At 33.7% G+C, this 115,343-nt stretch carries 103 protein-coding genes, 1 tRNA gene and 25 pseudogenes (1 of these 129 running past the window's edge); 95 read left to right on the forward strand and 34 right to left on the reverse strand.

The genetic code is table 11. From position 1 onward, the window contains the following. Positions 1-471: 471 nt before the first annotated feature. Positions 472-729, reverse strand: a pseudogene (locus I6L50_RS35305) (hypothetical protein); the annotation flags it as partial. Between the two features lie 63 nt (positions 730-792). After that, positions 793-1,017 carry a hemolysin XhlA family protein gene (locus I6L50_RS32410; protein WP_219304480.1) on the reverse strand — a complete coding sequence of 75 codons (225 nt, stop codon included), beginning with the start codon at positions 1,015-1,017 and terminating at the stop codon, positions 793-795. A gap of 340 nt (positions 1,018-1,357) precedes the next feature. Between I6L50_RS32410 and I6L50_RS32415 the strand changes: the two genes are divergently transcribed. From I6L50_RS32415 to I6L50_RS35310, 5 genes and pseudogenes are all read left to right on the forward strand, one after another. Next, on the forward strand, positions 1,358-2,188 hold the full coding sequence (locus tag I6L50_RS32415) for a helix-turn-helix domain-containing protein (RefSeq protein WP_219304481.1): 831 nt from the start codon (positions 1,358-1,360) through the stop codon (positions 2,186-2,188). A gap of 96 nt (positions 2,189-2,284) precedes the next feature. Further along, the gene (locus tag I6L50_RS32420) at positions 2,285-3,127 is read left to right on the forward strand and encodes an arylamine N-acetyltransferase family protein (RefSeq protein ID WP_219304699.1); all 843 of its coding nucleotides are present in this window, start codon (positions 2,285-2,287) and stop codon (positions 3,125-3,127) included. Further along, positions 3,126-3,185, forward strand: a tRNA-OTHER gene (locus I6L50_RS32425). The genes I6L50_RS32420 and I6L50_RS32425 overlap by 2 nt, the downstream gene beginning before the upstream one ends. Positions 3,186-3,920: 735 nt before the next feature. Beyond that, the gene (locus tag I6L50_RS32430) at positions 3,921-4,106 is read left to right on the forward strand and encodes a hypothetical protein (protein WP_219304482.1); all 186 of its coding nucleotides are present in this window, start codon (positions 3,921-3,923) and stop codon (positions 4,104-4,106) included. Between the two features lie 461 nt (positions 4,107-4,567). Continuing rightward, positions 4,568-4,693 (forward strand): annotated as a pseudogene (locus I6L50_RS35310) (cytosolic protein); the annotation flags it as partial. A 170-nt stretch (positions 4,694-4,863) separates the two neighbouring features. Here the strand turns inward: I6L50_RS35310 and I6L50_RS32435 are convergent. The 12 genes from I6L50_RS32435 to I6L50_RS36065 form a co-directional block, all read right to left on the reverse strand. Beyond that, entirely contained in the window at positions 4,864-5,082 is a 219-nt protein-coding gene (locus tag I6L50_RS32435) for a hypothetical protein (protein WP_219304483.1), read from the reverse strand. Between the two features lie 179 nt (positions 5,083-5,261). Beyond that, the gene (locus tag I6L50_RS32440) at positions 5,262-6,383 is read right to left on the reverse strand and encodes a glycosyltransferase (RefSeq protein ID WP_219304485.1); all 1,122 of its coding nucleotides are present in this window, start codon (positions 6,381-6,383) and stop codon (positions 5,262-5,264) included. 110 nt (positions 6,384-6,493) lie between these two features. Then, on the reverse strand, positions 6,494-7,792 hold the full coding sequence (locus tag I6L50_RS35745) for a beta-propeller fold lactonase family protein (RefSeq protein ID WP_219304487.1): 1,299 nt from the start codon (positions 7,790-7,792) through the stop codon (positions 6,494-6,496). Next, positions 7,677-8,267 carry an alpha-helical endospore appendage domain-containing protein gene (locus tag I6L50_RS32450; RefSeq protein ID WP_219304490.1) on the reverse strand — a complete coding sequence of 197 codons (591 nt, stop codon included), beginning with the start codon at positions 8,265-8,267 and terminating at the stop codon, positions 7,677-7,679. Before I6L50_RS32450 ends, I6L50_RS35745 begins: the two co-directional genes overlap by 116 nt. Positions 8,268-9,366: 1,099 nt before the next feature. Further along, positions 9,367-10,065, reverse strand: coding sequence for an N-acetylmuramoyl-L-alanine amidase (locus tag I6L50_RS32455; protein ID WP_219304492.1), 699 nt, complete (start codon positions 10,063-10,065; stop codon positions 9,367-9,369). Next, positions 10,065-10,490 (reverse strand): phage holin family protein, encoded by a 426-nt coding sequence (locus tag I6L50_RS32460; RefSeq protein ID WP_219301699.1) that lies wholly within the window; start codon positions 10,488-10,490, stop codon positions 10,065-10,067. Before I6L50_RS32460 ends, I6L50_RS32455 begins: the two co-directional genes overlap by 1 nt. A gap of 76 nt (positions 10,491-10,566) precedes the next feature. Further along, positions 10,567-10,791 (reverse strand): hemolysin XhlA family protein, encoded by a 225-nt coding sequence (locus tag I6L50_RS32465; RefSeq protein ID WP_219301203.1) that lies wholly within the window; start codon positions 10,789-10,791, stop codon positions 10,567-10,569. A 115-nt stretch (positions 10,792-10,906) separates the two neighbouring features. Beyond that, positions 10,907-12,616 (reverse strand): BppU family phage baseplate upper protein, encoded by a 1,710-nt coding sequence (locus I6L50_RS32470; RefSeq protein WP_219304494.1) that lies wholly within the window; start codon positions 12,614-12,616, stop codon positions 10,907-10,909. Between the two features lie 42 nt (positions 12,617-12,658). Continuing rightward, positions 12,659-12,781, reverse strand: a complete 123-nt coding sequence (locus tag I6L50_RS35320; RefSeq protein WP_257475509.1) for a hypothetical protein — start codon at positions 12,779-12,781, stop codon at positions 12,659-12,661. A gap of 149 nt (positions 12,782-12,930) precedes the next feature. Then, positions 12,931-13,149: a hypothetical protein gene (locus tag I6L50_RS32475; RefSeq protein WP_219304496.1), complete on the reverse strand. Its 219-nt coding sequence runs from the start codon at positions 13,147-13,149 to the stop codon at positions 12,931-12,933. Between the two features lie 18 nt (positions 13,150-13,167). Continuing rightward, positions 13,168-13,335, reverse strand: a complete 168-nt coding sequence (locus tag I6L50_RS32480) for a hypothetical protein (RefSeq protein WP_219304752.1) — start codon at positions 13,333-13,335, stop codon at positions 13,168-13,170. A gap of 126 nt (positions 13,336-13,461) precedes the next feature. Continuing rightward, positions 13,462-13,617, reverse strand: a complete 156-nt coding sequence (locus I6L50_RS36065; RefSeq protein ID WP_483861641.1) for a hypothetical protein — start codon at positions 13,615-13,617, stop codon at positions 13,462-13,464. Between the two features lie 555 nt (positions 13,618-14,172). Here I6L50_RS36065 and tnpB (I6L50_RS32485) point away from each other — a divergent pair. Further along, positions 14,173-15,294: pseudogene (gene tnpB / locus I6L50_RS32485) on the forward strand (IS200/IS605 family element RNA-guided endonuclease TnpB). Positions 15,295-16,238: 944 nt separating this feature from the next. On the opposite strand, the pseudogene I6L50_RS32490 reads toward tnpB (I6L50_RS32485), so the two are convergent. From I6L50_RS32490 to I6L50_RS32500, 3 genes and pseudogenes are all read right to left on the reverse strand, one after another. Beyond that, a pseudogene (locus tag I6L50_RS32490) lies at positions 16,239-16,623 on the reverse strand (bifunctional acetaldehyde-CoA/alcohol dehydrogenase); the annotation flags it as partial. Between the two features lie 140 nt (positions 16,624-16,763). Beyond that, positions 16,764-17,459, reverse strand: a pseudogene (locus tag I6L50_RS32495) (RNA-guided endonuclease TnpB family protein); the annotation flags it as partial. Between the two features lie 1,018 nt (positions 17,460-18,477). Further along, complete coding sequence (locus tag I6L50_RS32500) at positions 18,478-20,169, reverse strand: hypothetical protein (protein WP_219304498.1); 1,692 nt, start codon at positions 20,167-20,169, stop codon at positions 18,478-18,480. Between the two features lie 1,336 nt (positions 20,170-21,505). Here I6L50_RS32500 and I6L50_RS32505 point away from each other — a divergent pair. After that, on the forward strand, positions 21,506-23,173 hold the full coding sequence (locus tag I6L50_RS32505) for a helix-turn-helix domain-containing protein (protein ID WP_219304500.1): 1,668 nt from the start codon (positions 21,506-21,508) through the stop codon (positions 23,171-23,173). A gap of 68 nt (positions 23,174-23,241) precedes the next feature. Here the strand turns inward: I6L50_RS32505 and I6L50_RS32510 are convergent, their stop codons facing one another. The 5 genes and pseudogenes from I6L50_RS32510 to I6L50_RS32530 form a co-directional block, all read right to left on the reverse strand. After that, a complete protein-coding gene (locus tag I6L50_RS32510; protein ID WP_219304502.1) occupies positions 23,242-23,679 on the reverse strand; it encodes a hypothetical protein in 438 nt (145 codons plus the stop codon). Position 23,680: 1 nt separating this feature from the next. Further along, positions 23,681-24,868 carry a ParM/StbA family protein gene (locus I6L50_RS32515; RefSeq protein ID WP_219304503.1) on the reverse strand — a complete coding sequence of 396 codons (1,188 nt, stop codon included), beginning with the start codon at positions 24,866-24,868 and terminating at the stop codon, positions 23,681-23,683. 4,524 nt (positions 24,869-29,392) lie between these two features. Further along, positions 29,393-29,656, reverse strand: a pseudogene (locus tag I6L50_RS32520) (zinc ribbon domain-containing protein); the annotation flags it as partial. Positions 29,657-29,873: 217 nt separating this feature from the next. Then, positions 29,874-30,428, reverse strand: coding sequence for a MerR family transcriptional regulator (locus I6L50_RS32525; RefSeq protein ID WP_219304505.1), 555 nt, complete (start codon positions 30,426-30,428; stop codon positions 29,874-29,876). A 1,654-nt stretch (positions 30,429-32,082) separates the two neighbouring features. Further along, positions 32,083-33,035, reverse strand: a pseudogene (locus tag I6L50_RS32530) (Replicase RepFR55). Between the two features lie 472 nt (positions 33,036-33,507). Here I6L50_RS32530 and I6L50_RS32535 point away from each other — a divergent pair. Together I6L50_RS32535 and I6L50_RS32540 are read left to right on the forward strand one after the other, a co-directional pair. Beyond that, complete coding sequence (locus I6L50_RS32535) at positions 33,508-34,659, forward strand: AimR family lysis-lysogeny pheromone receptor (protein ID WP_219304507.1); 1,152 nt, start codon at positions 33,508-33,510, stop codon at positions 34,657-34,659. Positions 34,660-34,680: 21 nt separating this feature from the next. Continuing rightward, complete coding sequence (locus I6L50_RS32540) at positions 34,681-34,848, forward strand: hypothetical protein (protein ID WP_172797045.1); 168 nt, start codon at positions 34,681-34,683, stop codon at positions 34,846-34,848. Between the two features lie 283 nt (positions 34,849-35,131). Here the strand turns inward: I6L50_RS32540 and I6L50_RS32545 are convergent, their stop codons facing one another. After that, positions 35,132-35,515 carry a helix-turn-helix domain-containing protein gene (locus I6L50_RS32545; RefSeq protein ID WP_219304509.1) on the reverse strand — a complete coding sequence of 128 codons (384 nt, stop codon included), beginning with the start codon at positions 35,513-35,515 and terminating at the stop codon, positions 35,132-35,134. Positions 35,516-35,659: 144 nt separating this feature from the next. On the opposite strand from I6L50_RS32545, the pseudogene I6L50_RS32550 reads away from it, so the two are divergent. The 6 genes and pseudogenes from I6L50_RS32550 to I6L50_RS32570 all read left to right on the forward strand — a co-directional run bounded on the left by I6L50_RS32550 (position 35,660) and on the right by I6L50_RS32570 (position 38,879). Then, a pseudogene (locus I6L50_RS32550) lies at positions 35,660-35,868 on the forward strand (helix-turn-helix domain-containing protein). Between the two features lie 94 nt (positions 35,869-35,962). Then, positions 35,963-36,313: pseudogene (locus tag I6L50_RS35325) on the forward strand (adhesin); the annotation flags it as partial. Between the two features lie 150 nt (positions 36,314-36,463). Further along, a pseudogene (locus tag I6L50_RS32555) lies at positions 36,464-36,921 on the forward strand (TRAG family protein). 40 nt (positions 36,922-36,961) lie between these two features. Then, positions 36,962-37,537, forward strand: coding sequence for a type IV secretory system conjugative DNA transfer family protein (locus I6L50_RS32560; protein WP_219304511.1), 576 nt, complete (start codon positions 36,962-36,964; stop codon positions 37,535-37,537). 103 nt (positions 37,538-37,640) lie between these two features. Further along, positions 37,641-37,889, forward strand: a complete 249-nt coding sequence (locus I6L50_RS32565; protein ID WP_113710522.1) for a hypothetical protein — start codon at positions 37,641-37,643, stop codon at positions 37,887-37,889. Between the two features lie 546 nt (positions 37,890-38,435). After that, positions 38,436-38,879 (forward strand): hypothetical protein, encoded by a 444-nt coding sequence (locus I6L50_RS32570; RefSeq protein ID WP_016093890.1) that lies wholly within the window; start codon positions 38,436-38,438, stop codon positions 38,877-38,879. Positions 38,880-39,017: 138 nt separating this feature from the next. Here the strand turns inward: I6L50_RS32570 and I6L50_RS32575 are convergent, their stop codons facing one another. Beyond that, positions 39,018-40,205, reverse strand: a complete 1,188-nt coding sequence (locus I6L50_RS32575) for an IS110 family RNA-guided transposase (protein ID WP_219302042.1) — start codon at positions 40,203-40,205, stop codon at positions 39,018-39,020. Positions 40,206-40,503: 298 nt separating this feature from the next. Here I6L50_RS32575 and I6L50_RS32580 point away from each other — a divergent pair, with 298 nt between their 5' ends. From I6L50_RS32580 to I6L50_RS32715, 29 genes and pseudogenes are all read left to right on the forward strand, one after another. Beyond that, the gene (locus I6L50_RS32580; protein WP_219304513.1) at positions 40,504-40,728 is read left to right on the forward strand and encodes a hypothetical protein; all 225 of its coding nucleotides are present in this window, start codon (positions 40,504-40,506) and stop codon (positions 40,726-40,728) included. A 31-nt stretch (positions 40,729-40,759) separates the two neighbouring features. Next, complete coding sequence (locus I6L50_RS32585) at positions 40,760-41,068, forward strand: hypothetical protein (RefSeq protein WP_074651673.1); 309 nt, start codon at positions 40,760-40,762, stop codon at positions 41,066-41,068. Between the two features lie 103 nt (positions 41,069-41,171). Next, positions 41,172-42,257, forward strand: a complete 1,086-nt coding sequence (locus I6L50_RS32590) for a hypothetical protein (RefSeq protein ID WP_219304515.1) — start codon at positions 41,172-41,174, stop codon at positions 42,255-42,257. A gap of 15 nt (positions 42,258-42,272) precedes the next feature. Next, positions 42,273-43,904, forward strand: coding sequence for a hypothetical protein (locus tag I6L50_RS32595; protein WP_219304517.1), 1,632 nt, complete (start codon positions 42,273-42,275; stop codon positions 43,902-43,904). A gap of 75 nt (positions 43,905-43,979) precedes the next feature. Next, a pseudogene (locus I6L50_RS32600) lies at positions 43,980-44,489 on the forward strand (hypothetical protein). 49 nt (positions 44,490-44,538) lie between these two features. Then, a complete protein-coding gene (locus I6L50_RS32605; protein WP_219304519.1) occupies positions 44,539-44,970 on the forward strand; it encodes a hypothetical protein in 432 nt (143 codons plus the stop codon). Further along, on the forward strand, positions 44,967-45,149 hold the full coding sequence (locus I6L50_RS32610) for a hypothetical protein (RefSeq protein WP_219304521.1): 183 nt from the start codon (positions 44,967-44,969) through the stop codon (positions 45,147-45,149). The genes I6L50_RS32605 and I6L50_RS32610 overlap by 4 nt, the downstream gene beginning before the upstream one ends. 24 nt (positions 45,150-45,173) lie before the next feature. Continuing rightward, a complete protein-coding gene (locus I6L50_RS32615) occupies positions 45,174-47,744 on the forward strand; it encodes a VirD4-like conjugal transfer protein, CD1115 family (protein WP_219304523.1) in 2,571 nt (856 codons plus the stop codon). 57 nt (positions 47,745-47,801) lie between these two features. Beyond that, a pseudogene (locus tag I6L50_RS32620) lies at positions 47,802-48,012 on the forward strand (hypothetical protein). Positions 48,013-48,038: 26 nt separating this feature from the next. Further along, positions 48,039-50,564: a pLS20_p028 family conjugation system transmembrane protein gene (locus tag I6L50_RS32625; protein ID WP_219304525.1), complete on the forward strand. Its 2,526-nt coding sequence runs from the start codon at positions 48,039-48,041 to the stop codon at positions 50,562-50,564. 47 nt (positions 50,565-50,611) lie between these two features. Further along, positions 50,612-50,899 (forward strand): DUF5592 family protein, encoded by a 288-nt coding sequence (locus tag I6L50_RS32630; protein ID WP_201035041.1) that lies wholly within the window; start codon positions 50,612-50,614, stop codon positions 50,897-50,899. A gap of 14 nt (positions 50,900-50,913) precedes the next feature. After that, positions 50,914-51,723, forward strand: coding sequence for a hypothetical protein (locus I6L50_RS32635; protein ID WP_219304528.1), 810 nt, complete (start codon positions 50,914-50,916; stop codon positions 51,721-51,723). Positions 51,724-51,738: 15 nt separating this feature from the next. After that, positions 51,739-53,676 carry a VirB4 family type IV secretion system protein gene (locus I6L50_RS32640; protein WP_219304530.1) on the forward strand — a complete coding sequence of 646 codons (1,938 nt, stop codon included), beginning with the start codon at positions 51,739-51,741 and terminating at the stop codon, positions 53,674-53,676. A 4-nt stretch (positions 53,677-53,680) separates the two neighbouring features. Further along, positions 53,681-54,334, forward strand: a pseudogene (locus I6L50_RS32645) (lysozyme family protein); the annotation flags it as partial. Between the two features lie 579 nt (positions 54,335-54,913). Then, on the forward strand, positions 54,914-56,737 hold the full coding sequence (locus I6L50_RS32650; RefSeq protein WP_219304535.1) for a reverse transcriptase domain-containing protein: 1,824 nt from the start codon (positions 54,914-54,916) through the stop codon (positions 56,735-56,737). Positions 56,738-56,848: 111 nt separating this feature from the next. Continuing rightward, a pseudogene (locus I6L50_RS32655) lies at positions 56,849-57,325 on the forward strand (C40 family peptidase); the annotation flags it as partial. A gap of 29 nt (positions 57,326-57,354) precedes the next feature. Then, positions 57,355-57,624 (forward strand): hypothetical protein, encoded by a 270-nt coding sequence (locus I6L50_RS32660; protein ID WP_219304539.1) that lies wholly within the window; start codon positions 57,355-57,357, stop codon positions 57,622-57,624. A gap of 13 nt (positions 57,625-57,637) precedes the next feature. Next, a complete protein-coding gene (locus I6L50_RS32665; RefSeq protein ID WP_219304541.1) occupies positions 57,638-58,216 on the forward strand; it encodes a MerR family transcriptional regulator in 579 nt (192 codons plus the stop codon). A 21-nt stretch (positions 58,217-58,237) separates the two neighbouring features. Next, on the forward strand, positions 58,238-59,134 hold the full coding sequence (locus I6L50_RS32670) for a hypothetical protein (protein ID WP_219304542.1): 897 nt from the start codon (positions 58,238-58,240) through the stop codon (positions 59,132-59,134). A 257-nt stretch (positions 59,135-59,391) separates the two neighbouring features. Continuing rightward, positions 59,392-59,652: a hypothetical protein gene (locus tag I6L50_RS32675; RefSeq protein ID WP_002094785.1), complete on the forward strand. Its 261-nt coding sequence runs from the start codon at positions 59,392-59,394 to the stop codon at positions 59,650-59,652. Beyond that, complete coding sequence (mobP2, locus tag I6L50_RS32680; RefSeq protein WP_219304543.1) at positions 59,645-60,835, forward strand: MobP2 family relaxase; 1,191 nt, start codon at positions 59,645-59,647, stop codon at positions 60,833-60,835. Before I6L50_RS32675 ends, mobP2 begins: the two co-directional genes overlap by 8 nt. Positions 60,836-60,838: 3 nt before the next feature. Continuing rightward, positions 60,839-61,282 (forward strand): hypothetical protein, encoded by a 444-nt coding sequence (locus I6L50_RS32685; RefSeq protein WP_097961261.1) that lies wholly within the window; start codon positions 60,839-60,841, stop codon positions 61,280-61,282. Positions 61,283-61,324: 42 nt separating this feature from the next. Further along, positions 61,325-61,600, forward strand: a complete 276-nt coding sequence (locus tag I6L50_RS32690) for a hypothetical protein (RefSeq protein WP_219304544.1) — start codon at positions 61,325-61,327, stop codon at positions 61,598-61,600. After that, on the forward strand, positions 61,593-64,589 hold the full coding sequence (locus I6L50_RS32695; RefSeq protein WP_219304545.1) for an LPD25 domain-containing protein: 2,997 nt from the start codon (positions 61,593-61,595) through the stop codon (positions 64,587-64,589). The genes I6L50_RS32690 and I6L50_RS32695 overlap by 8 nt, the downstream gene beginning before the upstream one ends. A gap of 145 nt (positions 64,590-64,734) precedes the next feature. Next, positions 64,735-65,154, forward strand: a pseudogene (locus I6L50_RS32700) (hypothetical protein); the annotation flags it as partial. 85 nt (positions 65,155-65,239) lie between these two features. Next, complete coding sequence (locus I6L50_RS35330; RefSeq protein ID WP_257475512.1) at positions 65,240-65,374, forward strand: hypothetical protein; 135 nt, start codon at positions 65,240-65,242, stop codon at positions 65,372-65,374. Positions 65,375-65,389: 15 nt separating this feature from the next. Continuing rightward, positions 65,390-68,047 (forward strand): type IA DNA topoisomerase, encoded by a 2,658-nt coding sequence (locus I6L50_RS32705; RefSeq protein WP_219304546.1) that lies wholly within the window; start codon positions 65,390-65,392, stop codon positions 68,045-68,047. An 85-nt stretch (positions 68,048-68,132) separates the two neighbouring features. After that, positions 68,133-69,113: a DUF3991 and TOPRIM domain-containing protein gene (locus I6L50_RS32710; protein WP_219304547.1), complete on the forward strand. Its 981-nt coding sequence runs from the start codon at positions 68,133-68,135 to the stop codon at positions 69,111-69,113. Further along, a pseudogene (locus I6L50_RS32715) lies at positions 69,106-69,767 on the forward strand (restriction endonuclease). The gene I6L50_RS32710 and the pseudogene I6L50_RS32715 overlap by 8 nt, the downstream one beginning before the upstream one ends. Positions 69,768-69,981: 214 nt before the next feature. Here the strand turns inward: I6L50_RS32715 and I6L50_RS32720 are convergent. Then, positions 69,982-70,134, reverse strand: a complete 153-nt coding sequence (locus I6L50_RS32720) for a ribbon-helix-helix domain-containing protein (protein ID WP_219304549.1) — start codon at positions 70,132-70,134, stop codon at positions 69,982-69,984. Between the two features lie 61 nt (positions 70,135-70,195). Between I6L50_RS32720 and I6L50_RS32725 the strand changes: the two genes are divergently transcribed. From I6L50_RS32725 to hfq (I6L50_RS32765), 10 genes are all read left to right on the forward strand, one after another. Continuing rightward, on the forward strand, positions 70,196-70,384 hold the full coding sequence (locus I6L50_RS32725) for a hypothetical protein (protein ID WP_219304552.1): 189 nt from the start codon (positions 70,196-70,198) through the stop codon (positions 70,382-70,384). Between the two features lie 28 nt (positions 70,385-70,412). Then, entirely contained in the window at positions 70,413-70,676 is a 264-nt protein-coding gene (locus I6L50_RS32730) for a hypothetical protein (protein WP_219304554.1), read from the forward strand. Positions 70,677-70,712: 36 nt separating this feature from the next. Then, positions 70,713-71,003 carry a hypothetical protein gene (locus tag I6L50_RS32735; protein ID WP_219304754.1) on the forward strand — a complete coding sequence of 97 codons (291 nt, stop codon included), beginning with the start codon at positions 70,713-70,715 and terminating at the stop codon, positions 71,001-71,003. After that, positions 70,960-71,409, forward strand: coding sequence for a single-stranded DNA-binding protein (gene ssb, locus I6L50_RS32740; RefSeq protein WP_219304556.1), 450 nt, complete (start codon positions 70,960-70,962; stop codon positions 71,407-71,409). Before I6L50_RS32735 ends, ssb begins: the two co-directional genes overlap by 44 nt. A gap of 175 nt (positions 71,410-71,584) precedes the next feature. Further along, positions 71,585-71,866: an AbrB/MazE/SpoVT family DNA-binding domain-containing protein gene (locus tag I6L50_RS32745; protein WP_219304558.1), complete on the forward strand. Its 282-nt coding sequence runs from the start codon at positions 71,585-71,587 to the stop codon at positions 71,864-71,866. A gap of 4 nt (positions 71,867-71,870) precedes the next feature. Next, positions 71,871-72,086 carry a hypothetical protein gene (locus I6L50_RS32750; RefSeq protein WP_219304561.1) on the forward strand — a complete coding sequence of 72 codons (216 nt, stop codon included), beginning with the start codon at positions 71,871-71,873 and terminating at the stop codon, positions 72,084-72,086. Next, positions 72,083-72,208 (forward strand): hypothetical protein, encoded by a 126-nt coding sequence (locus I6L50_RS35335; protein ID WP_257475513.1) that lies wholly within the window; start codon positions 72,083-72,085, stop codon positions 72,206-72,208. The genes I6L50_RS32750 and I6L50_RS35335 overlap by 4 nt, the downstream gene beginning before the upstream one ends. A 40-nt stretch (positions 72,209-72,248) precedes the next feature. Then, the gene (locus tag I6L50_RS32755; protein WP_219304563.1) at positions 72,249-72,743 is read left to right on the forward strand and encodes a type IV secretion system protein VirB4; all 495 of its coding nucleotides are present in this window, start codon (positions 72,249-72,251) and stop codon (positions 72,741-72,743) included. A gap of 687 nt (positions 72,744-73,430) precedes the next feature. Continuing rightward, positions 73,431-73,766, forward strand: a complete 336-nt coding sequence (locus I6L50_RS32760) for a transposase (RefSeq protein ID WP_065705350.1) — start codon at positions 73,431-73,433, stop codon at positions 73,764-73,766. Positions 73,767-73,788: 22 nt separating this feature from the next. Next, entirely contained in the window at positions 73,789-73,977 is a 189-nt protein-coding gene (hfq, locus tag I6L50_RS32765) for an RNA chaperone Hfq (protein ID WP_219304565.1), read from the forward strand. Positions 73,978-74,914: 937 nt separating this feature from the next. Here the strand turns inward: hfq (I6L50_RS32765) and I6L50_RS35340 are convergent. Beyond that, the gene (locus tag I6L50_RS35340; RefSeq protein ID WP_257475514.1) at positions 74,915-75,253 is read right to left on the reverse strand and encodes a helix-turn-helix domain-containing protein; all 339 of its coding nucleotides are present in this window, start codon (positions 75,251-75,253) and stop codon (positions 74,915-74,917) included. 145 nt (positions 75,254-75,398) lie between these two features. On the opposite strand from I6L50_RS35340, the gene I6L50_RS32775 reads away from it, so the two are divergent. From I6L50_RS32775 to I6L50_RS35345, 7 genes and pseudogenes are all read left to right on the forward strand, one after another. Continuing rightward, positions 75,399-75,998: a DUF4030 domain-containing protein gene (locus tag I6L50_RS32775; protein WP_219304567.1), complete on the forward strand. Its 600-nt coding sequence runs from the start codon at positions 75,399-75,401 to the stop codon at positions 75,996-75,998. 351 nt (positions 75,999-76,349) lie between these two features. After that, a pseudogene (locus I6L50_RS32780) lies at positions 76,350-76,919 on the forward strand (recombinase family protein); the annotation flags it as partial. A gap of 71 nt (positions 76,920-76,990) precedes the next feature. Beyond that, a pseudogene (locus I6L50_RS32785) lies at positions 76,991-77,826 on the forward strand (Rpn family recombination-promoting nuclease/putative transposase). A gap of 148 nt (positions 77,827-77,974) precedes the next feature. Then, positions 77,975-78,736 (forward strand): type I-B CRISPR-associated protein Cas7/Cst2/DevR, encoded by a 762-nt coding sequence (cas7i, locus tag I6L50_RS32790; protein WP_257475530.1) that lies wholly within the window; start codon positions 77,975-77,977, stop codon positions 78,734-78,736. Continuing rightward, positions 78,726-79,397, forward strand: a complete 672-nt coding sequence (gene cas5b, locus I6L50_RS32795) for a type I-B CRISPR-associated protein Cas5b (RefSeq protein ID WP_219304571.1) — start codon at positions 78,726-78,728, stop codon at positions 79,395-79,397. The genes cas7i and cas5b overlap by 11 nt, the downstream gene beginning before the upstream one ends. 31 nt (positions 79,398-79,428) lie before the next feature. Beyond that, positions 79,429-81,207 carry a CRISPR-associated helicase Cas3' gene (cas3, locus tag I6L50_RS32800; protein ID WP_257475515.1) on the forward strand — a complete coding sequence of 593 codons (1,779 nt, stop codon included), beginning with the start codon at positions 79,429-79,431 and terminating at the stop codon, positions 81,205-81,207. 205 nt (positions 81,208-81,412) lie between these two features. Then, positions 81,413-81,631 (forward strand): hypothetical protein, encoded by a 219-nt coding sequence (locus I6L50_RS35345; RefSeq protein WP_257475516.1) that lies wholly within the window; start codon positions 81,413-81,415, stop codon positions 81,629-81,631. 392 nt (positions 81,632-82,023) lie between these two features. Here the strand turns inward: I6L50_RS35345 and I6L50_RS32805 are convergent. Further along, positions 82,024-82,691: pseudogene (locus I6L50_RS32805) on the reverse strand (IS6 family transposase). Positions 82,692-83,390: 699 nt separating this feature from the next. On the opposite strand from I6L50_RS32805, the gene I6L50_RS32810 reads away from it, so the two are divergent. The 17 genes and pseudogenes from I6L50_RS32810 to I6L50_RS32890 all read left to right on the forward strand — a co-directional run bounded on the left by I6L50_RS32810 (position 83,391) and on the right by I6L50_RS32890 (position 101,966). Then, complete coding sequence (locus tag I6L50_RS32810) at positions 83,391-83,984, forward strand: TasA family protein (RefSeq protein ID WP_219304573.1); 594 nt, start codon at positions 83,391-83,393, stop codon at positions 83,982-83,984. Positions 83,985-84,562: 578 nt separating this feature from the next. Next, positions 84,563-85,684: pseudogene (gene tnpB / locus I6L50_RS32815) on the forward strand (IS200/IS605 family element RNA-guided endonuclease TnpB). 856 nt (positions 85,685-86,540) lie between these two features. Beyond that, positions 86,541-87,281, forward strand: coding sequence for a YveK family protein (locus I6L50_RS32820; protein WP_219304575.1), 741 nt, complete (start codon positions 86,541-86,543; stop codon positions 87,279-87,281). Then, on the forward strand, positions 87,271-87,954 hold the full coding sequence (locus tag I6L50_RS32825; RefSeq protein WP_219304577.1) for a CpsD/CapB family tyrosine-protein kinase: 684 nt from the start codon (positions 87,271-87,273) through the stop codon (positions 87,952-87,954). The genes I6L50_RS32820 and I6L50_RS32825 overlap by 11 nt, the downstream gene beginning before the upstream one ends. A gap of 86 nt (positions 87,955-88,040) precedes the next feature. Further along, positions 88,041-88,535: pseudogene (locus tag I6L50_RS32830) on the forward strand (hypothetical protein). Between the two features lie 216 nt (positions 88,536-88,751). Continuing rightward, a complete protein-coding gene (locus I6L50_RS32835; protein ID WP_219304579.1) occupies positions 88,752-90,572 on the forward strand; it encodes a polysaccharide biosynthesis protein in 1,821 nt (606 codons plus the stop codon). Positions 90,573-90,595: 23 nt separating this feature from the next. Then, a complete protein-coding gene (locus I6L50_RS32840) occupies positions 90,596-91,894 on the forward strand; it encodes an oligosaccharide flippase family protein (protein WP_219304581.1) in 1,299 nt (432 codons plus the stop codon). Then, positions 91,885-92,457 carry an acyltransferase gene (locus tag I6L50_RS32845; protein WP_219304588.1) on the forward strand — a complete coding sequence of 191 codons (573 nt, stop codon included), beginning with the start codon at positions 91,885-91,887 and terminating at the stop codon, positions 92,455-92,457. Before I6L50_RS32840 ends, I6L50_RS32845 begins: the two co-directional genes overlap by 10 nt. Positions 92,458-92,468: 11 nt before the next feature. Beyond that, on the forward strand, positions 92,469-93,794 hold the full coding sequence (locus I6L50_RS32850; protein WP_219304590.1) for an O-antigen polymerase: 1,326 nt from the start codon (positions 92,469-92,471) through the stop codon (positions 93,792-93,794). A 9-nt stretch (positions 93,795-93,803) separates the two neighbouring features. Further along, positions 93,804-94,952, forward strand: coding sequence for a glycosyltransferase family 4 protein (locus I6L50_RS32855; RefSeq protein ID WP_219304592.1), 1,149 nt, complete (start codon positions 93,804-93,806; stop codon positions 94,950-94,952). Between the two features lie 26 nt (positions 94,953-94,978). Further along, the gene (locus I6L50_RS32860; protein WP_219304594.1) at positions 94,979-96,028 is read left to right on the forward strand and encodes a polysaccharide biosynthesis protein; all 1,050 of its coding nucleotides are present in this window, start codon (positions 94,979-94,981) and stop codon (positions 96,026-96,028) included. After that, positions 96,025-97,131, forward strand: a complete 1,107-nt coding sequence (locus tag I6L50_RS32865; RefSeq protein ID WP_219304596.1) for a polysaccharide biosynthesis C-terminal domain-containing protein — start codon at positions 96,025-96,027, stop codon at positions 97,129-97,131. The genes I6L50_RS32860 and I6L50_RS32865 overlap by 4 nt, the downstream gene beginning before the upstream one ends. A gap of 5 nt (positions 97,132-97,136) precedes the next feature. Continuing rightward, a complete protein-coding gene (gene wecB, locus I6L50_RS32870) occupies positions 97,137-98,267 on the forward strand; it encodes a non-hydrolyzing UDP-N-acetylglucosamine 2-epimerase (RefSeq protein WP_219304598.1) in 1,131 nt (376 codons plus the stop codon). A gap of 60 nt (positions 98,268-98,327) precedes the next feature. Next, positions 98,328-99,527: a glycosyltransferase family 4 protein gene (locus I6L50_RS32875; RefSeq protein ID WP_219304600.1), complete on the forward strand. Its 1,200-nt coding sequence runs from the start codon at positions 98,328-98,330 to the stop codon at positions 99,525-99,527. 20 nt (positions 99,528-99,547) lie between these two features. Continuing rightward, positions 99,548-100,159, forward strand: a complete 612-nt coding sequence (locus tag I6L50_RS32880) for a sugar transferase (protein WP_307897096.1) — start codon at positions 99,548-99,550, stop codon at positions 100,157-100,159. Then, complete coding sequence (locus I6L50_RS32885) at positions 100,156-100,806, forward strand: acetyltransferase (RefSeq protein WP_219304604.1); 651 nt, start codon at positions 100,156-100,158, stop codon at positions 100,804-100,806. Before I6L50_RS32880 ends, I6L50_RS32885 begins: the two co-directional genes overlap by 4 nt. 2 nt (positions 100,807-100,808) lie before the next feature. Continuing rightward, entirely contained in the window at positions 100,809-101,966 is a 1,158-nt protein-coding gene (locus I6L50_RS32890; RefSeq protein WP_219304606.1) for a DegT/DnrJ/EryC1/StrS family aminotransferase, read from the forward strand. Between the two features lie 103 nt (positions 101,967-102,069). Here I6L50_RS32890 and I6L50_RS32895 read toward each other — a convergent pair. Then, positions 102,070-102,341, reverse strand: a pseudogene (locus I6L50_RS32895) (IS110 family transposase); the annotation flags it as partial. Positions 102,342-102,564: 223 nt separating this feature from the next. Between I6L50_RS32895 and I6L50_RS32900 the strand changes: the two are divergent. The 5 genes from I6L50_RS32900 to I6L50_RS35355 all read left to right on the forward strand — a co-directional run bounded on the left by I6L50_RS32900 (position 102,565) and on the right by I6L50_RS35355 (position 106,662). Continuing rightward, the gene (locus I6L50_RS32900; protein ID WP_219304608.1) at positions 102,565-103,887 is read left to right on the forward strand and encodes a UDP-glucose dehydrogenase family protein; all 1,323 of its coding nucleotides are present in this window, start codon (positions 102,565-102,567) and stop codon (positions 103,885-103,887) included. Between the two features lie 240 nt (positions 103,888-104,127). Beyond that, complete coding sequence (locus I6L50_RS32905; protein WP_219304611.1) at positions 104,128-104,835, forward strand: cell wall anchor protein; 708 nt, start codon at positions 104,128-104,130, stop codon at positions 104,833-104,835. Positions 104,836-104,839: 4 nt separating this feature from the next. Next, positions 104,840-105,475, forward strand: coding sequence for a class D sortase (locus I6L50_RS32910; protein ID WP_219304613.1), 636 nt, complete (start codon positions 104,840-104,842; stop codon positions 105,473-105,475). Between the two features lie 104 nt (positions 105,476-105,579). Continuing rightward, a complete protein-coding gene (locus tag I6L50_RS32915; RefSeq protein WP_219304615.1) occupies positions 105,580-106,371 on the forward strand; it encodes an SGNH/GDSL hydrolase family protein in 792 nt (263 codons plus the stop codon). Positions 106,372-106,533: 162 nt separating this feature from the next. Continuing rightward, the gene (locus I6L50_RS35355; RefSeq protein ID WP_257475517.1) at positions 106,534-106,662 is read left to right on the forward strand and encodes a hypothetical protein; all 129 of its coding nucleotides are present in this window, start codon (positions 106,534-106,536) and stop codon (positions 106,660-106,662) included. A 58-nt stretch (positions 106,663-106,720) separates the two neighbouring features. On the opposite strand, the gene I6L50_RS32920 is transcribed toward I6L50_RS35355, so the two are convergent. Both I6L50_RS32920 and I6L50_RS32925 read right to left on the reverse strand, forming a co-directional pair. After that, on the reverse strand, positions 106,721-106,969 hold the full coding sequence (locus I6L50_RS32920; protein ID WP_219304617.1) for a hypothetical protein: 249 nt from the start codon (positions 106,967-106,969) through the stop codon (positions 106,721-106,723). A gap of 150 nt (positions 106,970-107,119) precedes the next feature. Beyond that, a pseudogene (locus I6L50_RS32925) lies at positions 107,120-107,780 on the reverse strand (IS110 family transposase); the annotation flags it as partial. 177 nt (positions 107,781-107,957) lie between these two features. On the opposite strand from I6L50_RS32925, the gene I6L50_RS32930 reads away from it, so the two are divergent. The 3 genes from I6L50_RS32930 (at position 107,958) to I6L50_RS32940 (ending at position 110,302) form a co-directional block, all read left to right on the forward strand. Continuing rightward, a complete protein-coding gene (locus I6L50_RS32930; protein WP_374108457.1) occupies positions 107,958-108,257 on the forward strand; it encodes an Rpn family recombination-promoting nuclease/putative transposase in 300 nt (99 codons plus the stop codon). 744 nt (positions 108,258-109,001) lie between these two features. Next, entirely contained in the window at positions 109,002-110,117 is a 1,116-nt protein-coding gene (locus tag I6L50_RS32935; protein WP_219304082.1) for a response regulator aspartate phosphatase, read from the forward strand. Further along, entirely contained in the window at positions 110,117-110,302 is a 186-nt protein-coding gene (locus I6L50_RS32940) for a hypothetical protein (protein WP_219304239.1), read from the forward strand. The genes I6L50_RS32935 and I6L50_RS32940 overlap by 1 nt, the downstream gene beginning before the upstream one ends. 329 nt (positions 110,303-110,631) lie before the next feature. Here I6L50_RS32940 and I6L50_RS32945 read toward each other — a convergent pair. Continuing rightward, a pseudogene (locus I6L50_RS32945) lies at positions 110,632-110,784 on the reverse strand (IS110 family transposase); the annotation flags it as partial. 368 nt (positions 110,785-111,152) lie between these two features. Here I6L50_RS32945 and I6L50_RS32950 point away from each other — a divergent pair. Continuing rightward, positions 111,153-111,470 carry a hypothetical protein gene (locus I6L50_RS32950; protein ID WP_219304619.1) on the forward strand — a complete coding sequence of 106 codons (318 nt, stop codon included), beginning with the start codon at positions 111,153-111,155 and terminating at the stop codon, positions 111,468-111,470. A gap of 15 nt (positions 111,471-111,485) precedes the next feature. Here the strand turns inward: I6L50_RS32950 and I6L50_RS32955 are convergent. Continuing rightward, positions 111,486-111,712 (reverse strand): annotated as a pseudogene (locus I6L50_RS32955) (transposase); the annotation flags it as partial. Between the two features lie 79 nt (positions 111,713-111,791). Further along, positions 111,792-112,031 carry a MerR family DNA-binding protein gene (locus I6L50_RS35915; protein ID WP_374108458.1) on the reverse strand — a complete coding sequence of 80 codons (240 nt, stop codon included), beginning with the start codon at positions 112,029-112,031 and terminating at the stop codon, positions 111,792-111,794. Positions 112,032-112,104: 73 nt separating this feature from the next. Here I6L50_RS35915 and I6L50_RS32965 point away from each other — a divergent pair, with 73 nt between their 5' ends. The 5 genes from I6L50_RS32965 to hfq (I6L50_RS32985) all read left to right on the forward strand — a co-directional run bounded on the left by I6L50_RS32965 (position 112,105) and on the right by hfq (I6L50_RS32985) (position 113,722). Further along, positions 112,105-112,374 (forward strand): transposase, encoded by a 270-nt coding sequence (locus I6L50_RS32965; RefSeq protein ID WP_257475518.1) that lies wholly within the window; start codon positions 112,105-112,107, stop codon positions 112,372-112,374. 41 nt (positions 112,375-112,415) lie between these two features. After that, on the forward strand, positions 112,416-113,012 hold the full coding sequence (locus tag I6L50_RS32970; protein ID WP_257475519.1) for a DDE-type integrase/transposase/recombinase: 597 nt from the start codon (positions 112,416-112,418) through the stop codon (positions 113,010-113,012). Between the two features lie 3 nt (positions 113,013-113,015). Beyond that, positions 113,016-113,228 carry an integrase core domain-containing protein gene (locus I6L50_RS32975; RefSeq protein ID WP_257475491.1) on the forward strand — a complete coding sequence of 71 codons (213 nt, stop codon included), beginning with the start codon at positions 113,016-113,018 and terminating at the stop codon, positions 113,226-113,228. 39 nt (positions 113,229-113,267) lie between these two features. Then, positions 113,268-113,468: an AbrB/MazE/SpoVT family DNA-binding domain-containing protein gene (locus tag I6L50_RS32980; RefSeq protein ID WP_219304701.1), complete on the forward strand. Its 201-nt coding sequence runs from the start codon at positions 113,268-113,270 to the stop codon at positions 113,466-113,468. A 65-nt stretch (positions 113,469-113,533) separates the two neighbouring features. Then, a complete protein-coding gene (gene hfq, locus I6L50_RS32985; protein WP_219304702.1) occupies positions 113,534-113,722 on the forward strand; it encodes an RNA chaperone Hfq in 189 nt (62 codons plus the stop codon). A 52-nt stretch (positions 113,723-113,774) separates the two neighbouring features. Here the strand turns inward: hfq (I6L50_RS32985) and I6L50_RS32990 are convergent, their stop codons facing one another. Next, positions 113,775-114,053, reverse strand: coding sequence for an HU family DNA-binding protein (locus tag I6L50_RS32990; RefSeq protein WP_219304623.1), 279 nt, complete (start codon positions 114,051-114,053; stop codon positions 113,775-113,777). A gap of 114 nt (positions 114,054-114,167) precedes the next feature. Here I6L50_RS32990 and I6L50_RS32995 point away from each other — a divergent pair, with 114 nt between their 5' ends. From I6L50_RS32995 to I6L50_RS33005, 3 genes are all read left to right on the forward strand, one after another. Next, complete coding sequence (locus I6L50_RS32995; protein WP_219304625.1) at positions 114,168-114,458, forward strand: ArsR/SmtB family transcription factor; 291 nt, start codon at positions 114,168-114,170, stop codon at positions 114,456-114,458. A 68-nt stretch (positions 114,459-114,526) separates the two neighbouring features. Then, complete coding sequence (locus I6L50_RS33000) at positions 114,527-114,835, forward strand: hypothetical protein (protein WP_219304626.1); 309 nt, start codon at positions 114,527-114,529, stop codon at positions 114,833-114,835. A gap of 416 nt (positions 114,836-115,251) precedes the next feature. After that, positions 115,252-115,343 carry the start of an Rpn family recombination-promoting nuclease/putative transposase gene (locus tag I6L50_RS33005; protein ID WP_219304627.1) on the forward strand. It continues 802 nt past the right edge of the window, so only the first 92 of its 894 coding nucleotides appear in the window; it begins with the start codon at positions 115,252-115,254; the stop codon falls past the right edge of the window.

The raw sequence follows: 115,343 nt of genomic DNA on the forward strand, positions 1-115,343 counted from the left end.
TATAATACACTTCCAATTTATCATCTAGCAGTTCTAAATTACATTGATATTGGATATACTATACATGTCATCTAGAGAGTCACCACATGAGAGGCACCTTCAACTGAAGAAGGTGTCTTTTTGTTTCTAAGGAATGTTTAGTACTTTAGAAACATATAATAAACCGCTCATGGTAGTTGCCATTTTATATACAGAAAAAGCAATTCAGATCACCGCCCTGGATTGCTTTTTCCCTTCTTTAAGTTATATAACGTGGCTCTTATGCATATATATATGATAGTTCAAGAGAAACCACAAAAAAGAGTATCTTTACACTTCATGACACATATAATGAAGTATCATTCGATTTTTTTCTCCTTTGACTAAACAGAGTACTCTCTGGTCAAGAGTGCTCTGTTTTTATTTTCATCGTATTCTTGTCTATCATTACATAAAGTACGATACAGAATACCATTACGGAGATAGCATATCTTATAATATTCTACAAACTAGGTTATTCTCTCGGGAAGAACCCTTTTTGTTGTTCTTTCCCTTCACATACACATAAGCCTCATTTGCTGTTATATAGTATGTGTTCCCTTTTACTGTTGTCCACCTTGTATTGTGGCGATTCATTTCCATTTACCTTCGCATCAATTATAAACCCTTCACCTACATTAAAGTACCAACACCATCTTTAATTTGCCGAGATGGTGCTGAATAGAACCGCAAGTTGTCCACGTTGACCACCTCGCTTAAAAATAAACAGAGAGACTCTCATCTCTCTTTCATAGGCACATTTAAACAAGTGTTCTAAATACCACCTTTTAATATTAGCCCGAGAACTGCCATCACTATTGCACTAATCACAATTCTTAAGATCCAAGTTGTATTGGTGTTTATTTTTTCTAATTGTCTATTAATTGTTAAAATGTCTTTTTCATTCATGATTGTACGAGTTTCTAAATTACGAAGTTCTCGCATAATTTCTTTTTGTTCAGATTTGAGTCTATCAATCTTTGCATATATGTCTTCCATCTGTTATATATAAAACTTTCATTTCCAAAAACAATATAAAACAGCTACATCACTCAGTTTTGTGCTTTACCTAAATTTATAAATGGCGACACTTTTCTGGTTATTTGTGACCAGATTCGTTACCGAAAAATCAAAATGAAACCAATAAAAAACAAAAGAGCACAGCGTGTATAAGGGGTGCTTCCAACACCCTTTATACCGTCCGCCTAATCATACTAGGCAAACACTTGCTGTAACTCTTTATGTACCCCATTTTATCGTACATAAGGGTTCCTCCGCAACAGTTTGCTTACATTTGGCATTCTGTTGCTTTTTTGTTTATACAAAGGAGCCCAATATGATGAAGAAAAAACAGGGTATTACAATTATTGCAGGTATAGAAACATATGAAAACTTAGCATCCTTTCAAATTCTTAAAGAATTAAATGACACTATCCGAACGTATAAAGAACGATTTACTGATCAGTTGAATAAAAACCAATTGGCAGTTCTCGATCATTTACACAACCACTCTGCCAAATATTTCGGCGTGTCTTTTAAATCCAAGCAGAAAATTGCTGAAGTACTTGCTATTAGCCGTAGAACGGTTATTCGTGCATGCCAACACTTAGAATCTCTTGGAATCATTAAACAACTAGAGATGAAACGTAAAAGCGATATGAGACAAACAAGTAACATTATTGTGATCCAACCAATTATTGTGGAAGAACAAATTGGCATACAAGCCCCTACTAAAAATATTGAAATTTGTCACACCAAGAAAACAACTACTAAAGCCTTAAAACAAAATATAAAAGATATAAACAAACGTAATAGTAATGAGAATACAGCTACACCTGCAGAAAACATTAAAGACGCTGATTTTGTCGCTCACTGGGTGCCAGAACATTTTATTTCTTTGGTTAGTTCTTTTTACAGTGACTCAACAACAATTCAAGAACTGTGGAAGGTCGTAAGACAGTGTAATAAAGTTACAAACTTCTCTACAGGTGATAAAGCATTTACTAACGACCAGGAACTTACTATTGGATTAACAGCTATTAAAGAATTTGTTATGAAAATTAAAGCCGGAGCAAAAATAAAAAAGAGTAAGTTTGCTTATTTCAACGGGATTGTAAATAACTTAATGGACAAGTCTTATTTTGATCGTGAATTTATGCTAGGAGAATGAGAGCAACTTATCTTCGCTTTACACTTGCTAATAAATTTTAAAGGTGTAACATAATAATCGATAGGAACATTTTCCATAAATGAAAGGTGGTAAAGTATAATGACTGACTTCCAAAGGTATTTTTTCTCCAGATTACAGATGTCTCCAAAGAAAGATATACAATTTAACGATTTACATGGAATACTTTTACAAATGGGCCGCACGTTACCTTATGAAAATATTGATGTTATGGAAGGGGAGTTCCGAGAAATTTCGAGAGCAAATATCCAAGAGAAACTACTACTAAACAATCGCGGAGGCCTATGTTATGAACTCAATTCCCTTTTGTATTACTTTTTAAGTGATTGTGGATTTGACGTCTACCGAGTAGCTGGGACTGTCTATGATTTAAGCGGCGATAAGTGGAAACCTGATGATGGCCATGTGATTATTATTTTAAAACACACAGGACAAGAATATATTATTGACGGGGGTTTTGCCTCACATCTTCCTTTACACCCTGTTTCATTTAGCGGCGAAGTGATCTCATCTCAAACTGGAAAATATCGCATCCGTAAGCAAGACACTAAAAAAGGAACATATCTATTAGAAATGCGAAAAGGAGCAAACGGAGAAACCGCTCAATTTCTTGACTCTGAGCCTACAGATACATGGCGTACTGGATATGCTTTTACATTAGATGAAATAGATACGAACAAAGTAAATGCCATACAAGATATCATTGTGCATCATCCAGATTCTCCCTTTAACAAAGGATACATTATCTGTAAACTGGCTGAAAATGGACATATTTCACTTACAAAGCGAAACTTTACCAAAACCCACAAAGGACAAAAAATAAAACGAGCCATAACAGAAGAAGAATACCATCAGACTCTTACAGAGGTATTTGATATTTCTCCACACAAATATTGCGGAAAAGTCTTAGAAAGAGGCTAGGTTGGTTAGATCACGGCTCATAACCGTCCGGTCGTAGGTTCGAGTCCTACAAGGTCCATATTGCTATTTATGAGAGACTATGATACCATGCATTTACCATCACGCCGTCTTAGTTGTTTCAAACCTCTAAGATTGGTAGCCCCTTGCCTCATCATTACAAGGGGCTTTTAATATGGCATTGTATTCTCACTATACACCCCAAATTATCCTGATTTATATTTTTTAAAAAATAAGGGTATACTATCTATAACGCGCATAAACACAGTTGGAATAAGCAAATAAGATACCAGATTGGGATAACTGGTATCTTATTCATTCTCAACTACAAAAAGGTGTTTCTGCTATAGGACCCCTTTTTTGTTTCATGATTTATGTTTTTCCCTAACACTATTAGTCACCGATGGCTTTCGATACAAAACGATAATTATGTGGTCAGATTGTTGGGGCATCTTAATAATACTTGCCCTACTCTATGCGCTGTTATATACTCTTATTGAGAACACACTTCTGTAGTTCCCTTTTGGTGTCTTACAAGAACAGTGGTATTGTTGTCTTTTCCTATTAAAGCACAAGAAAAAACACTTCATGATGAGGTGTTTTTTTCCTTTAATTCTACACGTTCTATCTTTAGTCACAATGCGTACACTTAAATTAGTACTTAAAAATAACCTTATCTCTAACAATGCATTAAATTTTTATCTACACAAACTCCTTGTTCATATCTAATTAATATTGAACAGCACTATCACTTAGCGTGTTTACCTGCTTACAAAAACAACCGAGGTGATGAAGAATGAACAAATATCGAGTAGTTTATCGTTTATTATCTCCAAATGGGCACCAGCACGAAAAAGAATGTCTTGAAATTTACGCACCTACGAGTGAAGATGTGCGGCAGGGGATGGAAAATGAATTAAAAAGAAGAATGGGTAACCTATACCGATGGCAAATAGAAGGTGAACCACTCTCGTTATTCTAAATAACTTGACGAAATAAAAAAAAGATGTAAAATTATTATCCGTGTAAAAAACTTGATTTATACAATCCAACACGTCGTGAAAGCTCGGGCTAATACCAATGCTTTTATGCCATTTTAGCTGTGTTTATCAAGAGAGTGTGCCGGATATTGTGGCTCCATAATAAATAAAGAAGTAGAACTTTCATCCAGTGACAACATTTTGGCATACAATAATGTAGCCTGCATATACTATACTGAATTCACCAACATTTCTATACAACGAGAGCACCTTCTACTCACTCCAAGGTGCTCTTTTGTGATGTAAGGCACTCTTTCAAGAGAAAAAGCATACACTTAAAATGAAAGTTGTTTTTTACATATAATGTCTTTCGGGCATCACCCTCCATCTCCGGGTCGATGCTCTTTTTTATAGTTATCTGTTACTTGCCTATAGATAAAGTGCATGCACGAGTGATTGGACATTTTATAATTGGCTAGAGATTGATGGCTCAAAAATACCTTCTACAAGTACAATAGACCGCTCTCTTATGCCTGGTGTATATTACAAAATATCTAGAGAAGAAGCTGATGAAATGGGGCTATATTAATAGACGATATATAAAAGTAAAAAATCGGGGGCAGTATGTTCAAAGGGGAGTTCGCCTATTACAATGCTATCGTAAATAGTTTGATCGACAAGTACTACTTTGACCCCCAGTTTAGAATGGCTTAATTCAGCATTTTTATCTTTTTTATTTTTTAAGGCGTCGAATACACCTCATACTTCTTCAATATGCATCTCAATGACGTTCGCACAACTTTGGCATTGCGCAGTAGCTCCATAGTGTACGGGAATTTGCAACTCTCCTTGACATATCGGGCACTGTGTGGTGTATAACTTTTTCAACGTACCTTGTTGCAAAATTTTTTCTACCTCTGTTTGAATCGTTTGATGTAACTGATTTTCATCAACATGACTAGATTTTGATGTTGTCATTGTACTCATCCTCTCAGCTATTATCAAAAACACTATATGAATAGACACTAAAAATATTGCCAGATCATCTAGCCCATTTTGAAACGAAATTCATCAATGGAATGCGATAGTAAAGGTGACAGTGGGCTGTTTTGATTTCACTAGACTCCACAAGAATAGTATTTATATACTCTCTGTAATTACTTCACATCACACTTGTCGTCATCAGAGAGAATAATTCCCTGCTCGTGTAATATTTCCTTTAAAACTCTCACATTAGTTAATGTTTCATTGTCATCTGGTATACATTTAAGAACTTCTTTGTTACATTCATAAGAACGCTTGTAATCCCCTACTGTATAATAACACATACCTAATTGCTTATAAGGCAACCATGTTTGATAAACAAATTGTTCGATATAATAATTCTGCTTCAATTTTCCATTTTCTATGGCAAGTTCATACCAAAAAATAGCTTGCTTAAATTGGTTTTGTTTTATAAAACGCTCTCCCATTCGACAACAAAAAACCGGCTGAGGTATATCGTACTTAAAGGACTCTACTGTCAATTCCAGCTCTTTTTCCGGTTTCCCAACCTGAAAGTAACAGCATGCCAAGTTATGATAAGTAAAGATTCTTAATTCTGTCTCAATATCTTCCCCTTCCAAAAAAAGTTCATGATATTTAATTGCTTCTTCGTACCTTTTATTTACTTGTAATTCTCGAGCGAAGTGAAATAAATCTTGAGGGGTAAAACCCTTTCCATCTTCCACAGCCTTTTCATAAATCTTAAGATTTCGGTTAGACAAACCCGCTTTTTTCGTATGCGTGACAGCTATATCACTGTTATAACAACGGTATACTCCTGTCGTTTTTACATCTTCATGCACAATTCCAATCCACTTAAAATCTTTATTCTTCTTCAATAATCTAAGCCGCTTCGTACTTGTAATTACATTCTCATGTTCATCTAATAAAGTATGATATACCATCGACACAGCGTCTATCGATTCATCTAAATTTTGTTTCAATACCAATAATTTTTTGCGATTTTCTGGTAATAGTATGTCATCTGCATCTAACCAAAATATATAATCCTTAGTTGCCTGTTGAAAAGCGAAATTACGTGCTGCTGAAAAATCATCATTCCACTCAAAATCTAGAACATGTGGAGTCCACTTTAATGCAAGTTCTTTCGTTTTATCTGTAGACCCGGTATCTACAATAATAATTTCATCAGGAATGCCTTCTATAGACTGCAAGCATTTTTCAAGATTTTTTTCCTCATTTTTTACTATCATACATAGACTAATTGTGATCATAAAATTCCCCCTTCCTTATTCCCATATAATCATATAAGTAAACACCCATAGTGCTAGTCGAAAAGACAATGAACAAATTCCAACTAGATCCATGGGTATGCTTATGATTTTTAACCTGGAAAATTTGTATTTAAAATTGTAACTTGATACGGAGTGGTACCAACTGGAAAACTGTTGAGAAGATTATTAGTACTTCCGTCAATGACAACTACAGAATTGGCCCCACCTTGAGTAACATAAACATTATTTGTAAGTGGATCTACAAAAATACCTTGCGGATTAGCTCCCACAGCTACCGTAGCTATTACTGTGTTCGTTCCCCCATTAATAATAGAGACTGAATTACTTCCATAATTACTAACATAAACTTTACCGTTTGCTGGATTTGCCCTCACTCCATCAGGATTAGTGCCTACAGCTACCGTAGCTATTACTGTATTAGTCGTTGTATTAATAACAGAAACATTATTATTATTGATGTTTGCTGAATATACCTGTCCTATATTTGGGTCTACAGCAAGACTTGGTTGTGCGAGCCCTGACAAATTATTTCCAACAGGAATCGTAGCAATTATGGTATTATTAGTTAAATCAACTTTTAGTACTCGACCGGTATCATTTGCTCCGACGTACAATACATCATTCGGTGTATCTAAGGCAAGGGATTCCACCTCAAAACCAAACGTAATTGTACTTATAACTGTATTAGTTGCTGTATTTATTATCGAAACAGTTCCAGAACCAAAGGATACTACATACAATCTCATTCCTATTTCATCTATCGCCATATCAGTCGGGCCAGCTCCAACTGGAATAGTTACTAAAGGCGAATTAGATATTGCATCAATAACAGAGACAGCCGCATTACTAAAAGCCCCTGCATATACTCGGGCCAAATTGGTACTTCCCACAATGGTATCTGGTCCCGGTACGGATATGGTAGTAATTGACTGGAAATTCGTTTTATCATTTACTGAAATATTACTACTATTGAAATTTGCAGTAAAGATCCTAGGGCCAGTAGGGCCAATAAGAGATCCTGTTGCCCCGGTTACCCCCGTTGCTCCTGTTGCTCCTGTTGCTCCTGTTGCTCCTGTTGCTCCTGTTGCTCCCGTTGCTCCTGTTACTCCCGTTACTCCTGTTCCTCCTGTTGCTCCCGTTGCTCCCGTTGCTCCCGTTGCTCCTGTTCCTCCTGTCGCTCCTGTTGCTCCTGTCGCTCCTGTTGCTCCTGTTGCTCCTGTCGCTCCTGTTGCTCCTGTCGCTCCTGTTGCTCCTGTTGCTCCTGTTGCTCCACTACCTGTTCCTCCGGTTCCTGGAGGTCCTGTTGGACCTGTTATCCCAACTCCGGTCGCTCCCGTTGCTCCAGGAGACCCTTGAATTCCTTGTGCGCCTTTGGGGCCCTTGGACACCTTGCACTCCTTGTGGACCAACCGGTCCATCATTACCTTGCGGACCTGCCGGGCCTGTTGGACCCGTTGGCCCTATCGCTCCACTGCCTGTTCCTCCAGTTCCAGGAGGGCCTTGAGGACCTGTTGCTCCCGTTGCCCCTGTCGGGCCTGTTGCTCCCATTCCAGTTCCTCCTGACGTGCTAATTAATCCACTAACAGTATTTAATTTCGAATCCAAAAGTAATTCTTTTTTCATTGCCATACCAAGTGTATCTTGAACACTGCTATTAATATTCAGAACATCTTGCAATGAAGCTCCCGGTCCTGTAATTCCCGGTAAAGTCCCTAATGCAAATTGTATTTTTTCCCCTTCTGCATTCAGTATATGCGCTAACCCTAGTTCTTCAAATGCGATTGAAGATAATAAAAGATTTAATGCATCATCACGCGTTAACGTGATATTTGGCGTTATATTTGGTAAATTAGGCTGTGACACTATCCCACATCTCCTTATATCTATTAGATAACTTATAATACTTAGCCATAATACCCTCCTATCCGTATTTTTTTACCTCACACTAAATATCACTACCATATTACGATGATCAATACGATTATGTTTGTGCTTTTTTCTCATTCTTCTAAATATAATAAAAATCGATTACAAAGTACTTCTTATCTACTATTTTATTAACTGAATGAATAAAACTATTTTTATATCAACTAGCACATTGATAGGTCCTTACTTCCTTGTGATCATTGTAAAACCTACAATCATCCGCCATACTTTTATGTTAACAAACTAAAAAAGATACCCTTTTAATATCAAAAGGGTATCTTTTGAATGAAAGGAGCTTGGTTTGTCACAACCACTATTAATACATGCTAAAGCATTCACTTTGGCTTGGGCATCTTTTAAAAAGGGCTATATAAGTCCTCTTTAGAAATTCATCATACCTAAATTTGTTTGAATGCAAATCATAACGATTTGTTGAATATTTTAAGCGTTATATGATGATGTCGAAAATATAAGTAGGACTTATATATACTTTATCTTGCAAATCCTACTACTAGAGAAGACACTACCAATTTTCTTCCCTCCGAAAGTGCTTTTTATTACAAAGCGCCCCACACCTCGCTATCCAACTTATTATTTTTCTATACTACTCCGGTCATACTAACAGTAATATCCATATTCGAGGAGGTAGCTTGCTCTGCGATTTTCAAATCATCATATTATTTCATATGCTATAGCTGCTTCGCACGAATTCCTTCGCTTTTTTGGATAGGAGTGATTCTCTCATTTGCTTCCATTATCATGATGTTACCTGATATCTTTGAACAGATTTTATAATACACTTCCAATTTATCATCTAGCCTTTCTAATTTACTTGTTATTGGATATACTATACATGTCATCTAGAGGATTACCACATGAAAGGCACCTTCAACTCACTCCGAAGGTGCTCTTTCTTATGGGATTCCCTACGCCTCGTTAGGATTCGAGAATTAAATCGTTGACATGAGGCATTTCCTCGCCAAGATTCGTTAAGCTTCCCACACCTTCACTAACATACCTGTTACACCGTATATAACTAACCTTCAAATCTCACATACTCCCCAGACACCCATTGATCTCCGCCAACGTTGTACCAGCCATTTTGAACACCCCATGATTGATATCGTTCCCCTCGGTACGCCTTCTTCACAATTTCATAAGTCGCTCCTGGTCCCGTACGAACACGCAATACATCCGCTGTAATCGTAACGACACCTACACCATTATTAGACGGTTGTGTGGATGGAGCTGTATGACCACCACCGTTATATGCATTTTGCACCCTTTCAATAAAAGAATTCCAACGCCCTTCCGCTAACATACGATGTGGGCAGTACTTTCCGCTCCACGATTGGTGTGTGCGAACTTTACTAATTGGAATATTGTACTGTTTCATTAATTGTGCTACAACGATAATTGCATTATCTTCCGCTTTATAATATCTATCTCCACCGCTTAAAGAGTAACAGATTTCTACACTAATTGATTTTCGGTTACCTGCGCCATCCCCACAAGCCCATGCGTTGCGTTCTAACGGAAGACCTTGTACAGCTTCTTTATCGTCTACCGCAATATGGAATGACACTTCATTATTATTTCGTATCATATAAGCAATTTCATTCTCAGCTGGCGCATCATTATACGTATTATGAACTGTGATAAATTCTGGATTCATTGTATACGGACACTTTGTACCATATTTATTTGGGTCAATTAATTTTTTTCTAATTTGCATTATTGAACATCCCCCTTTTTATCGTCTTGTTTTTGCTTACTACCTAAAATTTCAACTGCATTTGTCAACGCTTGTGGAAGTGTAATCCCCATACGCCCAGCATTTTCTAAGATAGAAAGTAATTCATTACCCATGAAGAAAAAGAGTGTCGCTTCCCGAATGGCACTATTACTACCAATCGCCGCATCTGCCTGCGTAGCTGCTCCAATCAATAAAAAAAGCACTACCTTTTTGGCAATGCCTTTGAAACCTATCTTGCTTTTGAGTTGACCAAGTATTGAAGCAGCAATCATACCTGTTACATAATCAATTACCGCTAAAGTTACTAAAATCTGCAATGTTGTATCCCACCCTCCCAAAAAATACCCACAAAAGCCACCGAAAGTGGCAATAAAAACTTTTAATACTACATCGATACGATCCACATTTTTTCCTCCTTCTTCAAGATAAAAAAAAGAGAGACACTTGTCCCTCTTTCACAAATACTTTTATATGAACAACCTAAATCCCACCTTTGAGTATCAAACCCAAAATTGCCATAACTATTGCACTAATAACAATTCGTAAAATCCATGTGGTATTCAGACTAATTTTTTCTAATTGCTTATTGATTGTAGCAATATCTTTTTCATTTATCATTGTACGAGTTTCCAGGTTACGAATATCTCGCATGATTTCTTTTTGTTCTGCTTTTAGGCTGTCGATTTTTACATATACGTCTTCCATACATTCGCATCCTTTTATCATCTTAATAAAGCAATCTCTATATCCTATGAAACAACCCTATTCGTTGTGAATCTATGCAGGATATTTTTATACCAAAGCCGTATTTTATTAAGTTTTATATCAATAACTGTGCTGCGAGTGGTAGTTCACCAACGAAGTATGTTGCACTAAATGGATGAGTTTCTCCTGCTTTTACTACACAATTTTTATACACTTGTGGATATAGCTTCTGCAAAGTGGCATCTCGATGCTGTAACCAGACGAGCGGATTACGTATTCCGGTTTGCCCTTTACGTAAACTTGCATGAATATTATTTATTTTCATGGCTACTACATAATCTCTTTCTTTGCTTGGCATGGCATAGCCTGCCATTTTCTCACTATTTGGTACATCTTTATAACTGTTATCTGATGCAATTGTATCAAATGATTTCCCTGTCGCATCTACCAATTTCTCTACAAATGGATGGCTCCCCGGAAGCATTGCTATATAACCATCTTCTATGAAAGTATCTTGTAACCATTTTATTTTTATATCAAACGTCACACCTTGATTTGTAACAGTATGAACAGAATAAATTTCACATAAAGCGTTTGTAAGATCAGAAGGATGGAATCCTTTCATAGATTGAACCGCTCTTACAATTTCCGCTTCTTTTATTGTCGTTTCTGGTCCCCATGATGTTATTTCTTTATCATCCACATACATCTTTTGGCTTGTTTTGAACACAGTTGCTGCACGATGTTCTGGTATCCATTCGGCTACTACAGATGAACCATTTGGTTTCATACAAAATGCGAATTCTTTATTAGAAAACGGGACCAGTAAGTCTACCTCTTTAACTGGATTTAGTAGGTCATCGTATACTAACGCAGTCTTATGTGCTTCTGCCGCTTGTACATAACCAGTATCATTTTTCACCCATCCACGGGATGTATTTGCTCCACCCACTGGTGGATTTGCTGGATCGTCACCTTTGAAAGTTGCTACGACCGTATGTGTTCCTTTTGCTAAACCCCGTGCAACTGAACGGGTTCCATAATTCACTTTTAATTCGTTCGTTGGAACATCGTTAATGTGTGTACTTATTGTTTTTACTACCGTACCATCCACCTTGAACTCCCATAGTCCACCACGATTATCAGTGAAATGTTGAAAGTCAAAACCCGTTCCATCAAATGTAAATGTGAATGTATCACCTACTGTAGTCGTGTAATAGTTTGGCAGATTCGCCTTTTGCACGGCTCCTGTATCGCTTGTATAGTTGATTGCATTCACCTTCTGGGCTACAACACTCAAATTTGAAATCGCACAATCTTCTAATTTTACATAGTCATCTTTTGTATCTTTACGCAACGTGTAATGGGCCACCTTGTTCCCACGAAGTGGTAGCAGTATATCAAGTGTACGGTCCCCTACAATACGTGTATACATGTTATCATCTGCTAATAATGAATCCCTAACTTTGAAAGAAAACGGAAAGGTGCTTATTCGTTTTTTCACACCTAATTCTTCTCGTTCAATGGATATTTCACAAAATACTGTGCCTGTTTTTGCAAGTGTTTGCGTCGTCAAAGAAACACTGATTTTTCCCTTTTCTTTATCTAGGATCTTAATATCCTTGTTTTGAAATACCAACGTTTGGTCTGGTTTCTTGAACGCAATCACAATGGTATCTGTATCTTGTAACACAAAGGGCTGATGTTCATCTTCCGTGATGTTTATGATTAATTCTGACGTATTCAAATTATTTTTGGAAAACTCTATATCATACATACGATTTTCTTGTCGCGTATCTACGATAATTTCATAGGAACGTTTCAATCTCTTCACTCCTTGCCAATCAAAAAAAGACCCTGTATGGCCTTAGTTTCGAATGATATTTTTTAGTTGAGAAAGCTCTCTTTGCAATACCCTTGTGATATCCATACGTTTTGCCCCAAATGTTACTTTCCATTCTCGTTTGTTATTTGCATACACTTCTTCCATATATCCACACCTCTCTAGAGTCTTAATAAAGCAATCCTTATATGCTATGGGACAATCCTTTTTACTGTGAATATATGAAAGCCCTTTTCCATCAAAGTCGTATTTTAGTAAAATAAAAATCCTGCTTATGCAAGCTTGACTTATACTATCTAAATTGAAAAGCTTATGGCAACATGAAAAGCACTTCCACTTTTAACACCATTCACAAAAATTCCACCATCTTTTTTTAATGTAACCTCACAAAAGTTTGTATTCACTCCTCCAGTTATCATAATAGCCGGAAGCGCAATGTTTTGAATATATCTGAATCCAACTGAAAGTGTCGCAAAAACTGTTGCGTCTTTTGCATTTCGGACTGAACCAATCATAGTAGGATATCAATCTTCCTAACAACATCCTTTTGACAAATGACCTCTTCTTTCCGAACAAAGAATCTTCCCACGTTTCTTAGATAAATACTGAGATACAGTTGATTGAGGCACTTCTAATAGCTCCGTTAACTGTAAATCCTCTTCCGCAACAACTACCTTTTTATTTTCACTAAGACGCTTCATGTAGTCTGCAGCGCAAACTTATATTAATACTTTCATTCTCCTATTCAAATTCATGTTTAGTGTGTAATTTCTACATAACAAAGGAACAAGCATCCGTTGTGGTTATAGATGCTTAATCTTAAGATATTATGGGCACAAGCTCTTTTTAACACCTTCATTTGCTATATCAAATAGAATATCTTTAAATGCAGTACCTATTCCTAATCTGAATTTGGTATCTAGTTTTTTGAACCTTGTAGTAACTGCTATCGTTTTTAATCCATTTTTCATAATCTCATCAATACTTTAACTTAATAACTCTTGTTCTTCTTGTGTTAACCTATCTACTTCTTTAACTAACTCTTTATCAGCTTCTAGAGAGGTGCTTTACGTTTGGTGGCTGGGAAAAGGCTAAGAATCTTCTTGTTTATACTCCGTGGAGCTAATCAATAATTCGGCTGTATTGGCTCAAACAAAAAGTGGAATCTCTCTGTTCTTTTAAAGAAAAACAATATAACGAATGCGAATTATTTCCCATCTACCACACTGAAATATGTTATTGTTACTATAATCCGCTTATTTCTGAATTTTGATTTTCAAATCTAAATTAGGTACGTGAAATTTTACTACCTCTTTATCATTTTTAGCCAAGAAGACTCCTTCCTCAAGGAACATGAAGGGCCATGGCCCAGTGAGTAGGCGGGAGCTGAATTGGCTTCGAACAAGGGATGGCATACTGCCATCTCAATTGTTCGACATATATAACTTATTATTGGATAATTTGTCATCATCATTTCACTACATACCGAATGTACGTTTGTTGTATAATGGAGATATATCGAAATGGGGGTGAAAGAAATGATGATCAATCGAGCATATAAATTTCGTATCTATCCAAATACAGCACAAGCAATTTTAATCAATAAAACCATTGGTTGTTCTCGTTTTGTATTCAATCATTTCCTATCCCTATGGGATAATGCATACAAAGAAACAGGAAAAGGTTTGACATATGGTACATGCTCTGCCAAACTTCCTGCCATGAAGAAAGAGCTTGTTTGGCTTAAAGAGGTGGATAGTATTGCGATCCAATCGTCTGTTCGCAACCTTGCGGATGCGTATACACGCTTTTTTAAGAAACAAAACAGTGCCCCACGTTTCAAATTTAAAAAGAATCCTGTGCAATCTTACACCACAAAACAAACGAATGAAAACATTGCTGTTGTAGGAAACAAAATGAAATTGCCGAAACTAGGTCTTGTTCGATTTGCCAAAAGTCGTGAAGCGAATGGACGTATTATAAATGCTACGGTCAGACGGAATCCTTCTGGCAGATACTTTGTCTCATTGTTAGTTGAAACAGAAGTGCAAAAACTTCCGAAAATACATTCTTCCATCGGAGTTGATGTAGGACTAAAAGATTTCGCCATTTTGTCAGATGGAACATCCTATAAAAATCCGAAGTTTTTTCGATCATTAGAAAAGAAGTTAGCAAAGGCGCAGCGAGTTCTTTCTAGAAGAACGAAAGGATCTTCTCGCTGGAATAAACAACGAATTAAGGTAGCTAGAATTCATGAATACATCACTAACGCTAGAAAAGATTACTTAGACAAAATCTCAACTGAAATCATCAAAAACCACGATGTGATTGGTATAGAGGATTTACAAGTATCGAATATGCTACAGAATCATAAGTTAGCAAAGGCGATTAGTGAAGTATCATGGTCTCGGTTTCGAACCATGTTGGAATATAAAGCAAAATGGTAAGGCAAACAAGTCATTGTTGTATCAAAAACATTTGCTTCGAGCCAATTATGTTCTTGTTGCGGCTATCAAAATAAAGACGTTAAAAATCTAAACTTACGTAAATGGGAGTGCCCTTCTTGTGGTACGCATCATGATAGGGATAATAACGCAAGTATCAATTTGAAAAATGAAGGGATACGGCTTCTAACCGTAGGGACTGCGGAGATAGCCTAATAAATTAGAGTTCTATCGAACTCTTTACTTAGGAATCCCCCACTTTCACTTCTAAACGAAGTGAAAGTGGGGGTAGTTCAATAGATAAGGGAAACATTCATAGCGAACATCACCACCATCTTCTCTGCTTTCTCCAAGTAATCAAACTATTGCAGCATTATGGTTTATAAATCAAGTCGATTCATCTCCCACCTACTCACTTCACGTTCCTTGAGGAAGGAGTCTTCTTGACTACAATGATAAATGTTTAATCCTCCTATAATTACATTTAGAGAAACACCCCTAATACGAGCGGTTAGCTTTTGCTATCTGCTCTTTTTTGTACATACAACTTACATTCCCAGAACACATATATTATTTTGAGGATACGATAAATCTCAAAAGACGTAAATGACACTCCTGGAAAGAGCACTGTTCGAAGGTGCTCTTTTTCATTTTGCTACACCCGAATACTTCTAAAAATTAAACACATACTATGAGCCAGAACTCATTTAATCCATCCCTGTATTTCTTGACTTCTTCTTTGTATTGAGCAGTTAGACTAATCTAACTGCTCTTTTCATTTTAATTAGATCGTCACCACTTAAGAGGATTTACATATATTATGGACATGGAAACTTTTTCACTCATAAGAGTCTTAATAATAAAGGGGTTTTTCAATTTTATATCTTAATTATTTATATTTTATTTCTTTTTTATATAAATTTAATTTATTTTTTATTTTTATTAGATTTCATCATATAATAATAAATCTAATTCCCTACTATAACAAAATATCTTTTCATGAGCGAATCCATACTGCTTAACAAGTTATATCATTCCCTTTTTTTTTCAATTATTTGATCTAACTTATTACAATGAGACATGTTTTTTGTACAGTCCCCTATTACCTAAATACAAATAATCCATAAATCTATATATTAAAAAATACACCTAAATTATTACACACCTTCTTCTACTGTATTTACTGGCAGCCCCAATAATCTTGCAATATGTGCATAACGTTCATCTGCCACAAATGTTCATATTTTGGGAACAATGCATATTTTTTCGGTCTAATGGCATTACATCGAATTACATGCGGCATTATGATCGCATTAGCGTGTCTATGTGGAATGTGAAATTCTGGTCCAAGCTTATGTGCCAAACTATGATTAATACCAAGAAATGCATTTTCAAACGCCATACCTGCATTTACAGAAGCATTAGGCATTTTCTCACGCACTTTTCATAATTTCCACTTTCATATCCTCCCAGTAAATATTTAAATACGCAATCAATGGCTTTAAAAGCCATTCCATCTGTATATTCATTTGCCATAATAGACACTGGAATGGCACCGTCATAATACAAACTGTGGAATAATAATCGCTACTGTCTTATCTTTTTTTTGTTAGGCCAAATATATTAAGTAGCAACTATACTTTTGAACATTTATCCTCATACACACCTAGAACAATTTCTCCGATGATCATTTTTGCTAACTTATGATTCTTTAACATATTCGATACTTGCAAACCCTCTATACTAATAACATCGTGGTTTTTGATGATTTCAGTTGAGGCTTTGTCCAAGTAATCTTTTCTAGCATTTGCCATGTATTCATGAATTCTAGCCACTTTTACTCGCTGTTTATTCCAGCGAGAAGATCCTTTTGTTTTTCTAGAAAGAACACGCTGTGCTTTCGCCAACTTCTCTTCTAATGACCGAAAAAACTTCGGATTTTTATAGATTGTTCCATCTGACAAAATGGCGAAATCTTTTATCCCTACATCCATTCCAATGGAAGATTGTGTTTTCGGAAGTTCTTGCACTTCTGTTTCAACTAACAAGGACACAAAGTATCTGTCAGAAGGATTCCGTCTAACTGTAGCATTTACAATACGTCCCTTTACTTCGCGACTCTTGGCAAATCGAACAAGACCTAGTTTCGGCAACTTTATCTTTTTTCCTACAATGGAAATGTTTTCATTTGTTTGTTTTGTGGTGTAAAATTGTACGTTGTTTTTCTTAGATTTGAAACGTGGGGCACTCGTTTGTTTTTTGAAAAAGCGTGTATAAGCATCCGCAAGGTTGCGAACAGATGACTGAATCGCACTACTATCCACTTCTTTGAGCCAAACAAACTCTTTCTTCATGGCAGGAAGTTTGACTGAGCATGTAGCTATGCTCTCTACTTTGCCTATAATTATTAAATCCCTAGGGCCGCAGCAATTTATCCCCTTGTAAAGGGGTATTAATTTGTTTTAGTACGTAAACCTCCTTGTGGTGGTAACTCTACTAAAGAAGCTATTTAACACTTATATGTAATTTATTTATTATTATTTGATGTGTATAGCAGTTAAAATTTTTAAAAATAATAGTATATATAATACAAATAATTTTTACTTGAAAATATATTTGTTGTCCCCATTCTATCTGAAATATGAAGCCTTTTTAAAAAATCTTATATAAATATATATCTTATATATATTAAAAATATAAAGATAAAACTTTTATAGGATCCTAAAATATAGAATAACACTTGCTATGACAATGTTTTTAACTTACCCTACTGTAAAAAATCATAAATGGTATGTAATGGGAGCGTGAAAATAGACTTTGTTGTACTATCCTATCTACATAAAATCATAAAAAAGCACCACTATATCTACATAAAAAAACAAGGAAAATAATTCAAAAATAAGTATATTTATTCATCTGTAAATAAGAAGAGATTCTCTATATTTGTCCACAATTTGTAGCTATCTGTCCACAATCTATACACATTGAGCATCATTCAATCCACTTAATTCAGTTATTCATATTTAATCACATAAAACTTGATGAATTTTAGTAGGTTTACTTATAGAACCCTTATATAGCAATAATAGTATGATAATTCTATTCACAAATGATACTTTTTATAAACATATCCACTAAAAATCTATTTTTTCTTATGATTTTATGTATAGTAAATTCCGTATTTGTATATGAATTGGATGTATTTTCAAGTTACTATTGTGGAAGTTAAGAATGAAGAATGACATTTACTGTATAGATGTGCATAAAAACAGATTCTATTTTCAATAGAATCTGTTAGAAAAATATATAAACGTATCTAATAAAAAGACTTTGAATGATAGAGCCAACACGAATAGCCCTCTACTTTGATTTTTTTCAAATATAGAGAGCTGAAAATGATTACATTTCTTCGATTATTTTTAATACCTGTTCAGTTGTTGTGATTTGAATTCCAGCACGTATCAACTGTTCCAAGGCACGTATAAAGGTAATTAAATTTATGCTATCAGGTACTTCAATTACCCGTAGCTTTTCCTTTGGTAATTTATCTATCTTTTCAATGAACAATTCACGTACATCACTAGGAATAAAGCGTTCTTTATGACCTTTGGTTTTTAAAAGTTCACGTATTTCTATTTCTAAAGCCATATAAGCATTTAAGTTTGCACCTTGTTCATAAGCGTATTTTCTAAATAATGTTTCTTCTTGATATCTTAGATAATTACGATGATAAGATTCCTCTGTAACAGGTACGGCAAATTTGTACTTTAATAGCTCAAATGTTTTACGGAATAGCTTCTTGATGCTTCGGCGAGAATACATAGAGAAATGCAATCCGAAATCAAATATAGCTTGTTCTTTTTGTTTTGCTGGGACGTGCTGTGTAATAAGAGGATAAATTCCTTCTTTAGCTGCGGTATCAAGAATATGATACTGTGATGTTTGATTTAGTAATTTTTTCAGTGTATATACTAATTTACTTGGATATTTTTCAGTGCGATCAATCATGTCACGCAAGCTATGTATTACACTGCGAATTTGTCGATGACAGGTATTTTTAAGTACATGAATAAATTTATTCATGTCTCGTGTAAATTCTCCAATATGCATTTCTTGTAGTGTTGATTCAATAAATCGAGCTTTACGGGCATACGTAACCTTTGGAGTAAAAGGATCACGATATTGTAGTTCTCCTGATTCTTTTCCACACAAGAAGTCTGCATGAATAGATAAAAATAAAGTCGTGTATTTTTTTTTGTTTTGAACCCCTTTTTGTAGTTTACAGATTTTGAATAGTGGAGTCCCTGTACAAGGAAATACAGTGGTTAGTTCTTTCACAACTGCACGAATCTGATGTGGATACTTCTTATGTAAAAAGCGATACATCCCACCAAAGTGAGTCCTATTACCTCTTTCATCCTGTTTGTCTAAAGAACGTTTTAATGTAGTTTCTCTATGCTGTTGCATAGCAATATCTAAGAATAGCTTTTTAGATGCTATTGAAAGTCCAAAGAAAGCCTTTGTAAAGACTACAGGACTAATGTAAACATAAGGATTTGCTTTTTCTGTCTCTTCATTCATAAAATGAGTTATTTTAATTGTGTATCGACTATCTAATTCATTTTCAATCGTAATAATGTTATGTATGCTTAATTTTCTTAATGCAATATAGAATTGAGAATGCTGTATACATGCTAATTCTTCTTTGTATTGTTTATAGTCTTCCCAAAGCATATGTACTGTTACGTTTGGAATAATGCCATTTGTATAGCATTTTTTATGTAGGTAAAGGAATACTTCAAGATCTGCATTTGTAATACCGTACAATTTATGTTTTCTTCCCAATGTCTTTGAAATAGTATGTCGTGAAAAAGATGGCTTTGATTGTGCAACAAATCCATCGATATCCGCAATGCGTTCTTCATAAGACATTTGATTAATAATATCTTCAAGGTAGGTATCTTTATAGCTATAGTATTTTCCTTCCAATTTATCAACAAGCGCTTGCCAAGATTTTAATGTAACTATTACTGCATTAGTAGATTGTCCATTTAGACTACGTTGATTACGAATAACAAATGATTTACTCATCTTTTTCACCTCCTATACAAATAAAAATATACATACCTGTACAATATAAAATATACCAATTTTAATTATAGCAAATCGAAATTGGATGAAATGGGCCTCTTTAAGAGCGAACATGAAAAAATGAAATGTACGTTAATCCCTTTCATATCAAGGGGTTTCAGGTTTTTTTTTATTTTTTTTATGAACATGATATCACTATGGATTTTCATGTTCGGAATAAACAAGAACATGAGTTATAAACCGCTAATAAACCTTGTTTTAATGGGATTTAAAGCTTACTTTTATAGAAATATAAGGGACATGATAGGGCTGTAGATTTTCATGTCTCTTTTTATTGGAATTAATATGAAAATCGTTGATAAACATTGCTATTAAAGGGATTTATATAAAATTTGGTATTTATAAAAGGAACGTGATACCGCTAAGGACGTTTCATCTTTTTAGATAAAAAGGGACATGATACCGCTATGGTTTTTCATGTTCTATAGTTCCCTGAAATTTGAGAAGATGTTGTATAAATGTATAGTATATAGGGGATTTTAACGGATTTATGAAACAAGAAGGGGACATGATACTGCTATGGTTTTTCACACTTTGAATATAGAAAAAACCTTTTGTATCAAGGATAGAAGGGTTTTTAAAAAATATACAGTTTAATTTCATGAAACATTCAAGTTCAAATTTGTTCATGCTTAGACAAAAGGGACGTGATACCGCTATGATTTTTCATACCTTGAATATAGAAAAACCCTTTTGTATCAAGGACAGAAGGGTTTTCAAAAATATATATTTTAATTTCATTTCATGGAACATTCAAGTCCAAATTTGTTCGTATTTTAGACAAAAGGGACGTGATACCGCTATGATTTTTCATATCTTGAATATAGAAAAACCCTTTTGTATTAAGGACAGAAGGGTTTTCAAAAATATATAGTTTAATTTCATTTCATGGAACATTCAAGTCTAAATTTGTTCGTATTTTAGACAAAAGGGACATGATACCGCTATAAATTTTCACTTTGTATGCAAATTTTAATGAGTTTTACCATATATAAAACGAAATTGTTAAAACATAAATAATTTAGCTTTTTCATGTTTAGACAAAAGGGACATGATATCGAAAAAGAATTTCATGTTTTAGCTAATATCTTGAAAAATATTAGGTTTCTTATGACCTCTCACCTTTTCCAAATGGATGCAGTCTTGTATAATCAGTAAAAGAGGTGGTTATAAGCATACGTGCTAGATTATCACTAAGGGATGGTTGGATAGAACTTACTGTATTCTTTTTTAAAAATCATTCTCAATTGGAAATTAAATAAGGAGAAGGATGTATATGGATAATGTTCTACAATTGTTTAAAGATGCATTAGTAATATCAGCACCTATCTATAAACATAATGAACAATTGTGGTATAAATGGAATGCTTATTACTTAGAAGTTAAGGAAGATACTAATAGGATTGTAACTTCGGACTATTTCTCTCCATCATTTTCAATGCTTGTGCAGTGGCTTGAACAGCAGCAAAAAAAGGGGATTTCCTCTTTGGAAATATTCACTAACATAGAAGCTTACCAAACTGAAATTGATGTGGCAATAGGGATATTTGTGGAGCAAGAGTTTTCAAGGGCCAACAATGAAAGCTTGCAGGAATCAAAGGAATCTAATACAGGTTTAGAGCACGAAAATTATTATGAAGTAAATAATTCTGCGGTTTATTATAAATTAAGAGATGGTATAGCAAAGAATCAATTTGAAGAAGATGAAAATACAAAGTTGAAATCTTATCCAATTGAAACCAAAGATAGTAGTGGAGTTGCACAACTTTCTTCACATAAAGATGAAGATTTAAGATTAATAAATACTGAAGAAGCCGCTCGTTGGAATACATTGGTTGATGGTGTAATGAGTAATATGGATGATTTAACTGCTGACTGTCTAGATGCAATTACTATCCAATGGTTAAATGAGGCAAAGTCGCCTGATGAATTCATAGACTTTTCATATAATCAGGTATTAGAAATGTGTAGCATACCTAAAGCAAAGGCTAATAACACAGAATATTATCGAGCAGAAGATAAAATAAAAGTTGCCAAACGTATTGCTGCCTTGGCAAGTATTTTTATCTACTTAAATGATGATAATGAGGTAGTTGTATTAAATGATCGAGCTGAAGCAGGTAAACATTATGAAGTAAAGCGAGAAGTTATTAAGAGGCTTTTTGTATTAGATTCCGTGGTACTCTGGAGAGATAATAACACTAATGAATATATGGGGATAGAATCTTGTAGAATTAAGCCAGGGAGCTTCTTATCGGGTTATTTATATGGTTCTAGCAGTACAACGGCATTGTTATCAAAAAAAGCGTTGGAATATAATAGTTATAGACATAAATATCATAAGAGATTGATTCGTTATTTAACTTGGCAATGGAGAATTCGTCAAATGTTCTCTAGTTTAAAAAGACCTTACTCTATAGGAGGAGATAAGGGATTACTGGCAGTCATGGGTATAAATCAAAATCAAAAGCCAAATCGTATTCGAGAACAGTTAGAAAATGTTCTTATTGATTTAGAGAAGGAAAAGGTACTATCACATTGGGAGTACAGTGAAGATTTAAAAGAGGAAATGTTAACCAAAAAGAATTGGTTTAAGAACTATTATGCTCAGTTAGGTGTAATAATTTTACCTCCTAAAGAATTAATGAATTCAATGGAAAAAATAGTGAAGAAAAAAACAGTAGATATAATACAAGATGAGTCTCTTGTGAAAATAGAAAATAACACTTTAGATGTTGATGAGTATGAAAATTCAATTAGAGAAAAAATATCATTCTTTCATATGAATAAAAATATTACAATGCGAGAACTTTCAAAAGAAATCGGCATATCACAACCTACCCTTTCTAGGTTCTATAATAAGAAAACAAAACGTCTTTCAGGTCTGGCTAAAAATAAATTAAGTCAGTGGTATAAAAGACAAATTATTCTTGATAAGATGTAGAAAAAGCTTGAATCCATGATAAAAAGAGTCCCTACTTTAGGGACTCTTTTTATCATGGATTCATAACGCTAGTTACCAAATAAATTGGCTGTATCTAGGTCTTCATATTCATCTTTTAGGACCGCTTTTTCAGTTGCTGATTTATTTCCTATATCTGTATCTTTAGAAGTATTATTTTTTTCAAGAGATGAGACTATTTTATTTGGATCTGCTGCCTCTTCTTGATTTGCTTGGTTTTCTTTTTGAATAGTAAGATTTGAATTATTCAATAGTATACGCTTAACATCATTTAAAAAGTCTTTATCTTGAAGTAAAATTTCTTTTTGCATTTGTTGCTGTATCTTATAATCAGCCACGTCTTGTAATCCGTGTTTATCAATAAAATAACATACAAGTTTATATAAAGAATCGGCTATATTGCTTTGTGACTCGAACCATTTAAAGAATTCTTCATTCTCAATCTTCTTGAGGTTCCAGAAGAAGGACTCTCTTTTTTTGCCGGACATACTATTTCACCTTTTTTCGAGAAAGAATTTTCTTGATAATTTGCATCCCCTTAGCATTCATATCTACAGCGTATTTCTCCGGAATCCACAATAAGTACATTCCAACTCGCTCACAATACTCTAATAATTGATTATATAATTCATCTTTAAAAGTAATACTTCCCCCACCATACACACATAAAATTTCAGCTTCACTGGCTGTATTATTTACATATTTTTCATCTGTATCTTCTAGGATTAGTTCAGCTTGTTCCACTTTTGTAATATTAAAGTGTGTTGTTGCCTCTTCATGGTATTTATGATCTATATCTTGGAGAATTTGAGAGAATTGTTGGCGTTTAATATTTGTGCCACGTTCTTGATTTAATAATTTTACAGCTTCTTCTGTAGCATGACCGACACCACGTCTTTCGCCGCTACAAGCATCAATTACTGGATTTACGCCCACTGTGTAGATATACTCAGTTGTTCCGTCCCCAATATCAGAATGTAAAATCTTTTTGTTTTTAAAGAACGAGCCGTCAATTTTTTTGATTTCAAGTTTTTTTGCATATAGTTTAGTGAAATCAGTAAACATCGCCTCTTCCCCTTCAAGAATTGCAAATAATGGAGGAACACCCTCTTGTGTAATGTTTGCACTATTAAAGGTTAAGCTAACCGTTACCTGCTCTTCTCCTACATAAACCACTACAACATGAGTTGAATTAGTAAAACGTTCTTCTAAGTGTTTAGCGTTTACGGGTGTCCATTGGCTTGCTGGGATAGCTGAAATAAGGTCAACAGTCACATTGATTGATTGTGGTAGTTCTTCTGTGCGTTCCCATTCAAGTTGAACAGATTTGTTTGCAATTAATCCTAGCATATTAATTAGTGGTAAATCATCATTGTATTTTTGACCTACTTTAATGTTCATGTTTTTAGGATTTTTCCCTGTTAACATCGCTCGATTACCAATGAAATACATTCCAGATCTTCGAATTGATTTACTAGCAATATTCACGAACATATTATCTACTAAATTAATTACGTTTTTTTGTATGTTTGTCTCAGTAACATTAGGCATTGAGTAAACACTTTGATATACATTTTTCATTTTTATGTATTCACCATTGATGTAACCTTTAAACGAATCGTTCCCAATATCACCTTCTACGTCTATATGAAGAGTTTTGCCTTTTGAACTTGCCATTATACATCACCTCTAGGAATTTTATTTCTAATTTATATCTAATAAATATATTATAGCCTATAAAATCACTAGCGACAAGGGTTTTATAAAATTTACGAAGAAAAGATATAATTTAAAAATAAAATAAATATAATTTAGATATAAATTATATATTAAATTAAAGTGTTTAAGTTATTTTTGACGGTCATGATATATTATATATATTTTAAAAATATCTAAAATATGTTGTTGGCGGGAGGGATGCGTTTGTCGAAGATATCTTTTGAAATATCAAGTTATTTCTGTAATTTATGGATAGACTATTGATGATATATTTCGGGAATCTAAAGAATATCTAGTGGAATGAGGTATACATTTTAATCGAGAGAAAGAAAATTAGAATGAAAACAAGAATAATTGCGAATATGACTTATACATACTTAAATAGTAAGAGTGGTTAGCCAAATAAACGTTATAAAAGTGTTATTTCGGTGTTTGACATTGTGTGAACGCTAGGCGTTTTTAAAGCGTTAACCCCCTTCAAATTAACAATTCTGATGTTTTTTATAAACAAATAGCTAATAAAGGAAATGAGATTGGAAGATTAGATGTTTTTGGGTGTAATAACGCATTGAAAGACGGTTTTAAATGGGGATCTTTATTAAATAAGTTTGTTTTTTGGCTATTTTGATGATATATACAACAAAAAATACCTTGAGTATGTATTCTTGTTGTATATGTAGCACTCCTTTAAAAGAATAGAGAATCTATGAAATTTGATTTGAATATAAAAATTGAACAGGATTAATTACAGATTCATATATATTTGCTAAACAAACGTTATTATGGTGTTTATATGGCGAACTTAGCAGATGAACACTAGGCATTTTTAAAGCGTTAAACATTGTAATAGCAGTATTTAAAGTGGATTTTAAAGAGAAAATAGTTTGCGAAATGATAAAATCTATAAATTTAATTTTTGAGTTCAATATTTAAAAAAGTAGTTTGGTATATGTTGTAAAGAATTTCAATTGAGATATTTCTATATAAATAATGACATAGATATCAAAGTAGTTTCTACATACTTACTTAGATCATAGTGGCAATATAAAGCTATGTTGTAAGGTGTTTTTAGGAAATCCATTGGTAACATAATTTTAAAAGTAAAACTTCTTTCTGAAGTAACAAATATAATAAGAATTGGGTATATATCTAAGGTGTTGTTCGGTTTGCATTCTTTTACTGCTTTTTAGTAGGAATGTAGTAATTGATTCTCCGTGAACGCATAGCGTTCACGGAGAATCAATTATACTAATCGCGGGAATACTGGTTTAAAGTTTAAAAGTAAGAAGTTTAAATAGACAATGAATAACCTTTACTGCTCTTGTTTTATTTTTGAAATTAACTCTAAATTTGTATGGTGAGATACCAAATTCTTTAACAAAAAATTTATATCATCTTATATTCTTCTTGGAGTATATATTTAAGATTCTTAAGTTGAAGTAAATGTAAAAATTTTATTTTATGAACGTTTTAGAAGTGTTATTTAGGCGTTGTTATTTGATGGTGGGGCGTTTTTGAAGCGATTTTTAGTGGCATATTTATATAGTTATTAATTCGATGTTTTTGATGGGTAAAGAAGAAACTTCGGCTAAGAGATAATATGATTGCAATTTAAAAGAAGATTCTTTTCTTAAACATATGAAGATGTGGAATATCAACCTAAGTTCGGAGAGAAGTACGGTAGACGTAAGCATATGTTTTTTTTGAAATGAATGACTCTAGTCCAAACAAAATAAAATCTTCCACAAGAAACAAACAAATGGAAATATCGTTATAATAGATGATCAAACAAAAATATCTATAGTAGAACGTAGTTTGCGAAGATCATGATTTAGTAGAATTGTTAGACGGTACATAAAAGAATTAATGAAAGTTGGTACTTCTGTTGGAAATGATATGTGATTAGGGATTAAAAAAATTTTCTAGTTATAAAAAAACTAAATTCGTTCGGACAATAGAAACTAGCTAGCAAAAGCAAGGCGTACTCTTTTCAGAAGAACGAGGGATTCTGAAAACTGGCATATGTAGCATAAAGAAGGCAATAATTTTAGAAGTATCTTAATAGATATATTAATCTAGGATTAACTTAAAAAAACAAATCAATTCATTTCTTAGCTTTACAATATAGTTATAAAGGAATATAAATATTGTGTAATAAGGATTTACGGATGTGATGAAAGTTTCTAACATACATTGTGGGTTTCATGAACGTTATAAAAACGGTCGCATTGCTATCAAAATATATTATTAACACTACTAACTATTTTTTTGTATAGGATGTATTTAATATGAGAATACTATTAATATTGAACTACGCCCACTTAACAATGTTGCGAACCATTTAATATATTAGATTACGGCTTTATCTTGGATTTCTTAATTTCGTCAAGTGTGGGACGATAGAATGTTGAATTTTTAACAATTGCAATGAGTTTTCTGCAACCAACATTCTAATAAAAAAGTAATCTGTACAAGTAGATGGTAACAAGACAATTGGTATGCATCGTCCACCTTCACATTTTAGAGGAAGAAGAGTTTTGTAATAATTTTGAGACTACTTTTAAGCAACTATGTTTTTAAATGATGTCACCAAATCGAAGATGTTACAGATTTAAATTATTAATTCTAACTTCTAACTTTAATCTATAAAGGTTAAGTGGATATTTTAAGGAATCAGGATTCTTGTACAACTCAAACGTTATCGAAGTGTTATTTTAGTGTTAATATCCACGTGAACGCTGTCCGTTATTCCACCGACTTCCTTTAACTACAACGTTAGGAGTTGTTAAAAGCGCGTTACTCATAACAATTAATAAAATAAGTATTTAAATGATAAAAGTAAACTAAAATATATAAGGTGTTCTATAATTTGTACTGAATGTTATAACAACAATTCCAACTAGATGAAGTAAAAATATATCGTATTAAATTCTTTAAACAGGAATCAACTTGCCCTAAGCTTTGCTGTGTTATAGATGTTAATGAGAGTGTCCTTCTTATAACACACATGATTACAAAGGTATTAGCACAAGTTTAAATCATAAAAACGAAGTGGTTCATTTATAAAGCATAGGAATTACGAGAATAGTCACCTAACAAATTAAGAAGTTTACTTAGTGGATCTTGCGCCTTAAACAGTCTGTAAGAATGTTTAAGGCGCAAGATGTTTAATATAATAGGAAGAAATAAAATAGATGAGCGCTTGAAAAACGGTAATTTAACGCTTCGTGAGATGTGAACGCATAGCGATTACAAGAAATTCCCTTAATTAATATAATACGTTAAAATATATTTACATCTAAACGTATTATGTGATTTTAGGATAGATATGTTTTATTTAACAGTGTCCATAACGCGTATGAATTAGTAATAATGAATGCTGTGATTGTATAATGTTGTTTTATTATTACAGATCTTAAGATTTATCTTAATTGAATGTTACACTTCATATAACAAATACAACCTGACATATATTAAAGTAGGCTGGAGATATATGTCAGGTTGTATTTTTTGAATCAATAAGAAAGGACAAAAAAATATGTAGTTGAGGAGTGTTATTTTAGTGATTTCTAATGTGAACGCTACCCGTTATTTCAGCGTCTATACCTTTAATATCAATATTCTGAGTTGTTCAAAGGACGCAATTTATGCTAAAGCAATATATAAAAATGATAACAAGTGTATCAATTAATAGCTCAATAATAAAGTTGTAGGTTTCTATGTTGTAATGATTAATGAACGTTATAATAACGATCCTGATTAAATGAAGCATAGAGTTTCATAATACTATATGTCATGAAGTATTTAAAGCGAAGTGGTATGAAAAAAGTAGTTGATGTTAGCTGACGATGTTCGAAGTATGATTATCGAAACATAGACATTAATGGGCGTGTTCTTCATATGGCACATATCTTAGTAGCAAAGATTTAAATTATAAGAGCGATGTGATTCGTCTAAAAGGCCAAGGAACTATGTGATAGCGGCCTAACAAATTAGAGAATGTGTGTTTAGTGTTTTGAATCCGAAACGATCTGTAAGGATATTAGATGGCAAGTAGTTTAATACAATAAGAAAAAACGTTTTGTAAGTGGTGAAAGCATAGGATTTAGTAATAATGAATGTAGTAATTGATGACAGTGTAAATAAAAAATCTAATCAGGCAAAATGAATTAACGAATACTAGAAAAAGCATGCAGTTTCCTATATGGGTTTAATATGTAGTTGAGGAATTAGAGGATTAGTCAAAGCTCCCTAAAAATTGGCAAAGAAAACACTTAAGTAATTTTAGGAAATAGGATTAACATGTTGATATTAGAAATATAGAGTGTTTTTGGAATCCATAAGAAAGGTCCAATAAGATATGCAATTGTGGTCATCTTGGAATTCATGTAAGCAAAATATGTTGAACCACTCAGTACTTAACATCTTCCGGAGCGTTTTAAGTGAGGGATCCCTAAGCACAGAAGCCTAACGCTTTCTAATTTAGTAGGCTATCCCCATAGTTCCTACGGTTAAGAGAGGAATTGCTTCATTTCTAAGGTTGAGCACTGTGTTACGATCTCTATCATGATGTGTGCCACAATAAGGACAATCCCACTCAAAAATGGTTAGATCTTTAGCATCTTTGTTTTTGTAGTTACAATTGGAACATAATTGGCGTGAAGCAAATGTTTTAGATAATACAGCTAATTGTTCGCCATACCACTTTGCTTTATATGCTAACAGTGTTTTGAATTGTGACCAAGAGCTTTTGTAAGCTTGCTATTTTTGACGATTTCACTAGAAAGCACGTATACTCGCATCATGTTAATGAAAAGTACATTCTCAAAATTAAACAAGAAATAAAAAAATATTAAAATTTTTTCGAAAATACGTATTCATGTTGTGAGGATGAGTAAAAAAGCAGTAGTTACTGCTTTTTTACTCAATTAGATATGTATTGGATAAAAAACGTGTATCTGATTTAATTTCGATTAAATAAACGTTGAATGAACGTTTTCTTGGTGCTATCTTGCTGTTCTTGGCGATCTTCATTCAATAGTTCAATTGCTTTATCCAATTTTTCTTGTAATAACTGAATCTGTAAATCTTTGTCTTCTTTTTCTGAGCGTTCCTGTAATAATAATTTAATGATATCTTGGTTTTGCTGTACAATTTTATCTTGCTGCTCAAACATGTAAGAAAATTTTTCTTGAATCATCAAAATATCTGTTTCTGAACGTTTTCTGAGCGTAACTTGAACTTCATTTTCCTCATGAACGCTATCCGTTTTCTTAACGTTTTCTTCAGTGTTTTCCATGCTTCTTGTAGCAGCTTCTTCTAGTTTCCAGTTTTGATTTAAGTATTCTTTCATTTGCTTTAAGATATCTATATCATTCTCATAGTAAATTCGTTGATTACGCTCATTTCTTTCAAATATATATTCCATTTTCTCTAATTCAATTGACCATCTGCGAAGTGTATTGGTGTTTATATCTAGTTGTTTTGCTACTTCTTGTGCAAAATATCCATATTCCAAACTTCACACCTCCATTATTTGTGTGTTAGATATTGATTCGTTCTTAAAAAGATCTTTCCTTTAAGAGTAAAAGTTTTATAGGCAGCCATCTAATCATTTGTACTCATATCAGTTTGTTTGTATACATACTTATATATTAAGGCAGTCTATACATCTAGCGTAAATGTTTTTTCAATAATAAACGCTATTCGTTCTAATAGCGTTCATTGTTGGAAGTGAACAAGTATTTATACAACATTAATGTAAGTAGGAAATTATTTTAAAACTAACTATTAATATTAGAAGTTTGTTGCTGATATAAGAATTTTACTAGATATTTGCAATAGAATCAAAGCTTTCATTAATAGAATTAACAATTAAGTACTATTTTTTAATTACAAATGTCTAAAAAGCAAAGAGAAAACCTCATTTATATGTGAACGCTATGCGTTAAAGTAGCGTTTATTGTTGTATTGAAGCTTGAATAGTATGTATTACTTGGATTTTAAAAAGGTACTTATATTATTTGTTAGGTTTTGAATCTCAAACGGGGTTATTTTTGTAAGTGAAAAGTAATGAGGATTATTCGGAGTTAAAATGTGTAGTTTAAATATTAAATAGTTATAGTTAAAAATATATAATTTTGGGTTTCATTTGTATTAGTATGGACCAGATTTCTGAATAATATACACCAATAATTTGATATGAGATGTATATGTATATAGGGAGAGGGATAAGGGGCAATAAATCTAGACGTTTATTAATTTGAGAAGGGTAATTGTAATTAAAATAAAGTGAAAGAAAAAGTATAAGGAAAAATTTAATGTTATTTTGTTGATACTTACAGTAAATAAATCCTGTTTTTAAAAAATGAAAGTTATAAATATATTAAAATGAAATTTAGTCTCGTTAATTTTACTTTACCAAATAATAGTTAGGATGAAAGATTTCAAGAGTTGTTAAAAGTAATAGAATAGATGTTGGAGCAAAAGGTAGATTGTACAATAGTCGAAGAGGGGGGAAGAAGACAATTGTATAATGAAATCAGTTGTTAAGACAGTGTATGAAACAAGTTATTATACATTTTAAAGAGTGAAATCAATGAGTACGAAGTTTTTAACTTTTAAAGCACATAGACAGATTAGAACAAATTAATCAAATACTATTGAACAAGATTGATGAATAACAACAGGCCATTGCTTCCACTCAACTGATAGAATCATAGTTTAGCCAATTGTTTAAGAAGTAAGTTATGCCAAATTAAATAAAAAATTAGAGAATCCTTTAGAAGATATGCTAAGCTTCCCTAAAAAGTTACAAAGAGATGCAAAGTACTATATTTAATAAATCTTGTTTTAGAAATTAAAATAAATCAAATATTAGAATTGATTTTTGGCTCGTGATGCTTAGTGTATCACGGTATTAGAGATTTATACTTAGTAAATTTCTAAGTAAATAATTTAGTGAATAATTGAATATACTATATTCATAAGGTGTAATTTTTTTAGTTGAATTAAAAGAAAAATAATTATAATCCATAGAAAATGCATATGATTTTTGAAGTTATTTTATTGAAGATTAATAAGGCTATAGAGAACTATAGGAAGGCATTACAAATAGCCTTGCTGTATATGTTTTTTTCAGCCAGGCTATTTGTAGCTGTATTTTTTTGATTTTAATTGTGCTCTTCTAAAAAATTGTAGAAAACAAATGTATGAGTATTATTTGTATCTAAGAGTGAGCTTGTATTTTGTGCATTACGTTTTCTACGATCTTGATTCTGTTTAGATTTTTGATTATGCATTTTTATGAAATGTGCAGGATTACTGTTTTCAGCTTTATTAAACTGGAACCATTGCACACATTCTTCAAAATCCCATCTTGTGTAGCGATCAATATCCGGTGGCAATCTTAAAGCAATTGTGTACGCATCATTTTCAGCCAGGTATGTTAGCTCTTGACTCAAAATGTAGTAATACGCTCTTTTCTGATCTTCACTCAAATAATCATTTAAGTCTTGTAATCTATTATTTTTTCCTTGTTCCACATGATTGACAGCTGGTTTTGATTGCTCTTCAATGCCAAAAAAATCTAAGGAAGGTGAAGGTTTAAAATTGTTTTTTTGCATAAATTCAATATCTGTTACATCAGACTTTTTACTAATTTGGTTCTTTAAAAATCTAGTAAAAGTAGCACAAACATCAATTGCTACGGCCCATTTTATCTTGAAATATTCAATGATTTTTAAATAGTTAATATGTAAACAGAGGGGGCAATCTTTCCATGCCGTCTTACGTTTTATTTGTTGGCATACTCCTAAATCTTGCAACCAATTAAAAATGTAATTAATAATAGGTTTTGAAATTCCAGATTTTTTGCTGATGTGTTCTTGTCTAACTTGACTATAGCCTTCTTGTACTAGATAAGATAAAACAGTCTCTAAAGCTTCATATTTCCTTTTGGTAAGATAATCTTTAGTGGTAGCACCTTCACACTCTAAGACAACACTATCAATATAAGAAGTTATTTTCTTGATTGCTTGATAGTTCCAGGAGTTTTGGGTAAGTGATGGATGTGGGGGCTTAGTTCCGCTTTTGCTCGACTAAGCAAAAAATTTCGCAACAACACTGAAAAAACCTCCTATTTTTTCCACCGCAAATAAAAAGGAAAAACAGAGGTTTTATATTCACTTTGTATATGCATTATGATATAATTTTAATATCAAGTATGATACTAAAGACATATATTTATAGTGTGAATTAAAACCCTATCTTAGAAGTTTTTAATTGGTTCCGGTCGCCAAACTAGAAGCCAATTAAAAACTGGACGGTGGGGTTTTATTTTTTTTGTTTTCTAAAAAACTTTCGTTCTTAGGTAATTTATATTCATTTTACAATTGTATGTACATAATATCCACACTCTAAGTTCATAATTGAAGAATAGGTGCAAAAATAGAAGTATTTCACATTTATTTTCGTTAAAAATGTCGGAATATTCATTTAATAATTGAGCAAGAAATTGTTTCTAGGTACTGTGTTATAATTTTCTTACTTATATGTACGTTTCTGAATATTCGTGAAAAAAGACGAGGTGAAAATACATGAAGAAGTTATCTAGGGAAATTGATAATTATTTATCTTCTAAAAACAAAACATATACTGATCTTGCAAAAGAAATTGGAGTTGCTAAATCCACTATCTCTAATTGGATTAACAGGGATAAAGAAATATCTGTATATACATTTGCAAAAATTGCTTATGTCATTTTTGCAAATGATAAGGATAAACAAGAACAAAAAATAATTGATTATTTAGGTACTTTAGAGGATAGATTAAACATAAATGTTAAAGTTGCATTTGCCCTTGCTCATTTGAACGATCACGTATTATTAATTGAATATCTCGCTGGAATATGTAAAGAGAGCAAGGATTTAGAAATGAGACGATTTGCAGATATATTTAATTTATATATTGATCGTTTGACAGGTAAAAATGTCAGAGAAGTGTACTTGAATATCCAAAAAGCTAGAAATTCTAATGCGGATGTAGAAATCTTTTGTGATATACTCAGTATGTTAATTCTTTGTGATTTAGGGGATTTTGGATTAATGCAAGGTTATAAGGAAAGAGTCGAGAAGAATATTAGAGATGATAAATTAGTAACCAATACTTTCTTAAAGAGTTTATACGGATTTTGGGTAAAAGAACTTTGGAGTTATTCAATATTAAGAAAAAATAACTCTCTACAATTTGTAATAGAAAATGGTGAATTAAGAACATATAAGGATATTGATTTCTTCCCTGTTATGGAGGCTTTGTTGAACATTAGGAGCGGAGAAAACTTTATGTTTTCTGATTATAAAAAATCTTTATATTTCTTTCGAGAAGCATTAAATGTATTGAAGGGTTCTAAAGGTAGTTTAAAATACAATATAGCTCTAAATGATATTAACTTCATTAGAATATTTTGGTGGAAAGATCTAAATAAAATTGATTTCGATAGATTACACCCAGCTGAATACGCTTTGTTTTTAATTAAAAAGGGAAAATATCAACAAGCGATAAAAATACTTGAAGAAATTAGATCGAAAAGAAAAATGTTAACACCACTTCAAACATGTTACTTGGGAATGGCTAAACAAGACATACATTTAATTAAACAGTCTATTGATATGTTTAAAGTAAATAATGATTTTCTGTATGTAAAATTTGCTGAAGTAATATATGATGAATATACAGAAAATATAATTTAGTTGTCAAGGGATGGTGAAAAAATGGTGAAAAAATTATATGTATTAATAGTAGCCGCTATACTGTTATTAACTTTAGTGAATAGTTCACTAGGTAAAATGGAAACACAACAGTACTCCCAAAAAGCTAAAAGTTCTGGGAATCAGTATATGGTGTATAGAATGATGGTCGATCCCGGCGGTGGTGGATAATATTTTCATATTTTATTTAAAATATATATTTTTAAAAAAGACATCGTTTTGAACGGTGTCTTTTGTGATTTTATAAACTGTTTTATAAATCCCTAGACGGGGAATTATGAAATTTTTGTATTATTTTTCACAATATAAAAGTAAAAAAGGGAGGGGCAACAATGGGGAGAAAGGGATTAAGCGTAAATGAATTATTGGAGATTGTGAAAATAATTGATTTACAAACTTTTAGTGAAATTGTGGAGTTATGTGCGAGCTATGAACAAGAGGAATAGGAGATTCCCTATTCCTCTTGTTCAACTTGCGCTTTTAATTGGCTAGCATATTTTAATAATTCTTCTTCAATACGGGGTTTATGTTTATCTGGTACACTCTTGTATCGTTCATAGAGTAATCTGGCTAAACGCTCAACTGGATCTTCACCTTTAATACTTTTTAAGAGGTCTTCATCCGGAATTTCTTTTGTTAATAAAGAAGAGACGCTGACATTTAAATAAGTAGCAATTTCCTCTAATTTATTTAAGCGTGGTGTTTTTTCTCCAGTTTCCCAACTAGATACAGTTCTATATGTAGTATTTAAATCTTCGGCCATTTCTTTTCGGCTTACTCCTTTTATAGCCCTTAATTTTTTTATATTTTTCCCAACAATATTTTCATCGATTGTCATTTTATTTATCACTCCAATTTTAAAATTTTGCATAGTAACATAAGATTCCCGGAAATTTTTAACACTTAAGGTGTTTAAAATGAGAACTTAAGGTGTTGACTTTTGGCTCGAAGACTAATAAACTGTATATAGGGGGTGAGACACTTGACAGTTTTAAGAGAATTTCGTGAATCAAAAGGTTATACGATTAATGAGGTTTCAAAAGGTTCTAACATTCCAGTAAGTACTTTGTATGATGTTGAGTCGGGTAGAAAGGGTTTAATTTCTAGTCGGGCAAAAAGTATATCGGATTTTTTGGGAGAACCAGTAGAAAAGATTTTTTAGCAACATATTATCGAGCAAAGTTGGAATGAATTATTTTCATGAAAAATAATTATACATTTATATTGTAAATGAACAATCTATAAAAGGTACAATTTTATAATTATTTTTTTAAATATAATGTCTGAATTCATTAAGCATACAGTGAAGGATTAGAAGGAATCGACACCGCCTACAACAGAGACACCACTAACAGAACAACCACAAAAACCAGATCAAACAGAAGTACCGCAACCACAGGTACCGAAACAACCAAAAGTAATCGGAAAACCTGTTATTCCACAAATAGAGAAATCCCAACATATTGCTATGAAACCACAACTAGAACAAAAACCAAAGAAAATCGAAATGTTTCTTCCAACAACAGAAGGTAAAGCCGAAAATCCATACATAAAATGGATTAGTCTTGCATGTATCGTACTTGTTTTTTTTGAAGCCGTATTTGCAGTAAGAAACCATAAAAAATCTCAATTGTGATTTGAAGCTCATTTTAATGAAGGAGATGGAAATCCACTGAGCTTTACTATCGGATTTCAAAATGCATGTATACTCGTAATCCCCATTTGGACAGTTGTTTTTTTTTGATAGGGAGCAAGATATAAGAAACCGAAAGGGAGATGATATGAGATGTCAGAAATCCACGTCGGTAAAATGAAAAAATAGGGAAACTTGGGGAAGACGTTATGCAGCGCAAGAGTGCTTGGTTACCTGAAGAATTGATGCAAGCAATTTCAATCGCTCAAACTGTAATTAAACCATTAAAGCAACATGATTATTGGATAGAATCCGCTACAAAATTATTGGCAGGAAGTATTTTGTATCTGGATCAACGACATAAAAACCTATATTACTTAGATGTGAAAAAAGTTATTGAGTTCACTGAAAAAATATATGAAAGTGAAGCGAACTTGGTAGAAGTAGTACATTCGCTTGAGAATGAGCATCCAGCTTATCATATCCTCCATGAGCTAGGTCTTTATTCAAAAGAAACAAGGGATGCGATAGCTATCACTTTGCTATACATTCTTGAAAAACATCAACGTGAAAAGCAAGAGGAACAAAAAGAGTATTTTTGGTTTCAGTAGTAGTCAGAAGAGGAAAATGAAATAGGAAGGAGTGCAATACATGTTAGGCATAGCTAAGAAGTATACAAAGGTGATTAGAGCGTTGAAGGAACTGAATGAAGGGGAAAAGGTTGCAGGTGTGATAAAAGCTCGCTTTGGGGCTTATAAAACAGTCATAGAAGGTGTGAAAGAAAATGCCAATGATTTTATTTTCATTTTTGATCCGAAAGGCATCTTTTATGAAGATACACATCATGAAAAACGAGAACAAGGATATCACATCATCAAACATGATTTGCTAACTGGTTATGAAACGCTTGAAATGAATATAAAGCAAAAATCGGTTGTGTATATAAGTATAGAAACGGAAAAAAGTACGTATCAAGAGAGAGGAGAAGCATTATCAAATTTTCTTCAGTATCTAACAGAATGCAAGAATATAAGACCAATTCACCTGGTATTTCATCAATATGATTTGTACCCAATCCCTCATATGGAGCAGTTTTTGAAAGAAAGCGCAACATACCACATTCAGCATTCAATCGTAGTTGAATCTCAATCCGCATTACAACACATATACGGAAAAGAGGCAGCGCAACGCATCATAACCTCGTATAACACAACAATCCTAGCATGATATGAAGCACTCGTTCACTATTTCATCCTATCTAGATGGCTAGAAAACTATACAATGGAGAAGCGCTTTTCTCCCTTCTTTATCAAAAATAGGAGGCGTTCATATGAGAAAAGAACAAAGGCTCACATTCTATGATATTGCCGCATCACAAGCTCATAGTGTCAAAACTTTTGATGGAAAAACATACGAACTGAAAGGCACCATCGCAATTGAAAATAACACAGGAAGCATTGAAAATGTAGCTCAAATTTATTATCAAGTGCGTTCTGTCAGAGACGAACATCAAAACTTGATCGCAAAAAGGAAGCATAAACAAGCGGAATTAGTAGCCGTAAAACAAAAGTGTAAATAAAAAAAGCGATTTTGAAGTGTGCTGAGAACATAGCACAAAGTAATTTGCTCTTTGACAATTTAGATATATATTGCGTATATCTTCCTTTCAGTAATGATGTGGCTTTCAATATATATGCGTGCCTCCCTTGAAACGGTCACTAGAGGGGTTAGGTATACGATTATCGTTAGAAGAGTGCGTACGTAAAACTCATATCTGTGACCATTGGAAATGCATTGTATCAAAAATCTGTTTGCGCTAGTGATCGTGAGGAATATCCCATTTTGACATTCTAAAGAAGCGATATACCATACAAACAGTAGATACATAAGGTTCTACGTTCATGCCAAAATACGTAGTGCGGTATTGGGCATATAGAAGCTAGGTCGGGGTTAGTTTCTATACGCATACCAATACAGGGTTCGTCATTCCAGCCATAAATGATATTTCCATTTTCTATCCCACTTTCCTTTAAATGTTATAAAATAAAGACAGATGTTGAAGTTTAAACGTGTCTCATCACACTTCAAAATCGCTTATAAAAATATGACATAGGGAGGAACATGTATGAGTCGTAAAGGGTGGATCATTTCCGCTGTTGTTGGACTGTTAATTGCAATTGGTATTGGTTCAACATTTGTCTTTAGTTCGGGAAAAGGGGAAGTAATGGAACTTAGTCCGTTAGAAATGAAGAAGTTCATGAGTGAGGATGGCACAGGTTTTGTTATGTTAAGTGCTGACAAGAAAAAAAGAGAAGATTGGCTTCATTTTGTTAAAAAAGTCGCTCAACAGGAAAATGTTGAAATACACGAGTTAGATGAAGAACGTGAGGATATACCAGGTACCAGCAATCCTCATGATTGGGGGCTATCTCAAAGACGAAGTTCTCTTGCTTACTATGAAAAAGGAAAGCCGAAAAAAGATATTAAGCTGTCAGAAATTAAAGCATCAGAACTTGAAAAAGAAATTGGTTTTTTTGTTAAAAATTGCAAAGAGCAATATCAGAAGTAATCACATAATCATTGAAAGACCAACTATGAAAAGTCAAGGGTGAAATGCAGAATAAATAATGGAAGTGCTCACTGAAAAAAGTGCACACCAAATAATCCTTGAGAAAAGGTTAAAAAAATCAAGGTATTAACTTGATTTCTAGGCGATAGGTATAGGGACTTTATAAGGTTTATTGTTTTTTAAGATAGCGTAAATAATATGACATAATTTCCTGGCTACTGCACAGATACAAACGTAATAATGCTTTCCTTGCTGTTTTTTCTTTTCATAAAAGGCTTTCAAAATTGGATCGTATCTATAACCAGTAACGGCAGCTTGAAATAATGCTCTACGTAGATGGGAAGAGCCACGTTTTGATATGGACATGCTAGTCGAGTTATATTGGCCCGATTGGGATACAGAGGCATCAATGCCCGCATAAGCGACAAGTTTTGAAGGTTTATCAAATCGTTTGATATCTCCAATTTCACCTAGTATAGTGGCACCTAAAATAGGTCCAATGCCAGGTACTGTAGTGATGGGGGTATCCAATTCAATAAGGAGTTCATCCATTTGTTCTTCACATTGTTTGAGTTGAATCTCAATAAAGTGGATTTGCTCCATTAACATTTTTAGCTGAAATGAGAATGCTTCTTTACCGAAAGTAATACCAAACGAATGAGAGGCAGATTCAATGATTTGATGTGCTTTTTCTTTTCCTAGTCGGTTACGACTTGCTTGTTCGATTATTTGGGTTAAATCGTCTATAGATATTTTCTCATAGTCACTGGGAGAAGCGTACGCCAGTAAAATTTGTGTGGAAGTTTTACCGAAAACATCTGAGAACATTTTTTGATATTCAGGAAATGTTTGATCTAATACGACAAGTGATTTACGTTTTAGATCACCCATACTACTTACGAGAGAATTACGAAAGCGACTGAGTTGTTTGAGGGCAAACATCTTTTCATCTACAAGAGGCGTTTCTAAAAAGTTACCAAACCTAATGACATCAGCAATCATTGTCGCATCAATGGCATCTGTTTTTCTTTTTCTAATCTCGGTTCCTTTCCGCCACGCGTTCGTTTGAATTGGGTTCAGTACAATCACTGAGAACCCATGGTCTAATAAAAAGGAATATAATGCTAACCAGTAATGTCCAGTCGCTTCCATTCCGATTTTAATTTCTGTTGGGGCGTCAATGTGTTGATATATTTTCTTTAATAATGCTTGGCCTCCTTTTCGATGATTATAGACTGGGAATGGTTTTTCCACAGGATTCCCGTTGGAATCCATAATAGATGCATAATGCTTATGTTTGGCAATATCAATACCTAAATACAACATCGTGTACACTCCTATTTTAATAAATGTTAGATAGTGTTTGTGTTCCTCTGAACTAATAAGTGCTACTACCTCGTAAGAGATACGAAGAATGACTAAGAAAGCCATCAACATCCAACTCATTCGTAAATTACTTATTAGAAAGAGGTACCAATCTTTCAACCGAATACAAGATTCAAGGGGGTGACCGGTACCACTCTATCTACAAATATAAGTATCCCATAGTTACTAGATACTCATGGGTTTATAGGTAAATCCCTTTCCTAAAAAACCTAATTTTATCATACGAGGTGGTGATATAGTGACGATTTCACAGAGGGAATTAAGAAAAGAAAAAGATATGGTAGCAAACTTATTAAGAGCCAATGGTGAGGATTATAACCATTGGCTTCATTTACATCATCAGAAATACATTGAAGAAAATCAAGATCTTGTTATGAAAGCTTTACAAGCTTATAAAGCAACATCAACAGAAGTAAAGGAAGATAGTAAGGCGAATGAATCAAGTCAGCCTAGTAACGTATAAGTATCTCAAAATGAAAAGGGAGTGAATGTATATGTCAATGTTGGAAACATTATCTCAAATGTTAGTGTTAGGTGATGCGATGGACGGTCTAATTAATACGGGTACTTCATTTATTACATGGATGCAAAGAGGAGCAATAGTTAGTACAGCAATTGTTTTTTGTTTTGGCGCTTACCTCTTAATATGGGGCGGTGAACGAGGTAGACATAAATGTGTATGGTGGTTTATTGGTGGGGCAGTCGGACTCGTTATTGTAATGGGATGCCAATACTTAGCGGAAAGCGTAAATACTAATGTGAAATTCGGTCAAATCTTATTTCCGTTTCTTTGGATGAAATAGTGAAAAAATATAAATAAGGCAATGAGGAGGCTATGCAAAGGGTATGGCTTTTTTTGTTGCCTTTTTTTATGGGATTTAAAGTAAATGTGAGAAAGGAGAAGCTATGTTTGTCATTTTTAAGAGTAGCAATGGAACAGAAATTGAGTCGGGTAAGCAATATTCGTTTCATGAGGCTTATACCTTAACTAAACGATTAGAACGTGTTTATAGAGAAGCTGGGCGGCAAGAACACATTGATTTCGATTTGTTAGATGGTCATGCTAATGAAATTTATAACGGAACGTTATCACTTGGTTCGAGATATGCAGCTCATATTTTTGATCACATTTCTAAGAAAATGAATGTGATGCAATTAGATCCGGAACAAGAGGAACAAAAAAAGGAGCTGTTAGAAACGTTAGAAAGAGAAATCAATGATTCTCCTTTTCATGAAGAATATGAATATCAAGAAGAATTTCCAGAAAGAACGGAAGAACCCTCTTATCGTCCATCGGATGAAATAGAGCCACAAGTAAAGCCTGGAAAGGAAAATAGAAAAGGATTCAAGATTATTGCGAGTGTCATAGGAAGCGTGGTGTTAATTGGAGCTGGTGCCATATTTGCCTTTAAGTTATTCTCTTCCGAACCAGTTTCGAGTGCAAATGCTGGTTCGGAACAATATGTGGTAAAAGGATTACAACAGGCAGCCATTCAACAGTATGGAGAAGCCGTTAAATACTTTGATAAGGTCAATTACACAGAACTAGATAAAGATAGTCAAAAGGCAGTTTTATTTACTTATTTATTAAATGGAAAGGCAAATAAGGCATTACAGTATGAGCCGAAATTTGCAGAAAGTGTGGTTGCTTATTTTATCGGGATAGACAACATGAATAAAATCAATGAAATAGATGTCAAAAATGATGTAATCGACTTTGAAAAGGCAGCGCTTGATAAAAAATATGAAGAGGTAATCAAGTTCAAAGGGAAAGTCAATATGGATGGTAGGCGTGAAAAGCTCATTGTTGAAGCTTTTGTAAATCTAAAAAAATATGAAGATTGTTATTCTTTTGCCAAAATGCAAGGAAACAAAACTTTGATGAAAGAGGTCAAAGAATTAGAAAAACGGGATGTTCAACAATCTACGATAAGCGAAGAGGAAAAGAAAGCCAAGATTGAAAAGATTGATAAAGATCTAAAGGACATCTAAGGGGGAAAAAATAACATGCCATTAAATTATGAGAATCTGTATAAAAAAATGGGAATTGTTTTTTTTGGTGGTTCATTGATATTGGGCACTACAGGGTGCAGTTGGTTTGGAAGTAAGGAATCATCCAAAAGTAAAACAGCTATTACAAAAAAGCTAGATAAGAATAAGCCGGAGGAAAAGAAAGAAAATCTGAACAAACAAGATTTCGAAGCAATTACAGAGAATGCAATTCAAAGTAAAGATAATGAAGTTGCTTATGTACTCGAAGAATTGGATAAATCAAAAATTAATTTTAAAGAAAAATCTATTGTAAGTAATCTTCAAAATGGGGATGAAACCACTTCTCGTGTTCTAGCACTCTTTGATAAAGAAACAACAGATAAATCAATTGAAGATACAGCAAAGGATAATGTGATTGCAGCTATTACAGATAATAAGCCACAAGTGACCGTGAATGGAGATCACTTTGCATTTGGCGATCAAAATATTGATTCTACCGTAGCGAGTATAGGAGATATTCTTCCACCGGAGAAGAAACCAGATGCAATTGTGAACCCACCAATTATAACGGAGGGTGAGAATAGTAATTCGGAAAATACAGGGACAGAAAAACCAAAACCACCTATAGAGCCACCAACAGAACCGGAGAAACCAATAAATCCAGAGAAGCCAACAGAACCGGAGAAACCAATAAATCCAGAGAAGCCAACAGAACCGGAGAAACCAACAGATCCAGGTAAACCAACAGAACCGGAAAAACCAACAGATCCAGGTAAACCAACAGAACCGGAAAAACCAACAGATCCAGGTAAACCAACAGAACCGGAAAAACCAACAGATCCAGAGAAGCCGACAGATCCAGAGAAGCCAACAGAACCGGAGAAACCAACAGATCCAGAGAAGCCAACAGAACCGGAAAAACCAACAGATCCAGGTAAACCAACAGAACCGGAAAAACCAACAGATCCAGAGAAGCCGACAGATCCAGAGAAGCCGACAGATCCAGAGAAGCCGACAGATCCAGAGAAGCCGACAGATCCAGAGAAGCCAACAGATCCAGAGAAGCCGACAGATCCAGAGAAGCCGACAGATCCAGAGAAGCCGACAGATCCAGAGAAGCCAACAGATCCAGAGAAGCCGACAGATCCAGAGAAGCCGACAGATCCAGAGAAGCCGACAAATCCAGAGAAACCAACAGATCCAGAGAAACCGACAGATCCGGAAAAGCCAACAGATCCAGAGAAGCCAACAGATCCAGAGAAACCAACGGATCCAGAGAAGCCAACAAATCCAGAAAAACCAACAGATCCAGAGAAGCCGACAGAACCGGAGAAACCAACAGATCCAGAGAAGCCAACAGAACCGGAGAAACCAACAGATCCAGAGAAGCCAACAGATCCAGAGAAACCAACGGATCCAGAGAAGCCAACAAATCCAGAAAAACCAACAGATCCAGAGAAGCCGACAGAACCGGAGAAACCAACAGATCCAGAGAAGCCGACAGAACCGGAGAAACCAACAAATCCAGAGAAGCCGACAGAACCGGAGAAACCAACAAATCCAGAGAAGCCAACAGAACCGGGAAAACCAACGAATCAAGAAAAGCCAGTTCTGAAACAAAAAGAAAAGATGGTAGCGAGTAAATAAAGAAAAAATCAACTGATATTGTCAAAAAGGTACTCATAAAAAGAGTACCTTTTTAATTTGAAAGGAGTCATGTAGATGTTTGTTAATAGTGTAAATTTAGTACAAATTTCAAGTCTAGATAAAAGTTTAATGGTGGTAGGTCGAGTGGGAACAGGGAAAACGAGGGAATTGAAGAAAATGGCTTTAAGTTTATCAAAAGTTTTAGTGTTAGATCCATTGAAGGAATACGAAGAATTAGAGAAGCAAACAGAGGGGGATGTGACTTTACAATATTTAGATTGTGAATCAAATGAGGGATATAGGAATATTAAAATTACAGAAGATGTGATAAATATAGCTAAACAATTTGAATATGTAATTGTAGATGAAACCAATTATTTGTGTCAGGAAGATTTTATATATTTTCTTCAATAAATGAAGGATTCCGATATAAAAGTAATAGCGAGTTTTCAACAAATGCCAACAGATGCTCAAATTACTAAGAAATTTCCATACATCATATCTTTAGATGTAACGAATGATTTTGACAAGATAACAGAGTATGAAAAATATAATTATGATTCGGGTTTTGGTTTTAAGAAGTAAAGAAAAAATTAACTAGTTGTTTAATTTCTATTTAGGGAGGAATATAGAGGTGGAAAAATGGATATCACGTGGGGCTAAGGTAAGTTGGGGAATTTATATATTATTAGCAGCAATAGGTATTGGTCATATGATTTGGGGAATCAATGCTTTTGGTGATGCGTGGACAAAAAAGCATACGGTAATAGTGTTCATAGTTTTTGGTACATTTTATATCTTAATACTGATGCTTGAAATAGGAATTATGAATAAGAAATTGACTAAAAAAGCATTATTATTAGAAGTACCATTGTTGATTGTAATTACAATTGGTTTACTTGACATAATGATGCTTTTAGAAGAGCATCCCATACGAGGACTTACGTTTTTAGTAGCACTTTTGATGTCCACACCGTTTGTATTTATCTTTCTTCGAATGGGATATAAACAATGGAAATTTTATAACGAATTAGAGGTTTTATTAGAGAAAGGAGAGCAAAAATGACAGGACTACTTACACAATTGATGATTATAATTGGAATGATGGTTCTTGCTTTTATTGCGTATACAGTCTCTTTACAGCAAATTACACAAGATATTGTACGTGAACTACTAAATCAGAAAGAAATAGAAAGAAAAAGTGTGGAAAATAATAAAAAAGATACCATTCAAATGAAAAGTTAGAGTGAACTGAGGTGATTTTCTGATATGTATAATGAAAAGATATCAATTAAATATAAATTAGCTGAAAAAAAAATACTCATTCCATTGAGTACTTTTTTGTTTGTTGGAATGTTTTTAATCGCTAATTTTTTACTCAACTTATCTTTAGAGCTGATAGAAACAACATTTAGTGATTTGTTAAACCCCAAACCATTTCATATGGAGGTAGGATTTCTTTTTCAGATGCCAATTGCAGAGCATCCAATTTACTACATGCTTGTTTTCCTTGTAGTGATTGGAACTATTGCAAGAACAGTGTATAAATTGAAATCTTCCTTTAAAAACTTAAACAATCATCAGAAAGGATCTAGTCGTTTTACAACAGTTGAAGAGCTGAAAAAGCAATACCGAGCTGTACCCGATCGAGAGGAATCGTTTAAAGGTGGCGGTGGTGTTGTTATCTCCCGACTAGGTGACAAGGTATTTATTGATGATAGCCCGGTAAACAATTTAGCCATTGGTACAACACGATCTGGTAAAGGGGAAACTTTTGTATTTCCTACAATTGATGTCTATTCTAGAGCGGAACATAAACCATCTTTAATTTTTAACGATCCAAAGGGGGAATTGTTCAGCGCATCGAAAGAAACGCTGGAAGAACGAGGGTATCACATTGAAGTTTTAAATTTATTAACCCCACTTGATTCTATGAGTTATAACTTGTTGCAGCTTGTCAAAGATGCCTATAAAGATGGGGATTATTCAACGGCACAGGCATTATGCAAAGCACTCTCACACACTTTGTATTACAACCCAACTGTAAAAGACCCTTTTTGGCAACAGTGCGCTATGAGCTTGTGTAACGCCATGATATTAGCCGTTACAGATAAATGTATTGCGGAAGGTACAGAAGAAAAAATCACAATGTATGCAGTTGCAAATATGTTATCAGAACTTGGTTCAAAAGAGGTAATCGTAGATCCTAAAGCCGATCCACAAAATGCATTAGATTTATACTTTGAAGGCTTACCAGCGGATAGTGTTGCGAAAATGCAATATGCAACCTCGAACTTCTCAAAAGGAACGACACGAGGTGGAATTTTCACCCAAACAATGAATGGGCTTTCTATTTTCACATTTGATGAAATCGCTAAAATGACAGCGGAAAATAGTGTGGATTTGAAACGTGTCGGTTTTGGAAAAACGATAAAAGGAAGAGCAACATCTAGAAAACGAGTAGAAATTGTATTCCCAGATGGCTCACAGGAGTCTATCAAATCAGATATTACAGGACGTTTTGTATTAGATTTTAAGAAAGTAATAAAAGTTGGGGATACCATTCAATGTAATGAAAAAGGAAATAAGAAAAAGAAAACATCTATTTCTATTATGAAAATAGATGAAAAGACAGGTGATACAGAATTTAAAGTAGTAGAAGAAAATGAAGATATACAAGTAACGACAGTGGATTATTTCGATAAACCAGTGGCAATTTTTATGATTACACCAGACTTTGATTCTTCGAATCATGTGATTGCTTCTATTTTTATAAGGCAGCTCTATTTTATATTAGCCAAAGGTGCATCCCTCGCTCGTGGAGGGGAATGTCACCGTGAGGTGGTTTTTTGCCTAGATGAGTTTGGTAATATGCCAAGTATTGAAGGAATGGCGAATATTATTACGGTTTGTCTAGGTAGAAATATCCGCTTTAATCTTATCATTCAAGCATATTCACAATTAAAAAATAAATATGGAGAAGATGCAGATACCATTGATGGAAACTGTGGGAATACCATCTACATTCTAACAAACGATCAAGAAACAGCCGAAAAAGTGTCCAAAAAGCTAGGGAATCAAACGATTAATTTACCTTCCCGAAGTGGAAAAGGTCTTTCTACTGATAAAAATAAAACGGAAGGTCTAGATCAACGACCACTGTTAACAGCAAATGAGCTTACGAATTTTAAAGAAGGAGAAAGTGTCGTTATTCGTGTCATAAAACGTCAAGATAATAATCGAAAGCGTATCAGACCACGACCAATTTATAATAGGGAAGAAACAGCTTTAAAATATAGATGGGAGTACTTAGGAGTAGAATTCGATACAGATAAATCTATTTTAGATATAGATATCGACTCCTTACACGATGATGTAGAACCGAAAAAACTTATTGTAGATTTTTTAGGAAAGAGAAAGGAAGAACAAATTGATAAAGAAACATCAGAACCAGAACAGGAAGATTTGTCATCAGTAGAGACACCGCAGCCAGTAGAAGAACCAACAATGATGGGAATTGATGAAGATATTCCGGAAGAGGCATTTCAGCAGGAAGATAGCCCGTTTGATTCCCTCACCATTGAAAATTGGAAAGAAAAAACGGTTAATGAATTTTTTGAATCTGATTTAGCGGTTTTGAAACTGGTTGATAAGTTCTTTTTAGCACAGTTAGGGAAAGTAATAGATGAGGTTGAAAATCAAGAAATGGGCGAGTTTTACAGTGAATTTCAAATGTTAGCTCACAATGACCACATCGACAAAAGTGTTTATCAAGCAGTTGAAAACAAGATTAATCGAATCTTACGTGATTTAGAAGAAAAAGAACAAGTAACAAGTTAGAAAGCACTCAAATAATTGAGTGCTTTTTTGATTCCAAACATAAAGGAGGAAGAGGGAATGTGCGTACCGACAATAACGGATAAAATGCAATTGATTTTAGATAGTTACTCGCCATTTGTAACAGAAGAAAATGAGGTCATTCTTGGTCTAGAAGATGCGGTTCTTTTCCTTTCAGTAGATCGGGAACAAAAAGGGAAATTGATTATTCGTATTGACAGACTGAATGAATGAGAGAGTGAATTGGACAGCAAAAGAAGTATTAGGGTAATAGCAAGCATGAGAGGAGGGTAAATAGTGAAAGATGAAGAGATTTTAAAGGTTTTAGAATCGTTCTCGGATTATCTTCAAGTAGGAGACATCGTGAATTATGTATTGCGTTGGCTAGGATGGTTCCTAATTGTAGGTTTATCTTTAGTTGTAGATGCTTTAGAAGGTGTGACAGATGCCATACTGGGGATTAAAGGATTCTTTAATTCACCGGAAATACAAAATTTTGTTGATATGTTATATCCATTGTTTGTCGTTCTTTTAGCCATTTCGTTTTTATATATTGGCTACATGTTTATTATGAACAAACAAATGAATCGTTCTCAAATTATCATCAATATTTTCGTAACATTGAGTGTACTTTGTTTATTAAGTACTGGTATGACAAAGGTTGATAAGTTCACCGATGATGCCATAGCAGTTGTGAAATCAGAACAAAAGGGTTCTTTAAGCGATGAAATTATTAAGAAGAATATAACGGATGTTGCAGTAATAGATCAAAGTGGATGGAAAAAGAAAGAGGATATGAATCCGAAAAATAATATTCCTGAAAAAAATATTAGACAGATAGATATTACTGAAAAAATAGATGAGGATTTTGAATTTACAAAGGACAAAGATTTATCAGATAACGGAAAGAAAATTTTGAAAAATAAAAGAGTAATGGATGCGTTAGGAGTTGCATCTTTAGCTGAATTAAAAGATGGATGGTTTGATTTCTTCCCAGAAAAGTATTATCGCTGGCATTGGAATTTCTGGAATATATTCTTTACTTTACTGATAACTGGTGCAACTTTGTTATTGGTAAGTATTAAGTTAGCTAGATTATTTTATGAATTAGCTTTTAACTACTTGTTGGTGAACATAATAGCACCAGCCGATGTTGCGAATGGTCAAAAGTTAAAAGCAGTATTATCCAATATCCTCAATATATTTATAGCAACGATTATGATATTCCTATCTTTGAAGCTATATATAATGGGAACGGCGTTTCTCCATGACAAATTAAATGGTGTACCGTATCTGATTGCATTAGCCGCATTTAGTATGGCAGTTCTAGATGGTCCGGCAGTCGTAGAAAGGTTATTCGGTATAGATATTGGATTAAAGAGTAGTTGGGGCTTGTTAGCAGGTGGTCTCGCACTTGGTAAAGGAATTGGCGCTCTTGCAAATTCAAAACCAATGAAAGGTCTAGGGAATATGATTGGAAAAGGGGCGAAAGGTGCAGCAGAAGGAACGGGTGTTGCAGCAGCTAAAACGGCAAGTGCAGCAGCGATGGCAACAGGTGGCATGGCTGGTCTTATAAGTGGCTTGAAAAAAGGGAATGAGTCTGAAAATAAAGAGTCCTTGCAAGATCAAATGAAAAAAGCGGATCAAAAAAAAACACAAGGCAATGATGTAGCAAATAAGGAAAAGGAAAAAGGGGAGTTAAATAAGGAAGAAAATAAAGAGAATGGTGGTGTTCCATCTATTCAAGAAGATATGAAAAAAGAAGGGAATGAAAACCCTGGGATGGCAAATGGGCAAGAATCGGGAACAACAAGTCTTCAAGATGAAATGAAAGAAGCTGGAAAAGCAAATGGAGCGAGTGAAGGAAATCCAACAGCCGGAACAGTAAGACAAGGAGCGAGTGGAGGAAATCCAACAGCCGGAACGGTAAAACAAGGAGCAAGTGAAGGAAGTCAAACAGCCGGAACAGTAAGACAAGGAGCGAGTGGAGGAAATCCAACAGCCGGAACAGTAAGACAAGGAGTGAGTGAAGGAAATCCAACAGCAGGAACAGTAAGACAAGGAACAAGTGAAGGAAATCCAACAGCAGGAACAGTAAGACAAGGAACAAGTGAAGGAAATCCAACAGCAGGAGGAGTAAGACAAGGAGCAAGTGAAGGAAGTCAAACACCAGGAACAGTAAGACAAGGAGCAAGTGAAGGAAGTCCGGCACCAGTAGAAACATCAAGCCCAGCACCAAGCGGAAATAGCCCGGCACCAATGGAAACATCAAGCCCAGTATCAAGTGGAAGTAGCCCGGCACCAGTAGAAACATCAAGCCCAGCACCAAGTGGAGGAAGCCCGGCACCAGTAGAAACATCAAGCCCAGCACCAAGCGGAGGAAGCTCGGCACCAATGGAAACATCAAGCCCAGCACCAAGCGGAAATAGCCCGGCACCAATGGAAACATCAAGCCCAGCACCAAGCGGAAGTAGCCCGGCACCAATGGAAACATCAAGATCAGTATCAAGTGGAAGTAGCCCGGCATCAGTGGAAACGCCAAGATCAGTGCCAAATGGAAGTAGCCAGACTATTCCTTATGAAAGTGATAAAGAAGTGGCAGCAAGTAGAAGTCAGGAAACACGGACATTAGGACAATATACAACGGATAAAGTTAAAAATACAACATCATCCGTGAAACAAAAGGTAAGAGGAGTACAAGAGCGCATTCATAATTCTGAAACGGTACAGAATACAAAGCGTTTTTATCAGATGGGGCAAAACACGGGTAAAAGTTGGAGAGATATTGTAAACAAAAATAAAAATAATACAGATAAAAAATAAGCGTAATCGTACGCTTATTTTTTATTGTCGAAAAGGAGGGAATCCCGATGAGAAGCTATCGGATTCCGAAGGAAATCAGTACAGAATTACGGATTAATAAAGTGCTTTATTTAATAGATTTCTTTTTATTAATTGGCTTATTAGTTGTAACAATGATTCTTAGGAACTTTGTACATGAGACCTTTCAGTTACCATTTATTATTTTCATGGTAGCTATTGCAATTATTATGATTTGGCGACCAAGTACGAATCCTCAAAAACGAATGTATGAAGTGTTGATTATTACACTGTTAAGAAGGAAAGGTGCATATTGCGCCATTGATAACGATCAATAAGGGAGGGATCACATATGGCGTTATTCAGCGAAAAAGATGTGGAGAAAGAAGAGCCAAAACAACTAGAAGTGCCGAAGAAAACAGCATTTCGGTTTAATGAAAAAAATGTAAAAGAATCACTTTCTGAACCAAAAGAAATTGTGAAGGTGGTACCCAACAAAAAGAAAGAAGAAAAACCAAAGGTAGAACCAAAAGTAAAAAAACAGAAGAAAGAAAAGCCAAAGAAAGATGTTTCGAAAAAGAAAAATACAAAACTGTTAGGTTTTTTATCTAGAAAAAAGAAAGAAGCGCCACCAAAGGTAAAGAAAAGTATTGCGGAAATTATGCAAATCGTAGATATGACGGAGGATGGCATATTTGAGCTGAAAAATGAGGAGTTTTTAGAAATTCTTCAAGTGGAAGGTGACGATATGTTCTCAAAGAATAGCGATGAACAAGCATTTGTCATTTTCTCACATGCTTATTTTTATCAAGCCTACAAACAGTCCATTAAACTTATTTTTTTAAACTTCCCATGTCAAACAACCGAACAGCAACGATATATTGAGAAGAAAATTAAAGAATGTACCAGTCCTTTGTATGAACGAATTTTAAATCAAAAGTTAAAAGAACTTCAGTTTTTAGAATGGGGCAGAACCAATCGGGAAGCCTTCTTATTTATTTACGGAGAAACAGAATTAATCGTAAAAGAACGTGTAGATGCAGCAAAGCGATACATCAAACGCTCTACTGAACTATTAGAGGTGGATGAAGAGAAAAAATTAGAGCTTATGTTTAAGTTGTTTAATCAAAATGCAAAATTAGGAACGAAAAATATATGGTAGTAAGGGGGAAACAATATGTTTGCGTTCAAAAGTAAAAAATCCAAAAAAGAAAAACAAGAGGAACTAAAAAAGAAGAAAGGTTATAACCCTTTTTTAGTGGCTAGGGTTCAGCCACAAGGGGGAATCAGCTTTAAAGAAAACTACGTGCAAACAGGTGAGGGATTAGGTACTTGTATTCATGTCTATGATTATCCAACAGAGGTAAATGATTTTTGGTTAGAGCAAATTATGAATATGCCAAATGTGATCACAACATTAGATGTCATGAGTGATGATCGAAAAGAAGTCGTTGAATCGATTAATAAATCCATGAGTGAACAAAGTGTTCGGCATGATACAGCAAAGGATAATATAGATCGAATTGATGCGAAAAATGAATTTTTAGAGTTGGAAGCTCTCTATACGGATTTGAAACAAGGTGAGGTCATGAAACGTATTCATATCCGTATTTATGTTTCCGCTAGAACTTTAGATGAGTTAGAAAAACAAGTAAAAGAAATCATGGAAACATTAGAGTCTTATAACTTCCGAGGAGCTGTTTTTTTAAATGAACAAGAGTATGAATGGGATGCACTCGTAACGAGCTTTGATACACAAAAAAATTATGTGAACCGAAGAAAGGGAAAAGAAATTCCGGCAGTCAGTTTGGCTGGTGGATGTCCATTTCACTATTCTTATTTGAACGATCCATACGGTACGTATTATGGGACAACGAAAACAAAAGGAAATGTTATTTTTGATATTTTTCATAAAGACAAACAAAGAAAGAGTTATAACGGTGTAATGGTTGGAAAGCCTGGTGCTGGAAAATCAACCTTACTAAAAAAGAAAGCTGTGGATTATGCAAGTAAAGGACATTTTATCCGTATTTTTGATATTGTGGGTGAATTTGAGGAAACAGTACGTGACTTGAATGGGAAAACAATTGCATTAGACGGATCACAAGGTCAAATTAACCCACTTCAAGTATATAAGACAGCAGAAAGTGAGGAAGTTAGTTTCATTCAGCATTTATCTAAAGTGACAACTTTCTATCGCTTTATCGCACCAGAAGCAAAAGATGATGAAATTAAAGAGTATGAAAATTTGCTTCGAAAATTATATATTCGTATGGGATTATGGAATGATAAAAAGGGAGCAACAAATGAAATTACAACAAGAAAACCGAAAGAATATCCGATTTTCTCTGACTTTTTAATGTTTGTTCGCAAAGAATTATATCATGATGTAGAAAGTAAAAAACACCATGAAAATTTAGGAGACAGTAGAATCCATCGTTTAGAATTAATTGAATTAAATCTTATGAACCTAGTAGAAGTGTATGCGCAATTATTCGATGGACATTCTACAATTGAAGATTTCAAGAAAGAACAAGTTGTATCTTTTTCCTTACGGAATATATCCAGTTCTAAACCAGAAGTATTTCAAGCGCAAATCTTTAATGTGTTAAATCTCCTTTGGGATGAAATGATTTCAAATGGTGCTCCTCAATTAAGAGCCTTTAACAAAAAGCAAATTGCTTTTGAAGATGTTGTACGATACTTCATTATTATCGATGAGGCACATCATATAATTAACACTCGAAAAGAAAGTGCTCACGCCTTGCAATTTTTAATTAAATTTAGCCGAGAAGACCGGAAATATTTTGCAGGTCTTTTATATGCAAGTCATACAATTCGAGATTTTGTACCGGAAGGATCTTCACAAGAAATGATTGATGAAATTAAAAAGCTCTTTGAACTTACACAGTACAAATTTATTATGCAGCAAGATAATAACAGTTTAGATATGTTACGAAAAGTATTTGCAGGACAATTAAGTGAAAGTGAGATTGCAGCGATTCCGCATTTGCCAACAGGGGATGTCATTTTAAGTATTGGGGCTGTAAAAAACATTCATTTTCATGTAGAAGTAACAGACGAAGAATTGATGTTATTTGGGGGAGGTGCTTAATACCATGCATCTAGTTTTAAAGATTATACCAAAGAAATGGCTCATCACTTTAGCACTAATTGTGATGGGTCTTTTTTCTTTTCTTTTACTTGGAGTAATGAGTATTTTTATTGCGGCAATGGGTGGAGAGAGTGGAACAGACACAGGTGATATTACGTATACAGGTGATGGGCAAGTCATGAATGTTTCACCAGAAGTTTTGAAATGGGAGCCAACCATTCGGAAGCATGCAAAAGCCTTTGGTGTGGAACCGTTTGTCGCTTTAATGCTTGCACAAATGATGCAGGAAAGCGGAGGTCGAGGTAGTGATCCGATGCAGAGTTCCGAAGGCGTATTTAATACGAAATATTGTAAATCACCAAACTGTATTACAGATCCAGATTACAGTATTTGGGCTGGCGTACAGGAGTTTAAACATGCGATAGAAAGAGCTGGCGTAACGAGTCCTGGTGACATGGATCATATCAAAACAGCCCTCCAAGCGTACAACTTCGGAACAGGATTTTTTGATTTTGTTAACTCAAATGGTGGTAAATATACAAAGGAATTAGCGATAAAATTCTCACAGGAGCAATACAAAAAAGTAGCCCACACGGGTATGTATCATTGTCTTAGACCAGAAGCCGTACCGTATCAAGCGTGTTATGGCGATATCGTGCGCCCGTAAAGGGAGTAAGAGAACATGGTGATTGCAAATCATTAGGTCTTCCCTAAATGACCTGGCATCACTTGACTAACCTTGGAGGGAAACTGAAGGGGGACAACAGCATGTCAAGAAAGCCGTAAGTTGATTAATCATCGAATCACGACTGAACGGCAAGATGTGAAGTATGGATAAGGATGAAAGCTATACTGCTTGAACGATAGCACAAGGAAGGCTACCGTAACTCATTTCGGAAGATGGTTATATACGGAATGTGGTAGATGACATAGCGATAAAGGTGTCGTCGCTATGTATAGGGACATTTACTATCCTCCACTATACGTGGAAACGTGTGAAAGTCGCATCCGAAACCATATGTGCAAATCTCTTATCTCCTAAACGGGGATTACCTAAGTTGGAATGCCAGAAGGCTATTGAGGATGACTTCAAGGCTCTGCCAAGAAGTGTGGCTCATGAATATCCAATACGGTAACGGAGCCTTCATAGTAGTCCGAGCTAGGGAAAGCCTAGTGCATGGCGAAGGAAGGCAGTCTGTCCGCTTAAAAATGAAATTGGGGAGGTGCGAAAGGCATCATGCAAAGTCCAAAAGTAGTATTAAGCAACCTGCAAAAACAGAGTCAGAAGGAAGACTATAAATTCCGACGACTCTATCGAAATTTGTACAATCCAGAGTTTTATTTCACGGCGTATGACAATCTTAGTAAAAATGATGGAGCACTCACAATGGGTGTAGATAAACGTTCTATTGATGGATTTTCAATAGAAATTATTGAAGAACTTATAGAAACTCTTAAGCAACGGACATATCAACCGTTTCCATCAAAAAGAGTATATATCCCTAAGAAAAACGGAAAGAAAAGACCATTGGGTATACCAAGTTTTGCGGATAAATTGGTGCAAGAAGTTGTGAGAGTGGTATTGGAAGCGATATATGAACCAACGTTCTCCATAGCATCACATGCTTATCAAAAAGGTAAAAGCTGTCACACGGCACTTCAAGAAATCCAAAGAACGTTTACTGGTAGCAAATGGTTTATTGAAGGGGATATTAAAGGGTTTTTCGATAACATAAATCATCATACTCTGATTGGCATCTTAAGAAAACGTATTGAAGATGAGGCATTTATTGAACTGATATGGAAATTTCTTCGTGCTGGATACATGGAAGAATGGAAATTTCATAATACCTTTAGCGGTGCACCGCAAGGTGGTATTATCAGTCCACTTCTTTCGAATATCTATTTAAACGAACTGGACCAATACATGATGGATTTTATACAAAAATTCAATCAAGGAAAGAAACGTAAGATAAATCCAGACTACGAACGAAAATATACTCAAATGAGAAAAGCGATTCGGAAGTATAAAATTGCATTAGAAAATGAACAAATGGGAGAAGCGGAGCAACAGCTAGAACAAGCTAAAGCATTAAAGAAGGAATTAAGCTCAATTCCATATAGCAATCCAATGGACTCAAATTATAAACGTCTTACTTATGTCAGATACGCTGATGATTTTCTAATTGGTGTGATTGGTTCAAAGTATGACGCTAGAAATATTAAGGAAACACTGACTGAGTATCTAATGGAGACACTTCAATTGGAATTGTCACAAGAGAAAACGCTTATAACCCATGCTTCCGAAAAACATGCAGGATTTCTCGGTTATAACATTCGTGTTTTTAGAGGAAGTGAACCTCGAAAAGATGCGATTGGCAGAGTATGTAGATACCTTAATGGAAAAGTTCAGTTAAAAATGCCTCACGAAGCTTGGGTTAACAAGTTGAAAAAATACCAAGCTATCAAAATGAGTGCCGATGGCACATGGATGCCAAAAGATAGAGGGTACTTCCTTCATAATGAAGATTTAGAGATTGTCGCTCAATATAACAGTGAAATAAGAGGGTTATACAACTATTATCGGCTAGCAGAAAACGTGAGTAATCATATGCATCGTTTTGCTTACTTTATGTATTACTCTATGCTGAAAACATTTGCATCTAAGTATAGAGTTAAAACAAAAGAGATTCGAAAACGATATGAGAAAAATAAGCGATTTACTGTCACATATAAAACATCTCAAGGAGAAAAACAAACATATTTCATTGAACGTAGTTTTCCAAGAGAGAAAAGGTCAAAAGAAGCGAATTTAGACCTAATTCCAGATACAAAATATGTGTTAAGTGAAACGAGACTTTCTGATCGAATCAAAGCAGAACGATGTGAATTGTGTGGGAAAACCAACACCATAATTCATATGCATCACGTAAAAAGGTTGAAAGACATTAAAAATAAGCCGAATAAATCCTTCCTAGAGCAACGTATGGTTTCAAGGAATCGTAAAACCATAGCGTTATGTAAGGAGTGCCACGTTAAAAGGCACAAAGGAGAAGTATAAGCAGGAGACAGATGGAGAGCCGGATACATTGAGAGATGTAAGTCCGGTTCGGGGAGGAGCATTTGGAAACCTATCACAGCAATGTGAAAAGGCGCTGGGTGCTTACTCTACCTGTACGTCGATGCGGTTTTGAAATATTATCAGCCGGGTTCTGTCGTTTCTGGTGGTGGAGGAAATCCAGGAAGTGGAGGAAGTAGTGGTTCAAAAGTTGCCGATGTAGGTCGTCAATGGATAGGGCGTTCTACCTATGTATTTGGTGGAGGACGTAACACAAATGACATTGCAAGAGGAATTTTTGATTGTTCAAGTTTTGTACGTTGGGCATTCGAACAAGTAGGGATGAATGTTAGTCCAATGGGAGCGGTAAGTACGGAAACATTAAATAAAATCGGTACAACAGTATCGGTAAATGATATGAAACCGGGTGACGTTATTTTCTTTGATACTTATAAGCATGATGGTCATGTTGGTATTGTAATTGATAAAAATACTTTCATTGGATGCCAAACAAATAAAGGGGTTTCCATTGAAGATTTAAATAATCCATATTGGAAAAAAGTCTTTTCTGGTCATGTAAGAAGGTTCTAAAAATATGAAAAAGTAAAGGGGAAATTACAATGAAATTAATAGAGGCGCCAGTTAAGGAATTTAAAAATGCAGTTATAAAACCATCGAATTATTTGATTGAAAAAGATGGTGATAATTTTCTTTTACATCGGGAATTAAAAGCAAATGAGATAGCACACTTTATAGAGCACAATATATTTGACTATGAAGGGAAAACATATTTATGGGTGATAGCAAATTTCCCATCAGAAGACGCAGCAAAAACAGCAGTACAAACATACTGGAATGCTACTAAACAACTAAACGATATTACGAAGTAAAGGAGAAATTGATATGAAAGATAAACGGAAATTCTTGTTTATTGTGTTTGCCATTTTAGTTGTAGGTGTGACAGCTTTTAATATCTATTTGAGCAAAAAATCAATGAGTGATGGAAAGGAAAAACAGTTAAAACTTTCAAATGAATTACTAACAAAACAAAATGAAGACTTAAAAAAACGACTGGATAAAGTGCTTCCATCCGCACAAGAACAACAGAGAAGAGCGTACTTATCGACAGCCGAAACGTTTATTCAATTATCATTTCATCGAGAAAAAGAAGGCTACAATGAGCGAAAAGAAAAAGCAAAATCCATTATGAGTGAAGAACTATTACAACAATTTTATCCAACTGATAAATACGAATTAGGAGATACGTATAAAACGAAACCAATAGAAATGAAGTTTTATTTACAAGAAAATGAACCCGATAAAGAGGAGGTAAATGTGTTAGCTAAATTTATAAATGTCACGACAGATTCAACGCAAAATCGAGAAGAAAAAGTAAACAATGTGTTGCGAATCATCATAAAAAAAGAAAAAGAAACATGGCGAGTTACAAGTGTGGAAGAGTTAAATATGAAAGTTTTATAACGAAAAAGGTGGGGTGAGAGTGTGGTAGGTGCAATTGGTAGGAAGAGTGAAAGAATCAATCTAAGAAAAAATAAGTCGTGGATCTACTTAACGATTATCAGTTTTCTATTTTTGGGTTTTTTCGCTTTCTTGACATCTAAAATTTACATGCCAAACGATGAAAAACTATTCCATACAGAGACAAATAAAGTAATTAAGTTGTCGGGTATGGGGAAATTGATTGTAGAACAAAGGGAATACAATCCACACAAAAACTTTATACAAATTCGCTTTCGAATAGAAGGGTATGAGGAAACAGGATTTACGTTTAAAGCACAAGAAAAAGCAAAGTCTGGTGTTCAATTACCTGTAAAAGTGTTGTATGAAGAGAACGGAAATTATGTGGTGGAGGTAAAAGAATTATCTCCGAATTGGGGAGCGTTAGCTTTCGATATTTACAATGAAAATGGTGAAAAAGAACAAATGGATATTCGTAAATTCACGCAAGATGTTAACGAATATGAAGAAGAAAATACATCAACAAAAAGTCCGAATAAACTTGTTCAGTCGATTTTTACCGATCAAAGAAAAACAAAAGCAAATGATGAATTGTTAGCTGAAGACAAAAAAACATATGAGCTAGACTTTATAGAAAGAGACAAAAAAGATATTGAAACAAAGATCAAAAATTATGGGAAAGCAATCAAACTGGAAGAAGAAAATGCGAAGACAGTTTATGAAAAAGTAAAAGAACTAAAAGATGAAATGAAGTACCAAACCGATGCAGAAAAAACGGAAACGCAATCGAAAATAGCATCCTTAGAATCTAAAATAAAATCATCAGAAAAGAACGTGGAATTGTTTAAAGGGGAACAAAAAATTGCACGAGATAAGATCAAAAAATTAGAAGAAAAGGCACAAGAAATTAATAAAAAGTGAAAAAATATAGGGACACGATGGAGACATTGGGGTGAAATAAGGGGACATGAAAGGGACATTTAGAAAAACTAACGGGACATAGTGGAGACATTAATCATAAAGATAGGGACGTAATGGGGACATTCAACTTCTTTTCTTGCCCCCAACGTTTCGCTAGGCTCCGCCTAGCCCCACACCTTCGGTGGGGGCAGAAACCCCTTATGCTCTTCTCGCTATTTTTTGTTCTCTACCCAGAATTGCAGAAAGGAGCGGAAATTGTGAATCTAAAAATAAGAGATATAGATCCAGTTGCCTTAAAGAAAATAGATGAAATCGCAAAAAGGAAAGGAGTATCCAGGCAAAAATTTTTGAAAGCTCAAATTGAAATGCTGGCATTTTTTCAGCAACAAAATAAAAGGGAAATGGAATTAGAAAATCTTATTGAAAAGAACATCCATATGATGAGTGATTGTTATAGCGCAATGGAAAAAATGAATGAGTTTATTCAAATGATGATGCAGGATGTTGAAAATGAATAATGCCGTTCCTGTTCAGTCCTCCGTCACACCAGGTGTTGTTTTAAAAACGAAATTTGTGTTGCCAAGTTCGGATGCATTTCAGAACTATATTGATTATGTAGATCGGGAGGAAGCGAAAAGTGAAGTAAAGCTGAATCCGAAAATGTTCGAAACGTATCAAGACTATATGGGGAATTCAGAAAAGACATCGGCACTATTTACGGAACACGCAAATCGTTTAACAGAAAGTGAAAAAAAGTCCTTAAAGGAAATGTTTAAAACCGCCCATGAGAATGGAAGTATCATGTGGCAAGATGTCATTTCTTTTCATAACCCCTGGTTAGAGAAACAAGGAATTTATGATAAAAAAACAAAAACATTGGATGAAAAAAAGTTAATGGATGTAACACGGCTTGCGATGAAGGAAATGCAAAAAAAAGAGGGGTTGGAAAAAAGCTCTATCTGGTCGGCAGCCATTCACTTTAATACGGATAATATTCATATTCATGTGGCAACTGTTGAACCATTTTCAACGAGAGAACGTGGCAAAAGAAAACCAAAAACATTAGATGCGATGAAGGGGAAAGTCGTAAATAATCTATTAGATCGTAAGCAGGAACAGAAACAAATTAATGATCTGATTCGAAACAATATGGTGGGAAAGAAAAAAGAGGATTCCGTTTTTGATTGGCGTAATCAACATCTGAAACCGTTGTTTTTACAAATCTATAAACAGTTACCAAGTGATAAAAGACAGTGGCAGTATAGCTATAATACGATTCAACCATTAAAGCCGGAAATTGATAAGTTAAGCAGTCGATATATTCAACATCATCATAAAAAAGATTACGATCAGTTTCTCCAAAAGTTAGATAAAGAAGTGCAAGTTTTTAAAGAAGCTTATGGGGAAGGAAAGTATGATAAGAAGCAATATGAAAATTATAAAACGAATAAAATTAATGACCTATATAAAAGAATGGGTAACGCCTTTTTGCAAGAAATGAAGGCATATGATAAAGAACAAAAGAGAATCCATCACATGAAAAAATCAAAGCCGTTTCAAAAATTTCAACAGAATGTATCTATTCAGTACTCTATGAGAAAAGTGGAACGTGCTTTTAAAAGTGAATATGAAAGTTGGAAGAACCAAAAGTATTATGAGCGTATGCAAAGGGAAAATGAATATGAAAATGAAAGGGGTTAGATCATGGAGAATAAAAAAATACGAATGAAGTTATCGTTGAATGAAAATGTCCACCAATACATTCAAGACTATATGGATGAAAATAATATTACACATCCAGGTGATGCTATATCAAAAATTTGTATGGAACATCAAGCATCAAAAAGTTCAGAATGGTCATTAAATTATATTTCCGAAATTGTATCAAAGAATCTACACGATGTGTTGAAAAGTGAACTAACAAAAATTCGTCTTGGTGCAAATAGTGCGGATCGAAATACACAAGTTTTAATTGAATTAATGAATGGATACTTCTTTGCCAATGACTTAGATTTAGAGAGTATTATTACTACGGATAAAATAGAAGTCGGTGGCGTGAAAATAGCAAAGGAAGTCGTAGCGGAACGAATTAGTCATGCGAGACAAAAACGTATAGATCACGAGGCATCAAAGAACAATGTAACATAAGCTACATTGTTCTTTTTTATAAAAAAATAGGAGGTTATTAGGATGTTATTATTTCGTGAAGATATCGCATTAGGAGTCATTAAAGAAATTGGAGAAGATGAAATTGTGTTACTTGTAAAAGAGGAAGAACTAACAATTAAAATTACAAGAGAACAAGTGAGAGAACTGGCAATCCATGTCATGAATCAAGAAAATATGTTAGTTCCGGTTAATGTAAAAACTCATGAGCTTTTCTTTGATACAGCTGAGAGGTGGAATGAAGAAGAAATGGAGGAATTGCAAAGAGCGAGTGAAAGAATAGGAGAGGATCATGAGTAAGAATGATAAGAAAAAGTATCAAACGAAATCTCCGGAAGAAAAGAAAGAAGCGGTGCAAGCTTTAACAAAAAAGATGGAAAAAAGCGTAGAAGGTTATTTTCGTACACCGGGAGATTTAAAAGAGTATTTAACGTTTATGGCAAAGTTTTATCGCTATTCACCATCTAATATTTCATTAATACAGAGTCAATTCGAGGGAGCCAGGGCAGTGGGTTCCTTTTCTTTTTGGAAAGAAAAAGGATTTCCGATTAAGAAGGGTGAGAAAGGAATTAAAATCCTTGTTCCAAACCGAACTGTAGCAAAATTTAAAGACAAAGAAGGCACTTGGAAAACAGTAACTAAAGCAAGTGAGGAAGAGAGAAAACAAATCGAATCTAAAAGCGTAGAAGTGAAACCAGGTCGCTTATATTTTGCTGTCGGTCATGTGTTTGATGTGTCCCAAACGAACGCAAAAGCGGAAGATCTCCCTCGTATTTTTCCGAATCGTTGGCTAGAAGGAAGTGTAACAGATTACAAGAGTTTGTACAGAGGAATGGAAGCCATTGCGGAAAAGAACGGTGTGAAAATTATTGCACCAAAAGCAGAGTTGGGTGTTTCAAAGGGTGTAAGTTACACCTTAACAAAAGAGGTCGCTTTGAATCCACGAAACAGCGAATTACAAAATGTAAAAACTCTTCTTCATGAACTGGCACACGCTAAACTTCATACAGCAGAGACACATATGAATTACACAGCACCAGAAAAAGAGTTTCAAGCAGAAATGACAGCTTATGCCGTTTCTTCTTATTTTGGGATTGATACAAGCGAATATTCCTTAGGGTATTTAGCAAGCTGGACACAAGGAAAAGAAATGAAAGATAAAACGAAATTATTGAAAGAAGTACATGAAACTTCGATTGAATTTATTGAAACAATTGAAAATACGTTAGAAAAGGAAAAAGAAAAAACATATGAAAAGGGAGTAGATAATATGTCAAAACAAGTGTCCGAACATGAAAAAGACAATTTTGAAATTTTAACAGGGATTCAACAAAATGCACAGCGCATTATTAATGAAAAGTTAGGATTAAATTTCGAAAGACAATGGGAAAACTACGAAATTCAATTGTCAGAAGATGGACGGATAATTGAAGGGATTTATCCTAATATGCGATTAACGGTAGGGGAAATGCATGCAATTGTTAATCAATATGGGACTGAAACAGAGAAAGAAAGTATAAATAACATTACAAAGACTTTGGAGTTTTTTCACGAAATGGATGAGTATGAATATCCGGAGTTGGTAAATAAAGAAGTATTAAAAACCCCAATTGCGAAAGTTACTTCTAACTCAAGAGGTGATATGAACGTAGAGTGCCTTTCTGGGCGTATAGAAGATAAACGTGGGTTATTTAAATTTGATAGTGCTATAAATCAAACGGTGAATCAGATTAATCATTCAATTTCAGAATCACATAACGATATTATGACAACTAGAAATGAAAAACAGGATGAAAAAAATATTTTATTGGTTGAATATATGAGTTTAAGTAACACGACACAAGAGCTTGTTTCCGTTACAGAGTTAAGGGAACAAGCAGATAGAAATCGAGCGTTTGAACCCGTAGAAGGTGCAGAAAAATTGAGTGATAAAGAATTTATTGTTGCATTTAACGAAGCAAATCAAGAAAAGTATGCAGCACTAAATCAGAATGAAATTAATCGTCCAACTATGTTAGTTCAGTGGAGCGACAACGAAAATTTTAAGAGCAATCAACTAATCCCATTTGGAGAAGCTAATGAAAAAATGGCTGAAGTCATTTCAAGTATTGAAAAAGCAAGAGAAGAAGCTAGAGAAAGAGGTCAAACCATCCCTTACGATCAAGCTCGTTATCATATTGCCATTCCAAAAGAAGTCGATAGGGATTTTGGGAGAATGGAGCTTGTGAGTATGGATCGTATGAATATGGGGGATGGGGACTACAAGACACCATATGAGCAAGTATTAAACGAGAAAAGGTATCTATCAGATGAAGTGAAACAAGCGTTACGGGATGAGGTAGTGAATCATAGGGATAACAAAGAAATAACGATAGAAAAAGAACAGGAAAGTACATTAGAAAGCTTGAAAGAGGCACCTACTCATGTAGTTACAATTGAAGTGTTGGCGAAGGATATGCAAGATGAAGAGGTTGCAAGAATCCACATGATGGATGGCGTTACGAAAGATATTAATTATTTATCGGTATGGAACGGAGATAAAACAAATCCAGAAGATTTATATGTTTCCTTAATGGAGAAAAATGGAGAACGAGAAAATGTCTATTTGGATAATATTTTGAAATCAGATTTATACGAAAAAGTTCAAGACTCTATTTTTGAGGGAAAAGGGAATTTATCATTTGTCATTCATGAAAAGGATGCGAATATGAGCCTGGATGAAATCGTAAAAGATGAACGATATGGAATTTTAGTTGATAAGGCAGAGGAACAAAAAGATCCTTCATTTAGTGAAAAAGAAGTGGAATTGTCTAAAGAAATGAAGAAAGAGGGCTATGCACCTATTGCCTCTTTAGATCAACAGATTCAGCCTTCAAAAGAAAAAGAGTCAACTACGTTAGATAAGGACTTAAGCCGAAAATTCGAAGCATACAGACGTTCACAATATGAAGAAACACCAGATAATATTGATAGTATTGTCACTCGTGTAAAAGCTGAAGAGCGGTATTATACAACGAAATATGTTTCGATTGATAATGAGCTGGTAAGCCAGGAACACGTTGTTAAATTAGAAAACCAGGTGGATGAGAAGCTTGGGAAAGAAGGAAAAACGGTGAATCAGTCTACAACTTCAAAGGAAATGGATTTTGATAAAAATTTTCAGCCATTGAATGGGAAAAAAACAAATGATAAAGAAAAAGATAAGGAAATAGATCCTGGTAATGTAGAGCAGTCGAAGTCTACAAAAAAATTGGGTAGAAAAAAAGAAACAGTGGAAATGGAACGATGAAAAATTGTATAGCAGGAACACCAGATTAAATCATTTTTTGTTACTCAATTGAGAAAACGGAAAGTGATTTTTTTTATGAATAGTTGTTAAAAAATAAATTGGGGTGATTAAATTGACGGATCATAAAAACACATTTTTTGAAAAACATGCAGCATATATAGAAGAGAATAAAAAACAAAATAATAAAATTGCGTACTATTACGATTTTAATTGGCATGGTTTTACCTATAATAATACAAAGTCAGATTATGGATTTGGCGTAGATATTAAATTTAACACATTTGATTTTGAAGAGGATAGTATCGGTGGCGTAACTGAATATCTTTCTGTAAAAATTGATTTGCAAGAGGGGAAATTAATTATTGAAATTGATAATAATCCCCTATTTGAGAATGTTGAAGTTATTAAGTTTTTTATTGATGATACAAACAGTAAATTTTATAAGCATTTAAGTGTTGAAGAAGGAGAAACACTTATTAAAGAGTATTGCCGACAAGCTAAAGTAAATGAAATACCCTACATTGAGTTGACTGGCTCAGCAATAGCCTTTTCATATGTTGATTAATTACTAAACAATTTTATTATTTCTACACAAGAGGGCAAATTTAAAAGCCCTCTTTCTTATTAATAGAAAGAAAGGAGTGAATGTCATGAATGTATGGCTGTTTGCGAGCTGTATGTTCCTTGTAGCTGTCTTTTTGAACACATTGTTATTATTTGGGCACAGAATGATAAAAACACGTAGGAATAAGAAATGGAAGCGTAAAACTGAAATTACAGATTAATAGGAGGTACTTCGTATGGGGAAAACATTGTTTATTGCTGAAAAACAGAAGGTAGCTGTTGAATTATTAAAATCACCTAGATTTAAAAACTCACAAAAGAATTCGGGAAGTATGCCGTATTATGGCTACTATGAAAATCAGAATTACATTATTAGCTGGTGCCGAGGGCATTTATTAGAGTTAAAACATCCAGAAGAGATGGATTCGAAGTATAAAGTGTTTAAGTTTGAGCATTTACCTTTAATTTATCAACCAGTTTATAAAGTAATTCAAGAATATGCTGAGCAACTACAAACACTCGTTAAATTGTTGCAGCGTCATGATGTTGACCACGTGGTAAACATATGTGACGCGGATCGAGAGGGAGAATTAATCTATAGGGAAGTGTACGAGTACGCTGGGGTAAATAAAAAGCAATCTCGTGTATACAAGTCATCTTATGAGGCAGCAGAATTAGAAGGAGCATTGAATCGATTAGAACCATTAACGGATTATGACGGGCTTGCAAAATCGGCTAAAGCAAGGCAATACCTGGACTATATTCTAGGAATTAATGTTACGAGGGGTTGTACATCCAAACTAGCAAGAAACCAATTCTTATTGGCTTCTGGTCGTGTTCAAATGTGTATCTTAAATGAAATCCGTCAAAGGGAAATCGCTATTCAAAATTATAAAGAACAAACCTATTACAATTTGAAGCTACTAACCGAAAATGGTTTATCACCGGTGATGAAAACAGAAGAGCAACTGATAGATCCATCGCCACTACAAAAGCTTGGAGAAAGCTTGAAAGAAACGAATGTAATTGTAACGGAATTTAAAGAAAGTACGAGAAAAAAGAAACCAAAATTATTATATAACTTAACGGATATCTACAAAGATGCTCATGCCAAACTGAAGATAAATGCGGAAACAGCAAAAAAACATATTCAGAGTTTGTATGAAGAAGGCTTTATCACATATCCTCGTTCTTCATCCAGGCACTTACCTACAGAACAAGTGGAACGAGTAAAAGAAGTAATGGCAGCATTAGAAAAGAGCTCCTATGCAAATCTCGTACAACAGGTGGTTCCCTCTTCTATTACGAAAAAACATACTACTTTTAATGATGAATTAGTCAGTAGCCATTTTGCCATCATCCCAACAACAAAATTATATGCCGGAACCAACCGAAATCCATTAGAAAAACAGCTATATGACTTAATTGTAAAACGATTTATCGGGAATTTTATGAAACCAGCAATCTACCTGGTAAGAGAAGTACATTTTATAGATCAAGAGGCTAACGCATACAGTACAAAAGAAAAAATCCTACAAGAGAAAGGGTTTCTAAGTGTATTTCAAGAGGATATAGAAGAGGGATCAGTTGAAGCATTTCAGATACCTATTTTACGAGAAGGAGATTCTTTCAGAATCGTTCAGTATGACTTGATTGAGTCTCGAACAAAGAAACCAGCTTTTCATACGGAAAGTTCCATTTTAACCTTTATTGAAACGGCAGGACGTAAATTAGATGATGAACATTTGAAGGAACTTATGAAAGGAAAACGGATTGGGACAGTCGCAACGGAAGAAACATTTATACCGAAACTGTTAGATCGTAGCTATATTGATGTTACCAACAGTCAGATTCGAACTACTAATATTGGTCGTGCGTTTATAGATGCTTTTCCGGTAGATGAAATCAAAAATCCAGCTTATACGGCTGAAATGGAAGGGATGATTTACATGATCGAAAAGAACGAAATGAATTATGAAGAATTTGTGGAAAAAACAAATACGTTTGTAAAAGATACAGTGGAACAATTAGGCGCAATGGATGATAAGGTTTCGGATAGCATTATTAATACTTGGAATCAGCAGATTGAGGTGTGCAAATGCCCTTGTAGAAAAGGAAAAATCCTTCATAAAGGTAATTTTTATGGGTGCAGTAATTATCCGGAATGTGAAATCTCCTTACCAAAAAAAATTAAAGAAAAAGCGATTCCAGAAGCGCAAGTAAAAAAGCTGTTTGAGGATAAGAAAACAGATCTTTTAAAAGGATTTAAGTCCAATGAGAAGGAGTTTTCCGCTTATTTAGTGTTACATGAAGGGAAAGTTAAATTTCAGTTCCCAACACAAGAGGAGCTGTCATTTGGTAAATGTCCAAAATGTAAAAAAGGGGATATGCTTCATCGTAAAACATTTTATGGATGCACGGAGCATAAAAATGGATGTGATTTTATGTTACCAGCCAAGATCAAAGAGAAAGCAATCCCTGGCAATCAGATGAAAAAGCTAATTCAGTATAAAACAACGGATTTTATAAACGGCTTTCAAGGAGAAAAGGGAGAATTTACAGCAGCTATCTATATGGAAGCGGACGGAAGTTTGAAATTTCGTTTCCCAACAACTGAAGATCGTACCATTGGTAAGTGTCCATTATGTAAGAGTAGAGTTCTTGTAGGGAAAAGTAACTACTTATGTGAGAAATACAAAAAAGGATGTGATTTCATTATTTTTGGTACATTCTCTGGTAAAAATTTAAGTAGTAACCATGTGAAAAAGTTATTAGAAAAGAATGTAACGGATCAGATCAAAGGGTTTATCTCAAACAAAAACGGGAAGAAATTTGACGCTCGTTTATCATACAGCGTACAGGAGAAGCGATTAAAATTCTTATTCGGCAAATAAAAATTGAATGCATGTAAAAGAGGACTAGGAAACGTAATAGTCCTCTTTTTTATTTCATTTTATAGAGTAAAGGGGGGATTCCGTAATGGCACATGTCAGTACGGAGGATGCGATGAAAGCAAGAAAAGTTGACTTGATTTCATATCTGGAAGCAAAGGGAGAAACGTTTAAGAAAGAAGGAAACTATTATCGTCATACGGAACATGACAGTCTCATCATTAAAGGGAATCAATATGCCTGGAATAGTCGAGGAGAAAAGGGATATGGAGCGAGTAGCTTTGCCATGATGTACTATGACATGACATTCCCTCAAGCCGTGATGGACATTCAGAAGGGGGACTACAAAGAGTTTGATCGTTCAAAAGCTGAAGAGGAGCGCAAAAAAGAGCAGCAGCCTTTTAGTTATCCAAAACACTTAGAGGTGCCGAAACAAACAGAAATCAAGCAATACTTAATTGATGAGAGAAAAATTGATTCTCGTTTAGTAAATTGGCTGATTAAAAAGGATCTCATCGTCCAGGATAAGAAAAATAATGTGGTGTTTAAATGGAGGGAAGAAGGAGGCAAAGGGAAAGTAATTGGAATGAACCGTCAAGGTACGGTCAAAATGGAAAATAAAAGAGGAAGCTTTAAGCAAATAGTCCCGAATTATGAAAAAATCAATGCTGGTTTTACGGTTGATGTGGGTAAGCCGGATAAGATTTATTTTTATGAAGATCCAATCGACATGCTATCTCATTGGAGTATCAAGCAAAATAATATTCAAAACGCTCGCCTGGTGTCTATGCATGGATTGAAGTCAAAAACAGTGATTGAATCTTTAATGGATGCGAAAAAAGAAGGGCACGATATTAAAGAGATCATAATGGCAGTTGATAATGATAAGGGTGGGAGAGAGTTCATTCAAACGATGAAATGTTTTGTAGATCTTAAAGAGGATATTCCAAAGAATGAAAAAGAAGATTGGAACGATGTCCGGAAGAAACAAGTGAGTGAGCAACAGGTAAAAGAAAACGCACAAACAAAGAAAATAAAACCAATTAAAGAGGTGGAGCGAAGTGTCTAATCTACCAGAAATGCCAAACATATTACAAATTTTGATGTATGGTTTTGTCCTTTATGTTCTTTTTCGTATTTGTAAATTCATGTACCGGAAGTTCCAGGAGCGAAGAATATTAAAGCGAATGGCTAAGTCTGGTATTCACTATATAGACAAAATGGACGGCCATCAATTCGAAGTATATCTAAAAGCTCTCTTTCGAGAGTTGGGTTATTTCCAACAGTCACAAAGCAGTCAAATGATTTCGGAGCGGATCTGGTATTGAAGGGGAAAAATCGTATTGTAATCCAGGCGAAACGCTATGGGATGAAAAATAGAGTCGGCATTAGTGCCGTACAAGAGATATATGCAGCACAAGCCTATTACAAAGCAAATGAGGGCTGGGTTGTAACGAACAGTGTGTATACAAGACAGGCGAAAGAATTAGCGGAAGCTTACAATGTAAAACTAATAAATCGTGTAGACCTTCAGAAATTGATTAATAAAGTCAATCCCGAATATTCGGCTGAAGATGTGTATCAAGGGGTAAAACCTGCAGAACGGAAATGTCCAACATGTAAACATGATTTAGTGGTTCGTAATTCAAATAAAACAGGAAATAAGTTTTTTGGCTGTTCACAATATCCCACATGTACACATACAGAACCAATCAATACATGAGCTGTGATGAAAATCCGGCTCTTTTTTCATTTGTTTAAAGAATACATGAAAAAAATCAGTTTAACTAAAAAACGACCCTTCAGATTTGTTTGTATTGGATTTTGAAGGAGTTGTTAATATAATAAGTCGTATTTGTTATAAAAACGCATGTAAAGGGAGAGAGGGAATTTAGATGCGTTTTTAGGTTTTTTAGGGAAAATAAAAAGGGTAGCCATTATTTACGACTTAACCCTTTTTCTACGATCTGACGAATTGCTTCGTTTCGGTTCTTCAGCTTATTCACATGCCAATAATTTTCTATTTGTTCTACTTGTTCTTTTGTAAAAGTAACTAAAATTTGAGTGTACTTGTCTTTATTAACAGCCATATAACAACCTCCTCTATAAAAAATATTATAAGTTATATAACTTTATTGAGGGGGTTATTACATGGAACGAAAAGTTAAAAAGATGATGGCTGATCTTCAATTTATTATGAATCATGGTCAAATCAGTGTAGATTTTATGGATCAAGGATATAAAAGAATGCTTTTTAGCGCATTAGAAGCTACGGGAAAACAGTTCAATGTGCATACCAATGAAGATAATGAAACAACTTTGTTCTTAGAGTTGGTTTAGTAAATTTACGTAATGAGGAGCTGTTAAGATGATGGAGCAGTTAACCATTTTTGACGTAATGGATGAAACTAAAAATAAGCTTTATGAGGTATTAGAGAAGAATGGATTAGAGTATAAGATTCATAAATACTACTTATATTCGGATTATGAGGGGGCTGTTCAATATTATTATATAAGAACAACTGATAATACAATTATTGATTTGTGTATCTCTGATTTTCCAAAAATCTTCGCTATCCATGAAGGATTTAGTGATAAAGAAATTAAAAAAATTTACAAATGGAATTTATAAGTTTAAATAAATAACAAAATAATGGAGGAATGAAAAATGAATATTGGCGTGTCTGAGTGGAAAGCATTAAAACAGGAAACTAAATTGAAATTGCTTCGTAATGCAGCATTGCAAGTAAAAATAAGTATACAAAATAAAACCCTTCATTTACAAAGTAAACGAAGGGTTCTGACAAAAAGTGACCGTAAAAGCATAGGGAATCTCGTACATTCCCTTGCTTTCACTATTTTATCATATTTAAAGTTTAGAAAATATGTATATTTAAACTTAGGGGGGATGCAATTTGAATCGGGGAGTGTTAGTTGGTCGTTTGACGAAAGATCCTGACTTACGTTATACGCCTAATGGTGTTGCTGTTGCTACTTTTACCTTAGCAGTCAAGAAAGCATTTGCTAATCAAAGGGGAGAGCGAGAATCTGACTTCATAAGTTGTGTTGTATGGAGAAAGACGGCTGAAAATGTAGCAAACTATCTTAAAAAAGGGAGTCTTGCAGGGGTAGACGGGCGGTTACAAACCCGTAATTATGAAGGGCAAGATGGAAAAAGAGTATATGTTACTGAAGTTCTTTCTGAGCATGTTCAGTTTTTGGAGCCAAAGAATTATCGTTTAGGGCAACAGGAACAGTCCTTTAACAATAACTATGCCAATGTAGGAGCAAATAATGGAAGCAATGATCCCTTCTCAAATGCGGGCAAACCAATTGATATAAGTGATGACGACTTACCATTCTAAAAATTCACTTATAAATAAAGGAGAGATTTTATGAAGGGTGAAGAAAGAACATTTTCTATTTTTGAAAGATGTAAAATTGCTTTTAATATGGTAATTACTTTTTGGTTACTGATGTTTTTATTTTGTAGTGAATTACTATTAAAATAACAATATCAAACAAAAAAGGTGGGAGTTTATGAAATCTACAGGAATGACAAGAAAAGTGGATGAGTTAGGTAGGGTGGTACTTCCAATTGAATTAAGACGTACTTTAGGGATTGTAGAAAAAGATCCTATTGAAATATTTGTTGAAGATGACAAGATTATTTTACAGAAATATCAACCTCAACAAGCATGCATGATTACTGGTGATATTTCAGATAATAATATATCATTAGGCAATGGGGAAATTATCCTTAGCCCAGAAGGGGCAGAAATTATAATTGAGGAATTACAACAATACCTTGTAAGGAGTTAATTTAATGGATATAAGTAAAGAGATTACTATAGAAGTTAGTGATAGTTGGGGAGATACTATTGTGATTAGCAATAGTGGAGTTTTACCTGGCACCAATGAGAAAGGGATATTGATTGATTGTGTTAGCATGAACAAATCATCCGGGAAGGTATCATTCACAAAAGAGGATATTGATGAGTTTATAAACGCCCTACATAAAGCTAGGGAGGCGATCTTATGATAGACAAGAATTATCATAAAATTGTTAAAGAACTAAGTGGAGAAATAATAAGTATACGCCCTGAGGACATTACAGAAATAAAATTAAATCCTCTTGAAATTAATGAAAATGATGATAAATAGAGGGTAGTTCCAAATTTGAAAATTATATGAGGTGAATAAAATGGGGATACGGCAACTAATACGGAATTTTTTCCAAGGAAAAAAAGGGCAAGAAGAAACACAAAATCAAATAGATACTAATAAAGAAGTATGTACCCAAAATGGGGAAGACTTCTATACATGTATCAATGTATATGGATTCCAAACGGAAGTAAGTGACTTTTGGCTGAAGCCCATTATGAATATACCAAATGCAATTATAAAAATGGACATTATTAGTGATGGGCGAAAAGTTGTAGTAGAAGCTCTCAATAATTTTTTAGCAGAAGAAAATGTACGTCCTATGGATACAAAAGATTATGTAGAATGGATTGAATCTGAGCTTCAAGATATAGAATCCTTGTATCAGCAAGTGACAAATGGAGGGATAGTCAAGTTTCTTCAGTTACGGATTTATATTTCAGCATGCACGATGAATGAAATTGAAAAACAAGCAAAGGAAGTTACGGAAGCATTAGCGTCCATTAATTTTAAAGGGAAAATATTTTTAACTTAGTCAAGTCCTTCTTACGTGATACGGAGAGTATACCGCAAACTTGTTGCATGATTTATAGTATGTAAATAAATTACAAAACCCAATTCCTGTATGGTGGAATTGGGTTTTGTAACATATATAGCCTAAAGGAGACTTGACTCTTTTTCATAGTATAACTTAAATTAAGAGAAAATTCAAAATTAACCCCAACCTAATTTTTGTATCGATCAAAAATATAATATACATAATGTACCGTAAATGAACGTTTAAGGTCGTATTTCCTTTCAGCAAGGGTTTAAAAAATTTCTTATTATGATTGTGTGTTTTTGGCTCATTATGTTTCTCATGTATGGTGAAAGCCTGTTACAATAGAATGGAGTCGAAAGTCTAAATACCCTTAGGTAGCTCTCATAGTTGTACGATTTATGGGGGATTTTTTAATAAGGAAATGCAAAAATTTCACGTACCGTAATGTTTAATAAAAAGACAAAATAAAGAATCAATAGTCTACATTTAATTTTTTGTACCTAATTGATCCGCTTAATGGATTCGGTCTCGTCTGATTTGGATACTATTTTGTGTGAAATGGAGAAATTATTTTTATTTTGGATAGATTTCTTGCGAAATATGTACCTAGAGCCGTATTTCAATTAAAATGTGATACGATAGTTATATATTCGTTTTGCTAGTAAAAGGGGATGAGTGTCGATGAAAAACCACATAAAAGTAAATGGAAAAATCCTTCAAACAAATAAAAAATGGTCACATCTCAAGCAAAGACAAAGACAACATATTTCTAATTGGTTACGTAGAGAATATACACAGTTTGTAAAAACACATTATAGAAAACCTAAAAAGTATGAACATGATGAGATTCTTCATGAAGTGATGAATCAAATACAGGAACGTGAAATTTGGATTCCTAATGGTGAAGTAAAAAGATATTATCTAAGTAAAATAGGAAAATGGTTTAGAAAAATAGAAGGTGAATGGGAAATACAAATAGACAACAAAGAGATGCAGCAAGCATTAAAAGAAAAGTAGATACAATTAGGGGGCGTATTTCATGTATAACTTACAAGAAGATATGTATGAACAATTGAAAGAAAGAAAAGGGGAAGTTACTGTATTTTTAATGAATGGTGTTCCAATACGTGGGCAGATCCTTGCAATGGATAAATTTACGGTTCTTATGATGGTTCATGGAAAGCAACAACTAGTCTACAAGCAAGCAATCTCCACAATTCTTACGTAATTCTTTTTCCTTTTTCGAGAGAAGAGGCAAAAACACAAAAAAAAGAAGATTGAGATCAATCTTCTTTGAAAAAGGAACAGATGACAGATTACTACTCCAACTCCTAATCAATTATAATTAATCGTGTAGTAATATTCAATTCACTATAAATTTTCTCAATATTTTTGTCTTATTATTAAATTATAATATAAGTAATTCTTTTTATTATTATATATTTGTTCTTTCCTGGTGCAGAATCCTTATAATAAGGGTTCTCTTTTTTGTATAATACATTAACAAAAAGAAAGATAAGATCGGAGAGTAGGATCTTATCTTTTCACAAGGAGAAATATATTGCAAGCTATCTTATTATTCATAATATTATATCACATGTTTAATTTCCATATACATTCCACAATTAACAACAATATCTATATTGAGAAATATAGGAGTCGCAATTTCCCCCTATTCACTTAGGTTTTGGAATGTATTATCTTATGAAAATTGTAACTGAACATTTTTATGAGATGATATGATATTTAAACTTTTCACTATCCTTATACAAGAGATGCCTTTTTGGTAATATAGACAAGCTTTTTCGAATTGATTTTCCTTTTGATAACAGTTCGCTAGATCAATATAAAATATAGATAATTGCTTATTGGCTTTCTAGTTTTTAAAAAAAGGAATGGCTGTTATTTCAAGAAAACTTTTTAAATTTGTTTGGTCAAAATATAAGTGATTTTGATAGGAAAATAAACAGTATAATTTAGGATATTTATTTTTTGTAGCTCGCAATCCTCGATGCAACATCTTTTTAGCCTCATTAATTTTTTCTTTATCAAAAAGAGAAATCATGGTGTCATATAACTTTTCTAATTCGAGTATTTCTAAATCTAATGTTTTTGTATTATTTTTAATTTCTTTTATTCTCTTATATAACAATTTTTTTAATATTTCAACTTGGGGTTAATTTGTTATTTTCAATTTGACTTAAATAAGATGCGGTACATATTCCATAGCATAGGGTTTCTTGTTTAATCCCATGTTTTAATCGCGCATTGAAAAAAAATTCCCCTATATTTTCATTCGGAACAGTATCATTCTGAATTTCAGTATTAGATTTTAATACCATTATTCGCTCTGAAAGTAATTGTATTACTTCAGCTTTAGCTTCAACTTTATTATTTTCTATACGACTTAAATGGGATACTGGACATATTCCTTTACATAGCTCCTTTTGGGCTAGATTGTATGTTTTTCTAAATTCACGAATTTCTTTACCGATATTATTCAATATTATCCCCCCTAGAATCTCTTATAATGAAGGATAGACCTTTATTCAGAAAAATTCTTTGTTTATGAAATTTCTATATCTTCATCCACCCTCTCCCCTTTATATTTAGTGTATGATAAAAGAAAGACATAGAGAGGTGATTTAATTGAAAAAATCAAAGTTTGTCTTTCCACTTCTTTTTTCTTCATTAATGTTAATAAGCTCTTGTCAACAAATTGATAATGTGGAAGCTTCGCAAAGTGAGGATTCTAAAGTAATGGATACAGTTCATAATGTAGTCGATGATAAAAAATTTCTCAGTGCTACGGTAGATAATAAAGCGAAATCTCTAGACCTTAGAATATCTGATACAGAAATACCAAAAAAAGTTGAGGAAGAAATCAATAAAGAATTAAAAAAGAAAAAAATTACATCTTATACAATTAATATTGTCCAAGAAGATATTAAATTAGCTAAAAAAGAATATAGATGGGAACTGTTTAGTATGAATCTTGTGGATGATTTGTTAAGCAAACCAGAATACAAGGGAACTACCATCACAAGTGATATCAAAGATTTAAAACAGCCTGTTACACTGACAATAAATGCTCCTGTAACTGGAATTGACTTAGACGCTAAGGAATATGCTAAAAAACTTGAACAGAATATAAATGATATTATGAAGTTAGAAAAAAACAAAAAATTAATTGTAGAAGATTCATATGTTATTCAAATTTATAATAAAGATCATCAATTAATAAATTAGCATCCAATATTGTGCTCTAGAAACTAAAAAGACTGGATTAATTAATCCAGTCTTTTTATATACACTATTGATGGTTATCCATTAATATATTTACTCCATTATATACCTTTATTACTATCATTACAGTTTTCAGAAAACATCCAATATGTGGATTTTTTTGTTCCAAAAGGTACACATTTTGAAGGGGAGTAATTTCTATTAAAAGCGGTACGTCAAAAAGTTCGAAACGAAATTTTGAAACACTTCAAAACCATATAGACCTTTTGAATCATTCATAAATTCTTACTTTACAATTCTCAAAAACCACCTACCCTTTTTGATAAAATTATTGTGTAAAGGGTAGGTGGTTTTATGAATTCATATATTTACGGATATGCCAGGGTAAGTACAAAGCAGCAAGATTTAATTCGTCAAATTGATATGCTTCAAAATTATAACTGTACCGAAATTTTGACGGAAAAAATAACAGGAACAAAAAGTGATCGACCAGAACTTAACCGATTAAAAGCTAAAACTAGATCTGGTGGTACGTTAGTGGTTGAAAGTTTTTCCAGATTAGGACGAAGCACAAAAGATTTAATTGAACTAGTTGAGTATTTTGAGAATAAGGGCGTTAAACTGATTAGTATTAAAGAACAGTTCGATACTAATACACCTCAAGGAAAACTAATGCTAACTGTATTTCAAGCGTTTAGCCAGTTTGAAAGAGATTTAATTGCTCAACGTACTCAAGAAGGACTTGAAAGTGCAAGAGCAAGGGGAAGAATCGGTGGATGCCCTCGTGTTAAGGATAGCTTCATTCAAATGGCATTAAAGTTATATGATTCTAAAGAATATAGCATACAAGAAATTGTAAACATGACAGGTATTAGTCAGGCTACGCTTTACCGATACACAAGAAAAATAAATAAATTGAAAAAGATGAATTTATTTATATAAAGAATTACATTATAAAATAGTAAGAAGAATAGAAAGACAGGTAGAGGAAACCCATGTCCACAAAATCAGTAAATTTACGGATTGATTTCGCTTTTAAACAGTTATTCGGAACGAAGGGAAATGAAGAGATTTTAACTGGATTTCTAAACGCTACCCTAGAAGAATCTTTAGATGTGCCTATTATATCCCTACAACTAGAAGATCCACATCTTCATAAGTCTTATGAAGATGATAAGTTATCAATATTAGATTTATTAGCAACACTCGATAACGGAACACACATGATATGGTGAAGCGATCTTTATATTACTGGAGTAAACTCTATACATCCCAAATGCAAGAAGGGATGCCATATCGTTCACTCCGAAAAACAATTACCATTAACTTATTAGATTTTATACTATTCCCTCAGGATGATTCATTTCACACCATAGGACAATTATGGAATCCTAAAAAGCAACAGATACTAAGTGATGATATTGAAATTCATTTTGTAGAAATTCCAAAATTGGTCAAACAATGGCGTGAAGAAAAAGTAAATCCATGGGAGAATGCATTTGTTCGCTGGATGTTATTACTACCAGCACATGAAGATGAGCATTTAACTCAAACATTGGAGGAGATTGCAATGAATCAAGATCCAATTTTACAAAAGGCAATGAATAAGTGGGAAAATATGAGCCATGACTCTTCTTTCCGAACAGCTTATGAAGCTCGTGAAGAGTTACTTCTAGATGAGCAAGCTAAGTTAGCACATGCTCGTGAAGAAGGAATTGAGCAAGGGAAAATTCAATTAATCCGTGGCATGCATAAGAATGGTATGCCACTAGAAGACATTGCTAAATTCACAGGCCTTAGTACAGAAGACATACGAAAACTACTATCATAATACGTACGAATAAAAAACTTTGCGGAAAATCTCGTAAAGTTTTTTATTCCTTTAATATAGTTTGTTATATTCTTGTTTTGGTTTTTTGCTCTTGTTGCTATATACCCTATATAGCTTAGAAGGAGGTTCATTAAATTAGGGAGAAGGAATCGGTAATGTCTCTGAATTAAAGAAATTTAATCGTGGAAATGGAGATATCCATACATTTGCATCACGACAAGCTATTCGATACGATATGGTTCGTTTAGGCGCTGAACGTTATGGTTGGAACTTAGATACGGTTGGCCGTGACAAAGGGGGGAAGGGGAGGGGGGGGAACAAACGCCCAGCTAGCATTCGGTTGTCACATGCTGTTTCTCTTGAACCGTACCGAGGAGACTTAGAATTTTTAACAAATTTAGGACATGCTTCACGTATCAAAAAAAATCCAAATATCGCAACATCTGAGAGGCATATAAGTTTGTATTCTTATACCATTACTATTGATTTAGATAAAATTGGTGTAGATGGAGAAATTGAATTACCACGTGAAGAAAGGGCAAGACGTATCAAAGAATTCTTAGAAATTGTATTTTCCTTAAATCGTAATATTCGAGGGCGACAAGAGGATTTATCCCCTTTGTTTGTAATTGGTGGTCTATATGCTATTAATCAACCCTATTTCTTAGGACGTACACAATTAGTTCCGGCAAAACGTGAATACCGTCTAGACTCTATTATGCTACAAGAAATTTTAGAACGTCGCAGTATGGGTCATACTGTACAAGAACAAACGCATGTTGGTCTATTATCTGGTGTTTTCGCGAATGAAGGGGAACTACGAAATCTTGTTTCAAGCGACTCAATCCATACAATTCAAGGTATGCTAGATTATCTATTACAACAAGTGGAGAATTATTATGTCGGCTAATACAGCGTTACAAGTAAAGTTGTACCAACAAACCGCGTGTTATAAGAAACCAATGGCACAAAAAGCAAAGGAAACTTATCCTCTTCTACCATACAGTACGGTGAAGGGGTTCCTTCACTATGTATTAGGTGCAAATGAATTAATTCCAATAGAAATCAGCATCCAAGGTACTCATGAGGGAAAGCTGTTTGATTTGCAAACACACCATTTTTACAAGTCAAAAAAAGTTATAACAATGCCCATGCATGTTCATATGCTAAAAGAAATCTCCCTTATTTTCCATGTACGTGCCGAACAAGATGTATTGGAACAATTACAAATAGCATTAGAAAATATCAATGAAGCACCATGCCTTGGCCGACGTGAAGATTTAGCAGTTATTGAAGATGTGAAATTGGTAACGTTGAACGAAAGGCATACAAAAGAAATCATCACACTCAAAAATGATTTTTATATACCACGTCATGACATTGTTAATCGTCTTGATTATATGAATTATAAAGGGATTTCCTATCGTTTAAACACGGTATATCAAGTGAAACAAGGAATTCGTACTTGGGAGACGGTTCAAACGCAATTATTCCGTAAAGGAGAAGGGTTAAATTCACCTCAATATATGGAAGATGAAGATGGCTATATTGTATTTTTCCATGCCTTATGAGTAAGCATGGATTTTTTTCAGGAGGGGAAACATGGAAAATTTCATTTACGCAAAGTGGGATCAGCAAACAGGAGAATTTGAAACATTACAAGAACATACGGGACGGGTATTAGAAAACTTATCTTTACTAAAACACTCGTATGGATCTCTGTTGTCAGAAGAGATTTGGCAACTTGCACATGTAGCTGTCCAATACCATGATGCGGGAAAAATTTATGAGGGATTCCAACAAATTATTAAACTTAATATGGGGTTATCTCCTTTAACAAAGCAAGAAATTGAAAAAAAGTATTCTAATGTTCCTCATGCTTTTATTTCCTTGCTTTGTGTTCCATTCTTAGAATTACATTATTTCAAAAGTACAGAACGGGTTGTGAAAGAGGCAATTGCACATCATCATGTACGAAACGTAATGTTTGATGCCAAAATACTAAATGCAGTTTTACCAGATTTAAAAGAGAAAATAGACCGTTTGGAGCAAGAATTGTGCTGTTCGGTTAATAAAAATCTTGATACTACGACTATAGGTTGGAAGCCAATTAAGAAAAAAGATAAAGGCTATCCTCTTCTTATGCTTGTAAAAGGACTTTTAAATCGTGTAGATCATGCGGCTTCTGCAGGAGAACTTGTGGAATATCATGCGGACAAAGGAGTTGGGACTTATGTCGATAAATTTCTAAAAAAGAATGGTCATCAACCACGCAATCTACAACTCTTTTCTTACGAGAATCGAAACAAGAATATTGTGGCTGTTGCACAAACTGGTATGGGAAAAACAGAAGCTTCTTTATTTTGGATTGATGATGCTAAAGGTTTTATTAAACTCCCTATCCGTGTAAGTTTAAATGCCTTGTATGAGCGTATAACAAATGGAATGGGATATGCAGATAAAGAGGGGCAAGCGATTGCTGGGTTGCTACACAGTGGTAGCGTGGATTTTCTACAGACATTAAACAATGATTACGAAACCAATGAGCTTATCTATGAACAGTCTCGTTTATTGAGTAAAAAGTTAACATTTAGCACAATTGATCAAATTTTGAAGTTTCCATTTTTATTTCGAGGATATGAGAAATACTTGGCCACAATGGCTTACTCTAAGATAGTCTTAGATGAAATACAAGGTTATTCTCCGAAAATCTTAGCTGGTTTACTCAAAGCATTGGAAATGATTCATCAGATAGGCGGGGAATTTATGATTATGACCGCTACACTTCCTACTGTTTTTATGGAAACAATGGAGAGACGAGGCAAAATCAAGGTAAGTGATTTTGTAAAAGAGGAATTCTATAATGACTTAATTCGTCACCACATATCTATACGCAAAACAATGATTGATAAAGATCTAGAACATATTCGTGAAGCTGGACGAAATAAACGTGTATTGATTATTGCTAATACCGTGAAAGAAGCAAAACGTATATATGGGTTGTTTCATAATGAAAATGTAAGGTTGTTGCACACGCAATTTATTCAAAAGGATCGTGCAGTTTTAGAAGAAGGAATTAAGAAGTTCGCACCAAATGATAAAAACCGTGAAAAACAAAGTGGCATTTGGATTACCACACAGCTTGTAGAAGATTCATTAGATATTGATATTGATTTTGATTTGTTATTTACTGAAATCTCTACATTAGATAGCTTATTTCAGCGTTTAGATCGTTGTTATCGTGGAAGAGCCTATGAGAGTCCAGAACCTAGTGTTATTGTTTATACAGAAGCACAAGGGATAGGATTCGTTTATGATGAGGATATTGTTCATAACGGTTTAAAACTTTTAGAACCCTTTAATGAACAAAAAGCTACATGAAAAAACAAAAATGGAGCTTGTTGAAACATTATATAACACAGAAAACCTAAGCAAAAAATACTTAGACGAATTCTATCAAGCTTTAAAAATATTAGATAAACTACCACTAAATGATATGTGAAATATAGAAGCGCAAAGGTTGCTGCGTGATATTGATAATTATCAAGTTATTCCCTGTTCTATATATGTAGAGAATCTTAAGCTATTGAAAACATTTAAACAGGAAAAAGATTCTAGACAGCGAAAAGTATTACGAATGCAAATCGAAAAGCTTACAACCTCTATTTCTAGAAAACAAGTTCAACGATACGGAATCGAAACAAAAGCAATTGATATTCCTGGGCTTCAATACATTCACACTCTAAATTGTAAGTATGATTTTGATAAAGAAAAGAGAACAGGAACAGGAATTATACTTTCGTAATTTTGCAGTGATCGCCGCTATTATCAAACGTGTAGAAACTCTTATTATGATAAGGACTTTCAGCATGTTGTAAGAGAGTACAAAAACACGATCGATGATTTGTTGCAAAATATGGATTGATACATATGATAAAATGTTGCTATCATAAGGTATACCATTCGTGTATAGATAGAGTTTTATCTGAACCATGTGGGATATAAAGTTGTAAAAAATATAAAACGCATACGCTCCATTAATATCGTTTCATCTAAACGATATGATATATAAAGGTTTCCCGATTTTTAATTCGACTTTATCTTAAATTCGTCTTATCTAAACGTAGTAGGGTATAAAGGGTTCCGTTGCAAAGTTTGAAAAAATCCATAAACGGGTGGATAAATAAGAGAAAAACCTTATGCAGTGGCCATTAATTGTTGTAACTCATTGTACACTGAAAAGGCGAAATCTGTTTATATATAGCTTGAATCATTTCGATTCCCTTGATAGTACGAGAAGCATGACGAAGAGTTTGAAATCATGTTGATTTCACAAACCGGCTTTTGACATGTCGATGATCTTGTTCAATGAGATTATTACGGTGTTTAATGGCACAGTGTTTGGTATGGGTATAATAATCGGCTTTCTGTAATTTTTTGAATGCACAAAGTAAAGCTGGGGCCTTGTCTGTCGTAAGAACCAATGGTTCTCCAAAATGTTTTACCAGTCTTTTCATAAAAGTATAAGCAGCTTGATGATTACGTGTTTTTCGAAGTTGAAAGTCCAGTGTATGTCCATCACTATCAATGGCGCGATATAAATAACACCAGTCTCCTTTGATTTTGATATACGTCTCATCAAAATGCCAAGCATGGAGTGCGGATTTGTTTTTCTTCTTCCATATTTGATAGATTACATTACCATATTCATGAACCCAACGTATGATTGTTGTGGGATGAACTGATACACCACGTTCCTTCAGAATTTCAGATACATCACGATAGCTTAAAGAAAAACGATAGTAATAGCCAACGGCTACTAAAATAATGTCTTTCTTGAACTGTTTTCCTTTAAAATGTTTCATGTATCATTCTCCTCAACGCATTTTTCCTACAGTTTAGCTTCATTAAAAAAACTTTGCAGCAGAACCCTCAAGCGTATGCAGGAGGTCCGAACGTTAGGTGGGAGGTAAATTTCGGTTTGGCGTTATAGCCAAAATACGGTAGCAAACTGAGTGCCTACAGATTGTTCAGTGAGAACTAAAAATATAAGACTCTTATTTTGTGGATATAACCATAAAGTAAGAGTCTTATTTCATGAAATTTGGTCATATATTTATCCTCTTATTTTCACCTTTTAATCACCTATTCTCACAATGGGCTTCGTTGCACATAACCTTGAAATGAGAGCTGTGTAAAAACACTTTCTTATAAAAAATTCCCTCAATTAAGAGGAGGGCGCTATTATGTTAGAGTGTAAGAATTACTTTCATTTCAGTTATCCTTTTTTTCTTACTAATAGACTATATCAATAAATCTATTCTTTTTTGTTGTTTCGTTTTCATACTCTTTCATCAACCTATAAAACGTACTTTTCTTCAGCTGGAGCAATTCCATACATTGTACAGCTGTTATGTCTCCATTTTGAATGAGTTTCTTCTATTAATTTTCTCAATATAGGTATATCTGATTTTGATAGAAGAAAAATTCAATTCATGTTATATCTGTATTGGGGAATCTATTAGGGGAAAATATTGTAAAAACGATATGAGGAGGAATAAAATATGTCTTGGAAAAAACAATTAGGTTTGGGAATGGTTTCAGCGGCACTTGGCTTATCTTTAATTGGTGGGGGAACATATGCTTATTTTAGTGATCAAGTTGTGACGAATAACTCAGTCGCCGCAGGGACATTAGATCTTGCTATACAGCCTACCACTTCTCTCAATTTAGATAATTTAAAACCGGGGGATAAAATTTTAAAAAAATTCAATTTGAAAAATAGTGGTACGTTAGATATTAAAGATGTTCTAATGAAAGTAGATTATACTGTGAACGATTTGAAACGAGATAATCAGGAAGATGATTTTGGGAAACATATTAAAGTACAATTTCTTTGGGATTGGGATCCAGCAAAAAGTCCTGTATACGAAACAACTCTTGCAGAATTAAAATCACAAAATCCGGAAGTCACGTCTCATAAAGTATTCCTTGCAAAATGGGCAGAGACGGGTGGATTAAAGGCGGGTAAGATGGATTGGTTCTGGATAAAGTTTATCTTTGAAGACAATAAAATGGACCAGAATATGTTCCAGGGAGATAGTATTGCGATGGAAATGGAGTTCCATGCAAATCAAACAGAAGGACAAGAAAGATAATATTGCAAGATATATATATAAAATTCAAGACTTCTAAGACCTAATATTTTAGAAGTCTTACTTTAATATTTCAAATCGAGGTAATACTTGTGAAGAAAGAGTAAACGGTAACTATACAAACCTTTTACCTGTTAAAAAAACTTTGCAACAGAACCCAACACGTTATCTTGGTTCTTATGTTTATTTACCTTATGTCTCATATAGATTGTTTAATACACAAAAACAGGGTGCTTTATCCAGATATAGTGTTAAACCTAAAGAAACACCATAACAGTTAGTCATGGTGTTTTTCTATATTAAAAATTTGTTGGTATTCATGAATGAATATTCGCCAGAGAAGTAAATATTCTTCATTTATCATTTTTAGCCAAGAAGACTCCTTCCTCAAGGAACATGAAGGGCCACGGCCCAGTGAGTAGGCGGGAGCTGAATTGGCTTCGAACAAGGGATGGCATACTGCCATCTCAATTGTTCGACATATATAACTTATTATTGGATAATTTGTCATCATCATTTCACTACATACCGAATGTACGTTTGTTGTATAATGGAGATATATCGAAATGGGGGTGAAAGAAATGATGATCAATCGAGCATATAAATTTCGTATCTATCCAAATACAGCACAAGCAATTTTAATCAATAAAACCATTGGTTGTTCTCGTTTTGTATTCAATCATCTCCTATCCCTATGGGATAATACATACAAAGAAACAGGAAAAGGTTTGACATATGGGACATGCTCTGCCAAACTTCCTGCCATGAAGAAAGAGTTTGTTTGGCTCAAAGAAGTGGATAGTATTGCGATCCAATCGTCTGTTCGCAACCTTGCGGATGCGTATACACGCTTTTTCAAGAAACAAAACAGTGCCCCACGTTTCAAATTTAAAAAGAATCCTGTGCAATCTTACACCACAAAACAAACGAATGAAAACATTGCTGTTGTAGGAAACAAAATGAAATTGCCGAAACTAGGTCTTGTTCGATTTGCCAAAAGTCATGAAGTGAATGGACGTATTATAAATGCTACGGTCAGACGGAATCCTTCTGGCAGATACTTTGTCTCATTGTTAGTTGAAACAGAAGTGCAAAAACTTCCGAAAATACATTCTTCCATCGGAGTTGATGTAGGACTAAAAGATTTCGCCATTTTGTCAGATGGAACATCCTATAAAAATCCTAAGTTTTTTCGATCATTAGAAGAGAAGTTAGCAAAGGCGCAGCGAGTTCTTTCTAGAAGAACGAAAGGATCTTCTCGCTGGAATAAACAACGAATTAAGGTAGCTAGAATTCATGAATACATCACTAACGCTAGAAAAGATTACTTAGACAAAATCTCAACTGAAATCATCAAAAACCACGATGTGATTGGTATAGAGGATTTACAAGTATCGAATATGCTACAGAATCATAAGTTAGCAAAGGCGATTAGTGAAGTATCATGGTCTCGGTTTCGAACCATGTTGGAATATAAAGCAAAATGGTACGGCAAACAAGTCATTGTTGTATCAAAAACATTTGCTTCCAGCCAATTATGTTCTTGTTGCGGCTATCAAAATAAAGACGTTAAAAATCTAAACTTACGTAAATAGGAGTGCCCTTCTTGTGGTACGCATCATGATAGGGATAGTAACGCAAGTATCAATTTGAAAAATGAAGCGATAAGGCTTCTAACCGCAGGGACTGCGGAGATAGCCTAATCAATTAGAGTTCGATAGAACTCTTTACTTAAGAATCCCCCACTTTCACTTCGTTTAGAAGTGAAAGTGGGGGTAGTTCAAATAAATGAAAAATTCAAATAGAGCCTTCTCTTTTTAAACACCATGTATTTTTTCCCATTTACAATTTGAAACAAAACAATATGACTATCATTCAAGTACACTGAAACCTATTCATATAGTAGAAATATCCATTTTAAGATAATGATACGTTTCAAAATCTTCATTACATATATCTGTAACTAATTGTATAGCCTCCGTATCATAAAAACTCTGATATGTAAGCAGTCAAGGGAATGATGGATCTGTAATGTCAGCTTCAACGTAGCATGCTTCTCGTACTATCAAAGGAATCGAAACGATTCAAGCTATATATAAACAGATTTCGCCTTTTCAGTGTACAACAATTAATGGCCACTGCATAAGGTTTTTTTCCTTATTTATCCACTCGTTTATGCTTTTTTCAAACTTTGCAACGGAACCCGCGATCGTATGGTTGGTTGCGAAAAAGAATGAAAATTCAGATAATATTTTCTGAAATGTAGCAAATGATTTACTGGAAAAGTAAAATTCACTATTAAATAATTTCTACGATAGACAAAAGATTGATTAGGGTGAATTTCCTATCTATTTCACTCTATTTTATTGTGATTATTTTCAATATAGTAAATAAACATTTTGTAATTTTACTAAATATTGTTGATAAATAATTACATATATTGCTATTTCTTGCTGCTATTTGATATATTCTATATTAATACAAGGGGGGATATACAATCGCTAAAATTTAGAATTTTCCTTCTTTTAAAATTGAAGATAAAAAAAGGGGGCGAAGGATATGGAAGAAACAATTCGTTTGAAAGATTTATTTGATATTTTGAAAAAACATGTATTAATAATCTTATCTATTGCCATTGGAGCTGCAATTGTAAGTTCAATAATAAACTTCTATTTCGTAACACCTATCTATCAATCTTCTACGCAAATTTTGGTAAATCAAAAGAAGCAAGAAGGGGTAATTCAACCAGGAGAAGTTCAAACTAATATTCAGTTAACGAATACATATAAAGTCATTATCAAAAGCCCTGTCATTTTAGAACAAGTGAAAAATAAGTTGAAATTAGGAATTTCTGTACAAGAGTTGAGTAAGAGGATCAATGTAGCAAATGAAAAGGATTCTCAGGTGATTATTATTACTATACAAGATGAGGATATTAAAACAGCAAGCAATATTGCTAATACAATAGCTGAGGTATTTAAAGATGAAATTGCAAAAATTATGAATGTGGATAATGTTACGATTCTTTCAAAAGCAGAAATAAATGAAGGAGAGGCACCAGTAAAACCTCGTCCAATATTAAATATTGGAATCGTTTTCGGTATTGGTTTAATATTAGCGCTTGGACTAGCATTTTTACTAGAGTATTTGGATAGCACTTTGAAGACGGAGGAAGACATTGAAAAAGAGCTCCAATTACCCGTTTTTGGGGTTGTTACTCATATCAGTGAAGAAAAAAGGAATGTTAATAATGGTTTGACAGATACAAAGAAAGTGAGGAAACGTACAATTGGTTCTTAAAAAAAAGAAACAAAGACAACAGCGACAGTTAATCACCCATATTCAGCCCAATTCTTCTATAGCAGAGCAATATCGTAATATCCGAACTAATATTGAGTTTGCTTCGGTAGATAAACCCATAAAATCATTACTTATTACATCTCCAAATTCTGAAGCTGGTAAGACAACGACTGCCGCCAATATAGCTGTGGTGTTTGCACAACAAGGTAAAAAAGTATTGATAGTAGATACGGACTTGCGCAAGCCGGTATTACATCAGGTATTTCATGTAGATAATAGGTTCGGATTAACTAGTGTATTAACAGGAGCATATGTGCTTGAAGATTGTATTAAACAGACAGAAATAGATGGATTATTTTTATTGCCATGCGGGCCAATTCCACCTAATCCATCAGAATTACTAGGATTAAATTCAATGAAAGAAATCATGGCAACATTGCGACAAATATACGATTTTATAATTTTTGATACACCACCAATTTTACTAGTAGCAGATACACAAATTATGGCAAATCAATGTGAGTCATCCATTCTTATTATTCGTTGTGGTGTTACAGAAAAAGATGAGGCGTTGAAAGCAAAATATATATTAGAGAAAGCACAAGGAAAACTTTTGGGTGTGGTATTAAATGATAAACAGCAACAACCTGGGGAAGAATATTATTATAACTAGTAAAAAAATATAAGAGGAGAGGATGAAGCAAAAGTATTGATTTACATTGTCATATTTTTCCGGGTACAGATGATGGAGCACGTACTATGACTCATAGTATTGAGATGGCAAAGATGGCAATAGCGGAGGGGATTCATACTATTGTTGCTACTCCGCATCATCAAAATGGTATATACATCAATACAACTAGTAATATAAATTACCAAGTGAAACAAATTATATTTTAAAGGATCCGGGACTAAATGCTACAGTTCTACCATGTCAAGAAGTTCGATTATACACTTAATTAATAGAACATTTAGATAAATCGGATTATCCCTATTATTGTTCATCCTGAAAGAAATATAGAATTAATAGAAAATCCGAAGAAATTATATAAGTTTGTTAACCAAGGAGCTGTAACTCAAATTACTGCGAGTAGTTTGAAAGGAATGTTTGGAAGTAAAATTTAAAAATTAAAATTCGGTGTATTTGTTGTATATAAATTTAAAGAAAATGCATACTTGGCGATTAGTGGAAAAGAAGTTTACAGAGAAGAACCAGAGTTAATACGTTATAAAAAGTTATTTAATCTTTTTTAAACAGGTTCCAACCTGGTGATGTCTCCTTACCAATATCAATGGAGGCACTCGATCACGCTGTGGGTAGACTATATTAATTACCTTAGACGCTTGTCGTCAAAAGTGTGATGTGAGGCTGGGTTAAATGCCCAAATTTTTAATTATAAAGCTAATTAAGTGATTAGGAGAAATAAGAATTCAGAGATGTATTTATGGTTTCTTTAGGGGGTACGACAATTGACGTATAAAGGAAGGATATGCCTATTAATATTACTAGATTCACTGATTGTTTTAACTTCAGTATACTTAAGTTATTGGGTTTTATTACCTGATTTATTAAATGAATCACCGGAGATTTTTATTTCAAATTCCATTGCGTTATTGTGTAGTCATCATTTTTTTGCCTATACTTATAAATTGTATAAAAAAGCCTGGGAGTACGCAAGTATAAGAGAATTAGAGCAAATTTTTAAGGCCGTTACTTTTTCTGTCATTATTATTGTAGTTGTCCAATATACAACTGGACAATATGTATATCTTCGGATTTTAGCGATTACATGGATGCTGTATATATTATTATTCGGGGGGTCACGTTTGACATGGCGTATTTTTCGAGATAGATATATTACGAAAAACGTCGATAAAAAACGTACACTTATTGTGGGAGCCGGTTCAGCAGGAACAATGGTCGTAAGACAATTACAACAAAATAGAGATACTAACTTAGAAGCCGTTGCCTTTGTTGATGATAATAAAACAAAACAAAATTTAGAGGTTTATGGTATTCCAGTGGTTGGGACGACAGTAAATATTCATCAAATAGTAGAGAAACATAAAATTGAACATATAATTATTTCTATTCCATCATTGAAGAGAAAAGAAATAAATAAGATCTTTCAAGAGTGTATAAAAACAAAAATGAAAACACAAATTGTACCAATGTTAGAAGATATACTAGATGGGAAAGTTTCTATTAATGAATTTCGTGATGTTAAGGTTGAAGACTTACTAGGTAGAGAGCCGGTTAAATTAGACAACGTAGGTATTACTGAAACAATTACCGGTCGTACAATTCTAGTCACAGGTGCTGGTGGATCAATTGGATCTGAAATTTGCCGACAAGTAGTGAAATATAAACCAGAAAAAATTATCTTATTAGGGCATGGAGAGAATAGTATCTATAAAATTGAAATGGAGTTACAGGAATACGATAAAGAAAACGTAAAAATAATAACAGAAATTGTTGATATTCAAGATCAAAATAAGTTATTTAGTTTAGTAGAAAAACATAAACCATACATTATATATCATGCAGCAGCACATAAGCATGTACCCCTTATGGAACGCAACCCAGAAGAAGCTGTAAAGAATAATATAATAGGGACTAAAAATATTACAGAAGCCGCAGACATGTTTAAAGTAAATACGTTTGTTATGGTTTCAACTGATAAGGCTGTTAATCCTACAAGTGTAATGGGAGCTACAAAACGTATTGCTGAAATGATTATTCAACATATGGATACGGTAAGTAAAACAAGATTTGTGGCTGTTCGGTTTGGAAATGTGCTAGGAAGCCGTGGCAGTGTTATTCCGTTATTTAAAAAACAAATAGAAAAGGGTGGACCTGTAACTGTTACTCATCCAGAGATGGTCCGTTATTTTATGACAATCCCAGAAGCGTCACGACTTGTAATACAAGCCGGAGCTTTAGCAAAGGGTGGTGAGATCTTTGTACTGGACATGGGAGAGCCAGTTAAGATTGTCGATCTTGCCAAAAGTTTAATTACATTGTCTGGATATCCTATAGAGGAAATTGGTATTGAGTATACAGGGATGAGACCTGGAGAAAAATTATATGAAGAGTTATTTAAAGATATTGATGTGTTTGTAAACCAAGTGCATCCGAAAATTTATGTAGGTAAACCGAAATTTATCGAAATTACTATTATTCTTTATTTGATAGATAGTTTTCAAGAGTATGATAAAGATATGTTGAAAAGAGCAATCTTTGATATAGCATATGAGAAAAAAGTCAATAGCCCAGTTATGAAAATATAACTAATGGGATTAGGGGAATTAAAATGGACTTATCGGAAGAAAAAAAACTCTCAAACAGAAATGCACCTTTAACATTGAAGCGAAATTTTTTTTATACAGCAACAGCAAATCTTATATATGCTTTTAGTCAGTGGTTGATTATTTTATTAATGGCGAAACTAGGAAGTGTAGAAATGGTTGGACAATATTCTTTAGGATTAGCCGTAACTGCTCCGGTATTTTTGTTTCTTAATATGAATTTAAGAAGTATACAGGCAACAGATACACAAAATAGTTATGAATTTACAGATTATTTTATAAATCGAGTTATTACAAGTTTTGCAGGAATTATAATAGTATCTATTATTTCATTACTAGAAATGTTTAGCGATCAAACGAGAGTAATAATACTGTTAATGGGGCTAAGCCGTTTTTTTGAATCTTTGTGTGATGTATCCTATGGGTTATATCAACAAAGAGAGAGAATGGATTATTTGGCTGTTTCGAAGATTATACAGAGTATATTGGCAATCCTACTAGTAACTCTGTCTATGATGATATTTGAAAATTTAGTGTGTAGTGTGATTTTTTATTGTTTAACATTTCTATTTGTTTTGATTGCATATGACTTTAGAAAAATTCGATTATTAGTGGATTTTAATGCATGTGGATCATTAAAAAGAACTAGCAAATTTTCTAACGTGAAAGGATTAATTATACTGGGATTACCATTGGGAATTGTATCATCATTAGATACGTTTAATGCTAATCTTCCTAGATACTTTATTCAATATTTTTTGAATGAAGAGGCATTAGGATATTTTTCTTCCATAGCATTTATTATGTCAACAGGAGCTACTGTTATAAATGCACTTGCGCATTCAAGTATTCCAAGGCTATCAAATTATTACAGAGAAAATTATGAGTTATTTAAAAAATTATTATTTCAACTGATCTGTCTAGGGGTACTTATAGGGGGGGGAGGTATTATAATAAGTTACATATTCGGTGAGTACATATTAAACCTCATATATACAAGTTCTTATAGTTATTATAATAACGTATTTATTATTATTATGGTGGCTGGGTTAATCTGGTATGTAACTGGCTTTATTAGTAGTGCCCTTACTGCAACTAGAGAATTTAAAGCGCAGGTTCCTATCCATGTAATTACAACAGTTGTTACAGCCGTATCATCAGTGCTGTTAATACCTAAATATGCTTTAATAGGTGCTGCAATAATAGTTTGTATTTCAAATACGTGCAGATTTATTTTAACATTGGTAACTCTTAATAAAATTGTCAGTAAAAATTTAAAAAGAGGTATTGAAAGATGCGTTTAAAGACATTTTTTCAAAGGAATGGTTATGTATTAGGTTTTTTTAGATTGTACACAAGAAGTTTTATAAAAATACTAAATGTACTAAATACAATTAGATGGAGGCTTGTAGGGATTAGATTAGGTAAGGGTTCAAAAATACAGGTTGGTACTAAAATAGAAAATCCTAAACAAATAGTATTAGGGGAGAATTGCTTAATTGCAAGTGGCACTGTGATTGATAGTGAAAATAATGAGGGTAAGTTAATTTTAAAAAATAATGTTCAAATTAACAAGGGGGTAAGACTAGACCATACTGGTAATCTAATAATACATGATAACGTGCTAGTCTCTGAGTATTCAACAATATATACTCATAGTCATGGATACAAACCTAGATCTAAACCAATTCCTCAGGGTTTAATTATTAAAGAAAACACATGGATTGGCTCACATTCTATTATCTTATCAGGAATTAATGAGATAGGAAGTAACGCGATAGTAGCCTCAGGGTCAATAGTTACTAAAACTATAGAATCAAAATCTGTATATGGGGGAAACCCAGCTAAGTATATTAAATCTTTATAGGAGCTATCTTTATGAATTTGTTTTTATTAATAGTAATGTTATTTGCATTATATTTGTTTGGGTTATGTTATTCATATTTTAAATCCGATAAAGATATATTTTCACCTGGAATATTGATTACCTTCTTACAAATTATCAGTACAATCCCGTATCTATTGCTTTTGTTTTTTGATCAAAACCAAATTTCATACCTTATTTATACTAATGATTTGGATGTAGAAAATAAATTGATTTGGTATTTGATACTGCAAATCTTAGGTTACATTTGCTTGATAGCAGGTTTAGATTATAAAGGATATTCGTATTTTTTTAGAAATGATCCCATAATGGATATTCCTAAAAATAGGATTCATATAGCTATTTCTGTCGCTTTAGCTCTAGGTATCCTTGGTTATATGTTGTTTTTAAAAAATATTGGTGGTTTCAGTAATCTAATTTATAATCTTCAACATCGGGCTGAATTCACTTCTGGTAATGGCTATATATTGACTTTACTTAAATTTTTAACAGTAGCTATTTGTTTGTTAATTTATAGTAGGAAATATAAAAAGATTGGGAATGTACGATATAAATTATTCGTTTGTGTAGTGTTAGTAGGAACAATATTTATTCTATCTACTCTTGGGGGAAGGAAAGCGACTATTCATTTGGTCATTTTTTGTATATTATTTTTTCACTATGGAGTATCGCGTGTAAAAAAAATTCCTGTTAAGTTATATTTCTTAATAATCTTGGGCTTAATATATTTTATTGCCATGCCAATTTTAAGGAGTCCAGGGGCTGTTGAATATTATAGTGAAAGACCTACTGAAATATATGAAGAGGTAAAACAAAATTATACTGACGCTATAAAATCAATAAGTTATGTAGACCATTTTATTTTAATAACGGATCATTTTAATTTACAAAATATTTGGCTAGGAAAAAGCTATGTAGACCTATTAAAAGCCCCGATACCAAGGTCTGTATATCCAGAAAAGCCCCCTGTAGATGATGGAATGTATATTCGTACAATAGCAGAAGGCTATCATGTTACTCCCTCTAAACCAATTCAGGAATTATATGCGTCTTCATGGCCTCCTGAAACTTTTGGAAGTATGTATGCTAATTTTTGGATACCAGGTATCGTGTTAGGAATGTATATATTGGGAGTTATCTACAAAATTTCATATTTATTCATGAGAATAAACGGATATAACTTTTTATCCATTTTTATTTATGGAAGTATAATTTTAAATTTTCAATTGAGTAATTTGAGAATGGTGCAGGTTACTACAGATATATTATTAATTACAATATTTTTTCTTTTGTTTTCCCAAAAGAAATTATTAAGGTGAGGGGAATTTATGGTAAAGAATATTTTAATAATAACTCCATATTATTTACCAGGCTTTAAGGGTGGGGGACCAATACGATCCATTAGTAATTTAGTGCAAACTTTAGGGAATGAATTTAACTTTAAGATTATTACTAGTGATAGAGATCTAGGGGATTCGATATCATTTGAAAAGATTCAAAATGAAGTTTGGACAAAAGTAGGGTCCGCGGAGGTTTACTATGTAGCTCCTGAAAAATTAAAATTTAGATATTTAAGACATATTATTAAAAGAACGAAGTATGATTTTATTTATCTGAATAGTTTTTTTAATAAAAATTTTTCGATTATTCCCCTCTTATTAAGAGGGATGGGAAAGATTCCATATAAGCCGATTATAGTGGCTCCAAGAGGAGAGTTCTCACCAGGTGCATTAAAGATAAAAAGTATAAAAAAAGAACTGTTTATTAAATCAGCAAGGTTAGTAGGGCTACATAATAATGTGATTTGGCATGCTACAAGTGAAGAAGAAAAAATAGATATAAATCGGATTTATAAGGAGGTAAATTCGATACAGATTGCACCAAATTTACCGAATGTTATTAAGGATAAAGAACGGGTGAAAAAGAAAAAGAAAAATGGAGAATTAAAACTGATTTTTCTATCGAGAATAACAGAAAAAAAGAATCTAAAAGGAGCAATTACGCTATTAAAAGATGTTATTGGGAATATAACTTTAGATATTTACGGTCCGATTGAAGATCAAAGCTATTGGAATGAATGTCGAGATGTTATTAAATCACTACCCATTAACGTTCAGGTGAATTATATGGGACAAGTCAATAATAATAAAGTGCATCTGCTGTTTTCTAGCTATGATGCTTTTTTATTTCCGACGTTTGGTGAGAATTACGGTCATGTGATTGTTGAATCGCTGTTAGCAGGATGTCCTGTTATTATAAGTGACCAAACACCTTGGAAGAACCTCGAGGATGAGGAGGTTGGTTGGGCGATTCCCTTAGAGAAAAAAAAGAAATTTATTACGGTTTTAAATAATCTGGTGTATATGGACTCCAAAGAATTGCACCAATTATCACGAAACGCTTCTGGATATGCTTTGAGAATGTATTTTTGTGAAGAAATAGTTGAACAAAATAGGGATTTATTTATCAAAAATTAATTCATATTAGCAGGGAGTGAGGTAAATTGTTTAAAAATAAAATATTACTTATCACTGGTGGTACAGGATCATTTGGTAATGCTGTTCTTAAACGCTTTTTAGATACTGAAATTAAAGAAATTCGTATTTTTAGTAGAGATGAGAAGAAACAAGAAGATATGCGAATAAAGCTTAATGATCCCAAGGTGAAATTTTATATTGGTGATGTGCGGAATAGGGAAAGTGTTGATAATGCAACGAAAGGAGTTGATTATGTTTTTCACGCTGCTGCCCTAAAACAAGTGCCTTCCTGTGAATTTTATCCGATGGAGGCTTTAAAAACAAATGTTGTCGGAACAGAAAATGTAATTAATAGTGCAATCCAAAATGCTGTAAAAAGAGTAATCCTTTTAAGTACAGATAAGGCTGTTTATCCAATTAATGCAATGGGACAATCAAAAGCATTGGCAGAGAAAATATTAGTAGCCAAGTCTAGGAATGTAATGGATGGTGGAACGGTTTTGTGTGCAACGCGTTACGGTAATGTTATGGCTTCTAGAGGCTCGGTTATTCCTCTTTTTATTGAACAAATTTTAAATAAGTTGCCCTTAACAATTACTGATCCTAAAATGACTCGTTTTTTAATGTCTTTAGATGATGCAGTGGATTTAGTATTATACGCATTCGAACATGGAAATCAGGGGGATATTTTTGTTCAAAAGGCACCCGCATCCACAATTTTCGACTTAGCTATTGCCTTGAAGGAAATATTTAATACTGAAAATGAAGTGAAGATAATAGGAACTAGACATGCTGAAAAGCTTTATGAAACTTTATTAACTAGGGAGGAAATGGTGAACTCGGAAAATATCGGAAAGTATTATCGTATTAAAGCTGATAATCGTGATTTAAACTACAATAAATATTTTGTAGAAGGAAAAACTAGTATTAGCGAGCGGCAAGATTACCATTCGCATAATACGAAACGATTAGACATAAAGAGTATAAAGGAGTTAATCCTGAAATTAGATTATGTTCAAGAACAATTAGCAGAATTTAAAAGAGAACAATTAATAACGATAGAGGGATTATCATGAAAATACTAGTAACAGGTTCGGAAGGGTTTGTAGGCAAAAATTTAGTCGATCGACTGAGTAAAATTGATAACATCGAAATTTTGTGTTTTACGAAAGGATGTTCATTGTCTGTACTTAATGATTATTTGAAACAGGTAGAAGGTATATATCACTTAGCGGGAGTTAACCGCCCTCAAAGCGAAAGTGAATTTCAGGAAGGAAATGTAGAGTTAACAAAGTATATCGTAGATAATTTATTGAAATCAGATAATAAACCTTGGGTTGTTTTTTCTTCGTCAGTTCAAGTAGAGTTAGAAAATCCATATGGAAGGAGTAAGAAACAAGCTGAAGATCTTTTGCACAGCTATCATTTTGAAACTGGAGCATCTGTAAATATTTATCGCTTACCTAATTTGTTTGGAAAATGGTGTAAACCTAATTACAATTCTGTAGTGGCTACTTTTTGCCACAATATTGCAAGGGGAAAAGCAATTTCAATTCATGATCCGGAAAAGTATTTGGAGCTTTTATACATTGATGATCTTATAGATAAATTTGTAAATCTATTACAAGATGGTTTTAATAAGGAAATCTATCCACAAATAGATAGAATATATGAAATTTCATTGAAGGATTTAGCGGGGAAGATTAATGGTTTTTATAATATTAGAAAAACCCATACAATACCTGACCTTTCAGATGTATTTACCAAGAAGTTACATGCGACGTATCTTTCTTATTTAGAGAAAAATGATTTTTCTTATGAATTAGAAATGAAAAGAGATAATAGAGGTTTTTTGGCGGAAATTATTAAATCTAATGAATTTGGGCAAATTTTCATCTCAAGTACTAAGGAGGATATTACGAGAGGAAATCATTATCACCACACAAAAGTAGAGAAATTTTGTGTAATTAAGGGAGAAGCCGAAATAAATTTTCGAGATATTTATTCGGAATCTTCTTTCTCATATATAGTATCTGAAGAAAAGTTAGAAATAGTTGATATTCCACCAGGTTATACACATAACATTAAAAATATCGGTCTGGGTGAGATGTTAGTATTATTTTGGGCAAATGAAATTTTCAACTCAGAAAAAGCCGATACATTCTATTTAGAGGTGTAAAAATAATGAGAAAAAAAAAGATAATGACGATTGTAGGTACGAGGCCGGAAATTATAAGGTTATCATCAGTAATAAAAGCTTGCGATACGTATTTCGATCACATATTGGTTCATACAGGGCAAAATTGGGACCCGACGTTAAATGATGTTTTCTTTGAAGAGTTAGGTTTAAGGCAACCAGATTATTTTTTTGAGGTAGTGGGGGATCATCTTGGAGAGACAATGGGTAACATTATTAGTAAATCTTATGAGCTTATGAACCAATTACAACCAGCTGCTTTATTAATTTTAGGAGATACAAATAGTTGTTTATGTGCCATTTCAGCAAAGCGTTTGAAAATTCCTGTGTTTCATATGGAGGCGGGAAATAGATGCTTTGATCAAAATGTGCCAGAGGAAATTAATCGTAAAATTGTAGATCATGTAAGTGATATTAACCTTCCGTACACAGAGCACAGTAGAAGATATTTGTTAAGTGAAGGTGTTCGAAAAGAACATATTTTAGTAACGGGTTCTCCAATGCATGAGGTGCTAAAAGAACATAAAGAGAGGATAGAAAAAAGCAATGTCCTTACGGAATTGGGTTTAAAACAAAATAGTTATATTTTAGTAAGTGCGCATCGAGAAGAAAATATTGATCACGAAGATAATTTTAACCATTTGATGGAGTCTTTAAATGCAGTAGCTGAAACATATAGCATGCCAATTATCTACTCCACACATCCAAGAAGTTTAAAACGTATTAAAGAACGAGGATTTAAATTTCACCCCCTAGTAAGAGTTTTAAAGCCGTTTGGCTTTTTTGCATACAATCATCTTCAACAAAATGCATTTTGTGTGCTGTCTGACAGTGGGACATTAAGTGAAGAGTCCGCAATATTAAGATTTCCCGCAGTACTAATTCGAACAAGTACTGAAAGACCAGAAGTTTTAGACAAAGGTTCAGTTATTATAGGTGGCATTAAGAAAGATGGAGTACTCCAATCAATCAAACTAGCAAAGGCTATGGATAATAATGGCGCCATGTTCAATCTTCCAATGGATTATATAGATACAAATGTTTCTATTAAAATTGTAAAAATTATTGAAAGCTACACGGAAATTATAAATAAAGTTGTATGGAATAAATACAATTAAGAGGCTTCTTTATTATTGGAAGTCTCTTAATTGTATAAAAAAAACTTTAAGGTGAAAACAATGAATATTTTATTCCTAATGATAGCTTTTCCCGACGTTGAAAAAACAGAAAATTTATATACTGAATTGGCACATGAGTTTAAAAATCATGATCATAATGTTTATGTAGCAACTATTTTAGGAGACTCAGACCATACTCAAACTATTCTGCGAAATGAAAGAGGGGTAAATGTATTACGTATAAGTTCTGGAAAACTTTTTAATGTAAATTATATTGTCAAAGGAATAAATACGGTACTACTCCCTTATAGATTTAATCAAGACATAAAAAAATATTTTAAAGGTGTGAAGTTTGATTTAGTTATATCACCTACACCACCTATTACATTTTTGAATACGATTAAAAAATTGAAAAAAAAGCACAGTTGCAAATCTTATTTAATTCTCAGAGATATTTTTCCGCAGAATGCTAAAGATTTAGGGTTAATTAATAATGAATTACTCTTCTCTTATTTTAGAAGGAAAGAAAAAAAGTTATACGGAATTTCTGATCATATAGGTTGTATGTCGCAAGGAAATATTGATTATATTGTGAAACATAATACAGACATAAAACAGGAGAAGTTGGAATTACTCCCAAATTGGCGGAAAGTAAGGGAGAATTCTTTCCTGCCTAAAACGAACTATAGAAAACAATATGGATTCAATGATGATCAAATAGTATTAATTTTTGGAGGGAATATTGGATTACCACAGGAATTAGACTTTCTAATAGAGTTAGTAGAATGCTATAAACATCGCGAAGATATTACATTCTTAATTATTGGATCGGGTAATAGACAAGAATCTTTAAAGAAAATGATTGTTGAAAGAGAGCTAACAAATGTCATACTAAAAGATCCTGTTCCTAGCCAAGAGTATGATTGTTTAGTAAGAGAGTGTGATATAGGTTTAATAAATTTGAATCGTGACTTCACAATTCCCAACATTCCTTCAAAAACATTAGCCTATTTTGAAGCCGAAGTACCTATCCTTGCATCCATTGATCAGAATACAGACTATGGACGAGTACTTAATGAAGCTAGGGCTGGTATGTGGAGTATTACAGGTGATTTAGAGAGCTATAAAAATAATTTTGAAAAGTTAGTGTGTGATAAGGAACTGAGAAAAAGTATGGGCAGAAATGGACGCTCATATCTAATACAAAATTTAGGCGTAAATAAAGCATATAAAACGATTATTAACCATATAAAAAAATGAATTAGAGGATGAGAACTATGTTGAAAAGAGTGTTTGATTTTACAATCGCATGTATGGGATTGTTGATATTAACTATTCCTATTGGAATTATTGCGGCATTAGTTCGAATAAAACTTGGTTCGCCAATCATATTTAAACAGCTTCGTCCAGGTTTGAATGGAAAGTCATTCTATCTGTATAAATTTAGGACGATGACAGATGAGAAAGATGAAAATGGAAATTTACTTTCAGATTATCTGAGATTGACATCGTTGGGGAGATTGCTTCGGAAATTTAGTTTAGATGAATTACCTCAACTTATCAATGTAATAAAAGGAAATATTAGTTTAGTAGGTCCACGCCCTTTACTAATGGAATATCTTTCTTTATATACCCCTGAACAGGCTAGACGTCAAGAGGTTCTCCCTGGTATTACGGGATGGGCTCAAGTAAACGGTCGAAATGCTATTTCATGGGAGGAAAAATTCGAGTTAGATGTTTGGTATGTCGATCATCAATCTTTTTGGTTGGATGTAAAAATTATATTTTTGACAATTATAAAGGTATTTAAATCAGAAGGGATTAGTCAACAAGGGCATGTGACAATTGAAAGATTTACAGGGGAAAACTCAAATAAAGAAGTGATGAAATGAAAAAGATAGCTTTAATTGGTCAGGGAGGGCATGCAAAAGTAATTCAGGATATGATTCATACAAATGGTAGCTTCAAAATAATTGCATTCTTTGATGATAAGTATAAAAGTTTATGTAAGGCAAACGAAATATATTATGGGCCAATCTCTTCTATTCAAACGTTAAGGAGAGAAATTGAGTTTCAGCTTATCATTGCAATTGGTAATAATACTGTACGAGAAAAGATTGCTGAACAATTACATTTTAATGATGATTGCTATGAAAGCATTATTCATCCCACTGCCTGGATTAGTAAATCAGCTACTATTGGTAGAGGTACAGTTATTATGCCGAATGTTACGATTAATGCAGATACAATTATTGGTCGTCATGTCATTGTTAATACATCTTCTGTTGTGGAACATGATAATTGTATTGGTGATTTTGTGCACATAGGTCCAAATGCTACATTAACTGGGGCAGTTACAATTGGTAATGTTACGCAAATAGGAGCTGGGGTAACAATTATTCCAAATCTTATAATAGGAGCTCGGAGTATGATAGGAGCTGGAGCAACAGTAATTCATAATATACCGTCTTATTGTACAGCTGTAGGTTTGCCGGCAAAAATAATAAAAAGTTTATTTTCTAGAAGGGGTGGAACATAATTATGAAAAATAAGAGGATTTTTTTATCGTCTCCACATATGAGCGGAAAAGAGAAAGAATATATTAATGAGGCTTTCGAAACCAATTGGATTGCTCCTTTAGGCCCAAATGTCGATCGTTTTGAAGAAGAAATTTCTACTTATGTAGGCTCAAAAGGTGCCGTTGCAGTTTCTTCTGGAACAGCAGCAATTCATTTAGCTTTGGAAGTATTAGAGGTTAAATCGGGCGATAGTGTATTTTGTTCTTCTTTAACATTTATTGCAAGCGCGAATCCTATTAAGTATCAAGGCGCAGAGCCAGTTTTTATTGATTCTGAGTATGAGACATGGAATATGTCACCAATTGCGCTTAAAAAAGCGTTTCAAGATGCGAAAATAAAAGGGAAAATGCCTAAAGCAGTTATTGTTGTTAATTTATTCGGACAAAGTGCAAAAATGGAAGAAATTTTAGAGACTTGTAATTATTACAATGTGCCAATTATTGAAGATGCTGCCGAATCTTTAGGTGCGACATATAAAGGGAGGCAGACAGGTACATTGGGGAAGATTGGTGTATATTCATTTAATGGAAATAAAATTATTACAACATCTGGTGGTGGGATGCTTGTTTCAGATGATATTGAATTATTAAAGAAAGCAAAATTTTTAGCAACACAAGCACGTGATCCAGTTATACATTATCAACATAGTACAGTGGGGTATAATTATCGTATGAGTAACATTATTGCTGGGATTGGGCGTGCACAATTACAAGTGTTAGATGAACGAGTAAATATGCGTAGAGAAATTTTTAATCAATATACAAAAGGGTTAAATGATATGGATGGCATTACATTTATGCCTGAATTAGAAGGGACATTGTCAAATCGATGGTTAACTGTAATGTTAATAGATGAACGGAAACTTAGTATAACCCCCGTAAACATTGTACAAGAATTGGAGAAAGAAAACATTGAAGCACGTCCATTATGGAAACCGCTTCATATACAGCCGGTATTTAAAGGAACAAAATATTATTCGCACAGGGAAAATGAAAACGTATCGGAATATTTATATCATCAAGGCATTTGCTTACCTTCAGGTTCGAATATGACTATGGAAGAGCAAAACAAAGTTATAAAACATTTAAAAGAAAGTTTAGTAGAGAAAGTTAGAGCTTAGTGTGTATTCTAAGCTCTAATTTTATTTTTTTACAAGAAAGGCGGAGGATCTATGTCAAATGGATTTGGAAGAGGTATTAGGAATTAAGACCTGTGGTAGTATGTCACACTTTAACGCACCTTTCTAGCGTAAAAAGTGGTGACTAAGTAATAGCGCATCCACCAATCCGTACAATTTTTCTTGCGGTTAGAACAAGTGCACGTTTGTGTTGATGTTTGGTACTTCATTATATTTTTTCACGTAATATTTTTGGTAACCTGATACATGCCTTTTTACAGAGTTGGCGGCTCCAACTAAGTAATAGTGCAAGTAGTGACTCCCATTACGAGATAATGAAGTGTTTTCTACGGTGAAGCGACCAGACTGGTGTGTACGCCGACCAACAACCTTGTCCTGAGCGGCCTGCGAGTAGGGAGTTCCGCGCGTTCACTGAGAAACCTCTTAGTTATGTGGTAAAAGTCCACAGGAGGAAAAAAAGTTGTTCCAAATGATTCTAAGATCATTATCTAGAAATATATTGAGACGTCTACGGATCGCTTATTAAGGAAAATTAAAACTGAAGTGACAGCTTAAACATAATATACGAGGAGGTTAGTTTATGAAAATTGCTATTTTTGGTACGGGCTATGTTGGTTTAGTTACTGGTGTATGTTTGTCTGAAATTGGCCATGAAGTAACTTGTATCGATATTGATATACACAAAGTAAAAAAAATGAAACAGGGTATTTCACCTATTTATGAACCTAGGCTGGATGAATTGATGATGAAGAACAGCAAAGCTGGAAGGCTGTTTTTCACAACTGAATACAATGAAATTGTGAAAAATGTAGATGTGATCTATATTGCTGTCGGTACTCCACAAAAAAAAGATGGATCGGCAGATTTACAATATATTGAACAAGTAGCCTTACAAATTGCTGAGAGTATAGAAAAGGATACTGTTATTGTGACAAAAAGTACAGTACCTGTAGGAACGAATGATCGCTTAAGAGATTTAATCTTAACTCATTTAAAGACCGATGTAAAAGTTCACATGGTTTCAAATCCAGAATTTTTACGTGAAGGCTCAGCAATCCATGATAGTTTTCATGGGGATCGAATTATTATAGGGGTAGATAGTGAAAAAATAGCAAATATGATTCGAGAAATCTATAAACCGTTTAGCATTCCAGTATTTCGAACAAATATTAGAAGTGCAGAATTGATTAAATATGCTTCTAATGCTTTTTTAGCAACAAAAATTAGTTTTATTAATGAAATTTCAAATATTTGTGAAAAAGTCAATGCTAATGTTGATGATGTAGCATATGGAATGGGTCTAGATAAACGAATTGGAACACAGTTTTTAAAAGCTGGAATTGGATATGGCGGATCTTGTTTTCCAAAAGATACACACGCACTGGTACAAATTGCTGGTAATGTAGATTATGAATTTGAATTGTTAAAATCAGTTATTTGTGTGAACAATAAACAGCGTTCTTTATTAGTACAGAAGGCTAAAAAGAAAGTAGGAGACTTAGCGGGTAAGAAAGTCGCGATTTTGGGACTAGCTTTTAAACCTAATACAGATGATATGCGTGAAGCGGCTTCTATAGTAATAGCGCAAGAATTAGTAGCTATGGGTGCCATAATTAAAGCGTATGATCCAGTTGCAATGAGTAATGCAATTCATTTTTTACCATCCGAAGTAGAGTGCATGAGCAATATAGATGAGACTATACATGGTGCTGATGTAACGTTTATTGTTACTGAGTGGAATGAGATTAAAAATTACCCTTTGAGTAAGTATGTAAAATTGATGAAACAAGCCAATATTTTTGATGGACGTAATTGCTATGATCTAAATGAGGTTAGAAAATTTGAATTATACTATTATTCAATTGGTAGATCAGAAGTGAAAAAAGAGAAAGTAAAGGTTTGATCAATTGTTTCAAAAAATAACCATTACAGTAGTTACACTATCGGTGTATTATGCATGAATTTAATAGAATTTAAATGTGTAAGTATACATAGGTTTTATACATGCTATAAATCCTAATATTTTTAGAACAAAATAAATAAATAAACAAAAAAGGGGGGTGATGAGGAATAAAATAGGAGTAGGATTAAAGATAGATATTGATACTGCAAGAAAAAATTTAACAGAAAAGGAGTAAGAGCTGTGAATTTTAAAAAAATCATGAAAAAAGGTTCATTAGTTGCAGCGATGGGAATTGGATTGACAATGTTTTCAGTGCCGTTAGCGCATGCGGATACAAACAAAGATGCTTCGCAACAGATGGTAAGTGCACTAAAAAAATTACATGTTGATCAAGTAGACTATTTGTATGCTTATTTGCAGTCAATTAATCTAACAAAACAAGAACAAAACCAAATAAATGCAAATGCTGAAAAAGTAAGTAGAATTTTAACAGGATCGAAGGAAGTGACAAAACTAACGTCAACGCAAAAAGTAGAAGTACTCCGTTTGTTTCTGGATAGTGCCAAACTAGCTCATTTACAAGTAGATATTTTGGATGAGAACGGAAAAGCTTTAAATCTCGTTGATTATAATCTGAATGGGGATGTTGTAATTCAATTAAAAGATTTAAATGGTAAGTCGCTTGCGAAAATTAATCCGACACAGGCAATGCTTACCTCAGGTAACTTTAAAAATATGGTGAATTCACTTAAGGTAGCAATGGATGCGAAAAGAGAGTTGAATAAAAATGAGGAATTTGTACCAATGGTAAGTGCTCAAATGCCAAATACAGCATCAAACGAGCAAACATATATGTTAATTGGTGGATTGATTGCTTTGGTAGGTACACTAGCATTAATTCCCGCAGTTCATGTTGTTCGTAAATCTGAGCAAATGAATAAGGGATAATTATATGAGGAAGAAAATTCGTAAAAGCAGATGGAGATGGGTGATTATCGGGATCCCTATTTTTTTTATTTTATCTGGAGTAGGGATTGTCGGTTTCTTCGGCTGGGAATTATCGAAACAAACCGTATTATTGGCTCATACAGCTTTTACACCATATAAACCGGAAGATCCTGATAAAACGTTCCAACAGGCATGGTCAGAGTTACCAGAACCTGGATCGAAAATTGGTGATTTAGTTTTTAAAACGCTGGACTATAAAGTTCCTGTTGTACAAGGTACGCATGACGCAGAGTTGAAATCCGGAGTTGGTCATTTTGCTGGAAGTTCATTGCCAGGGCAAGATGGAAACGTTGTATTAAGTGGACACCGTAATACGAGTTTTCGAAAACTTGAATATTTAAAGATGGGTGATTCAATTGAATTTGCAACCCCGTATGGTAATTTCATTTATGAAATAACAGATTTTAAAATTACTAATGCTAAAGATGAAACAATTATTGTTCCTACTAATTATGAAACATTGACATTAACAACTTGTTATCCTTTTGAGTATATTGGAGATGCGCCAGCAAGATTTGTTGTATTTACAAAGATTTTATCTAAACCAGATTTAGATAAAATCCAAAATAAAAAGATATAATACCGTCTTTGAAGAGTATTAACAAATGATTAATAAAGTTCAATTGTTTAAACAGCAATTGGGCTTTATTTGTGATGAGAAAAATGACAAAATGAGGTAGATACATGAATAAGAGAGCATGGATCGGATTTACAATATGTGTGCTATTTGTTGTAGTACTCGTTTGTGGACAATTACATTGGCGTGAGAAAATCACAAGAGTAACAAATGAAGCAATACAGAAAAAAAGTGAGATTATGCCACAGGAAGCAGCAGTAAGTGTCTCACCAAATTATGAAACGTACATAAAAAACCTTCCTGATGTTGTAAAAGATAAGGTGAAGAGGGCAGTTTTGAGTGGGAAATTAGTTCATCTTGTTATCGTTGGTGACCAAGCAACTGCAAGCAGTCGAGAAGCTTGGCCAATTAAGGTAGCAGAGCAAATGAAAAAGACATATGGCAATGGAGTTTGGAATATAACAGTAAGAGAGTGGGAAGATGAGAGTACAGCTGATTTGCTTTCCAATAAACGTTTTGATGAATTGATTGCTTTACATCCAGATGTTATTCTGTTTCAACCACCATTTTTAACTGATAATAATAGAGGTGGAAATAGAGATTCTGTTACGAATCTGGATCAGTTTTTAAAGCGAGTAACAGAAATTTTGAAGGATACAACCCTTATAATACAGCCTCCAAATCCTATTCATAATGCTATAAATTATCCAAATGCTATATCTGAACTACAGCAGTATGCAGAGCAACATCAGTATATATATTTGGATCATTGGACATCTTGGCCAAATCAAAATTCAGGAGCGATATTACCGTATTTACAAAATGAACATGGTTTTCCTAATATAAAAGGCCATGAGCTTTGGGCTCAGTACATTAATACTTATTTTGTTGGAGAATGAGTATTGCTTTGATAGGAATTGAAATAAAGTTAAGGGGCTTTACTAATAGAGAGTTTCTAGTTTATGTTTTTTGTTGAATTAATTTACGGATAATTAAGAATGGGTGTTTTAAGAGATCATGCTAGAGGAGCAAAGAGTTTAACTAAGGTTAAAGAGGTGCTGATGACTGAACTTCCATCTTCAGATGCAGACAAAACATTTGTAGTAGAACCTACGTTACAAAGAGTAACTGCTGCACCAGCAGGGATTTTTAAAATACACGAACCTACTAGTTGTTGGTTAAGATTTTGAGGACCTGCCTGAATTGAATTACCATAAATAGAACTTGATTGTGGTACGCCATTGATTGTTATAGCATAAGCTGACCCTGGGGACCTTGAGTCGTTGTAAATACTTGATAAGTCACTTGATAATGACCATACCGTTTAACATTAACTGATGATGTTCCTGGTGAATACGAAACATCATTTAGTATACCATTTTGATTAAATATTACATCTTGGCCAGTATTAATTACTTGCGTGTGATTACTGTGTACTTGTCCATAAGCAGGATTAAGTATATCTAGTAAATCGGATAAACTTAAAGAATTTTGCATAATTTATTACCTCCTGAAACATATAGTATGTGAAAATATATGTTTCGTTAAATTGATAGTTATTGTATCCATACTGTTAGCAGGAATTACTTTTGGGATGATGCACCTTACAGCATATTAGTTTAATTGAAATGAAAACGCATTCTTTTAAAGTGTGATTCCAAAGCTTTGCGATGCGAGTTCTTTTAATTGTTTTGCTGTGTCGACACCTAATTGTTTACGACTACATGTTTCAATAAGGTATGTCAAATCATCGATAGAAACTTCTTCATAATCACTAGGGGATGTATATTCCATTAATACTTTAGACGAAGTCGTTCCAAATATATCTGAGAATACCTTATGGTATTCTGGAAATGTTTGATCCAATCTCGCAATGGATTGCCTTTTCAGGTCACTCATATTACTTATTAAAGAGTTTCTGAAGCGGCTGAGTTGTTTTAATGCAATCATTTTTTCATTAACAAGAGGGGTTTCCAGAAAACGCCCAAATCGAATGACATCAATCTTATCTGTTTTTCTTTTGCGAATCTCTGTCCCTTTACGCCAAGCATTAGTTTGAATAGGATTTAATACAATTACAGAAAAATTATGTTTAAGAAGAAATGAATAGATAGCTAACCAATAATGGCCAGTCGCTTCCATTCCGATTAGCATTTCTGATGGTGAATCTATGTATTGAAAAATCCAATTTAATAATGCTTGTCCACCCTGTGCATCGTTTGGAAATGAAATAGGTTTGGCAACAAGTAGTTTTCCAGTATCATCAATGATAGAAGCATCTTGCAATATCAATACCTAAATAATCCATTGAAATCACTCCTATTAAAAATTTAGATAGTGTCTCCCTCTATTCTAATAAGTGGTACTACCTCGTAAGAGATTCGAAGAATGACTAAAGGTCATCAACATCCAACTCATTCGTAAACTACTTATTAGAAAGAGGCGCCATTCTCCAATACGATCACAAAGGTTCAAGGCGATTGCATTGGAACAAGATGAAACGTTGCAAAAGGCGATTCAAAAATGGGACAATATGAGCCATAATCAGCAATTTCGTAGAGAGTATGAAGCACGGGAGAAGGCATTATTAGATGAAAAGGCTGCCGTTGCGCATGCGGAGAAAAAAGGGCTGGAACAAGGAAGAGAAGAAGGGCTTCAAGAGGGGATTGAACAAGGAAAAGTACAATTGATCCGTGGTATGCATAAAAACGGCATGGACATAGAAGACATTGCAAAATTTACAAATATGGATGCATTGAAAATACGACATATTTTGGGACAATAACGGAGAGGCATCTCATGTAATGGGGTGCCTCTCCGTTATTGTTTGTCTATTATGAATTTTCAATATATTTATTCCCTACTAAACTATCGATCGTACTATTCCTGTATACTTTGGAGTTGTATATTTAATCCTTTTGCGAGTGATATCATCTTGGGGTATGGAAACCAAAGGGCATGAAGAAATTTTAATGTTAAACATAGTATAATTAAAAGAGGATACTATGACTAGTATGAGGCATATATCCTCTTTTTTTTTACATTTTAGAATTCATAACTAGATATATAAGTTAGAGTATAATGTGCATATAAAAAGAATGTATATTTATTTTTTGTTAGAAAATAGACCCCCGCAGCAAGGGGATTACGACTAATGTATTAGATTTTGTGTTGTACCTGGATCAAGATCATTTTCAAACGACAGGTATTTTATGAAGTGTGGAAAAAATCACCTATCTGTGATGGTATAGAAATCCATTATATTGAATTACCCAAACTGATTTCTTAGTGGCGTGATGCTCGTATTGTCAGAAAATTGGAATGGCACCGCAAGATATTGCAATTTATTTTTACACAAACGTGAAGTTCAAACGATATTTTAAGTATATGGATATTCGACATAAATTGAGTGTTTTTTCTGAATTTTCTTGAAAAAATTATCGAATCATTCTATTATTTCTCCAATTTTGCTATGATAATAACAGTTACATGGCGTTTAAGATATTTATATAGGACGGAGGGATATAAAATGAGTGTTTCAGTAAAAACAAATGAGCAATTAACCTCTCTATTGAACGAATGGTACCAATCTATGCTATCGCAACAAGTTTTAAAAGCTACAAATTTAAAAAAGAAAATCGATAAAAAAATTAGTACGTTAAGTACTGAACGGAATCAGTACCGTCAAGATCAAAATTTGTTATTGTATTACTCACTACTTGAGTTTCGTTACACTGTCTTAACAGATGGTCTTAGCATTCAACCAAATAGTCTTGATAGTCTTGACGAGTATGATATGCCTACAGACCAATTTCTCCACTTCTATTATCATTTTTTTAAAGCGATTCATGCCACTTTTACTACGAATTATACTAAGGCGATTGAATATTATAAACAGGCGGAAAAGATATTAATCGATATACCGGATGAAATTGAACATGCTGAATTCTACTATAGAATTGCTACTTTTTATCATCATACGTATAATATACTTGCTTCGATCGAATACGCAAATAAATCAAAGAAAATCTTTTCGAAGCATGAAGGTTATGAAATAAAAACCGCTTTTTGTAATAGTTTGCTCGGTGGTTGCTGTATTTATGTAAAACAGTATGAACAAGCAGAAGTATATCTAAACGCTGCAATTGATTTACTAAAAGAAAATCATGCAGAAGATTCCTTATTACATGTAAGAAATACCATAGGGTGGCTATATTCTGATCAAAATAAGTCCACTTTAGCTATTCGCCAGCTTTCAGAAGTGACTGCTAAAGTACCTACGCATTTTAAGGCTATCTTTCTACAAGCTAAGGAACATTATAAATTAGGCGAACAATCCGCAGCCAGCCCACTCATCGATAAAGGATTACAAATTTGCAAAAAAATTAATAATGAGGAATATACGCACCACTTCTCTATTTTGAATAGTTTAAACAAAAATATTTCCTTAGAAGAATTAGAAAAAATTATTCAAGAGGGACTCATATACTTCGAGAAAAAAGAGTTGTGGGATTATGTTGTAGAATATGCTGAATTATTTGCTACATTATGTAGACAATTAGGAGATTACAAAAAGGTAAGCGATTATTTTCATATTTGTTATCAAGCGAAACGAAAAATACTAAAAAAAGGGGCATTAAAATAATGAAAAAATGCAAAGTTGTATTATCCAGAATAGCTTTTATTGGAATGATAACTATCGGAATGACACAGTTCTCACAAACAGATCAACTTGCTACTCACGGACACTACCCTATCCCTGAAAAAAATAATCTTCTTACTTCTGTATATGGTGCTGGTGACTATAATGGTGCACCACAGCAAGGATAATTATAAATGGTGTTGCCATACCCCTTCTTTTTGGATCCACTTATAAAAGTGGTCTTTTTTTGATGCTTTTTTACTATACCGAACACGATAAAATAAGACCTGCGGTAGTATGTCAACTGAAAAACCAAAGAATTTTTAGTTATCAAAGGCCTATTTGCTGACAAAAGACACCGCGAAACTAAACCAGAAATATATGTAATTTACTAGGGAGATATTGAAAGACCAACTATGAAAAGTCAAGGATGAAATACAGAATCAATAATGGAAGTGCTCGTTGAAAAAGAGCACACCAAATAAGCCTTGAAAAAATCAAGATATTAACTTGATTTTTAGGACATAGGGATAAGAACTTGATAAGGTTTATTGTTTTTTAAGATAGCGTAAATGATATGACACAATTTTTTTGCTAAGGCACAGATACAAACGTAATAAGGCTTTCCTTGCGGTTTTTTCTTTTCATAAAAAGCTTTTAAGATTGGATCATACCCATAACCAGTAACGGCGGTACATTCGTCAAGTTACTGAGGGCCTATCACGAGACATAAAAAAATGGATTCGATTTCAAACAAAAAAACATTCCAATGCCGCTATCAATAATTACTGGATTTTTATATCCGTTTATACATAAAAGTTTTGCTGTATCCAATTCCATGATTCGGGTGGTAACCAATCTTGCATATCATTTCTAACTTTCACAATTTAAATCCGAGTATATGTTACAAAAAAATAAGATACCATATAAATGGTTGTATCGAAAATTGCAAAACAAGCTATCTCAGATGCCGAAATAAGTTTTATAAACAAAGTATGTTTTTTGCTATCATAAGGAAAAAAATAGGGAGAATGAAAAATGACCTCAAAAGAAACGAGAATTCAAATTATAAATATACAAGAACAGTATTGTCGTAAATGTGAACACCTATGCGGTTCCTGTCAACATTGCATCGAGAATTGTGAATGGGGAAAAGAAATATATCAGTTAGGAACAAGCTTGTCTGGGGATGAAAATGTGAGAAAACTGAATGCAGAATGGAAATGGGATCAGCTATGTGAGGATACGATTCAATTAAGGAATGCGGGAATGAGCCATGTGGAGATCGCAAAACGTTTAAAATGCCGCGCTAGTAGCTTACGTGATCATTTGAAAAAGCGTGGATTATATGAATGATAAACCAACAATCTAACCTAAGTCTCGAATACATAAATGATCGCTGTTACTGTCGGAACACACATAGAACCGTCAGTTAAATCATGTTGTTTACCGGGACCTATATGAATATGTAGGAACTTTCCACTTAATAAATCATACTCAAGTTGAACCTTTCTCCCCGCTGTATGGCTGCATCCTCTTGCACCTGGATAAACAAATGAAAACGAATCTGGGAGTTGAAATGCGGTGGAATCTAAAATAGGGTGTGTCTATAATGGAAAGAAAAATTTCAGAAATAGAATTGAGCGATTTCTATTTCCGGAATTTTCAAATGCTCATCTATTGTTTCTGTACTAGCGTTTCCAATACCTCATATAGAGTTAATTGATAGTTGATTTTTTTAAAATAGCTGTATCTTTCTATTATTTCATCTTCTATATGTTTTTTAGGACTTACTATGAGTTGTTTGCGTTCCTGAATGGTATGATTTCCTTGCTGATATAATTCTACATATTTCTTGATTTGGCTAATTGACATACCTGTTGAACGTAATACCAAGATATACTTTATCCATTCCACATTTTCATGAGGTGGTACAGTAAAACTGGAACACAGTATAGAGATAAATTATTCTATATAAGAGGTGTTTCAGATGAAAAAACAGTATGATGAAACGTTTAAAAAACAATGTGTTGAATTGGTAATCAAAGAAGGGCGCACAATCTCCAGTATTCAAAGAGAATTTGATCTAGGACATGGGACTCTTAATTCATGGATGAAAAAATATTCTTCTCCACTTTTAGATAGTAAGGGAACTGATATGGCAGAACTACGTTCTTTACGAAGAGAAATCCAGGCGTTAAAAAAAGAAAATGAATTTTTAAAAAAGGCGGCAACCTTCTTTGCCAAAAACCAAAACTAACACGTTTTCAGTTTATCAAACAATATCACCACATATTTGGAGTGCGCTGGCTTTGCTATCGATTACAAGTATCTGTGAGTGGTTTTTACGACTACTTTCATCGTAAAGCCACTGAAGGTCAGAAAAAACGTAAAACGACAGCAGCGTATATTGTCATGCAATTTAAACGTTTAAAAGCTAGAATGGGATATCGAAAACTATACCGTTATCTGCTCAATAGAGATGTTATGGTGAGCTTATCTCAAGTAAGACAAGCTTTATGTCGAGCTGGATTAAAGTCAAAAGTTGTTACGTATTATAAAAAAAGAAAGCAAAACCATTATACATTCCCAAATGTACTAGAGCGCTCCTTTCAACCTGGTAAGAAAGACGTTCCAACAGTTGTATGTGATATTACAGAATTTCGTTTAGTAAATGGATTGAAAGTGTATTTGTGTGCGGCATTAGACATTAGCACCCGGCGGGTGCTTGGTTACTCTTTGGATACTCACCAAGATGCGCAATTAGTAAAGGATACAATTCAGCAAGTTAAAAATGTGTATGGCAATCATAAAAAAAATTTATTTCATAGTGATCAAGGATCCCAGTTTACCAGTTATACAGTTACTGATTTTTGTAAGCAACAAAAGATTCAATAAAGTATGTCCCGCAAGGGGAACTGTTGGGATAACGCTGTGATCGAATCATTTTTTAGCATCTTTAAACGTGAATGTTTACATGGAGAAAAACGGATTTCTCTCGCTCAAGTAACACAGTTAGTAGCGGAATTTATTTATATGTATTATCATTCCATTCGTCCGCACTCATCATTAAATGGAATGACTCCGTATCAGTATTCAAAATCAATTGCATAATCTATTTCATGTTCCAGTTTTTCTTGACCAGATCACAACATTCACGAAAAAGACCCACTAGAAATATTTGTAGAAGGCGAAACGATTATTCTACAGAGATATCAATCGTATGGTACTTGTCCCATCACAGGAGAAATTGCTTCCCAGAATATCAAACTAGCGGACGGAAAGCTGACGTTGAGCCCAGAAGGAGCAAAACAGCTTAGGCAGGAATTAGAACAGTATCTCGAAAGAGCTTGAGAATAAGGGGGGAATGAACGTTGGAAAGAAAACCACATACACTTCAAAAGGAAAGACCAAAAGCTATGGTATCGCTTCAAGAACGGTTATTACAAGAAGCGAGGCAAGAGAAAAAGAATGTTACGCTGATTTTGTTGAAAGGCTTTCATATAAAGGGAACGATAAAAGGGTATGATGCTTTTTCTGTTTTAATAGAATCTGAGGGGGAGCAACAGCTTGTATATAAACATGCGATTTCCACAATTCGATTCTAAAATAAAACAGTAGCATGATTCCTACTGGATTCATGCTACTGTTAAAGAAATATTATTTAGCTTTTACAGCTTCTTTTAATGCTTTCCCCACTTTAAAGGCAGGTGTTTTTCCCGCAGGAATGGTAAGAGCTTCACCAGTATGTGGATTGCGTCCTTCACGTGCAGCACGTTCTCTTACTTCGAATGTGCCAAAACCAAGTAGCTGTACATGGTCTCCATTTTGTAGTGCATGTTGAATGGACTCTAATACGGCATCTACTGCAAGACTTGCTTGTGGCTTTTTTAGTTCAGATTGTATTGCGACTTGTTTGATTAATTCTGATTTATTCATGAGGCACCTCTTATTGTGATTATTATTTGTTTTAGTATAAAGGGAGAAAGAGAATGGTGCAAGGTGGGTTGTGAGATAGGAACTCTATAACAGGAATGGGGGAGAAAAAAGAAGATGAAAAATGTCTTTAGCACGGAAATAAGTTGTTTTGAACGTGTTTCAGAAATATTAAGGGTATTGGCACACCCTATTCGTCTACAAATGGTACATCAATTATTAAAGAAGAATGCTTTAAATGTTACGGAATTACAACAATATTTAGACATGCCACAATCCACTGTTTCGCAACATCTCGGTAAGTTAAAATCGCATAAAGTCGTAGCATATGTGCGGAAAGGATTAGAAGTATTTTATCGAGTGGACGATGAAAAAGTGAAACAAACGCTGAAGATACTGATAGGCTAAACAGATAGATTCATTTATATGCCTAGTCATGTACGGATGAAAATAATGACCGAGGAGGGGATTCTTCTATGAGTGGGAACTCAGATTACAATTATATAACAATAAAAGAACTTATCTTTATCCATGCTTATGTAACAGGGGAAGAAATCCCATCTTCACAAGCATTACAAATACTCAAACAGTTTGCTCCTGAAGAAATACCAGGTACAATTAGACAAGGACGTCGGTATCGTATAAGAAAAAATGGAGAAGAATTGTTCGTATACTATAGACAGAAGCATCCGAAATTATTTGATAAACAAAAATTATACACGTATGAAGAGTTGAAACATCGAGCGGTGAACTATTGTTCGTCTCATTTGGCGATTCATCTCTAATCCAGATAGGTCACTATGGATGCATTTTGTTCTAAAAAACAGATAAAACGCCTATTTTTTTGTGAAGAATTAAAAAAACGACTGTTCAGATTGATTTTTAACGAAAGAAGACGACCGAGAGAATCCGGTTTCTATGTAAAAAACGTTAAACGCTAAAAATAAGGTAATGAAGGCGTTTAACGTAATTGAGAACAAACAAGCTGATTATGCAGGGCTATAGGCATGTTTAAGTGGTAATACAAATAATTTCACGTATCACAATGTTTATAAAAACAAAATACATCCACATTAGTAACAAGGGTTGCTTCTTCCCTCCTTTCTCCGCTACAATAGATATATACTTTCTTTGCCCATTCCCCCGAAAAAGGGGAATAACAAAAAAGACAGAATATAAAATAAGAAAGGTGACTCACTCTATGAATCAACCTTTAGTGAATTTACGAGTGGATTTTGCTTTTAAGCAATTATTTGGTGTACAAGGACAAGAGGAATTATTGGTTTCTTTTTT

It is taken from the genome of Bacillus sp. FDAARGOS_1420, assembly GCF_019344915.1.
Lineage (GTDB): Bacteria > Bacillota > Bacilli > Bacillales > Bacillaceae_G > Bacillus_A > Bacillus_A mycoides.

Excerpts from the sequence above, each read along its gene's own strand:
- I6L50_RS32410 (WP_219304480.1), bottom strand. The coding sequence starts at position 1,017 with ATGGAAGACATATATGCAAAGATTGATAGACTCAAATCTGAACAAAAA.
- I6L50_RS32415 (WP_219304481.1), top strand. The coding sequence starts at position 1,358 with ATGAAGAAAAAACAGGGTATTACAATTATTGCAGGTATAGAAACATAT.
- I6L50_RS32430 (WP_219304482.1), top strand. The coding sequence starts at position 3,921 with ATGAACAAATATCGAGTAGTTTATCGTTTATTATCTCCAAATGGGCAC.
- I6L50_RS32435 (WP_219304483.1), bottom strand. The coding sequence starts at position 5,082 with ATGACAACATCAAAATCTAGTCATGTTGATGAAAATCAGTTACATCAA.
- I6L50_RS32440 (WP_219304485.1), bottom strand. The coding sequence starts at position 6,383 with ATGATCACAATTAGTCTATGTATGATAGTAAAAAATGAGGAAAAAAAT.
- I6L50_RS32455 (WP_219304492.1), bottom strand. The coding sequence starts at position 10,065 with ATGCAAATTAGAAAAAAATTAATTGACCCAAATAAATATGGTACAAAG.
- I6L50_RS32465 (WP_219301203.1), bottom strand. The coding sequence starts at position 10,791 with ATGGAAGACGTATATGTAAAAATCGACAGCCTAAAAGCAGAACAAAAA.
- I6L50_RS35320 (WP_257475509.1), bottom strand. The coding sequence starts at position 12,781 with ATGGAAGAAGTGTATGCAAATAACAAACGAGAATGGAAAGTAACATTT.
- I6L50_RS32475 (WP_219304496.1), bottom strand. The coding sequence starts at position 13,149 with ATGATTGGTTCAGTCCGAAATGCAAAAGACGCAACAGTTTTTGCGACA.
- I6L50_RS32480 (WP_219304752.1), bottom strand. The coding sequence starts at position 13,335 with ATGAAGCGTCTTAGTGAAAATAAAAAGGTAGTTGTTGCGGAAGAGGAT.
- I6L50_RS32500 (WP_219304498.1), bottom strand. The coding sequence starts at position 20,169 with ATGAGTAAATCATTTGTTATTCGTAATCAACGTAGTCTAAATGGACAA.
- I6L50_RS32505 (WP_219304500.1), top strand. The coding sequence starts at position 21,506 with ATGGATAATGTTCTACAATTGTTTAAAGATGCATTAGTAATATCAGCA.
- I6L50_RS32510 (WP_219304502.1), bottom strand. The coding sequence starts at position 23,679 with ATGTCCGGCAAAAAAAGAGAGTCCTTCTTCTGGAACCTCAAGAAGATT.
- I6L50_RS32515 (WP_219304503.1), bottom strand. The coding sequence starts at position 24,868 with ATGGCAAGTTCAAAAGGCAAAACTCTTCATATAGACGTAGAAGGTGAT.
- I6L50_RS32535 (WP_219304507.1), top strand. The coding sequence starts at position 33,508 with ATGAAGAAGTTATCTAGGGAAATTGATAATTATTTATCTTCTAAAAAC.
- I6L50_RS32540 (WP_172797045.1), top strand. The coding sequence starts at position 34,681 with ATGGTGAAAAAATTATATGTATTAATAGTAGCCGCTATACTGTTATTA.
- I6L50_RS32545 (WP_219304509.1), bottom strand. The coding sequence starts at position 35,515 with ATGACAATCGATGAAAATATTGTTGGGAAAAATATAAAAAAATTAAGG.
- I6L50_RS32560 (WP_219304511.1), top strand. The coding sequence starts at position 36,962 with ATGTTAGGCATAGCTAAGAAGTATACAAAGGTGATTAGAGCGTTGAAG.
- I6L50_RS32565 (WP_113710522.1), top strand. The coding sequence starts at position 37,641 with ATGAGAAAAGAACAAAGGCTCACATTCTATGATATTGCCGCATCACAA.
- I6L50_RS32570 (WP_016093890.1), top strand. The coding sequence starts at position 38,436 with ATGAGTCGTAAAGGGTGGATCATTTCCGCTGTTGTTGGACTGTTAATT.
- I6L50_RS32575 (WP_219302042.1), bottom strand. The coding sequence starts at position 40,205 with ATGTTGTATTTAGGTATTGATATTGCCAAACATAAGCATTATGCATCT.
- I6L50_RS32585 (WP_074651673.1), top strand. The coding sequence starts at position 40,760 with ATGTCAATGTTGGAAACATTATCTCAAATGTTAGTGTTAGGTGATGCG.
- I6L50_RS32590 (WP_219304515.1), top strand. The coding sequence starts at position 41,172 with ATGTTTGTCATTTTTAAGAGTAGCAATGGAACAGAAATTGAGTCGGGT.
- I6L50_RS32595 (WP_219304517.1), top strand. The coding sequence starts at position 42,273 with ATGCCATTAAATTATGAGAATCTGTATAAAAAAATGGGAATTGTTTTT.
- I6L50_RS32610 (WP_219304521.1), top strand. The coding sequence starts at position 44,967 with ATGACAGGACTACTTACACAATTGATGATTATAATTGGAATGATGGTT.
- I6L50_RS32615 (WP_219304523.1), top strand. The coding sequence starts at position 45,174 with ATGTATAATGAAAAGATATCAATTAAATATAAATTAGCTGAAAAAAAA.
- I6L50_RS32630 (WP_201035041.1), top strand. The coding sequence starts at position 50,612 with ATGAGAAGCTATCGGATTCCGAAGGAAATCAGTACAGAATTACGGATT.
- I6L50_RS32635 (WP_219304528.1), top strand. The coding sequence starts at position 50,914 with ATGGCGTTATTCAGCGAAAAAGATGTGGAGAAAGAAGAGCCAAAACAA.
- I6L50_RS32640 (WP_219304530.1), top strand. The coding sequence starts at position 51,739 with ATGTTTGCGTTCAAAAGTAAAAAATCCAAAAAAGAAAAACAAGAGGAA.
- I6L50_RS32650 (WP_219304535.1), top strand. The coding sequence starts at position 54,914 with ATGCAAAGTCCAAAAGTAGTATTAAGCAACCTGCAAAAACAGAGTCAG.
- I6L50_RS32660 (WP_219304539.1), top strand. The coding sequence starts at position 57,355 with ATGAAATTAATAGAGGCGCCAGTTAAGGAATTTAAAAATGCAGTTATA.
- I6L50_RS32665 (WP_219304541.1), top strand. The coding sequence starts at position 57,638 with ATGAAAGATAAACGGAAATTCTTGTTTATTGTGTTTGCCATTTTAGTT.
- mobP2 (WP_219304543.1), top strand. The coding sequence starts at position 59,645 with ATGAATAATGCCGTTCCTGTTCAGTCCTCCGTCACACCAGGTGTTGTT.
- I6L50_RS32685 (WP_097961261.1), top strand. The coding sequence starts at position 60,839 with ATGGAGAATAAAAAAATACGAATGAAGTTATCGTTGAATGAAAATGTC.
- I6L50_RS32690 (WP_219304544.1), top strand. The coding sequence starts at position 61,325 with ATGTTATTATTTCGTGAAGATATCGCATTAGGAGTCATTAAAGAAATT.
- I6L50_RS32695 (WP_219304545.1), top strand. The coding sequence starts at position 61,593 with ATGAGTAAGAATGATAAGAAAAAGTATCAAACGAAATCTCCGGAAGAA.
- I6L50_RS35330 (WP_257475512.1), top strand. The coding sequence starts at position 65,240 with ATGAATGTATGGCTGTTTGCGAGCTGTATGTTCCTTGTAGCTGTCTTT.
- I6L50_RS32705 (WP_219304546.1), top strand. The coding sequence starts at position 65,390 with ATGGGGAAAACATTGTTTATTGCTGAAAAACAGAAGGTAGCTGTTGAA.
- I6L50_RS32710 (WP_219304547.1), top strand. The coding sequence starts at position 68,133 with ATGGCACATGTCAGTACGGAGGATGCGATGAAAGCAAGAAAAGTTGAC.
- I6L50_RS32720 (WP_219304549.1), bottom strand. The coding sequence starts at position 70,134 with ATGGCTGTTAATAAAGACAAGTACACTCAAATTTTAGTTACTTTTACA.
- I6L50_RS32725 (WP_219304552.1), top strand. The coding sequence starts at position 70,196 with ATGGAACGAAAAGTTAAAAAGATGATGGCTGATCTTCAATTTATTATG.
- I6L50_RS32730 (WP_219304554.1), top strand. The coding sequence starts at position 70,413 with ATGATGGAGCAGTTAACCATTTTTGACGTAATGGATGAAACTAAAAAT.
- I6L50_RS32735 (WP_219304754.1), top strand. The coding sequence starts at position 70,713 with ATGAATATTGGCGTGTCTGAGTGGAAAGCATTAAAACAGGAAACTAAA.
- I6L50_RS32745 (WP_219304558.1), top strand. The coding sequence starts at position 71,585 with ATGAAATCTACAGGAATGACAAGAAAAGTGGATGAGTTAGGTAGGGTG.
- I6L50_RS32750 (WP_219304561.1), top strand. The coding sequence starts at position 71,871 with ATGGATATAAGTAAAGAGATTACTATAGAAGTTAGTGATAGTTGGGGA.
- I6L50_RS35335 (WP_257475513.1), top strand. The coding sequence starts at position 72,083 with ATGATAGACAAGAATTATCATAAAATTGTTAAAGAACTAAGTGGAGAA.
- I6L50_RS32755 (WP_219304563.1), top strand. The coding sequence starts at position 72,249 with ATGGGGATACGGCAACTAATACGGAATTTTTTCCAAGGAAAAAAAGGG.
- I6L50_RS32760 (WP_065705350.1), top strand. The coding sequence starts at position 73,431 with ATGAAAAACCACATAAAAGTAAATGGAAAAATCCTTCAAACAAATAAA.
- hfq (WP_219304565.1), top strand. The coding sequence starts at position 73,789 with ATGTATAACTTACAAGAAGATATGTATGAACAATTGAAAGAAAGAAAA.
- cas5b (WP_219304571.1), top strand. The coding sequence starts at position 78,726 with ATGTCGGCTAATACAGCGTTACAAGTAAAGTTGTACCAACAAACCGCG.
- cas3 (WP_257475515.1), top strand. The coding sequence starts at position 79,429 with ATGGAAAATTTCATTTACGCAAAGTGGGATCAGCAAACAGGAGAATTT.
- I6L50_RS32810 (WP_219304573.1), top strand. The coding sequence starts at position 83,391 with ATGTCTTGGAAAAAACAATTAGGTTTGGGAATGGTTTCAGCGGCACTT.
- I6L50_RS32820 (WP_219304575.1), top strand. The coding sequence starts at position 86,541 with ATGGAAGAAACAATTCGTTTGAAAGATTTATTTGATATTTTGAAAAAA.
- I6L50_RS32840 (WP_219304581.1), top strand. The coding sequence starts at position 90,596 with ATGGACTTATCGGAAGAAAAAAAACTCTCAAACAGAAATGCACCTTTA.
- I6L50_RS32845 (WP_219304588.1), top strand. The coding sequence starts at position 91,885 with ATGCGTTTAAAGACATTTTTTCAAAGGAATGGTTATGTATTAGGTTTT.
- I6L50_RS32850 (WP_219304590.1), top strand. The coding sequence starts at position 92,469 with ATGAATTTGTTTTTATTAATAGTAATGTTATTTGCATTATATTTGTTT.
- I6L50_RS32855 (WP_219304592.1), top strand. The coding sequence starts at position 93,804 with ATGGTAAAGAATATTTTAATAATAACTCCATATTATTTACCAGGCTTT.
- I6L50_RS32865 (WP_219304596.1), top strand. The coding sequence starts at position 96,025 with ATGAAAATACTAGTAACAGGTTCGGAAGGGTTTGTAGGCAAAAATTTA.
- wecB (WP_219304598.1), top strand. The coding sequence starts at position 97,137 with ATGAGAAAAAAAAAGATAATGACGATTGTAGGTACGAGGCCGGAAATT.
- I6L50_RS32875 (WP_219304600.1), top strand. The coding sequence starts at position 98,328 with ATGAATATTTTATTCCTAATGATAGCTTTTCCCGACGTTGAAAAAACA.
- I6L50_RS32885 (WP_219304604.1), top strand. The coding sequence starts at position 100,156 with ATGAAAAAGATAGCTTTAATTGGTCAGGGAGGGCATGCAAAAGTAATT.
- I6L50_RS32890 (WP_219304606.1), top strand. The coding sequence starts at position 100,809 with ATGAAAAATAAGAGGATTTTTTTATCGTCTCCACATATGAGCGGAAAA.
- I6L50_RS32900 (WP_219304608.1), top strand. The coding sequence starts at position 102,565 with ATGAAAATTGCTATTTTTGGTACGGGCTATGTTGGTTTAGTTACTGGT.
- I6L50_RS32910 (WP_219304613.1), top strand. The coding sequence starts at position 104,840 with ATGAGGAAGAAAATTCGTAAAAGCAGATGGAGATGGGTGATTATCGGG.
- I6L50_RS32915 (WP_219304615.1), top strand. The coding sequence starts at position 105,580 with ATGAATAAGAGAGCATGGATCGGATTTACAATATGTGTGCTATTTGTT.
- I6L50_RS35355 (WP_257475517.1), top strand. The coding sequence starts at position 106,534 with ATGACTGAACTTCCATCTTCAGATGCAGACAAAACATTTGTAGTAGAA.
- I6L50_RS32920 (WP_219304617.1), bottom strand. The coding sequence starts at position 106,969 with ATGCAAAATTCTTTAAGTTTATCCGATTTACTAGATATACTTAATCCT.
- I6L50_RS32935 (WP_219304082.1), top strand. The coding sequence starts at position 109,002 with ATGAGTGTTTCAGTAAAAACAAATGAGCAATTAACCTCTCTATTGAAC.
- I6L50_RS32940 (WP_219304239.1), top strand. The coding sequence starts at position 110,117 with ATGAAAAAATGCAAAGTTGTATTATCCAGAATAGCTTTTATTGGAATG.
- I6L50_RS32950 (WP_219304619.1), top strand. The coding sequence starts at position 111,153 with ATGACCTCAAAAGAAACGAGAATTCAAATTATAAATATACAAGAACAG.
- I6L50_RS32965 (WP_257475518.1), top strand. The coding sequence starts at position 112,105 with ATGAAAAAACAGTATGATGAAACGTTTAAAAAACAATGTGTTGAATTG.
- I6L50_RS32975 (WP_257475491.1), top strand. The coding sequence starts at position 113,016 with ATGTCCCGCAAGGGGAACTGTTGGGATAACGCTGTGATCGAATCATTT.
- hfq (WP_219304702.1), top strand. The coding sequence starts at position 113,534 with ATGGTATCGCTTCAAGAACGGTTATTACAAGAAGCGAGGCAAGAGAAA.
- I6L50_RS32990 (WP_219304623.1), bottom strand. The coding sequence starts at position 114,053 with ATGAATAAATCAGAATTAATCAAACAAGTCGCAATACAATCTGAACTA.
- I6L50_RS32995 (WP_219304625.1), top strand. The coding sequence starts at position 114,168 with ATGAAAAATGTCTTTAGCACGGAAATAAGTTGTTTTGAACGTGTTTCA.
- I6L50_RS33000 (WP_219304626.1), top strand. The coding sequence starts at position 114,527 with ATGAGTGGGAACTCAGATTACAATTATATAACAATAAAAGAACTTATC.